At 39.5% G+C, this 115,343-nt stretch carries 103 protein-coding genes, 2 tRNA genes, 1 other RNA gene and 1 pseudogene (1 of these 107 running past the window's edge); 50 read left to right on the top strand and 57 right to left on the bottom strand.

Annotated elements, in window-relative coordinates:
- Nucleotides 1-249, top strand: the 3' portion of a protein-coding gene (locus tag WH223_RS10155) for a YchJ family protein (RefSeq protein ID WP_340047509.1). It extends 129 nt beyond the left edge of the window; only the last 249 of its 378 coding nucleotides appear in the window; its start codon lies beyond the left edge, outside the window; the stop codon is at nt 247-249.
- Between the two features lie 9 nt (nt 250-258).
- On the opposite strand, the gene WH223_RS10150 is transcribed toward WH223_RS10155, so the two are convergent.
- The 5 genes from WH223_RS10150 to WH223_RS10130 form a co-directional block, all read right to left on the bottom strand.
- Complete coding sequence (locus WH223_RS10150; protein ID WP_340047508.1) at nt 259-1,305, bottom strand: sensor histidine kinase; 1,047 nt, start codon at nt 1,303-1,305, stop codon at nt 259-261.
- A gap of 66 nt (nt 1,306-1,371) precedes the next feature.
- Entirely contained in the window at nt 1,372-2,049 is a 678-nt protein-coding gene (locus tag WH223_RS10145) for a LytR/AlgR family response regulator transcription factor (protein ID WP_340047507.1), read from the bottom strand.
- Nucleotides 2,050-2,082: 33 nt separating this feature from the next.
- Nucleotides 2,083-3,246, bottom strand: a complete 1,164-nt coding sequence (locus tag WH223_RS10140) for a PepSY-associated TM helix domain-containing protein (protein WP_340047505.1) — start codon at nt 3,244-3,246, stop codon at nt 2,083-2,085.
- A gap of 32 nt (nt 3,247-3,278) precedes the next feature.
- Nucleotides 3,279-4,730 (bottom strand): SusD/RagB family nutrient-binding outer membrane lipoprotein, encoded by a 1,452-nt coding sequence (locus tag WH223_RS10135; protein ID WP_340047504.1) that lies wholly within the window; start codon nt 4,728-4,730, stop codon nt 3,279-3,281.
- A 125-nt stretch (nt 4,731-4,855) separates the two neighbouring features.
- Nucleotides 4,856-7,963 carry a SusC/RagA family TonB-linked outer membrane protein gene (locus tag WH223_RS10130; RefSeq protein WP_340047503.1) on the bottom strand — a complete coding sequence of 1,036 codons (3,108 nt, stop codon included), beginning with the start codon at nt 7,961-7,963 and terminating at the stop codon, nt 4,856-4,858.
- Between the two features lie 469 nt (nt 7,964-8,432).
- On the opposite strand from WH223_RS10130, the gene rpsF reads away from it, so the two are divergent.
- The 7 genes from rpsF (at nt 8,433) to WH223_RS10095 (ending at nt 13,337) form a co-directional block, all read left to right on the top strand.
- Complete coding sequence (rpsF, locus tag WH223_RS10125; RefSeq protein WP_340047502.1) at nt 8,433-8,801, top strand: 30S ribosomal protein S6; 369 nt, start codon at nt 8,433-8,435, stop codon at nt 8,799-8,801.
- Nucleotides 8,801-9,064 (top strand): 30S ribosomal protein S18, encoded by a 264-nt coding sequence (rpsR, locus tag WH223_RS10120; RefSeq protein ID WP_103906215.1) that lies wholly within the window; start codon nt 8,801-8,803, stop codon nt 9,062-9,064. The genes rpsF and rpsR overlap by 1 nt, the downstream gene beginning before the upstream one ends.
- 12 nt (nt 9,065-9,076) lie before the next feature.
- Complete coding sequence (gene rplI, locus WH223_RS10115) at nt 9,077-9,520, top strand: 50S ribosomal protein L9 (RefSeq protein ID WP_340047501.1); 444 nt, start codon at nt 9,077-9,079, stop codon at nt 9,518-9,520.
- Nucleotides 9,521-9,628: 108 nt separating this feature from the next.
- The gene (locus tag WH223_RS10110) at nt 9,629-10,882 is read left to right on the top strand and encodes a PQQ-dependent sugar dehydrogenase (RefSeq protein WP_340047500.1); all 1,254 of its coding nucleotides are present in this window, start codon (nt 9,629-9,631) and stop codon (nt 10,880-10,882) included.
- Nucleotides 10,883-11,023: 141 nt separating this feature from the next.
- Nucleotides 11,024-11,716: a thioredoxin domain-containing protein gene (locus tag WH223_RS10105; protein ID WP_340047499.1), complete on the top strand. Its 693-nt coding sequence runs from the start codon at nt 11,024-11,026 to the stop codon at nt 11,714-11,716.
- A gap of 1 nt (nt 11,717) precedes the next feature.
- A complete protein-coding gene (locus WH223_RS10100; protein ID WP_340047498.1) occupies nt 11,718-12,095 on the top strand; it encodes a DUF423 domain-containing protein in 378 nt (125 codons plus the stop codon).
- Between the two features lie 30 nt (nt 12,096-12,125).
- A complete protein-coding gene (locus tag WH223_RS10095; RefSeq protein WP_340047497.1) occupies nt 12,126-13,337 on the top strand; it encodes a chloride channel protein in 1,212 nt (403 codons plus the stop codon).
- 2 nt (nt 13,338-13,339) lie between these two features.
- Here the strand turns inward: WH223_RS10095 and WH223_RS10090 are convergent, their stop codons facing one another.
- The 4 genes from WH223_RS10090 to WH223_RS10075 all read right to left on the bottom strand — a co-directional run bounded on the left by WH223_RS10090 (nt 13,340) and on the right by WH223_RS10075 (nt 17,931).
- A complete protein-coding gene (locus WH223_RS10090; protein WP_340047496.1) occupies nt 13,340-14,062 on the bottom strand; it encodes a menaquinone biosynthetic enzyme MqnA/MqnD family protein in 723 nt (240 codons plus the stop codon).
- Entirely contained in the window at nt 14,055-14,681 is a 627-nt protein-coding gene (locus WH223_RS10085) for a histidine phosphatase family protein (protein WP_340047495.1), read from the bottom strand. The genes WH223_RS10090 and WH223_RS10085 overlap by 8 nt, the downstream gene beginning before the upstream one ends.
- Before the next feature lie 6 nt (nt 14,682-14,687).
- On the bottom strand, nt 14,688-15,881 hold the full coding sequence (gene mqnE, locus WH223_RS10080) for an aminofutalosine synthase MqnE (protein WP_340047494.1): 1,194 nt from the start codon (nt 15,879-15,881) through the stop codon (nt 14,688-14,690).
- Between the two features lie 214 nt (nt 15,882-16,095).
- The gene (locus WH223_RS10075) at nt 16,096-17,931 is read right to left on the bottom strand and encodes an ABC transporter ATP-binding protein (RefSeq protein WP_340047493.1); all 1,836 of its coding nucleotides are present in this window, start codon (nt 17,929-17,931) and stop codon (nt 16,096-16,098) included.
- A 271-nt stretch (nt 17,932-18,202) separates the two neighbouring features.
- Between WH223_RS10075 and WH223_RS10070 the strand changes: the two genes are divergently transcribed.
- From WH223_RS10070 to WH223_RS10050, 5 genes are all read left to right on the top strand, one after another.
- On the top strand, nt 18,203-19,363 hold the full coding sequence (locus WH223_RS10070; protein ID WP_340047492.1) for a pyridoxal phosphate-dependent aminotransferase: 1,161 nt from the start codon (nt 18,203-18,205) through the stop codon (nt 19,361-19,363).
- A 3-nt stretch (nt 19,364-19,366) separates the two neighbouring features.
- Nucleotides 19,367-20,206: a prephenate dehydrogenase gene (locus WH223_RS10065; RefSeq protein ID WP_340047491.1), complete on the top strand. Its 840-nt coding sequence runs from the start codon at nt 19,367-19,369 to the stop codon at nt 20,204-20,206.
- Nucleotides 20,207-20,439: 233 nt separating this feature from the next.
- Nucleotides 20,440-21,291 carry an ATP phosphoribosyltransferase gene (hisG, locus tag WH223_RS10060; RefSeq protein ID WP_340047490.1) on the top strand — a complete coding sequence of 284 codons (852 nt, stop codon included), beginning with the start codon at nt 20,440-20,442 and terminating at the stop codon, nt 21,289-21,291.
- 1 nt (nt 21,292) lies between these two features.
- The gene (gene hisD / locus WH223_RS10055; protein ID WP_340047489.1) at nt 21,293-22,576 is read left to right on the top strand and encodes a histidinol dehydrogenase; all 1,284 of its coding nucleotides are present in this window, start codon (nt 21,293-21,295) and stop codon (nt 22,574-22,576) included.
- A gap of 244 nt (nt 22,577-22,820) precedes the next feature.
- Nucleotides 22,821-24,116 (top strand): NAD(P)/FAD-dependent oxidoreductase, encoded by a 1,296-nt coding sequence (locus tag WH223_RS10050; RefSeq protein WP_340047488.1) that lies wholly within the window; start codon nt 22,821-22,823, stop codon nt 24,114-24,116.
- 41 nt (nt 24,117-24,157) lie between these two features.
- Here WH223_RS10050 and WH223_RS10045 read toward each other — a convergent pair whose 3' ends face one another.
- Nucleotides 24,158-24,940: a hypothetical protein gene (locus WH223_RS10045; protein ID WP_340047487.1), complete on the bottom strand. Its 783-nt coding sequence runs from the start codon at nt 24,938-24,940 to the stop codon at nt 24,158-24,160.
- A 139-nt stretch (nt 24,941-25,079) separates the two neighbouring features.
- Between WH223_RS10045 and lpxB the strand changes: the two genes are divergently transcribed.
- Together lpxB and WH223_RS10035 are read left to right on the top strand one after the other, a co-directional pair.
- Nucleotides 25,080-26,195, top strand: a complete 1,116-nt coding sequence (gene lpxB / locus WH223_RS10040; RefSeq protein ID WP_340047486.1) for a lipid-A-disaccharide synthase — start codon at nt 25,080-25,082, stop codon at nt 26,193-26,195.
- Between the two features lie 66 nt (nt 26,196-26,261).
- Nucleotides 26,262-26,903, top strand: a complete 642-nt coding sequence (locus WH223_RS10035) for a hypothetical protein (protein WP_340047485.1) — start codon at nt 26,262-26,264, stop codon at nt 26,901-26,903.
- A gap of 52 nt (nt 26,904-26,955) precedes the next feature.
- Here WH223_RS10035 and trxA read toward each other — a convergent pair whose 3' ends face one another.
- Nucleotides 26,956-27,273, bottom strand: a complete 318-nt coding sequence (gene trxA / locus WH223_RS10030; protein WP_340047484.1) for a thioredoxin — start codon at nt 27,271-27,273, stop codon at nt 26,956-26,958.
- A 105-nt stretch (nt 27,274-27,378) separates the two neighbouring features.
- Complete coding sequence (gene dnaE, locus WH223_RS10025; RefSeq protein ID WP_340047483.1) at nt 27,379-31,797, bottom strand: DNA polymerase III subunit alpha; 4,419 nt, start codon at nt 31,795-31,797, stop codon at nt 27,379-27,381.
- A 382-nt stretch (nt 31,798-32,179) separates the two neighbouring features.
- Here dnaE and WH223_RS10020 point away from each other — a divergent pair, with 382 nt between their 5' ends.
- Nucleotides 32,180-32,791: an HAD family hydrolase gene (locus WH223_RS10020; RefSeq protein WP_340047482.1), complete on the top strand. Its 612-nt coding sequence runs from the start codon at nt 32,180-32,182 to the stop codon at nt 32,789-32,791.
- On the opposite strand, the gene WH223_RS10015 is transcribed toward WH223_RS10020, so the two are convergent.
- Both WH223_RS10015 and WH223_RS10010 read right to left on the bottom strand, forming a co-directional pair.
- Complete coding sequence (locus tag WH223_RS10015) at nt 32,788-34,122, bottom strand: outer membrane beta-barrel protein (protein WP_340047481.1); 1,335 nt, start codon at nt 34,120-34,122, stop codon at nt 32,788-32,790. The two genes, WH223_RS10020 and WH223_RS10015, sit on opposite strands and share 4 nt — an antisense overlap.
- 11 nt (nt 34,123-34,133) lie before the next feature.
- Nucleotides 34,134-34,673 (bottom strand): RNA polymerase sigma factor, encoded by a 540-nt coding sequence (locus tag WH223_RS10010; protein WP_340047480.1) that lies wholly within the window; start codon nt 34,671-34,673, stop codon nt 34,134-34,136.
- A 277-nt stretch (nt 34,674-34,950) separates the two neighbouring features.
- Here WH223_RS10010 and WH223_RS10005 point away from each other — a divergent pair, with 277 nt between their 5' ends.
- The 5 genes from WH223_RS10005 (at nt 34,951) to WH223_RS09985 (ending at nt 37,816) form a co-directional block, all read left to right on the top strand.
- The gene (locus WH223_RS10005) at nt 34,951-35,811 is read left to right on the top strand and encodes a universal stress protein (protein ID WP_340047479.1); all 861 of its coding nucleotides are present in this window, start codon (nt 34,951-34,953) and stop codon (nt 35,809-35,811) included.
- Nucleotides 35,812-35,813: 2 nt separating this feature from the next.
- Nucleotides 35,814-36,050, top strand: a complete 237-nt coding sequence (locus WH223_RS10000; protein WP_340047478.1) for a hypothetical protein — start codon at nt 35,814-35,816, stop codon at nt 36,048-36,050.
- A gap of 48 nt (nt 36,051-36,098) precedes the next feature.
- Nucleotides 36,099-36,466: a transfer-messenger RNA gene (gene ssrA, locus WH223_RS09995) on the top strand.
- Nucleotides 36,467-36,881: 415 nt separating this feature from the next.
- A complete protein-coding gene (locus WH223_RS09990) occupies nt 36,882-37,076 on the top strand; it encodes a hypothetical protein (protein WP_340047477.1) in 195 nt (64 codons plus the stop codon).
- A 128-nt stretch (nt 37,077-37,204) separates the two neighbouring features.
- The gene (locus WH223_RS09985; RefSeq protein WP_340047476.1) at nt 37,205-37,816 is read left to right on the top strand and encodes a hypothetical protein; all 612 of its coding nucleotides are present in this window, start codon (nt 37,205-37,207) and stop codon (nt 37,814-37,816) included.
- A 108-nt stretch (nt 37,817-37,924) separates the two neighbouring features.
- Here the strand turns inward: WH223_RS09985 and WH223_RS09980 are convergent, their stop codons facing one another.
- Nucleotides 37,925-38,269 (bottom strand): NINE protein, encoded by a 345-nt coding sequence (locus WH223_RS09980; protein ID WP_340047475.1) that lies wholly within the window; start codon nt 38,267-38,269, stop codon nt 37,925-37,927.
- A gap of 173 nt (nt 38,270-38,442) precedes the next feature.
- Between WH223_RS09980 and WH223_RS09975 the strand changes: the two genes are divergently transcribed.
- Nucleotides 38,443-39,888, top strand: coding sequence for an FAD-dependent oxidoreductase (locus WH223_RS09975; RefSeq protein WP_340047473.1), 1,446 nt, complete (start codon nt 38,443-38,445; stop codon nt 39,886-39,888).
- A gap of 149 nt (nt 39,889-40,037) precedes the next feature.
- Here WH223_RS09975 and WH223_RS09970 read toward each other — a convergent pair whose 3' ends face one another.
- Nucleotides 40,038-40,535 carry a GNAT family N-acetyltransferase gene (locus tag WH223_RS09970; RefSeq protein WP_340047472.1) on the bottom strand — a complete coding sequence of 166 codons (498 nt, stop codon included), beginning with the start codon at nt 40,533-40,535 and terminating at the stop codon, nt 40,038-40,040.
- 314 nt (nt 40,536-40,849) lie between these two features.
- On the opposite strand from WH223_RS09970, the gene WH223_RS20110 reads away from it, so the two are divergent.
- The 5 genes from WH223_RS20110 to WH223_RS09950 all read left to right on the top strand — a co-directional run bounded on the left by WH223_RS20110 (nt 40,850) and on the right by WH223_RS09950 (nt 45,027).
- Nucleotides 40,850-41,053 carry a DUF6965 family protein gene (locus WH223_RS20110; protein WP_445265608.1) on the top strand — a complete coding sequence of 68 codons (204 nt, stop codon included), beginning with the start codon at nt 40,850-40,852 and terminating at the stop codon, nt 41,051-41,053.
- 130 nt (nt 41,054-41,183) lie between these two features.
- Complete coding sequence (locus tag WH223_RS09965) at nt 41,184-42,065, top strand: AraC family transcriptional regulator (protein WP_340047471.1); 882 nt, start codon at nt 41,184-41,186, stop codon at nt 42,063-42,065.
- Between the two features lie 65 nt (nt 42,066-42,130).
- A complete protein-coding gene (locus WH223_RS09960; RefSeq protein ID WP_340047470.1) occupies nt 42,131-43,234 on the top strand; it encodes an SMP-30/gluconolactonase/LRE family protein in 1,104 nt (367 codons plus the stop codon).
- A 31-nt stretch (nt 43,235-43,265) separates the two neighbouring features.
- Complete coding sequence (locus WH223_RS09955; RefSeq protein WP_340047469.1) at nt 43,266-44,306, top strand: aldo/keto reductase; 1,041 nt, start codon at nt 43,266-43,268, stop codon at nt 44,304-44,306.
- Between the two features lie 112 nt (nt 44,307-44,418).
- The gene (locus tag WH223_RS09950) at nt 44,419-45,027 is read left to right on the top strand and encodes a hypothetical protein (RefSeq protein ID WP_340047468.1); all 609 of its coding nucleotides are present in this window, start codon (nt 44,419-44,421) and stop codon (nt 45,025-45,027) included.
- 84 nt (nt 45,028-45,111) lie between these two features.
- Here WH223_RS09950 and WH223_RS09945 read toward each other — a convergent pair whose 3' ends face one another.
- On the bottom strand, nt 45,112-45,534 hold the full coding sequence (locus WH223_RS09945; RefSeq protein ID WP_340047467.1) for a hypothetical protein: 423 nt from the start codon (nt 45,532-45,534) through the stop codon (nt 45,112-45,114).
- 390 nt (nt 45,535-45,924) lie between these two features.
- On the opposite strand from WH223_RS09945, the gene WH223_RS09940 reads away from it, so the two are divergent.
- Complete coding sequence (locus tag WH223_RS09940; RefSeq protein WP_340047466.1) at nt 45,925-47,523, top strand: calcineurin-like phosphoesterase C-terminal domain-containing protein; 1,599 nt, start codon at nt 45,925-45,927, stop codon at nt 47,521-47,523.
- Nucleotides 47,524-47,610: 87 nt separating this feature from the next.
- Here the strand turns inward: WH223_RS09940 and WH223_RS09935 are convergent, their stop codons facing one another.
- The 8 genes from WH223_RS09935 to WH223_RS09900 all read right to left on the bottom strand — a co-directional run bounded on the left by WH223_RS09935 (nt 47,611) and on the right by WH223_RS09900 (nt 55,555).
- Nucleotides 47,611-47,853, bottom strand: coding sequence for a hypothetical protein (locus tag WH223_RS09935; RefSeq protein ID WP_340047465.1), 243 nt, complete (start codon nt 47,851-47,853; stop codon nt 47,611-47,613).
- Nucleotides 47,854-47,987: 134 nt separating this feature from the next.
- Nucleotides 47,988-48,707 (bottom strand): HAD family hydrolase, encoded by a 720-nt coding sequence (locus WH223_RS09930; RefSeq protein ID WP_340047464.1) that lies wholly within the window; start codon nt 48,705-48,707, stop codon nt 47,988-47,990.
- Between the two features lie 19 nt (nt 48,708-48,726).
- Complete coding sequence (locus WH223_RS09925) at nt 48,727-49,737, bottom strand: lysylphosphatidylglycerol synthase transmembrane domain-containing protein (protein ID WP_340047463.1); 1,011 nt, start codon at nt 49,735-49,737, stop codon at nt 48,727-48,729.
- Nucleotides 49,730-50,698 carry a CDP-alcohol phosphatidyltransferase family protein gene (locus tag WH223_RS09920; RefSeq protein WP_340047462.1) on the bottom strand — a complete coding sequence of 323 codons (969 nt, stop codon included), beginning with the start codon at nt 50,696-50,698 and terminating at the stop codon, nt 49,730-49,732. Before WH223_RS09920 ends, WH223_RS09925 begins: the two co-directional genes overlap by 8 nt.
- Nucleotides 50,695-51,552 (bottom strand): hypothetical protein, encoded by an 858-nt coding sequence (locus WH223_RS09915; RefSeq protein ID WP_340047461.1) that lies wholly within the window; start codon nt 51,550-51,552, stop codon nt 50,695-50,697. Before WH223_RS09915 ends, WH223_RS09920 begins: the two co-directional genes overlap by 4 nt.
- A gap of 5 nt (nt 51,553-51,557) precedes the next feature.
- On the bottom strand, nt 51,558-52,274 hold the full coding sequence (locus WH223_RS09910) for a nucleotidyltransferase family protein (protein WP_340047460.1): 717 nt from the start codon (nt 52,272-52,274) through the stop codon (nt 51,558-51,560).
- Between the two features lie 93 nt (nt 52,275-52,367).
- Nucleotides 52,368-53,699 carry an inositol-3-phosphate synthase gene (locus WH223_RS09905; RefSeq protein ID WP_340047459.1) on the bottom strand — a complete coding sequence of 444 codons (1,332 nt, stop codon included), beginning with the start codon at nt 53,697-53,699 and terminating at the stop codon, nt 52,368-52,370.
- A gap of 407 nt (nt 53,700-54,106) precedes the next feature.
- A complete protein-coding gene (locus tag WH223_RS09900; protein ID WP_340047458.1) occupies nt 54,107-55,555 on the bottom strand; it encodes an aminoacyl-histidine dipeptidase in 1,449 nt (482 codons plus the stop codon).
- Between the two features lie 179 nt (nt 55,556-55,734).
- Here WH223_RS09900 and WH223_RS09895 point away from each other — a divergent pair, with 179 nt between their 5' ends.
- A complete protein-coding gene (locus WH223_RS09895) occupies nt 55,735-56,343 on the top strand; it encodes a sugar O-acetyltransferase (protein WP_340047457.1) in 609 nt (202 codons plus the stop codon).
- Nucleotides 56,344-56,381: 38 nt separating this feature from the next.
- Here WH223_RS09895 and WH223_RS09890 read toward each other — a convergent pair whose 3' ends face one another.
- The 3 genes from WH223_RS09890 to WH223_RS09880 form a co-directional block, all read right to left on the bottom strand.
- A complete protein-coding gene (locus WH223_RS09890; RefSeq protein ID WP_340047456.1) occupies nt 56,382-56,636 on the bottom strand; it encodes a hypothetical protein in 255 nt (84 codons plus the stop codon).
- Nucleotides 56,637-56,644: 8 nt separating this feature from the next.
- Entirely contained in the window at nt 56,645-58,804 is a 2,160-nt protein-coding gene (locus WH223_RS09885) for a cation:proton antiporter (protein WP_340047455.1), read from the bottom strand.
- A 119-nt stretch (nt 58,805-58,923) separates the two neighbouring features.
- The gene (locus WH223_RS09880) at nt 58,924-60,138 is read right to left on the bottom strand and encodes an ABC transporter permease (RefSeq protein WP_340047454.1); all 1,215 of its coding nucleotides are present in this window, start codon (nt 60,136-60,138) and stop codon (nt 58,924-58,926) included.
- A gap of 85 nt (nt 60,139-60,223) precedes the next feature.
- On the opposite strand from WH223_RS09880, the gene fmt reads away from it, so the two are divergent.
- Complete coding sequence (gene fmt / locus WH223_RS09875) at nt 60,224-61,138, top strand: methionyl-tRNA formyltransferase (protein WP_340047453.1); 915 nt, start codon at nt 60,224-60,226, stop codon at nt 61,136-61,138.
- On the opposite strand, the gene WH223_RS09870 is transcribed toward fmt, so the two are convergent.
- Entirely contained in the window at nt 61,135-61,356 is a 222-nt protein-coding gene (locus WH223_RS09870; RefSeq protein WP_340047452.1) for a helix-turn-helix domain-containing protein, read from the bottom strand. The genes fmt and WH223_RS09870 overlap by 4 nt on opposite strands.
- Before the next feature lie 341 nt (nt 61,357-61,697).
- Between WH223_RS09870 and WH223_RS09865 the strand changes: the two genes are divergently transcribed.
- On the top strand, nt 61,698-62,558 hold the full coding sequence (locus WH223_RS09865; protein ID WP_085471636.1) for a sigma-70 family RNA polymerase sigma factor: 861 nt from the start codon (nt 61,698-61,700) through the stop codon (nt 62,556-62,558).
- Nucleotides 62,559-63,623: 1,065 nt separating this feature from the next.
- Here the strand turns inward: WH223_RS09865 and WH223_RS09860 are convergent.
- A complete protein-coding gene (locus WH223_RS09860) occupies nt 63,624-66,479 on the bottom strand; it encodes a M16 family metallopeptidase (protein WP_340047451.1) in 2,856 nt (951 codons plus the stop codon).
- A 91-nt stretch (nt 66,480-66,570) separates the two neighbouring features.
- On the opposite strand from WH223_RS09860, the gene xerD reads away from it, so the two are divergent.
- The 3 genes from xerD (at nt 66,571) to WH223_RS09845 (ending at nt 70,863) form a co-directional block, all read left to right on the top strand.
- Nucleotides 66,571-67,464, top strand: a complete 894-nt coding sequence (gene xerD, locus WH223_RS09855; protein ID WP_340047450.1) for a site-specific tyrosine recombinase XerD — start codon at nt 66,571-66,573, stop codon at nt 67,462-67,464.
- Between the two features lie 425 nt (nt 67,465-67,889).
- The gene (locus tag WH223_RS09850) at nt 67,890-70,220 is read left to right on the top strand and encodes a TonB-dependent receptor (protein WP_340047449.1); all 2,331 of its coding nucleotides are present in this window, start codon (nt 67,890-67,892) and stop codon (nt 70,218-70,220) included.
- A 10-nt stretch (nt 70,221-70,230) separates the two neighbouring features.
- Complete coding sequence (locus WH223_RS09845; protein WP_340047448.1) at nt 70,231-70,863, top strand: hypothetical protein; 633 nt, start codon at nt 70,231-70,233, stop codon at nt 70,861-70,863.
- Between the two features lie 211 nt (nt 70,864-71,074).
- On the opposite strand, the gene WH223_RS09840 is transcribed toward WH223_RS09845, so the two are convergent.
- The 4 genes from WH223_RS09840 to rpe all read right to left on the bottom strand — a co-directional run bounded on the left by WH223_RS09840 (nt 71,075) and on the right by rpe (nt 75,529).
- A tRNA-Arg gene (locus WH223_RS09840) sits at nt 71,075-71,146 on the bottom strand.
- Between the two features lie 225 nt (nt 71,147-71,371).
- On the bottom strand, nt 71,372-72,286 hold the full coding sequence (locus tag WH223_RS09835; RefSeq protein ID WP_340047447.1) for a hypothetical protein: 915 nt from the start codon (nt 72,284-72,286) through the stop codon (nt 71,372-71,374).
- 62 nt (nt 72,287-72,348) lie between these two features.
- Nucleotides 72,349-74,616: an aconitate hydratase gene (locus WH223_RS09830; protein WP_340047446.1), complete on the bottom strand. Its 2,268-nt coding sequence runs from the start codon at nt 74,614-74,616 to the stop codon at nt 72,349-72,351.
- Nucleotides 74,617-74,848: 232 nt separating this feature from the next.
- The gene (gene rpe, locus WH223_RS09825; protein WP_340047445.1) at nt 74,849-75,529 is read right to left on the bottom strand and encodes a ribulose-phosphate 3-epimerase; all 681 of its coding nucleotides are present in this window, start codon (nt 75,527-75,529) and stop codon (nt 74,849-74,851) included.
- Nucleotides 75,530-75,673: 144 nt separating this feature from the next.
- Here rpe and WH223_RS09820 point away from each other — a divergent pair, with 144 nt between their 5' ends.
- From WH223_RS09820 to WH223_RS09805, 4 genes are all read left to right on the top strand, one after another.
- Nucleotides 75,674-77,782, top strand: coding sequence for an HD family phosphohydrolase (locus WH223_RS09820; protein ID WP_340047444.1), 2,109 nt, complete (start codon nt 75,674-75,676; stop codon nt 77,780-77,782).
- A 140-nt stretch (nt 77,783-77,922) separates the two neighbouring features.
- Nucleotides 77,923-78,009, top strand: a tRNA-Ser gene (locus WH223_RS09815).
- A gap of 209 nt (nt 78,010-78,218) precedes the next feature.
- Nucleotides 78,219-78,584: an ISAon1 family transposase N-terminal region protein gene (locus WH223_RS09810; protein WP_340047443.1), complete on the top strand. Its 366-nt coding sequence runs from the start codon at nt 78,219-78,221 to the stop codon at nt 78,582-78,584.
- 10 nt (nt 78,585-78,594) lie between these two features.
- Nucleotides 78,595-79,548 (top strand): ISAon1 family transposase, encoded by a 954-nt coding sequence (locus tag WH223_RS09805; RefSeq protein ID WP_445265609.1) that lies wholly within the window; start codon nt 78,595-78,597, stop codon nt 79,546-79,548.
- A 129-nt stretch (nt 79,549-79,677) separates the two neighbouring features.
- Here WH223_RS09805 and WH223_RS09800 read toward each other — a convergent pair whose 3' ends face one another.
- Both WH223_RS09800 and WH223_RS09795 read right to left on the bottom strand, forming a co-directional pair.
- Complete coding sequence (locus WH223_RS09800) at nt 79,678-80,430, bottom strand: hypothetical protein (protein ID WP_340047441.1); 753 nt, start codon at nt 80,428-80,430, stop codon at nt 79,678-79,680.
- A complete protein-coding gene (locus tag WH223_RS09795) occupies nt 80,409-80,705 on the bottom strand; it encodes a hypothetical protein (RefSeq protein WP_340047440.1) in 297 nt (98 codons plus the stop codon). Before WH223_RS09795 ends, WH223_RS09800 begins: the two co-directional genes overlap by 22 nt.
- 757 nt (nt 80,706-81,462) lie before the next feature.
- On the opposite strand from WH223_RS09795, the gene WH223_RS09790 reads away from it, so the two are divergent.
- Entirely contained in the window at nt 81,463-81,669 is a 207-nt protein-coding gene (locus WH223_RS09790) for a hypothetical protein (protein WP_340047439.1), read from the top strand.
- 526 nt (nt 81,670-82,195) lie between these two features.
- The gene (locus WH223_RS09785) at nt 82,196-83,518 is read left to right on the top strand and encodes a TlpA family protein disulfide reductase (RefSeq protein WP_340047438.1); all 1,323 of its coding nucleotides are present in this window, start codon (nt 82,196-82,198) and stop codon (nt 83,516-83,518) included.
- Nucleotides 83,519-83,926: 408 nt separating this feature from the next.
- Here the strand turns inward: WH223_RS09785 and WH223_RS09780 are convergent, their stop codons facing one another.
- From WH223_RS09780 to WH223_RS09720, 13 genes and pseudogenes are all read right to left on the bottom strand, one after another.
- Complete coding sequence (locus WH223_RS09780; protein ID WP_340047437.1) at nt 83,927-84,613, bottom strand: LytR/AlgR family response regulator transcription factor; 687 nt, start codon at nt 84,611-84,613, stop codon at nt 83,927-83,929.
- Nucleotides 84,610-84,924: pseudogene (locus WH223_RS09775) on the bottom strand (peroxiredoxin family protein); the annotation flags it as partial. The gene WH223_RS09780 and the pseudogene WH223_RS09775, both read right to left, overlap by 4 nt.
- A 12-nt stretch (nt 84,925-84,936) precedes the next feature.
- Nucleotides 84,937-85,761 carry a DUF4369 domain-containing protein gene (locus WH223_RS09770; protein ID WP_340047436.1) on the bottom strand — a complete coding sequence of 275 codons (825 nt, stop codon included), beginning with the start codon at nt 85,759-85,761 and terminating at the stop codon, nt 84,937-84,939.
- Between the two features lie 24 nt (nt 85,762-85,785).
- Nucleotides 85,786-86,832 carry a sensor histidine kinase gene (locus WH223_RS09765; protein WP_340047435.1) on the bottom strand — a complete coding sequence of 349 codons (1,047 nt, stop codon included), beginning with the start codon at nt 86,830-86,832 and terminating at the stop codon, nt 85,786-85,788.
- Nucleotides 86,833-87,230: 398 nt separating this feature from the next.
- Nucleotides 87,231-87,464, bottom strand: a complete 234-nt coding sequence (locus WH223_RS09760; protein ID WP_340047433.1) for a helix-turn-helix transcriptional regulator — start codon at nt 87,462-87,464, stop codon at nt 87,231-87,233.
- Nucleotides 87,465-87,774: 310 nt separating this feature from the next.
- The gene (locus WH223_RS09755) at nt 87,775-88,050 is read right to left on the bottom strand and encodes a helix-turn-helix domain-containing protein (RefSeq protein WP_340047432.1); all 276 of its coding nucleotides are present in this window, start codon (nt 88,048-88,050) and stop codon (nt 87,775-87,777) included.
- Nucleotides 88,051-88,512: 462 nt separating this feature from the next.
- Nucleotides 88,513-88,986 carry an OsmC family protein gene (locus WH223_RS09750; RefSeq protein WP_340047431.1) on the bottom strand — a complete coding sequence of 158 codons (474 nt, stop codon included), beginning with the start codon at nt 88,984-88,986 and terminating at the stop codon, nt 88,513-88,515.
- 23 nt (nt 88,987-89,009) lie between these two features.
- A complete protein-coding gene (locus WH223_RS09745) occupies nt 89,010-89,861 on the bottom strand; it encodes a helix-turn-helix domain-containing protein (protein ID WP_340047430.1) in 852 nt (283 codons plus the stop codon).
- A 91-nt stretch (nt 89,862-89,952) separates the two neighbouring features.
- Nucleotides 89,953-91,512, bottom strand: coding sequence for an MFS transporter (locus WH223_RS09740; protein WP_340047429.1), 1,560 nt, complete (start codon nt 91,510-91,512; stop codon nt 89,953-89,955).
- Between the two features lie 15 nt (nt 91,513-91,527).
- Entirely contained in the window at nt 91,528-92,646 is a 1,119-nt protein-coding gene (locus tag WH223_RS09735) for an HlyD family secretion protein (RefSeq protein ID WP_340047428.1), read from the bottom strand.
- A gap of 18 nt (nt 92,647-92,664) precedes the next feature.
- On the bottom strand, nt 92,665-93,984 hold the full coding sequence (locus tag WH223_RS09730; protein WP_340047427.1) for a TolC family protein: 1,320 nt from the start codon (nt 93,982-93,984) through the stop codon (nt 92,665-92,667).
- Between the two features lie 1,725 nt (nt 93,985-95,709).
- Nucleotides 95,710-96,048, bottom strand: coding sequence for a hypothetical protein (locus WH223_RS09725; protein ID WP_340047426.1), 339 nt, complete (start codon nt 96,046-96,048; stop codon nt 95,710-95,712).
- Between the two features lie 94 nt (nt 96,049-96,142).
- Nucleotides 96,143-96,430 (bottom strand): hypothetical protein, encoded by a 288-nt coding sequence (locus tag WH223_RS09720; protein WP_340047425.1) that lies wholly within the window; start codon nt 96,428-96,430, stop codon nt 96,143-96,145.
- 959 nt (nt 96,431-97,389) lie between these two features.
- Between WH223_RS09720 and WH223_RS09715 the strand changes: the two genes are divergently transcribed.
- Nucleotides 97,390-97,839 (top strand): hypothetical protein, encoded by a 450-nt coding sequence (locus WH223_RS09715; protein ID WP_340047422.1) that lies wholly within the window; start codon nt 97,390-97,392, stop codon nt 97,837-97,839.
- 266 nt (nt 97,840-98,105) lie between these two features.
- On the opposite strand, the gene WH223_RS09710 is transcribed toward WH223_RS09715, so the two are convergent.
- Nucleotides 98,106-99,125, bottom strand: coding sequence for a hypothetical protein (locus tag WH223_RS09710; RefSeq protein ID WP_340047421.1), 1,020 nt, complete (start codon nt 99,123-99,125; stop codon nt 98,106-98,108).
- A 116-nt stretch (nt 99,126-99,241) separates the two neighbouring features.
- Here WH223_RS09710 and WH223_RS09705 point away from each other — a divergent pair, with 116 nt between their 5' ends.
- The gene (locus tag WH223_RS09705; RefSeq protein ID WP_340047419.1) at nt 99,242-99,805 is read left to right on the top strand and encodes a TetR/AcrR family transcriptional regulator; all 564 of its coding nucleotides are present in this window, start codon (nt 99,242-99,244) and stop codon (nt 99,803-99,805) included.
- Between the two features lie 66 nt (nt 99,806-99,871).
- On the opposite strand, the gene WH223_RS09700 is transcribed toward WH223_RS09705, so the two are convergent.
- Nucleotides 99,872-101,893, bottom strand: coding sequence for a tetratricopeptide repeat-containing sensor histidine kinase (locus WH223_RS09700; protein ID WP_340047418.1), 2,022 nt, complete (start codon nt 101,891-101,893; stop codon nt 99,872-99,874).
- A gap of 328 nt (nt 101,894-102,221) precedes the next feature.
- Here WH223_RS09700 and WH223_RS09695 point away from each other — a divergent pair, with 328 nt between their 5' ends.
- From WH223_RS09695 to WH223_RS09685, 3 genes are all read left to right on the top strand, one after another.
- On the top strand, nt 102,222-102,920 hold the full coding sequence (locus WH223_RS09695) for an aspartate/glutamate racemase family protein (RefSeq protein WP_340047417.1): 699 nt from the start codon (nt 102,222-102,224) through the stop codon (nt 102,918-102,920).
- Between the two features lie 324 nt (nt 102,921-103,244).
- Nucleotides 103,245-104,639 (top strand): hypothetical protein, encoded by a 1,395-nt coding sequence (locus WH223_RS09690; RefSeq protein WP_340047416.1) that lies wholly within the window; start codon nt 103,245-103,247, stop codon nt 104,637-104,639.
- Nucleotides 104,640-104,726: 87 nt separating this feature from the next.
- Complete coding sequence (locus WH223_RS09685) at nt 104,727-105,446, top strand: S41 family peptidase (RefSeq protein WP_340047415.1); 720 nt, start codon at nt 104,727-104,729, stop codon at nt 105,444-105,446.
- On the opposite strand, the gene WH223_RS09680 is transcribed toward WH223_RS09685, so the two are convergent.
- Nucleotides 105,430-106,146 carry a hypothetical protein gene (locus tag WH223_RS09680; RefSeq protein WP_340047414.1) on the bottom strand — a complete coding sequence of 239 codons (717 nt, stop codon included), beginning with the start codon at nt 106,144-106,146 and terminating at the stop codon, nt 105,430-105,432. The genes WH223_RS09685 and WH223_RS09680 overlap by 17 nt on opposite strands.
- A gap of 125 nt (nt 106,147-106,271) precedes the next feature.
- Nucleotides 106,272-106,526 (bottom strand): Ada metal-binding domain-containing protein, encoded by a 255-nt coding sequence (locus tag WH223_RS09675; RefSeq protein ID WP_340047413.1) that lies wholly within the window; start codon nt 106,524-106,526, stop codon nt 106,272-106,274.
- A gap of 143 nt (nt 106,527-106,669) precedes the next feature.
- Between WH223_RS09675 and WH223_RS09670 the strand changes: the two genes are divergently transcribed.
- A complete protein-coding gene (locus WH223_RS09670; protein ID WP_340047411.1) occupies nt 106,670-107,248 on the top strand; it encodes an NAD(P)H-dependent oxidoreductase in 579 nt (192 codons plus the stop codon).
- Nucleotides 107,249-107,319: 71 nt separating this feature from the next.
- Here the strand turns inward: WH223_RS09670 and WH223_RS09665 are convergent, their stop codons facing one another.
- The 4 genes from WH223_RS09665 to WH223_RS09650 all read right to left on the bottom strand — a co-directional run bounded on the left by WH223_RS09665 (nt 107,320) and on the right by WH223_RS09650 (nt 111,457).
- Nucleotides 107,320-108,153, bottom strand: a complete 834-nt coding sequence (locus tag WH223_RS09665; RefSeq protein WP_340047410.1) for a hypothetical protein — start codon at nt 108,151-108,153, stop codon at nt 107,320-107,322.
- A 103-nt stretch (nt 108,154-108,256) separates the two neighbouring features.
- A complete protein-coding gene (locus WH223_RS09660; protein ID WP_340047409.1) occupies nt 108,257-109,471 on the bottom strand; it encodes an MFS transporter in 1,215 nt (404 codons plus the stop codon).
- Nucleotides 109,472-109,592: 121 nt separating this feature from the next.
- Nucleotides 109,593-110,357 (bottom strand): LytR/AlgR family response regulator transcription factor, encoded by a 765-nt coding sequence (locus tag WH223_RS09655; RefSeq protein ID WP_340047407.1) that lies wholly within the window; start codon nt 110,355-110,357, stop codon nt 109,593-109,595.
- Nucleotides 110,354-111,457: a sensor histidine kinase gene (locus WH223_RS09650; RefSeq protein WP_340047406.1), complete on the bottom strand. Its 1,104-nt coding sequence runs from the start codon at nt 111,455-111,457 to the stop codon at nt 110,354-110,356. Before WH223_RS09650 ends, WH223_RS09655 begins: the two co-directional genes overlap by 4 nt.
- 174 nt (nt 111,458-111,631) lie before the next feature.
- On the opposite strand from WH223_RS09650, the gene WH223_RS09645 reads away from it, so the two are divergent.
- From WH223_RS09645 to WH223_RS09630, 4 genes are all read left to right on the top strand, one after another.
- Complete coding sequence (locus WH223_RS09645) at nt 111,632-112,195, top strand: hypothetical protein (RefSeq protein WP_340047404.1); 564 nt, start codon at nt 111,632-111,634, stop codon at nt 112,193-112,195.
- A gap of 336 nt (nt 112,196-112,531) precedes the next feature.
- Entirely contained in the window at nt 112,532-112,789 is a 258-nt protein-coding gene (locus WH223_RS09640) for a hypothetical protein (RefSeq protein WP_340047402.1), read from the top strand.
- An 841-nt stretch (nt 112,790-113,630) separates the two neighbouring features.
- Complete coding sequence (locus WH223_RS09635; RefSeq protein WP_340047401.1) at nt 113,631-114,788, top strand: DUF262 domain-containing protein; 1,158 nt, start codon at nt 113,631-113,633, stop codon at nt 114,786-114,788.
- Nucleotides 114,789-114,841: 53 nt separating this feature from the next.
- Complete coding sequence (locus WH223_RS09630) at nt 114,842-115,108, top strand: transposase (protein WP_340046301.1); 267 nt, start codon at nt 114,842-114,844, stop codon at nt 115,106-115,108.
- Nucleotides 115,109-115,343: the final 235 nt, after the last annotated feature.

The raw sequence follows: 115,343 nt of genomic DNA, 5'->3' as shown, positions 1-115,343 counted from the left end.
TTGATTGACTTTTTATACGACACCTACCATCCGCAAGTGCGTAGGTATCAACAAAAAACAGCTATAGCACAATGGGCGGCGGAGAATAAATGGATGCAGCTCGAGATAATACAGGCTACGGCGGCAACGGTGGAGTTTAAAGCACATTATCTATGCCCTTCGGGCGATGTAGAAATCCACCACGAGAAATCGACCTTTAAGAAGCAAGGGGATTGCTGGTACTATTATGATGGACGCTTGCTTTCCTAGTGTAATTGCTTAGCTGATGCCTACTCCTGAGTTTATGTTCAGGCGTAGGTCAACGCGATATACCTCATCTTTCGTCTGCACATCTAAAAAGAAATTAGTAGGATATAATATTTCCAATCTTCTTTTTACATTTTGAATGCCTGTTTGCAGCGCATAAGAAATAGACGCATTCTTGCTGAATGTATTTTCTACAGAAAAGAGTATGAAATCCCCATCTGACTGCATGTCTACCTGAATAAAACATCCTGAAGAGGCACGCCCTACATGCTTAAAGGCATTTTCAACAAAGAAGATCAACAGCATGGGTGCTATTTTTTTAGCGAATAGCGCTACGTTGGGCTCCAAGCGAGCGCTTACCTGTACATAGCTACTTTTCCGGTCGGATTCAAAATCAATATACTGCCGTAGATACGTCAATTCTTGTTTCAAGGAAATCCATTTCACGGTACTCCATTGCACATTATAGCGGATGATATCCGACAATTGTAAAATCTTGTCCGGTAGCCTTTCTGGTTTTTCGAGGCTTAAGCCATAAAGCCCATTTAGCGCATTAAAAATAAAATGCGGATTCGTGTGCTCCTTCAGCAAATTGATTTCCATCTCGCGCAATAATACCTTGTCCTGCTCCCTTTTCAGCTGTTCGTCATATTGCTTAAACAAACTATGTATAGCCACAAGCAACGGGATCGTCATGGCAAAAGAAAATAAGTAGAAACGAACGAGGTAGCCTAGGCTGTTTGCACCTAAATCATCATACCAACCGACATTTGTGAAATAGTAATCACTGATTAAGGCACTCACCGTAAAGACGAGGACGAGCAGCAGCGAAGCGAAAAGATAACTTATATATTTTCGTTTATCGAGGAGCGGAAGGATGAAAAAACGATTAGCTTGTACGTGTAGATATAGAAAGATGAAAACAAACATCCCGTCCACCCAGCCATGATCGCTCGTGAAGTCTTCGCGAGCATTCAGAAAAGTGACGGCAATAAGGAATAAGAAAAAAAGTAACTCCCGTCGCCAAGCAGACTGTGTTATGAAGGGGGCAATTCTCATTAAAAAATTTTCTACGTAAGCAGTACGAATATACACATTCACCTTTTGAAATGGTACGATTCAAATCTACACAATTCCAGAGAGAAGCTTACGATAGGTTATGCCTACAGGAAGATACGTTTGATTGGTGAGGATGACGTAGTCAATATCGAAACTCTCGACATATTTTACATTGACTACGTAAGACTTATGGACACGGACGAACATGTCGCGTGGTAGTTTATGCTCGACCTCCCTAGTCGTAGAGGAGCATATGAAATTTTCCTCTAGCGTGAACAGCTTAATGTAATTACCCCAGCTCTGGATGTATACGATATCTTTAATATCGAAACTAACCAGCTCTCCAGCCACTTTCATCGCTATAGAGCCGGCTAAAGTAAAGTTATCTATTATTCGACCTTTTTTGAATCGGTCTATCGCCTTAGAGAAACGCTCAAAAGAAAATGGCTTCAATAAATAGTCGAGGATACCATAATCAAAAGCTACTAAGGCATGTTCTGGATGTGCCGTCGTCAAAACGGTAGGCAATTTATATTCAGTAGATAAAACGAGGTCAAAACCTGATAATTCAGGCATATTGATATCTAAGAAAACAAGATCAAATTGTTTCTCCCGCAGTAATGCCCTTGCTTCCTCCACATGATAGGCATTCCCTTCAATAACCACGCCGTCCAACCTTCTGATGTAGTTTTCTAGAACAAGGTGTGCGTTAGGTTCATCGTCTACCACTAAACACTTTATCATATTATTACTATAAATGCAGCCTTTATATAACTTCTAATTTATTCTTTTTTTTCGTTTTTCCGATTTTCGTGTGCGATTTAGCCAAAGGATAAATCCGGTAATCGGAAATGTTGCTGCGATAAGGCATACCAAAAAGGCAATAACCTTCGTCGGGATGCCACCAATAGCACCGGTATGTACAGGCTTCATGTACCGTCGCAACTGCCATCCGCCCGGCGATTTATCATGCATACTTTCGCTGATAATAACACCCGTATATGGATTTATTGCCAATTGGTCGAAACCGTTCCTATGCAATACGGATGTGCTAGGGCTTGATGTCTGCACAGGTTCTGTCAATTCCCCTCGTTGGTAGGTAAGGCGCCATGATGGTGCCTCAGGAAGTCGACTTTGGGTGATATCAAGGAGCTGCTGCCAGGTCAGGTGATTGCGCTCCACTCCTGCTGCTTCCAGCTTAATATCTTCCTTTTTTGCAGGTTTAGAGTTTGTTATGGTATACAACGCATCGTTTGCCCATTTGAACGACCATGGAAGGCTCGTCACTAAAAAGATAAGCAAGAAGAATGAACAATAGAACCCAAGGACAACATGCAAATCATGGTTTATGCGCTTCCAGCTTCCTTGTGTCTTCAACTTCAGCCTATGCTTCAATATTTTCATGTTTTTAGGCCACCAGAGGATAATTCCGGTAAGGATAATTACCAATACAATGAAGGTTGATATTCCGAGAATCGTCTTGCCGATATCATTCAATAACAAGGTCTGGTGTATTTTAAGCATTGTTTTGAAGAACGTGCCATCATTCGGGTTTACCCGTGCAGTAACAGCTCCCGTATAGGGATTTACATAAAGCTGTTCGCCAGAGGCGCGGCGTCCGCTTTTCTCTTTAGTCGCTCCTTTGGCTGCTTTCTTTTCTTTCTTTTTTAGCGAAACCTCCATGGTTCTTTTAGGATTCGCATAAACCGTAAACCCTGCAATCTGCTCTCCTGGCGATAGTTGCCCGTTCAGCACGTTTACCAATTCATCAATCGGTAAACGTGCTGTTGCCGTTTCGCTGGTATAAAAGCGCTTCGGGTAGGTCAACTGCGTAATTTCATCTTCGAATACCAAAAGGCATCCGCTAAGGCATTCTACAAAAAAGATTAGTCCTGCTATAATACTCAAGTATAAATGGACGTTTCTCCAAAATTTCTTCATGTGCTAATTATATCTCAATACGTATGGCCTATTTATTTCTGCCAGAAAACTTTAAACGCAGCGCTTGTTCCTACAATATTTCCTTGCGCTACCACCTGTGCTTTATTGTTGTTCACCTCCGAAGAAGGGTAACGCAGCCTTACCGGATGTACATTCCCATTCGCATCAGCCAATAAAGAGCCTGGCGCATTCGGAATACCAAGTCGACGGTAATCATTCCAAGCCTCCGCACCGTTTATCCCTTGTAGGGCTAACCACTTTTGACTGATCAGTCGGGTCAACTTATCACCCGTACTGGATAGCTTCACGCTTTCTTGTGCTAGGTAGGCATCTTGGTCGGCTGCCGAAACACCAATATATTTGAAGGATGCTTGAATACCTTTGTTGTACAGACTTTCCGTGCTTTCGCTCGTCAGCCATCCGCGCAAAGCAGCCTCCGATTGAAGGAAATAGCTTTCTGCCGCCGAGAAGATAAGTGCCGACTGTGTGGCAGCCTTAAACAATCCGGCAGGAACGCCGGCATTCTCCTTTGGTCCTTTAAAAGCAGAAGTAACAGCGAAATTCTGTGAAGGGTCATTACCAGCCCCAAGCACGACCCCTTTATAGTCGCCCGCAACGGAAACGTAGATGGATTTCAAACGCGGATCGTTTACGGCTTTATACTGGGCTATTAAAAATCTAGTAGGTCTATAACCGTTGTATGCCGCAACAGCGTTGTCATTTGTTGTACGGTAAAAGCTCGTCCAAAACTCATTCATCTGCCCAGCGCTGCTCGTATAGCCTGGGTTCACCAAAGCATCGGCAGTCAAAAAGCCTACACCATCTTCGGCGATACGCTTAAACTCATTCTGCACATCTTCGGCCGCAATAACTTCACTCTGACGTATTAACGCACGTAGCTTTAGTGTATTGGCCAATTGGCGCCATTTGATAAGGTCTCCTTTGAACAGGATATCATCAGCCGCAGGCTTCTTTCCACTGCTAAGGGCTGCAGCACGTAGTAAGTCCTCACCTGCTGTAATTAAATTTAAAGCCTCTTTATATACGATAGCTCCTTTATCATACACCGGAGTTGGGTTGCTCGGATTCGAAGCTTCATAAAAAGGAACATTATCATAGTGATCTACTAAGCGTAAGAAGTACCAGCCTTTCATGATCTTGGCAAGTCCTGCATAAGCTGGGTTTTCGTTGATCTGTGCATCCTCGATAAGCTTCAAGTTGTAGATGTTGGTGTAGGCGTTTTCCCATATCGCATTTGCAAACTCATCACTGATGCTATAGTTGATAATCATATCGAGGTAAGAGTTGGTTGCGCCACCGCCACCGATAGTGACATCATTGGCCTTGCCCCAGTATCCACCGAAGAAAGAACCCAATTCATTCAACGTAACAGTTTCATAGTTCGCCAACTTCAATATCGCCGGAGGCAATAAAAACTCAGGTGTCGATACGGTTGGTCGATTCGGGTTGTCATTGATATCCATATTACAAGAATGCATACACAAAGCCGCAATTGGGAGAAGCAATCCTATTTTTATTTTCGTGTTCAAAATTTTCATTTCAATGGAATGGTAATTTGTAATTAAATAACGTGCTAAACTTTGATTCCCTAGAAGGTTAAATTAAGGTTGAAGCCGTAAGTTCTTGATGCTGGAAGCGTACGCCATCCACTAAATCCAATATTGGAAAGATAGATGAACTCGGAGTCCCCAAATGTATTAGACTTATCCCTGATATTGATTAAGTTGCGCCCAATCAAGGCAATGGAAGCTGTCTTGATAAAACCTATGCGATTTAATGTTTGTGTAGGCAATGTGTAGCGAAGGGACACTTCACGAAGCTTAATGTATCTTGCATTAAAGGAGTTAGGCGCTAAAAACGAACGCTGTGCACCGAGCCACCATGCTTGATCGTCAGCACTCATGACACTAGTATTAGCCTCATAAACACCTGGACTAACTTCTATTACGGAGTTCGGCATAATAAATGGTTCACGTCCATTGGCTGCTGTACGTGGCAACAGCCCGTTATTTAGGATGCTTTCCGCAGAAGCGGTATGAAATACACTTCCCCAACGCGAATCTATCTGCGCACTGAATTCTACCTGCTTATAGCGGATAGAGGTATTGAAACCTAACATATGTACGGGCTGTGAGGTACCTACTTTAGTATCCTGCGCTGCCTGTTTAACATTTCCGTTTTTATCAACGATGATTCGTCCTTGCGGATCGCGAGCATAATCTGACAACATAAATGTTGGAAAGCGTTCGCCTACAACAAAATAATTATTCTTAAACAACTCTAAAGCACCAGTACCTGGCAACTCAATGGCGCGGTTGTCATTATGCGTGTAGTTGGCGCCTACGGTAACTCTCCAATCCTTATTCGCTACGACATCTCCCGATAAGGTAAGTTCTAAAGACTTACTGCGCATACGTGCCGCATTCATCATAGCGCTTTTAAAGCCTGTTACATAAGAGGTATTTACCTCTAAAGCCTGATCTCTAGCATCTGCATAGGCATAAGTAGCCTCCATGCGAATCCTGTTGCGCAAGAAGTTCAACTGCGTGCCCACCTCCCAAGAGTAGACAAACTCTGGCTTTAGATTATAATTCGCATTCGTGCCGCTCATCTCGAAACCGCTAAGGTTGCCATATGGGAAGCCTGGGCTGGCAACGTAGGTGTTTACCAGTTGATAAGGAGCGACAGAAACATTGGCTGTTTTACTCGCTGAAGCGTATAGTTTACCGAGCGACAAAATGCTATTATCTTTTAGGGCCTCAATGGCATCGCTAAATATAAAGGATACGTTTCCGCCCGGATAAAAGAACGTACGGTTATCCGGATTCAATAGAGAGACCGTTTCATTACGTCCGTTGAAGGTAGCAAACAGGTAGTTGTTGTAGCCTAGCGTAACCTCCCCAAAGAAGGAATAACGACGGGCATGTGTTTTATAAGTGCCGCCACTTAGGTTCCCTGTCCTGTTATCCTGATTATAAGTATCTGGAATCAAGACTGCATTGGAGCCTACTTGAACAGAATTTGCGGTTTGATCTTGGTAGTTATGGCCTATCAAAGCGTGTAAGGATAGCTTCCCAAAATTGCGGTCATACTGCAAGATAAAATCACTATTAGACTGCAAGGTAGACAGTGTTCTATCGACAACGGAACCTGCCTGATTAGCAGGTCTAGCGTAGGCTTTACCATCTGCACCAAATACGGAGGCATAGGTTATGGGCGCGTTCTCCGTGCGCAATGCCGTGTTAACATTGGTCAGACCGATACGGTAAATGGCTTTAAAATAGTCATTAAACGTATAGGAAAGATTGATATTACCATTCAGATTATTCTGCGTATTGTAACGACGCTGGTTGTCAATCCCCCAGTATGGGTTGATACTGCTATTGGAAAAGAAATAATCAGGACTTGCCTTCGGGTCATTTCTCCAATCTTTTAGCTCTGTAATCGGGATATACAAAGGAATAGACCTTACATTATTCCACGGTTCGGAGGTTGTTGTATTATCTTCAGTGCGCACGTAGGAAACACTATAACCCGTTTCCAATTGGTTGAATTTACGGCTACCGTTAAAGCGTAAGCTTGTTTTATTGCTTTTATCTTTAGGCACTGTTCCTTTGGTTAGCACATGCTGTGCCGACATGTAAAAAGTGGATTTATCGTCACCTCCAGAGAAGGTTAAGCCATTCTGCTGCGAAATACCTGTATCGAAAAACTTGTTCTTCTGATTCTTTATCGGTGAGAATGGTAAGCTCCATTGTGTTCCATCGGGTAGCTTAGGTCCTACTTGTACCGTGCTTCCGTCATACTTAGGACCCCAAGAGCGGATTTCATAAGGCTGGAATACCCCGTTGAAGCCTGCGCCAAATTCATCTTGGAATTCGGGTAGCCAAGCTATATTTTCTAATAATGTACTGTTGGAAAATGCGATCTGTCCGGATCCGGATTTACCCTTCTTGGTTGTTACTAAAATAACACCATTAACACCCTGCGACCCGTAGATAGCGGCTGCATTAGCGCCTTTGAGTACGGTAATCTCTTCAATATCATTTGGATTGATGGCCGAAAAGGCGGAGGTCGTACGTGCCGAATTGGCAAGCTGCGGATTGAGTGACTCAATAGCTGGCATCGGAACACCATCTACAACAAACAAAGGCTCATTGGCGCCATCCGCTATATTGCGCGCTCCACGAAGGGTAACACGCACTTGCGGGTTGACACCCGAATCGTACATATTTATCTGTAATCCTGCTACTTTACTCTGCAATCCCGTCAATGGGTTTACTACAGCAGCCTGATTTAAGCTCTTATCACCAACGGTAGCCGTAGATACCCCTACTTGGCGCGCCTCTCTACGAATCCCAAAAGCGCCGGTAACCATCACCTCTTCAATGATTTTAGGGTCTTGGCTTAAGGAAATTTGTATATGTGGGGCTCCATCAACCTGTAGTTCATTGGGTTGATAACCCACAGATTGGAACAAAAGGATATCTCCTTTATTTACGACTAAGTTAAACTCTCCTTTTTTATTTGTAGTCGTTACTTGTGTTCCTCCTTTTACCCGAATGGTAACACCAGACAATGACTTCCCGCTTTTGCTATCCAGAATTGTCCCCTGCAAACGCGTCTCTTGAGCGTATACAGTATGGCAATAAAGTCCCAAAGCAAGCAAAGAAAGGGATTTGAAATTTCGTATCATTATGATAAGTTTGTGATTAATAACGTTGCGAAACTACACTATTTAGAATTAGTCTAGGTCTTGTTTGCTATTGCTAAATGATAAATTCAATTCGTCATTTAAAAAGCATAGTCATGGAAAAATATGCTATATACAAGTAACGGATGCCTATTATTATTCTTTAAAGAGGAATGTATAATGATACGGCCTGCGCGACAAAGGAAGTATAAGAAACTTATACATAGCATCATGAATAGACTTACATCAGGTTGTTCGTGATATAAGCTGCATCGACACTGTATGAAATACGCAGTTTGAGGTTTACAATTTGGAATCGGGTAAATGCCCTATTATAGTGTTTGTTAAGGCTATTACTGAAACTAGGCCTTCTTTTATTTGAAAAAATCCTTGGTTTTATTGTTCTATTATTCTTACCTTTGCACTTCCGTGAGTGCGGAACAAAGATTTAATTAATAAAATTATTAAAACAATGCAACAGTACGAATCTGTAATCATTCTTACCCCGTTGCTTTCTGATGATGCTGCGAAAGAGGCAATTGCTAAATTCAAAAGTATCCTTACAGAAGGCGGAGCCGAGATTGTCGCTGAAGACAATTGGGGTTTGAGAAAGTTAGCGTATCCAATTGAGAAAAAAAGCACTGGATACTATCACTTAACTGAATTCAAGGCACCAGGTGAATTAATCAAAAAATTAGAAGTTGAATACAAACGCGATGAGCGTGTAATGCGTTTCTTAACGATCGCGTTAGACAAACATGCATTAGCATTCAACGAGAAAAAACGTAGCGGTGCGTTTAACAAAAAAACTGAAACTAAAACTGAGGAGGCATCAAACTAATGGCAAACGAAAATATCCAATACGTGACTGCTCCTAAAGTTGAGGACAACCGTAAAAAGTATTGCCGCTTCAAAAAGAACGGTATTAAATATATCGACTACAAAGACGCAAACTTCTTATTGAAATTTGTAAACGATCAAGGTAAAATCTTACCTCGCCGTCTTACTGGTACATCATTGAAATTCCAACGTAAAGTTGCTCAAGCTGTAAAACGTGCGCGTATTATCGGTTTATTACCTTACGTAACAGATTCATTAAAATAAGGAGGAGACAACATGGAAGTTATTCTAAAACAAGATATTAAACACCTAGGCGAAAAAGACGATATCGTAGTTGTAAAGCCAGGTTACGGTCGTAACTACTTGATCCCTCAAGGTTTTGCTACCTTAGCAACTTCATCTGCTAAGAAAGTATTAGCTGAGAACATTAAACAAGCTCAGTTTAAACAAGATAAAATTAAAAAAGACGCTACTGAATTAGCTACTAAATTAGAAAGCATTAAACTTTCTATCGGTGCTAAAGCTGGTGAGACAGGAAAAATCTTCGGTAAAGTAAACAGCATTCAAATTGCTGATGCTTTGAAAGCTCAAGGTTTTGATGTTGACCGTCGTCGTATCACTTTTGAAGTAGAGCCTAAAACTTTAGGTGAATACATCGCTAACTTAAACTTACACAAAGAAGTGAAAGTTCAAGTTCCTTTTGATGTAATCGCTGAGTAATTAGCAACATACACATAGAGAAAGCCTTTCTACAATTTGTAGGAAGGCTTTTTTTGTAAGGTTATTTTTCTTATTTTGCGTATATATCCTAAAACTATATACAAAACTATGAGACGCCCAATCCCCGCATTTCTATTGCTTTCTAGTGGCCTACTGTTGTTCGCCTGCAACTCCCCTGCGAGTTCAAATGCGAATACAAACGATGGAACAACTGCAATTATAGATAGCATTTACCCTCCTGTTGAAAAGAATAAAGCTAATTCTAATTTCCAACCTGCTTTTAAAGGTCAAACGCGTATTGCTGGTGTTAAAACACAAACACCTTACAGTACGACTATTGTGACCAAAGCATTGAAATCACCATGGGGTATTGCCGTACTTCCTGATGGCCGACTATTGATTAGTGAAAAAGAAGGTACGTTCCGTATTGTAGCGAGCAATGGTCAAGTAAGTCAACCGATAACTGGAGCTCCGAAAGTTGATTCGCAAGCACAAGGAGGGTTATTAGGCCTTACGATAGCACCAGACTTTGCGAAAACACGCGAGGTATACTGGGTGTTTGTAGAGCCTGTTAAAGGAGGTAATCATACGGCGGTAGCTAAAGGTAAACTAGCTAAAGATGAAAAAACAATTGAAGGCGCTACTGTGATCTACCGTGCATTGCCTACTTTCAATGGTAAGCTGCATTATGGTGGACGTATCATCTTCGATAAACAAGGAAACCTACTCGTGAGTACTGGCGAGCGTTCTGAGCTAGAAACACGCCCGCAAGCGCAATCATTGAACTCTGCATTAGGTAAAATCTTAAGAATAACAAAAGAAGGAAAACCAGCATCAGGAAATCCGTTTGCTGGACAGAAAGGTGCTTTACCAGAAATTTATAGCTATGGACACCGTAATATTCAAGGACTGGCTATCCATCCACAAACAGGTGATCTATGGGAAACGGAGTTTGGTCCGCGTGGTGGTGATGAGTTAAATGTTATCTCGCCCGGAAAGAACTATGGCTGGCCAACGATTACGTATGGTATTGAATACAGCGGAAAGCAAATTGGCAATCCAGTAATTCAGCAGAAAAAAGGATTAGAGCAACCTGTTTACTACTGGGATCCGGTATTGTCGCCTAGTGGACTTACGTTCTACACCGCGAATAATATCCCGGAATGGAAGAACAGCTTATTCAGTGGCGGCTTAAGCAGCACGCATATCGCTCGTTTAGTAATCAAGGATCGTAAAGTTGTAGGCGAAGAGCGTCTATTAGCGAAAGAAGGTCAACGTTTCCGTGATGTAGCTCAAGGTAAAAATGGAGAATTATTCGCCATTACCGATGCTGGATTCTTATACAAAATTGATAAAAAGTAACAACGAGATAGTAGGCCTCTACCCTGTTGTTTGTAGATAAATAACAGCGATGACGCTTACTGATTAAGCATGTTTAAAAGACCAAATCTGTTCGGATTTGGTCTTTTAATTTTAGTATCTTTACCGTATACATATCATATTATGCGCAATCTATTTTTACTTTTTGCTCTTTTTATATACAGCTCACAACTGCTTTTCGCACAGACAAAGTTGAATGCGACAGATTTTGTCCAAGCGTATGAAAAACAAAAGAAAGCGCAGCTTATTGATGTGCGAACAAGCGATGAGTACCAAGCGGGCCATATCTCCAAGGCGCAAAATATAAATTGGTCTGACCGGGCCGCTTTTGATGAAACTACCAAAAAGCTGAATAAGAAAAACCCCGTTTTTGTATACTGTCTAAGTGGTGGGCGTAGCGCTAAAGCGGCTGAAGCACTAACGGCACAGGGCTTTCAGGTATTTGAACTTCAGGGTGGATACCTAAGCTACCAGCAGCTGCATGATACGCCGGCAGCGACTAAGGATAAGGGTTTATCTGTAAATGACTTTGAAGCGATTAAGACAGCCCAGCATTTGGTGCTTGTGGATTTTACGGCCACTTGGTGTGGCCCTTGTCAAGAGATAAAGCCTTTGCTTGTAAAAGTGGAGAAAGATAAGTCCTTAGGTATTAAAGTCGTATATATCGATGCAGACACCAATAAAGACTTGTTAAAGACCTTAGCGGTACAAGCTATACCTCGATTGCAGCTTTTTAAAGCTGGTAAACTGGTGTGGGATTATACCGGGTCTATTGATGAACAAACCTTAACCAACGAACTCAAAAAACACCGATAACATGATTAATGAAACAGCATTAATGGCGGCAGCAGTTTTAGCTGCTTTGGCAACCATCTTGGGCGCTTTTGGAGCGCATGCTTTTAAAAAAATATTACCTGAAGATAAACTTAGCTCCTTCGAGGTTGGCGTTCGCTATCAATGGTATCACGCCTTGGCTTTGCTCGTTGTAGGCTATCAAGCAGATTTCACCCTGCAGAGTGTCCGTCTGGCTTGTTATTTTATGCTAATTGGTGTTTTGCTTTTTTCTGTCAGCATTTACCTGCTTGCCTTTGCAAATTATTGGAAAGCAAATCTTAAGTTCTTAGGCCCCATCACTCCGCTTGGTGGCTTGTTGATGATTATGGGCTGGGTATCTCTTTTAGTGAGCTTTATCTAAGGCCGATTTATTATAGCTTTTATCAATCGCGTGCTGAATCATAAAGACACTTATCGGAGTATACAGAAATGGATTTTATCCCTAATAGGCATCGCTGTGCTTGTGGGCAGCACCTCTGCCCTTTTCTTGTACATGCTGAGCTGGGTAACGGATTATCGGGAAGGTCATTTTTGGCTATTCGGCTTGTTGCCTTTTGTCGGAGTCTTTATTGTATGGATTTATCGTAGTTATGGCGCTAATGTGCAGGGAGGAAATCTACTCATCCTCGCCGAATACCGTAACCCAAAAACGGTATTACCTTTACGCATGGCGCCTCTTATATTTTTCAGCACCTTACTTACGCACCTGTTTGGTGGTTCTGCAGGTCGTGAAGGTACGGCCATACAATATGGAGCAAGCCTGGCCGATCAGTTTAATCGCTTCTTTAAATTCGATACTGCCGATAGAAAGATTCTCCTCCAATGTGGTATCGCCGCTGGATTTGCCTCGCTATTTGGTACGCCTTGGGCAGGCTACCTATTTGCTTTAGAAATTGTAGGCTGGAAGGCTAAGCGCTGGCAAGCTTGGGTGCTTGTACTCTTGAGCTCCTTACTCGCTGCTTGGGTATGTAGCTTATATGGCAATCAGCATACCCTTTACCCTACGCTAATGGATATTCCTAAGCTAGGTTTTATGCCACTGCTATGGGTAGCTTTAGCAGCCCTTTGCTTCGGACTTACGGCACGTGCTTTTGTACTCCTTAACCAAGGCTTAAAAAAAGCATTTGGATGGATTAAGCAGCCCCTCGTAAGGCCATTTATCGGTGGATTAATTATTGTAGCTTGGGTTTATTTCTCGGGCACTACTCGTCATATTGGCTTAGGCATACCTACTTTAGTAGCGAGCTTCGATAGCGCGCTAGAGCCCTATGATTTTGCCATTAAAATACTATTGACCGCGATTACGTTATGTGCGGGTTTTAAGGGTGGCGAAGTTACTCCTTTATTTTTCATTGGAGCGACTTTAGGAAATGCGCTCTTTCTATTTATTCCGTTGCCACTCGCTTTACTCGCGGCTATGGGGCTTGTAGCTGTGTTTTCTGGATGTACCAAAACACCTATCGCCTGTACCATAATGGGAATTGAGCTCTTCGGCGGAGAGGCTTTTATATGGTTTGCTATAGCCTGCTTTATAAGTTATGCAGTGGCTGGAAAGCATGGCATCTACACAGAAGAAGAGCCTGTCCAACCACTTAACAAATAAACTTATAGCGCTTTGTAAAGCGTTAAATAACGTGCTATGGCTTCTCTTTTCTCGGCCGTTAAATGATAGTCTAAATGGACTGTAAAGTACTTTTTGTAATCAAAGTCGGCATAGATAGGAAGTCCAGGAATGACCTTTTCAGGTTGTGACACCCCCTCCGCCAAAGCTGTGTTAAAGGCTTCAACAAAAGCTGCTGGCAACGGTTTCTTTGCTGCCCATACGGCATAAGCAAAGGGTAATCCCGTCATTTCTTTCCAGTATTGTCCTAAATCATAGGCATAAGGAACCGTTCCTTTTTTACCAAAAGTACGGTCGCCAATCAGCACATAAGCATCGGCCTCTCCTTCAGTCACCACGTCTACATCAACTTTCCAGAAATGTTTCAGAAGAATTCTAGCCAGCCCATTGGAGGTGCGTGATTCCGGATCTAAGCGCAGACTTTTAATTGCATGTATTGGTTTTTCGGAGAAGATAAAAACAGAGTCTACAGCACCATCACTACCAATACAATAATCACCAATTAGCTGATAGTCCTCCAAAGAAGCTAAGGCAGCAATAGGGATAATTCCCATGTCGGCCTCATCGGCCAATACTTTCCTTGCACATTCACTTGGGTAATCGACCGATAGGTCTATTTGTTCTATCAACGCTGCTGAAGCTTTGATACCTTGCAGAAATGGTAAGGTATTGGTATAAGATACAGCAGATATCCTTATTTTACTCATCTATTAATCCTTCTAAATGCGCTGTATTATAATAATCGCTGATACGAAACGTACCATCTTCATAATCTAAAATGTATAATGCGGTATTGGTATGCGGAAAATCATCCATCTGCTGCACAGGTACTCCTGTTAAGTGTGTTAGCATAATGCGTAACGCCCTGCCATGCATACAAACCAAAACCGTATCTTCATCGGGTTGCGCCAACATATGCGCGATAGCCTCTTTCTGACGTTTAACAACCTCATTTGGAGACTCACCGTTTGTAATACTAAAATCTAAATTCCCATTACGCCATTCCTCAACCACTTTTCCAAAGCCATCTAAGATATCAGAACTCTGCACTTTCCCTTCATAATCGCCCCAGCTGATCTCATCAAGACCTACAAGCTCCTCGAAAGGGATACCTAGCGCGATAAAATTGGCTACCGTCTGTTCTGTACGTAACAAGGTGGAAATATATACTTTGTTAAAAGGAACCTCCTTGTAGGTATCGAAAAAGGCCTTAGCTTGGTTAATGCCCGTAGCATTTAAAGGTGAATTCACACCTCTACCTTGGACTATCCCTTTTAAGTTCAAGTCTGTCTGTCCGTGACGGATAAAATAAAATGTTTTTTTCAAATCGAATTAATCAACAACGGGTAAAGCGTAATATTTGGGTTTTACTGCACCTTCAAATTCTACGTCTTTGAAATCTTTAACAACCCCGTAAAGTGTATCGCGCTCAATTGGATGGCGACCTACATTCTTTATCAGTTCTACTAACTCTTGTGTGCTCATACCTGGTTTCTGCTCTTCAGCACCTGCCATAGAATAAATCTTGGTGGTATCATCTAGTGTACCATCAATATCATCAACACCGAAAGCTAATGACAGCTGCGCAGTATCACGCGAAATCATTGCCCAGTATGCTTTAATATGGTCGAAATTGTCCAAATAAATACGAGCGATAGCGTAGTTACGTAAATCCTCAATAACAGATACCTCCGGAATATTATCCATCTGGTGTCCTTTATTTCTGAATTTTAAAGGAATGAAGGTTTGGAATCCACCTGTTTTATCTTGCAACTGGCGTAAACGCTCCATATGGTCTACACGGTGCCAGAATGATTCAATGTGACCATAAAGCATCGTCGCATTGGTACGCATACCCAATTTATGTGCTTGCTCATGAATGTCAAGCCATTGCTCTGCAGTACACTTATCGCCTGATATCTGCTCACGAATCTCTTCATGAAAAATTTCAGCACCACCACCAGGCATAGAATCCAAACCACAGCTTTGAAGGTATTTTAAACCTTCATAGTGGCTAAGTTTAGCCTTCTTAAAAATATAGTAATACTCTACCGGCGTAAGGCCTTTGATATGTAAGTCGGGACGGTGTGCTTTACACTGCTGGAAGAAATCTGCATAAAAAGCTAAGTTCTGCTTCGGTACCACCCCTCCTGTTATATGCACTTCGGTAACGGCTTCATCGTCATATTTTCTAACGATATCCATCATACCTTCAACTTCCATTTCCCACCCTTGGTCACGTTCTTTGATTAAACGTGAATAGGCACAAAATTTACAGTCATATACACAAACATTGGTAGGCTCAATATGAAAGTTCCTATTGAAATAAGTAACGTCGCCATGGCGCTTCTCGCGGATATAGTTAGCCAGTACACCTAAGTAGCCTAGCTCTCCTTTTTCGTATAATATAACGCCCTCTTCATAGCTAATTCGCTCACTGTTAATCACCTTCAGGGCAATACTTTTTAAACTCTCGTCTAAGTTTTTATCTTGAATTAAAAAATCAAGTTTTTGCGTTGCATTCATTTCTATCTCCTATCTAACAAACTTAGCTAAATTTACGTTTAAATACAATAAAAAGACCGGATGTTCATCTTTAAATAATGTCATAAAAACGTGCCTAAAGCTTTAAAAAGCCCTTTACAATACCTACTACCAAAATGATGCCTCAACGGAAGTAAACCGAAAAAAGACAACATACATATACAAAAAAAGGCGATTTTTTAAATCGCCTTTTCTATTATACAGAGAACTGTTGCATATCGATAAGTCGTTTATACAGACCTTCTTTAGCAATAAGCTCTTGATGTGTTCCTTCCTCTTCAACAACGCCAGCGTTGATAACAACAATTTTATCGGCGTTTTGAATCGTACTTAAACGGTGGGCAATAACAACCGTAGTACGGTTTTCCATTAATTTATACAGGGAGTCTTGCACTAATTTTTCGGACTCCGTATCGAGTGCAGAAGTAGCCTCATCCAATAGCATAATCGGTGGATTCTTCAATACAGCACGCGCAATACATATACGTTGACGCTGCCCGCCAGAAAGCCTAGCACCACGGTCACCAATATTCGTTTCGTATCCATTCTCACTCTTCATAATAAACTCGTGTGCATTCGCAATCTTAGCCGCATGCTCTACCTCTTGCTGTGTAGCTTCGGTATTAGCAAAAGCAATATTATTAAAAATGGTATCATTAAATAAAATAGACTCCTGATTTACGGTACCCATCAAGGCGCGTATATCATCCTGCTTCAAGTCACGTACATCCGTACCGTCAAGCAAAATCTTTCCTGTATTCACATCCATGAAACGAGGTATCAAGTCAACCAAAGTAGACTTTCCTCCACCTGAAGGGCCTACTAAAGCGACTGTCTGTCCTTTTGGAATGGTAAGATTCACATTTTTCAATATCTCTTTATCACCGTAAGAAAAACCAACGTTATCAAATACGATTGTAGAATTGAACGTAGAAATCGTTTTTGCATCTTCTTTATCGGTAACGGAGCTTTTTTGGTCGACAAGCTCTAAAACACGCTCCCCAGCAGCAATACCGCTGTGAATATTAGAAAAGGCATCCGTTAATGCTTTTGCTGGGCGCATCACTTGGGAAAATACAGCGATGTAACCGATAAATTCAGAAGCTTTTAATTCACCTTGCCCTGAAAGAACCAAATTACCACCATACAACAAGATGATAGCGACCATCACCACCCCTAGCAACTCGGACACAGGCGACCCCATTTGCTGACGACGAGCCATACGGCGCATAATCTTGGAGTAGCTTTCACTCTCACCGTTGAAACGATTCTTAATAAAAGATGTCGCGTTAAAAGCCTTAATTATTTTAATCCCTGACAATGCTTCATCCAAGTAAGAAATCATATTAGCATACGATTGCTGACCTTCACGTGCTTGTGAGCGCAATTTCTTAACAATACGAGAGATAAAAAAAGCAGATACCGGGATAACAAGTAAAGAGAATAAAGTCAATTTCGCCGAAAGCGAAAATAAAACAAAGATATAAGCAATTAACTGAAGCGGCTCTTTAAAGACAACCTGTAAAGTGCCTGTCACAGAGAACTGAACAACCTGAACATCTGAAGCAATCTTAGACATGATATCTCCCTTACGTTGGCTATTGAAATAGCCCAAATTAAGGTCCATAACACTATTAAAAACTGATTTACGCAGGTTTAACAACGTATGGATGCGTAAGTTCTCCATGATACGCTGGGATAGATATCGGAAAAGATTACTTATAAATACAGATATTACAATGACGATACAAACATACTTCAAAGCCTCATAAGGCCCTAAATCGAAGTATAGCTTATCCGCATAGTAGGTAAACCAGCCGCCCAAATCACCAATGCCATCTGGCTTTGCTACAGCTTCAACAGGAGTAAGATTAGCATCTCCTGTTCCTTTAAATAAAACTTGCAATAAGGGAACTAAAAGGGCAAGGTTTAACGTTCCAAAAACCACGGTAATAATCGTACAGATAATATACGGAATCGCATATTTCTCAATGGGTTTTGCAAACGAAAGCAGTCTAAAATATGTTTTCATGTATTATGATAAGCCACAAAAGTAATAAAAGCTACTTGTATTATATACTCCAAGCCCTAGGAATATCACCGTTTGCCCTTTTTAGGGCGTTCAACATACATAATTTTACACAGCGTTTATGTTTCATAGGCTCCACACAACCGATAACGTGATATTGTCAAGCCCTACGATATTTTACGATACCGGAATAATTGGCAAACTTTTTCAAGCTAATTAATAAAGTTTTGTTAAGGATTATCTGTAATTTAGTCAGCTTAAATTGTATATACGCATGAACATTAACGTTGCGAAAAGACTACAACAAACTGAAGAGTATTACTTCTCGAAGAAACTTCGAGAGATTGATGCGATGAATAAAAGTGGTGCGCAGGTTATTAACCTGGGCATTGGTAGTCCTGACCTCCCTCCACACCCGTCGGTGATACAGGTGTTGAATGAAGAATCTGCTAAGGCAAACACGCATGGTTATCAAAATTATAAAGGATCTCCAATTTTGCGTCAAGCCATGGCCGACTGGTATCGTCGTTATTATCAAGTTGAGCTAAACCCAGAAACAGAGATATTACCATTGATAGGTTCTAAAGAAGGTATCGTACATATTTGTATGACCTACTTAGAGGCTGGTGATGAGGTTTTAGTGCCTAACCCGGGGTATCCTGCCTATAGCAGCGCAGTGAAACTGACGGAAGCAACTATCGTATCTTACGAATTACAAGCTGACAAAAATTGGCAACCCGACTTTGAAGAACTTGAGAAGCGTGATCTTTCTAAGGTTAAAATGATGTGGATTAACTATCCGCATATGCCCACAGGCGCTTTAGCAACGCAAGAGCTTTTCGAGCGTATCATTGCCTTCGGGAAGAAACATAATATTTTGATATGCCATGATAATCCGTACAGCTTTATCTTAAACGATGAGCCTCGCAGTATTATGGCTGTTCCTGGCGCCATGGATATTGCTATAGAGTTAAATTCGCTTAGTAAATCCTCTAACATGGCCGGATGGCGTGTTGGTATGTTGGTGGCCGATGCGGCACGTATTAACGAGATCCTACGCTTTAAAAGCAACATGGACTCGGGTATGTTTCTACCCTTGCAGCTAGCAGCAGCTAAGGCTTTGCAGCTAGACAGCGATTGGTACACCCAGCTAAATGATACCTATGCACGTCGTCGCGCTAAGGTGTTTGAATTGATGGATTTATTAGGATGTACTTACAGCACGGCGCAAGTTGGACTTTTTGTATGGGCTAAAATCCCAGGCACCATAGCCGACGGATATGCCTTAACGGATAAAGTTTTGCAGGATGCCCATGTGTTTATTACGCCAGGCGGTATTTTCGGCTCCGCCGGAACAAACTATATCCGTATTAGTTTATGTGCTAGTGAAGAAGTATTAGACAAGGCTATTGCACGTATTAAAGAAAGTATTTAAATCATGAATATAGCTATAGTTGGTATTGGTCTTATTGGTGGATCCATAGGTATCCGCTTAAAAGAAACCAATTTTTGTGATAAAATAATTGGCGTTGAGAAAAACGAAGCCAATCAAAAGAAAGCCCTACAGCTCGGCTTGGTCGATGAGATACAAACCTTGGAAGAGGCTATTCAGTCGGCTAAAATCATTGTACTGACGGTTCCTGTGGACGTTATTATGCAATTGCTCCCTAAGATTCTTGATCAGGTGACCGATCAGGTCATCATAGACATGGGCTCAACGAAGACAAACATTCTACAGGCCATTGCGGAGCATCCGAAACGCGGTCGCTATGTTGCTGCCCATCCGATGGCTGGTACGGAGTATTCAGGCCCTGAAGCTGCTATTCCGGATTTGTTCAAGGATAAGGTCATGGTTTATGTCGAAGCCTTCAAATCGGATGAAGATGCTTTTGAGTTGGCAGATGCGTTGACGGAGCAGCTCGAGATGAAAACGACTTTCATGAATACTGAGGAGCATGATGAGCATACCGCTTATGTGTCGCACATCTCCCACTTGACATCCTTCGCTTTGGCGTTGACCGTCCTGGAAAAAGAGAAGTCGCAAGGTCGTATTTTTGAATTAGCAGGATCGGGTTTTCAATCGACCGTACGTCTAGCGAAATCATCGCCAGACATGTGGGTGCCTATTTTCAAGCAAAACAGGACGAATGTACTTGAAGTATTGGAAGAGCATATCAAGCAACTCCAAAACTTATATGATAAACTAGAAGAAGAAGATTATTCCGGTTTACATAAACTCATAAAAAAATCGAACAAGATTAAACGTATTATTAAGTAGGCGCTGCCTACTTAATAATATTTCCATTTTTCTGAAAGAAGATTTGCAATATAAATAGCAATACCTTACATTTGCTTCATTATTAATAAAAATGACTCCATTGTTCACAACACATAATCATTTGCATCATCGCCAGTTTGGCGATATGTAATTTTTATGTTTCTACGTGAAGCAATTCCCTCGGAGTATTTATTTCTTAGTATTAATAATTTTATACAGCTAATTCCTACATTTTGAAAAATCTTAAAATCGCTATCCAGAAATCGGGTAGGTTAAACGAAAAATCCGTTCAGTTATTAAAAAATTGCGGACTAGTTTTTGAAAACTATAAAAGTTCCCTAATCACTACGGTAAGCAACTTCAACCTAGAAATATTGTTCCTTCGCGATGATGATATTCCCGGATATGTAGCCCAAGGTATTGCTGATTTAGGTATCGTTGGTGAAAATGTAATCGACGAAACACAAGCAGAAGTTAACTACCTGCAACGCTTAGGCTTTGGAAAATGTACCCTAAAAATTGCCGTAGCTAAAGATTCTAATATAAACGACCTCCAAGACCTAAACGGCAAATCTATAGCAACGTCCTACCCTGTTATCCTTCAAAATTTCTTAAGCGAATATAAAATAAATGCTTCTATCCAAGAGATCTCGGGTTCTGTAGAGATTGCACCAGGCTTGGGCTTGAGTGATGCTATCTGCGATATTGTATCAACAGGTGGAACATTAAAGAGTAATGGTTTAAAACCATTTGCGGATGTACGCAGCTCCGAAGCTATCCTCATTGGTCGCCAAGGTATAGCAGACGACCCTGTAGTTTGTGAACTACTGCAACGTGTACAATCGGTGCTACGTGCTAAAGAAACCAAATATGTGGTGCTAAATGTAGAGAAGGAAAACCTACCTTTGATTACCGAGTTATTGCACGGTGTGAAAAGCCCTACAGTTATGCCGCTTGCGGAAGAAGGATGGGTAGCTGTTCATACCGTTATTACAGAAGATGATTTCTGGGAAAAAATAAATAAATTAAAATCTGCTGGCGCACAAGGAATTGTGGTGATGCCAATAGAAAAAATTATTCTTTAATATGCTAAAAAGCTATTCCTATACACAGCTATCTGAAGCGGATATTCAACGATTGACGACCCGCAATAATGACGAGAGCAATCAAGTACAAGATGCTGTGGAATCTATCATAAGCCGCGTTCGTCAAGATGGTGACGAAGCACTTATCCAACTTGCAGCGCAGTTTGATAAGGTAGAGCTTCCAAAGCTGTTTCTAGATAAGGATGAAATTGAAGCCCTAGCCTTGGACATTCCGCGCGATCAACAGCGCGCCTTGGAGATTGCTTTTCAAAATATACACCGCTTTCATAGCACACAGCTAAAGCGCGAACGTACCGTAGAAACTATGCCCGGCGTAAAATGCTGGAGAGAGGTGCGCCCTATTCAACGGGTGGGTCTTTACATACCTGGAGGATCTGCTGTACTACCAAGCACGCTACTGATGCTTGGCGTACCTGCGCGCATCGCGGGCTGTAAAGAGATTGTCGTTTGTTCACCTCCGCAAAAGGACGGTAAGATAAATGGCTACGTAGCCTACTGCCTACACCTCCTCAAGATAGAGCGTATCTATTTGGTGGGTGGCGCGCAAGCCGTGGCAGCTATGGCCTTCGGCACATCGACAATACCTAAAGTTGACAAGATATTTGGTCCAGGAAATCAATATGTAACGAAAGCGAAAAGCCTTATCCAAGGAATCACTAACGTGAGCATAGATATGCCTGCTGGTCCATCGGAAGTCTTAGTCATTGCTGATGAAACAGCCTCACCAGCCTTCGTTGCGGCCGACCTATTGGCGCAAGCCGAACATGGCCCAGATAGCCAGGCAGTATTGGTGACGACAGACGTTACGTTCGTAGATGCCGTAAATAGTGAGTTAAAAAATCAAGTAGATGTACTGCCGCGCGCCGAAATTGCACGACAAGCTATTGCAAATTCTTACGCTGTCGTAGCGACAGATCTGCAAGAGGCCATGCAATTTTCGAACGACTATGCACCGGAGCATTTGATTTTGGCGGTAGACAATTGGGAGCCTTTATCGCGCCGTATTATCAACGCAGGATCGGTATTTTTAGGCCATCTTACGCCCGAAAGTGCGGGTGATTATGCATCGGGTACAAACCATACTTTACCGACCAGTGGCTACGCACGCTCCTATTCTGGCGTTTCTGTAGACTCATTTGTCAAAAAAATCACCTTTCAACATATTTCGGAAGAAGGTTTACAGCAGATTGGTACAACCGTAGAGATATTAGCGGAACTAGAAGGCTTGCATGCGCATAAAAATGCCGTAACAATCCGTAAATAGCACCTGAAAAAAGAGGAAAATGCTTCCTCTCCTAAAGCATTGTAAAAGATAGGCCCTTCGCTACGTGAACTTTATTTATTCGCGCAGAAAAAGCCTATCTTTTGCATGTATTAAGCTTTCTATTTTTGTTGCTTCTCAGGTCAAATTTCGTTAGATTTGCATCTCCCTTTATCAAAATAGGGTTATTGAATGTTTCAACAACTTTCGAAAAAGGCGAGATAATACAAAAATAACAGCTTATATAATGGCAGACAATAAAAAGAAAATTGTAGTTGTAGGAGGCGGATTTGCAGGTTTGAACTTCGTGAAGTCCTTGAATAATAACCCTGCATACGACGTAACTTTAGTTGACATCAACAACTACCACTTCTTCCCTCCTTTAATCTATCAGGTTGCTACAGCATTTATTGAAAACTCCAATATTAGCACTCCGTTCAGAAAGATTTTTAAGAAAACAAAAAACTTCTCTTTTCACCTTGGTAAGTTAACAAATATTGATAGTGAAAACAACCAAATTCATACAGATACAGGTATCTTATCCTATGACTATTTGGTGTTAGCTAATGGTACGGAGACGAATTATTTCGGATTGGAAAATGTGAAAAAGAACTCATTTCCAATGAAAAACATCACAGATGCATTGGCTATACGTAATAAGATTTTAGCAAACCTAGAAGATTATATTACGCATAACGACGACCCTAACCGTGACGCTTACCTTAATATTGTCGTTGCTGGTGGTGGTCCTTCAGGTGTTGAATTATCAGGAATGATTGCCGAATTGAGTGAGCGCATTATCCGTAAAGAATATCCGGAGTTGAATGGCGTTAAACCGAAAATCTTTTTAGTAGATGCTGGTCCTGCTTTATTAGGCCCGATGAGTAAAGTAGCACAAAAAGAAGCTTACGATGTACTTACGGGTTTAGGTATTGAAATCACCCTTAACGTTGCTGTTAAAGATTATATCGATGACGTTGTTATCTTAGGTAACGATACGCAAATAAAAACGAAAACCTTATTGTGGACTTCTGGTGTTATTGCACGTGAGCTTCCAGGACTTCCTGCGGAGAAATTCACGCGTGGACGCCGTGTTCTTGTTGATGGATACAACGCAGTAGATGGTTACGAAAACATCTTCGCTATTGGTGACGTATGTTTCCAGTCTGCGGATGCTAACTTCCCGAACGGACACCCGCAACTTGCACAGGTAGCGATGCAGCAAGGTGTGTTATTAGCGAAAAACATTATTTCTAATGACAACAACCAAGGACGCAAACCTTTCTCCTACTGGGATAAAGGAAGTATGGCTGTTATCACCCGTTATAAAGCGGTAGCCGATTTGCCAAAATTCTCCTTCACTGGATTATTTGCTTGGGTAACTTGGTTACTAATCCACTTAATTCCAATAGCAGGCTTCCGTAACAAATGGAAACTATTGGGCAACTGGATATGGTCTTTCTACTCGGCGAACTCTGGACTACGTCTTATCATTCGTAGCGAACGTAAGCATGATCAAAATGAAGTAAGAACGAAAGTTTAAAACATAAAAAAGCAGCTGTTAATTATAACAGCTGCTTTTTTTTATTTCTTCTTTTTCTTAGTTGTCTTTTTTGCTTTTGTAGCATTTTTAGTACTTTTCGTATCTTTAGACTTTTTCAATGTCTCGTCTATAATTTTCTGAATAGTCTTCTTCAGCTTCTTTTTCGTTTTCTTTACAGACTGTTTTACGGTTGCAACCGCTTCCTTAACAATTGACTTTTTCTTAGCCTTTCCTTTTTTCTTCTTTTTATCCTCTTGATCCTTTTGTGCTGTAGCGACAAGTACCTTAGCATCAAAATCCGCCTTATAGCTAGCCTCTTCGCTAAGTCTTTCCAATTCGCGCTCTTTAGCAATCGCATCGAAATCTTCATGCTGAAGATTAGCTGCTGCCGCCACCTTAGCCTTAACAGGTCTGCCTGGCGATCGTTTAACTTGTAATTTTGCGGGTATCGCCGTTTTGTTGACCTTAACTGCGGTATCCCCAGTCACTGTACTAGGTTTAGCTGGAGCAGCTTTCTTCACGGCTGCTTTCACCGGAGCTTTAGCTTTGCTGGCTACTGTTTTTGCAGCCCTTGTACTTTTAGTAGCAGATGTAGCTGGCTTTGCAGTAGATGTAGACTTTGCGGTAGATAGAGGCTTTGCAGCCGTCTTCGCCGCCGCTGCTGTTGTTGTTTTAGCGTCACTCCCCTTCGGTGCTACTTCCGCAGAAGTCGTAGTCTTCGGCTTACGTACAGTTTTACGAACCGTTGCTGTCTTTGCTGTGGGGGTAACTGTAATTTCTGGATCTTTACCTGAATCGGTTTTATTTTCGTCTTTTATAATCATATCTATATTCAATTTAGTATGTATAAACGAACAAAGATTAGGCCGTTTTGTTTAGTTCAAGGCCTGAATGACAAAACTATTACCTAGATAAGGGCTAATTTATGCAGAATAATGTATCTTTAAAAGATTAATAAAACTTATGAAATATTACCTTATCGCTGGAGAAACTTCGGGAGATTTGCACGGTGCAAATCTTATACATGCGTTGAAGAAAGAGGATGATCAGGCCACATTTTGCATTGTTGGCGGTGATCAAATGCGCGATGCGGCGAATGAAACGCCGTTGATTCACACCTCAGAGATGGCTTTTATGGGCTTTATAGAGGTCGTACGCAACCTAAGCACGATAAGCAAAAATTTAAAAACGGTTAAAGCTGATATCCTTGCATATAAACCGGACACGTTAATTTTAATAGACTTTCCCGGATTCAATTTAAAAATAGCCAGTTTTGCAAAAAAACACGGCATCCGTGTATGCTACTATATATCACCTAAAATATGGGCTTGGAATCAGGGTCGTGTTCATAAAATAAAAAAGATTGTAGATCATATGCTATGCATACTTCCTTTTGAAGTAGATTTTTACAAAAGTTTCAACTACCCTGTTGACTATGTAGGTAATCCGTTGTTGGATGCAATAGACGCGTACAAATTCAACCCGAACTTTAAGGAAGATAATAAACTCAACGAACGTCCTGTTATCGCCCTATTACCAGGTAGCCGTAAAATGGAAATAGAAAAAATCCTTCCAGAGATGGTGGCTTTGTATTATCTATTTCCTGGACATCAGTTTGTCATTGCGGGCGCGCCAAACTTTGACCTCTCTTATTATCAAACGTATATTGGCGATCTTCCAATTCCTGTTGTTTTTAACCAAACATACGACCTTTTAAAATCGGCTGATGCCGCTGTCGTTACCAGTGGAACGGCGACCTTAGAGACGGGTATATTAAAGATTCCGCAGGTAGTTGTCTACAAAGCCAACAAGATTAGCGTGATGATAGCCCGTTACTTGGTGAAAGTACCTTTTATCTCTTTAGTCAATTTAATAAATGACTATTTATCGGTGCGGGAGCTTATTCAAGAGGACTGTACAACACGCGATATTGCCGACGAGCTCAAACTCCTTATTAACGATGCGGCACACCGTGCCAGCGTAATGGAAAATTATGATGTGCTTGCTGAAAAATTAGGTACACCAGGAGCTTCCCAGAAGGCGGCTAAATTGATAGCGAAATATTCTTCTGCGGACTAGATTAAACTATTCGGCCTATTTGATGTTCTAAGCTTTATATAGTTTATAATTTAAATACACATGCGTATGAAAACCTCATATAGATTAATGATGCTCCTTGCAGCCTTTGTATTTTCGGGTTCTACCCTTTTTGCGCAAACCGAGCAGCAACACTTAGGTAAAGTTGATCTTCGCAAAAAGCAGAAGATGTATTTCAACAATCGTGATTCTTCAGCGACAATTTATATTGACACGCTGATTATGAAAGATGGATCATCCCTGCAATTTATAGGCAAGAAGGATGTTAAGCTCGTGGTTAAATATGCTGAGATTGGTAATAAAGCTTTTATAAGCGGTATTGCAGGATTAAACAATGCTTCCAATTTTGATATATCTATGGATATAAAAAAATTAGGCTCTCTTTATGTCGTAGCGAGTGGTCGTGATGCTATGAATGGTACCAAAACAAACCCTAATGGCGATGGTGGAAACGTGAAGTTTGCCTATGCATCGACAGGTATTGTACCACAAACGACCGACAAAAAAGGAAAGAACTACTTGTTCATAGATGTGTCTGCCGGTGGGCGAATGATTAATCCGACATCAGACCTGACACAGATCTACTCTAGGATAATAACTTCGCCAGCGGGCTTACGTGGTCTTCCACAAGGTCAGGTATATTCAGGGTCACCAGGTAAAGAAGGTAAAGTGGAGATTGTAGCCGAATAAAGGCTCGTATATAGAAATAAAAAAACCGCTTACTAAGCGGTTTTTTTATTTGTTAGAATTGTTTTTCTAATTTTTCTACTAATACTGATTTTGGAACTGCGCCAACTTGCTTGTCAACAATCTCTCCATTTTTGAAGAATAACAAAGCAGGAATGTTACGGATACCAAAACGAACAGAAATCTCAGGATTGCTGTCTACGTCTACTTTACCAACAACTGCTTTATCAGCATACTCTGTTGCAATTTCGTCAACGATTGGACCTACCATGCGGCATGGACCACACCATTCTGCCCAAAAGTCGATTAATACAGGTTTGTCTGATTTTAATACTACTTCTTCGAAGTTGCTGTCTGTAATTTCTAATGCCATAATATTTAATATTTTTTACTTTATTTCCTTAATACACTAAACAAAGATAACTATTCATGGAAAGAAAAAAGCCATGATAAGCTCATATTTTTTATCTATAGCCTATCAATTTAATACATACTTCAGCTCTAGTTCATCAAGTCCCTCTAAAAATTCATTGGTGACATTAATCTTAACACCTTTCGCTGGCATCTCTACCACGGTTCCGTCTTGTACGTCACCAACTTTAAACTTCAATTGGCAATTGGCCTCTTGTCCTTGATCCTTGGTGCTTTCCACAAGATCCTGCATAAATACAATCATCTCATCATTCACCACATGCAGTGGCAATTGGATAGTGAAGGTCTTCACCATCTTTTCGCGTAAGTCTGATAAAAGTTGAATACCTTTCAGTTCAAAGCCCCAGTTACCAACTTGCTTAAAACGCTCCTGCACCAATCCGCGAATCTGCAAGAAGAAACCTTCTTGTAAATAGCCCTTGAATTTAACGTAGTCTTCACCAAAGACTACGATTTCATACGATTCTGTATAATCTTCAATAATAAACGAACCAAATGGCTTTCCATTTTTGGAAATACGATGATTGGCTAAAGCCACAATACCACCTACTACGACTTCTTTATTTTTAATACGATTGAAATCTAGTAACACCTCGTCCTCTACCTCACTCGCCTTAACCTTATTGATAAGCTGAAGATCTATAACCCTATTCGCACAGAAATGTTTAACTTCAAATTTATAATTATCCAAAGGGTGACTTGTTAAATAAATACCAATCACATCCTTCTCGTATTTAAGCTTCTCTATTAGTCCCCATTGTGGAGCTGGTGCCAATACTGGCTCCGGTAATTCCGTTGCCGCAGAACCGCCAAAAAGACTGGCTTGCGCCGAATTTTCATTCTCTTTAACACGGTTACCATATTTTATAGCTTTCTCTAAGCCTGTTGAGCTATCGCCATCTACATGGAAATACTGCGCACGATGCATGGTACCAAAGCTGTCGAATCCGCCAGCATATGCTAAACTCTCAAACGCTTTTTTATTCGCGGAGCGCAAATCAATACGCTTCGCCATATCGAATACAGATTTATACTTACCTTCTTTTTCGCGCGTTTGAACAATGGTATCAACGGCTCCTGCCCCTACACCTTTAACAGCTCCCATACCAAAACGGATAGCCCCTTGGTCATTCACCGTAAACTTATAGTGCGACTCATTAACATCTGGACCTAAGACAGATAAACCCATTCGCTTACACTCTTCCATAAAGAACGTTACCTGCTTGATATCGTTCATATTATTGGATAATACGGCTGCCATATACTCTGCTGGGTAATGTGCTTTCAAGTAGGCCGTTTGGTAAGCAATCCAAGCATAACAGGTCGAGTGCGACTTGTTAAATGCGTAGGCTGCAAAGGCCTCCCAGTCGGTCCAGATTTTCTCAAGCACCTTTGGATTGTGACCTTTCGCTGCCGCTTGGTCCACAAACTTAGGCTTCATCTTATCCAAGACAGACTTCTGCTTCTTACCCATCGCCTTACGCAAAACGTCGGCATCACCTTTCGAGAATCCCGCCAGTTTTTGCGACAAAAGCATTACCTGCTCTTGGTAGACGGTAATACCGTAGGTTTCATTCAGGTACTCCTCACAGTCGTCCAAGTCATAAACAATAGGCTCAATACCGTGCTTACGCTTAACGAATGAAGGGATATACTCCATCGGCCCTGGACGGTACAATGCGTTCATGGCAATCAAATCGGCAAAAACCGTAGGCTTAAGCTCCTTCATGTACTTCTGCATACCAGGAGACTCGTACTGGAACACACCGATGGTCTCACCACGCTGGAAAAGCTCGTAGGTTGTAACATCATCAATCGGGAATTCATCCGGATCAAGGTCTACGCCGTGGCGCAAACGTACATTGACAACAGTATCTTTAATAAGGGTTAATGTCTTTAACCCCAAAAAGTCCATCTTCAATAAACCAGCACTCTCAACAACAGAGTTATCAAACTGCGTAACAAATAGTTCAGAGTCTTTAGCTAAAGAAACAGGTACGAAGTTGGTGATATCATCAGGCGTAATAATTACCCCACAGGCATGCACCCCTGTATTCCGCATGGATCCTTCCAAAACACGCGCTTGCTTAATCGTTTCGGCCTCTAAGCCGGCACCATCAGCGAGCGATTTCAATCGGTTTACAGCTTCAAGCTCCTCACTACGCAACACATCTTTTAAACTACGATCATCCAGCGTAAAGATCTTACTCAACTTTAAGTTAGGGATAAGCTTAGCGATATCATTAGCTTCCTGTAGGGGCAAGTCTAGCACACGAGCGGTATCCTTGATAGACGACTTAGCCGCCATCGTACCGTAGGTGATAATCTGCGCTACCTGAGAGGAGCCATATTTGTCAATTACATATTGCATGACACGACCACGACCCTCATCGTCAAAATCGACGTCAATATCGGGCATGGATACACGATCGGGATTTAAGAAACGCTCGAAAAGTAAATCGTACTTAATCGGATCTAAATTGGTAATCCCTAGACAGTAGGCTACGGCAGAACCCGCAGCAGAACCACGACCAGGACCTACCGAAACGCCCATCTCCCGTGCTTTAGCGATAAAATCTTGTACAATCAAGAAGTAACCCGGATATCCCGTACGCTCAATTGTAGCTAGCTCAAAGTCTAATCGCTCGGTAACAACCTCATCGATAGCCTCATAGCGCTTCTTAGCACCTTCATACGTCAAATGGCGCAAGAAAGCATTCTCTCCACGCTTCCCGCCATCGTCGTTATCTTCGGCATGAACAAACTGTTCGGGAATATCAAACTTAGGTAATAGGACATCACGATTTAACGAATAAATCGAAATCTTATCCAGTACCTCTTGTATATTAATAATGGCATCAGGAACATCCTTAAAGGATTTCTTCATCTCTGCTGCCGGCTTAAAGTAATACTCTTGATTTGGTAAACCAAAACGGAAACCTCTACCTCTACCTTTAGGTGTGCTCAGCTTCTCTCCATCCTTAACACAGAGCAAGATATCATGCGCATGCGCATCAGCTTTATTCACATAATACGTATTGTTCGTCGCAATAAGTTTTACCTCATGCTTTCTGGCTAACTGAATTAAAGTCTCGTTAACGCGGTCTTCATCTTCCTGACCGTGACGCATCAGCTCAATGTAGAAATCCGCTCCGAAAGTCTCTTTCCACCAAAGTAAAGCTTCCTCCGCTTGGCTCTCACCAATATTTAAAACTTTACTCGGCACCTCCCCATGTAAGTTACCCGAGAGTACAATTAGATTTTCTTTGTATTGCTCTACGACACTACGGTCAATACGAGGTACGTAATAAAAACCTTTGGTGTAAGCAACGGATGCCATTTTCGCCAAATTGTGGTAGCCCTCTTTATTTTTAGCTAAAAAGACAATCTGGTAGCCATTATCTTTACGTGACTTATCCAAGTGGTTCTCACAAACATAAAACTCACCCCCGATAATAGGCTTTATAATAGAATCGACAGGTTCCTCTCCTTTTTCAAGTGCCTCTGCATTCTTTTGTTCTATCTCTTTGTTATGCCCCAACACTTTATTTACAAAGTGGAAAGCCCCCATCATGTTTCCATGGTCAGTAATAGCGACCGCAGGCATCTTATGCTTTGCTGCTGCATCTACCAGTGCTGGAATAGAAATAGTGGATTGTAAAACAGAGAATTGTGAATGGTTATGTAAATGGGCGAATGAAGCCTCCTCAAAAGCTTTAAGGATATCCTCATCAATCTCAACAGCACCGTCCGACTTTACTTTACTACGGATAGCATCCGAAGCAGCCTTTAGGTTGATATGCTTTAAGCCAACGGTCGGAATAGTATCCGGATTGGCTGTTTTAAATTCTACGAAATAACCAGTATCCGTTTGCAGCTGGTCGATAGTGAAGACCTCACGGCGCACCAACTCAAAGAAACAGCGTGTTGTAGCTTCCACATCGGCCGTTGCATTGTGTGCTTCGGCAAAGCGCACCCCAAACAGATAGTCGTGAAGCTCCGTCAAGTTTGGAAGCTTAAAACGCCCTCCGCGCCCACCAGGCAATTGAAGTAAACCAGCAGTCACTTCGGTACAGGTGTCCAATATTGGCATATTGGCCATCTCTGAAGCCACACCATAGCGGTGAAACTCACAGCCCATGATATTTAAGTCGAACCCAATATTTTGTCCAACAACAAATTTGGCCGTACGCAGAGCCTCATTAAATTTGACAAGCACCTCTTGTATAGAGATACCATCTTGAACCGCTAGCTCCGTAGATATACCATGTATTTTCTCCGCATCATACGGAATATTGAAGCCATCAGGTTTAATAAGGTAATCCTGATGATCGACGAGTTTACCCATATCATCGTGAACCTGCCATGCAATTTGCACACAGCGCGGCCAGTTGTCGGTATCCGTTATAGGAGCATCCCAACGTTTAGGTAAACCTGTTGTTTCCGTATCAAATATAATATACATACAAATCTCTTTCTACTAGTCACACAAAGTTAGCAAAATAAGTCTCGTCTTTTTCCACAGAAAAGCCAGAATTACAAACATGTGATTATCCCCTAGAAATGATGCCCTAACCGTAAGAAAATGAAATAAATGTTCGTATTGAGATGAAATAATACAGGAGGTCTTATAAAAAATAACCACCCGAGAGCGGGGAGCTCCGGGTGATTCTACTAACCAATTATTAACCTAAATATTGAAATTTGATTATAAGACGTATCAAGCTGCTATTATGCTACAGCAGGCATGAAAAAAAGATATAAAATAGGTGTTTATTAATTACCTATTGCTTTTTAAGCCTGAAATTCAGCCCTATATTTTGAAGGTCTTTTCTTATGTTTGCATCATGAACGACGAATCCCTACAAAAACTTGCTATTCTAGAAGAAAAATCAGCGAACTACGGAACTTTACTTTTTGATGTTGATGGTACGCTTGCCGACAATATGCCGGCGCATAAAGCCGCTTATGTCGCGGTGGCGGCAGAATATGATATCGAGCTTGATGACAACATTGTGGAAGAGTTAGCCGGATGGCCAACTGTAGATGTGGCGCAAGAGATTGCGAGACGCCATCAGAAGACTTTTGATATCGAGGTGTTCTCCAAAAGAAAATCAGCAATCTTTATTGAGCGTTTCATACGTGCTACACAGCCTGTGGAATTTGTGACGCAACACTTATTGAATAATATCGGTAAAAAAAGAATAGGAATTGTTTCTGGCGGTTCTCGCTCTACGGTATCTATTACCTTAGAAGTCATTGGCCTTATCGGAAAGTTTGAAACATTAGTTTGTGCAGGTGATACACCAGAAGGAAAACCTTCACCTCAACCCTTCCTACTTGCAGCAGAACACTTAAATGTAGACCCGGCAGACTGCTTCGTCTTTGAAGATGGTGACCCAGGTGTGCAAGCGGCTATAGCAGCCGGTATGGGTTGGATTCGCGTAGATCAGCTTTAAAAATTTGTAATAACTTTTATTCCGCCATTCGTATAATTCATGTCGGCTCTTTTAAATTGGCCTACAGGGATTTTTACGAATGGCTCTACCGAAACTTTAAAGCCTCGAGTAACGTTCGTTTTCCGTCCCACGGAAAGATTTATAAATCCACCAAAACCATTGGTTCCCACGTTGTCTACTTCAGATGATACTTTCTTCGCTACCGTGCGTACTTCATTTGTTTGCTTTCCTGCATCACTCTCGCTAGAGAACACAGCAGCGCCAGCTTTCTCTTGATAATGGTTAAATCGCTCTTGCGATAATACAGCAGCATAAGATACACCGACACTCGTGTAAAACTTGTTATCTATTTTATATTGAACCTCAATCGGGATGTCAAGGGTTTGCACCTTGCCTGTCACCGCATTAATATTCGGCAATGCCGCATTCGCGGAACGATAAGGAACATCACCCATCAATCCGTTCGTTACTGGCGAGTCAAAGCTTGGCGAGCCTTGCTTCCCATTCATTTGCGATGGTAAAATGCCAACCTCATACTGATTAAAAGCCGCTCCTGTACGTAGAGTGACTTTCTTACTCAATTGATAGCCTAAGATTAAACCACCACCCAAATCTAATTTACTGGTTGTACCGGTAGGGCTTAAAAATGCACCTAACTCTAATTTATCAACTATCTTAAGCTTTTTAGGCGTTAAGGCCAAATTGTTACTTTCTTTATAATTTTGTAAATCGGCCTGCTTTTGTGCCATCACAAAGCCTGCGCCAAGGTCAACATCTCCCAATTCGGATGCTACAGCATCATGATGCACTAAAACTGGTGAATTAATCGGATACTGCATGCTCTTTACTTCATCCGTATGAAGTGCAGCAGCTCTATGTGTGTCAATAGCAGTCGACAGGTAGCTCGTATGACGAGCTTCTAAACGTTCTTCTGGACGTGTATTAAAAGTAGTTGATGTTGTAGCTCCCAATGCTGGTAATGTGGCATAAATATCGCCTGTATCAGCCACCGCTGGATCGTCGCTCTTCGGCGTAAGTAACGGTGAAGAATCTGTGGATACCTCAGGAGTAATAGCCGTAATAGCAGGCGTATTACCGCCTACTGGTAATACAGCATTGTTTTGCTTATAAAAAAACAAGCCTCCAAAGCCCAACAGCAATACTGCCGCAGCAGCAGACCAATATACGGGTGCTAAACGACGTGTCTTTGTTGGAGCCTCATAAGCAGCCTTATAGCTTTCCCAAGCCCCTTGCCGATAAGGAGTCTCTTCAAAAGCTTTGAGCTGCGCTTTTATGTGCTCGATTAATTCTTTGTTTTCTTTTTGCTCCATTTTACGCTTCATTAAGCATTAACATTACGCAATGCACCAAACTCCTCTACATATAACTTGCGAAGTCGTTGTTTTGCACGCGTGAGATATGTCCGGGAAGTACTCTCCGGAATATCTAGCATCTGTCCAATTTCTTCGTGCGAGTATCCTTCTATCTCAAACAAGTTGAAAATCGACCGCTGTAAAGCGGGGATCTTTTCGAGTAATTTTAAAATATCTTGTGCCGCCAGCTTATCCGTCACCAAAACGGTATCTGCTAAAGGCGATTCATCGTCTGTATCTTCAAAAGAAAGGGCTTGTTTTTTTGTTCGCAATAAATCTATCGAGGTGTTAACAGCTATGCGGGCCATCCAAGATTTAAAAGTCTTCTCTAGCACCGCGTCTTCAGGGTGCTGCTCAAAACCATCTAATTTGCGGAAAGCCTTCACAAAGCTCTCATTAACTGCTTCTTCAGCATCCATAGATTGGCTGATGTAGCGCAATGCTACTGCCATCACGTAGCCATAATATTTCTTATATATAAAGGCTTTACTACGCTCAGAATTGGCCATAAGACAATTGTTCAGTGCTTCACGCAGCGAAAGGTTTTTTTCTTTCCTGAAATATTGTGTTATTGCTTTCACTAAAAACGTCTGTTCGAATATGCCAATTTAACTAATTATTCTCCGAATATCAGAACAGCAACTTTCTTTTTTCGCATCCTTTAAACTTTGTTGTCAGTTAAACGTATTTCATATACAAAATGCGACAGCACATTAGGAAAATAAATTAATACTTGTCTACGCCAGAAAAAATCAATAAATTGTAATAGCTAAAATCGAACATGTTATGAGAAAAATATTATTCCCCACCGACTTTTCCGATGCTGCAAACAACGCTTTTTTGTATGCATGTAGCCTATCCAAAGAAATGGAAGCTGAAATATATGTGATGAATACTTATATGCAGCCTGTGCTTTCGGCAACTCATGCTGGCCAACCAGAGATGATTCCAGAGGTATACGAGAATTATGAGCTTCACCGATTTGAAACGTTCAAGAAGTATTCTACGGAGCTTCGCCAATTAGCCCAGGAGCACAACTTTTCAGATATCCCCCTTACTTTCCTATTTGAAGAAGGTACGGTAGTTTCAAATGCGCAGCTTATCATAAAAAAAGAAGGTATCGACCTTGTGGTAATGGGTACAAACCGTGCGGAAGGTATCATCGACAAACTATTCGGCTCCAACACCATTAGCGTGATACGTGGCATACGCACGCCTGTGCTCACCGTTCCTAAGGAGGCTAAATACCAAGGCATACGCGAAATTATTTTCACTACCCTCTTCCGTGAAAAAGATGAAGCTGCCTTGCAGGAAATACTCAACCTAGCCACCCGATTTGGGGTGAAGGTGAAATGTGTGTACGTAAATAAAGATAATTCCCCGGAAGTAATTGGCGTGGCCAACCGCTGGGAAAAAGAATTTAGTGACTACAACCTGGAATTTGTGTTCCTCGACCTTGATGAATCCATCGAGAATACGTTAAATAAATATATTATCACACATAAAGTAGATTTACTTTGCATTGTTAAACGTAATCGCTCATTTTTGCAGAAACTTTTTGTATCGAGCATCAGTAATCGATTATCTATTCACACTAATACGGCGACATTGATCCTTCACGAAGGTGATGGAACCGAAAAATTTTAACAATGCAACAATTAATTAAACGCTTAACGGATGCGGGACGCATCAATGAACAGGTAGAGAAATATACGCTTCTTGTGGATGAAGCACAAAAGAGCCATGGTGCCCTTTTCTTTATCGAGGTAGACGGACGTACCTATAAAGTTATGGTTCCAGCGCCTGTGCATGAGGCTGTTCTAAAAGATGGCGCCCCTACGGCCAAAGGATTACTAAATCATAAGGAAGCCATGTTGTTGAAATAATCGTTTTTTAATAAAAAAAATGTTATTTTTGCAGCAGATTACATAATTGGGGTCGACCGGAATTGACAGGATAGCGATGGTTATGTAAGCATGCAGTGCATTGTGAGTCTAGCACTTAAATCTGAACTTTCAACTTTATAATTGGCGAAAATAACTACGCCTTAGCTGCTTAAGTTAGACTTAACATAGCTATTTGTCCCGTTAGATCCTGTTCTTTGGTTTAACATTCGGGGCATCGAACAATAGAACTGGCTTGTGTGAGGTTACTAAGCATGAGTAAGACACAGTGACTACGTAAAACGGTATAGGTACGCGACTCACCTTCCCTTTCCCGACAATTAAAGAGAAGCTAAGCATGTAGAAAGCGTAGATCATACTATGTTTGGACGAGGGTTCGAATCCCTCCGGCTCCACGAAAACAAAAGCTCAACGAAAGTTGAGCTTTTGTTTTTTTATAAGGGATGATGAACCCGAAGTGAGGGTTTGAACTAATTTCTTTACGGGAGCGCGTGCGGGATATGTGGGACGTAAACCATCCCTCCGGCTCCACAAAAACAAAAGCTCAACGAAAGTTGAGCTTTTGTTTTTTTATAAGGGATGATGAACCCGAAAAGAGGGTTTGAACTAATTTCTTTACGGAAGCGCGTGCGGGATATGTGGGACGTAAACCATCCCTCCGGCTCCACAAAATAATATGCACAAAAGGAATCCCTTAAGTCCCTTCCATACATCCTATAACCATTCTTCCCTAGCAACTACATGAAGAAAAAATTCTTAATACATTACGGGTTACAGTAATCACTTTTCAAACGCCTCTACTATATTGGCTCTATGAAAATATCGGCGGAAACAGCAGTTGTGAAAGCAATTATAGAAGCGTTGTCAAGTAATATATATACACAAGGTATTGCGGCGAAGTGCGAAGTCATTATAACAGATAAAAGCATTGAGTTTATCCCCAAAGAAGAGCTCACACCAAGAGATTGGTTTTGGCTTGGTTACTTCGTTAGGGAGTATATGGACTAACATAAACTTTATACGTTACGCATAAATTTCGGCAAGGCGTGATTCAGAAACCTAAAAGTTTAAGCGTCTAGTTTTTAGTAAAGAATGAAAATTCATTATATTAGCCATTCCTAAATACTAACCATCACATGAAATTAAGATTAAAACTTCTTACACTTTTAATAAGCCTTTCAATTTACAGCTTCGCGCAGGAAAGCGTAAAAATGACGTCTACTTATGGAAGTGAAAACAGGGATATTCAAGATATACTGGATTTTGAAAATGTCTTTGTAGAAAAATTAGATTTCTTTGGTGATCAATTGAAAGGGAAATCCTATGTAATAAATATTGCGGAATATAAAGCTGGTAAACTTGTTGGTACAACGCCACTATTTGATGGTACAGAGACCTCATATTTTAAAATCAAAGAGAATCAAGAAAGCATCAAATTTATGTTTAAGATGAGCGATGGGAAATTGAAAACCTATATCAGAGGAGCAAAATTTGGCAGTAAAAAATCATATTTCTCCTTACTTGACAACCCTGATAAATACGCCTTAAAAGACTTCTTTGGACGGAAAAAAGAGCTGGCAATCGATTTGAAACAAACCAACACAATCCTTGCTATCATTACACCAACAATACATGCCGATGGGTCAGGATCATACTGTGAAGTAGCCCAATCAGATATCGTGCCCGAAAAATTAGGTGAACATTTCAAAATTCCACATCATTTCCTGATTACTATAGACTTTAAATAAATACGATATGTAATTTCAAATGTTACAGCAGGCACAGGATAGTATTCTTCTGCCTGCTGTAATTCCTATTTCTGGAGCATGACACTATTGAAATGATTGATTAAACTATTAACGAAGCAATCGACGCTTAGACTCTTGAAACTCAGCTTCTGTCAATACACCTTTCTCTTTAAGATCATACAATTTCTGAATCTCGGATGCAGAATCGCTTCGCTGGTCTGCATAATTAAATTCCCGATATACCATATTTTTTCGGTTATATTTACTATTAAAACTAGCGTCACTAGACGTCAGAAAGCAAATAAAATCTATTAAAGATATCAACGCGGGAATTAATGTCCAAAAAAACAGGAGGTATAAAAATCCTAAACCTGTTTGTCCTAAATAAAAGCGATGAACACCAATCGCTCCAAGGAAAAAAGCAAGCAATGCTGCTGTAACTCTATCTTTCATAATGCTATAATTTAATACTAAAGTAGCATAGCCAGAACTTACCATTATACGGTTTCCCGTAGCTGTAGAAAAAAGATTGTAAAGTATCTTAATCTCCTCATCACTGATAATACTTCGCTACAACATGAACATTTATCTTAAATTTGCAGTATCAAGCAAGAGGATAAAATTAAGTGATAAAGCAGGGAAATATAGATGATAGTTGTTGGGCCGCTTGCCCAACATGCCAAGGGCAAGGTAAAAAAACACGTAGGCTAACCAAGAAGGTGCGCTTACAGTACCAGATCGCTGTAGAACAGGCTGAAAAAGATAGTAGCACGACGCCGGCCCGTCCAAAGGCGAATCTATATGTATGCCCAACTTGTGCTGGTGCTGGCATCCTTCCAGCGCCGAACTTCCCTCCCGCCGATACTGAAAATTATCCTCATGTAGCAATTATTGGAGGAGGTATTGGTGGCTCTGCTCTAGCGATAGCCTGTCTACACCGCGGAATTCCGTATACACTATATGAACGCGACGCTAGTTTTGATGCACGTGCTCAGGGCTATGGACTTACATTACAACAAGCGAGTAAAGCAATCCATGGTTTTGGGATTAACAATTTGACAGGCGGCGTTGTTTCAACACGGCACCTCGTGCACACACCCGAAGGCAAAGTAGTTGGCGAATGGGGAGCTCGCAAATGGCTTCCTTCCGTAGTGGAAACCAATCCCAAACGTTCCAATATTCATATCGCCAGACAATCGCTACGCTACTCCTTACTGCAACAGTTGAGCGAAAGCAATCCTATAGCCTGGAATCATCAACTCATTAGTTTCAAAGAGACTACCTCAAATAAAATAAGCCTAACCTTTCAAGTCAATGGGCTAGAAAAAATAGTTGAGGCAGATCTTGTTGTTGGCGCAGATGGCATACGCAGCATGGTGCGCAGTCAGATAATTCCGGAGGAGATTGATCCATTGCGTTACTTAGGTTGTATTGTGATTCTTGGCATTTGTCCTTTAGCAGCCCTTAGCGATAGAAATAGTGACCTATTAGATTCGGCCACCGTATTTCAGACAGCCAACGGCAATGAGCGTATATATATGATGCCATTTAACGAAGATACCATCATGTGGCAACTCAGCTTCCCTATTTCGGAAGATGAAGCCAAGGCACTCAGCGAGGCCGGCACGAAGGCGCTCAAAGAAGAAGCCATTCGAAGGACAGCATGGCATAGTCCCATTCCCGAGATTATGTCCGCGACAGCGGAAACACAAATAACAGGATACCCCGCCTATGACCGAGAGCTACTGCATAGCGAATGGCTGAATGAAGCGGGAAGCGTTACGCTTATTGGTGATGCCGCACACCCTATGAGTCCATTTAAAGGACAAGGTGCCAACCAGGCGCTTCTGGATGCGCTTAGCCTAGCCCGAAAAATCACGAAGCTGGCAGGACCTTTTTCAAAATGGAAAGAAAACGGATTACGAGAAACGTTATTAGTCGATTATGAAGCAGAGATGCTCGAACGTAGTGCTGTAAAAGTCAAAGATTCTGCTGAAGCAGCGCAGTTTTTACACTCAGAAGTGGTCTTAAAAGAGCAAGACTCACCGAGAGGAAGTTGCGTAAAAAGATAAACCGTTAAAAGACTTAAGAATTAATCAGTTTACGTTATAAATCAAGTACGCTTCAAGCATAGCTGAAGCATACATAAGATATGCGCACAATCCCTCCTTTTACTTGTCAAAAAGACGCATGATAAAGCTTACTATTAGATAGCAGAAACCTATTTTACAATAGTTATCGAATATGTAAGCAAATCATTTGTTGCCTCTTCATTCCATACCTGCTCTAAGCCAAGACGTTCTAACAGTTTTATAGAATTTACATTATCAGGGTCGGTGATTCCAAGAATCTTAGAGCTAACGTTTTCATGTATAAGTATATCTAAATATGCCCTAGCAGCTTCATATGCATACCCTTTTTTCCCAAATTCGGGCAATAGGGCAAAGCCAATATCGGGAAAGTCGAGCGTATCGCGATAGATAAACGTGATAAGCCCCATCGCCTGCGCTGTTATTTTGTTTTCAAAAACATGGTAGTAAAAATTAGGATCCTCGATTAGCTTTTCAATATAAGCGGCAGCATCAGCGGTTTCCCTAATCCCACGATCACCAATAAAATTAAGCCAGCCCTTAGCGTTCATTATGCGAAACATAAATTCACTATCTGAAGCTACAACAGGCCTTATGGCTAAACGATCAGTCTCTATACGTATATACATTTGTTTCTACACTTATCTCAAACAGCAAAGCTAAAGAAAATGCGGTGCTTAATTTGCCACAAACTATGAATTACGTAACTCAAGACCAGAATCCTCTTCTTCTGCGCTATGCTATATGGATATAAAAGTGAGATGGTGTTCTTTAAGGTAACTACAATTTCCTTTAGTGACCCCAGCAGCATGCAAGACCTAATACGTATGACCAAAATTTCATACAAAATCATGGGGGTTAAGCTAAGGATTTAAAAAAATTAGAACGAACATATCAATTGGTTCTATCGCTAAATGGTAAAACAAAATGCTACATTTGCGCCATGACAGTAGATGAGTTAAAAACAGCATTGGCAGATAGAGATTTTCCGGAAACCGTCGTTATCGGACCTCATCAAACGGTAAGTAATGTACCTCAATTTCTGAGGATTCAATTTATCGAATGTGAACTCTGGAAAGGTGATATCGAAAAATGTCCCGCGCATATCCGGTTAAGTAGCTTTTATGAAGCCGTAAAAAGCATATAAATACAAAGCCACCTAAACGTGGCTTTTGCATTTATAAATCATAAGCTATATGTAAAATTCTACCTATATACCCCTCTTGTAGCGTATACAGCCCATATAAATTGTATTTTTATAGTCTAAACAGTTACACATGCATGTCTTAAAACAGAAAGGCGAACAGAAGCCATTTCCAAGCGAACATATTATCCTAGAAGCTAAGGGTATGGCGACTACTGAAATTTGCAGACAACAGCATGCGGAGCCTTTTCACAAACATAAGATGCTGAAAGACCACTTCTTGTTGTTTGTTATTGAAGGGACACATGAGATACGGATAGCCGAAAAACAGTATAGCATCAATAAAGGTGAAATGTTTTTAATCAAGAAAGCTACCTATGTAGAGTTTATAAAAAAAGGTAATCCTGAGAAAAATCATAGTTATGAGAGTGTTTCTTTTTCCCTTAAGAAAGATATCATCATTGACTTTATTAAACTCATCCAAATAGATGGGGACCTAACTGCGGGCCATGATGATAATGATTTTATGCTATTCCCCTATGGCGCACGTTTACAAACATTCTTAGAATCGCTAAAGCCATATTTCGATGACCAGGAGGTTGTTAAACACGGCCTGTTCAAGCTAAAGATACTGGAGCTCCTATACGACTTGTCGCAAAACCATCCTTTATTTATGCAGCAATTAATAGCCTTAGACCAACATGCCCCTGTTGACTTAGCAACTATTATGGAGGAAAACTACCTTCAGCCCCATTCCATACAAGATTTAGCCCTTCTATCTGGCCGAAGCCTATCTAGTTTTCGTCGTGATTTTGAAGCTATCTTTCGCACAACACCCGCAAAATGGATTCAAGAGAAGCGTTTGCAGAAAGCGCGTGACCTTTTTATAACCATGCACTTGCCTATAGCTACGGTTTGTTTTGAAGTCGGTTATGAGAATGTTTCCCACTTCTCAAGACTATACAAAAGCCACTTCGGTTACAACCCGAGTGAAACAAAAAGTCATAAAAATTGAATTTTTAAGAAAAATAAATAAGCCATTAATCGTTGAACTTTGTTATACACTGTAAAAGGTATATAATGATGCGCTATGGTTTAACGATTTCATGCTTTGCTTGCCTCTTGTCTCTTACGACAACAAAGGTAGATGCACAAGAGCAAGCTAAGGAAAAGAAGATATATACGGTCTTTGAAGATAAGGAGAAGCAACTCACGGGTGTTGCCGTTTCCTCCTCTGGCCGCATCTTTACAAATTATCCACGCTGGTCTCCACCCTACCAATATGCTGTAGTCGAAGTAAAAAGTAAACATTCCGCCACCCCATTTCCGGATGTCAATTGGAATACATGGGCCGGCATAGGTAACAAGATGGAGCACTTCTTGTGCGTACAGGCCGTTGTCATTGATGACCAGGACTATATGTGGGTTGTTGACGCTGGTTATTCCGCTGATAAGACCGAAGAAGACAAAGGCCAAAAGCTGGTTAAAATTGACCTCAACACAAATAAAGTCATTCGCGTTTATCCTTTAGCAGGTGCTACAGGAGCAAAAAGCTATATGAATGACACGCGTATAGACACGAAACAACAGCTAGCTTATATAACCAATTCCGACGAAGGAGGCATTGTAATTGTGGACCTACAAACAGGCGCTGTTAGACAGGTACTTTACAAGTCTACGGTCACTACGGCCAATCCAGCATACACCGTGAGCCGTTTAGGGAAGCCGCTGCTACGTGATGGAGCGCCATTCCATGTTCAATCGGATGGCATAGCCTTGACGGATGACGGAAAAACACTCTACTTTAAAGCGCTAACAGATAATGACCTATATAGCGTAGCTACAGTATACCTTAACAACAAAAATCTCCTTTCAAAGGAATTAGTGGCTAAGGTAGCGCACTTGGGTAAATTTACCACGACAGATGGTATGACCATAGATAGCGAAGGTAGCCTATACCTTGGTGACCTTGAAAAACGACAAATACTCCGTATCCGTAAAGACCTAAAAGTAGAAACCATTATTCCGCCGACGGAGGACTTGGCGTGGCCCGACAGTTATCAGCTTACGCCTGATGGATGGTTGTATATTAGCTGCTCTCGCATAGACGAACAACCAAAATTCCACGATGGAAAAAGCCAACGGAAAGGTCCCTACAAAATTGTAAAAATCAAGATTAAATAGATATTTTTAAAAAAGCATAAAAATAAACAACATGGAATATAGACAATTAGGAAACTCAGGACTATATGTATCAGAGCTTTGTTTTGGAACAGGAACCTTCGGTGGTGTTCATGGATTTGAAGCTTGGGGCAGTACGCAGATAGCCGATGCAAAACGTATTATCGATATCTGTATTGAAGCGGGTATCAACTTTTTCGATACAGCAGACATTTACTCACAAGGTGTATCTGAAGAAATTCTAGGCCAAGCGATTAAAGGTAAAAAGCGTGATGACCTTATTATCTCCACCAAATCTACCTTCCCTTTTGGTTCAGGACCAAATAACCAAGGTTCTTCACGTCACCGTATTATACAGCAAGTGGAGGGTAGCTTAAAACGTATGGATACGGACTATATCGATGTATACCATATGCATGGTTTTGATGCCGTAACACCTATTGAAGAAACGCTACGTACCCTTGATGATTTGATTGAATCCGGTAAAATACGCTACATCGCTTGTTCTAACTTCTCCGGTTGGCACCTGATGAAATCCTTAGGTATTTCTGACCGCTATGGATGGAATAAATATATTGCACACCAAGTGTATTACGCCCTTACCAATCGAGATTACGAATGGGAATTGATGCCTTTGGCTGAAGATCAAAAGGTGGGTGCTATCGTGTGGTCTCCGCTAGCTGGTGGACGACTAGGTGGTAAATTTAGTAGAAACAAGCCGTGGCCGACAACGGGACGTGTGGCAGAAGGCGGAAGCCCTGTTCATGAAGATAGTATTGAGCACGAGCAGTTATTCCGTATCACGGATGTACTAGAAGCTATAGCGGAAGAGACGGGAAAATCTATTCCACAAGTAGCCTTGAACTGGTTGCTACAGCGTCCAACGATATCGTCTTTAATTATCGGAGCACGTGACGAATCGCAACTAAAAGACAACTTGGGTGCTGCAGATTGGAAATTAACAGCAGAACAGATGCAACGTTTAAATGACGCCAGCAAAACCAATGTTCCCTACCCTTACTGGCATCAAATTGAAAGACCAGAATTAAATCCTTCGGTAAATATTTTCAAATAAGGTTTTTCCAAATAACAAACAATAAAAGGCTTATACGGTAAACGTATAGGCCTTTACTGTTCAATACAGCTAATATCTGAAAACTTTTGTACCTTGAAATAAATTCAATAAAATGAAACCAATTCTTTCCAAAAATAGAACGTATATAAGCAGCGCCCTACTAGTCGTCATATTACAGGTTGTTTTTCAGGGCACCACAGTAGCACAAATTACAGACTATCTGAAAATACCTGGCCCGCTTCAGGTAGACACTACCACATTTCACCTAGCTTGGAGCCTTAACCCTTCCCCAAATTACGTTAAACAAGAATACCTTCCTGAAGGACAATCCTTAGAGAAATTCCATAGTATGGTAACCATAGATTTTGTTAAAGGACATTATACAGCTGAAGAGGTTATGAAAACGAAAATCAATGAGCTTGATGCACTAAAAAAGTCAAATCCTATAGTCAACTATAAAGTTTATGAGAAGGAAAATGAATTTATATTAGATTTTTTGCTGAGTCAAAATTCCCCTGACGGAGAAAAAGTCATAATTATTGAAAGAAATGTATATAGGTATCATACTATTAATACCAAAGGAAAGGAAGGTTTACTCGCTTTTTGTGTCACTGAACGTGCGTACGAAGATTCTATAGTAAACTTTCTTGAAAACCTTAAAGCTAATCAGAGAAAGCTCGTAAACATCGTCGGCACCCTTAAGCTTCCAGAGCCAAACTGATGCACGAGCTTTAGTAAGCCCAACATAAAATGCATATGGCGCATAGCTTCTTATTCTACACGCCATATGTGTTTTACATAAAACCTACATAGAATAGGTTAATAGAACGGCAGTCCCCATACTAGCTGCTTGTCCATTGCCAAAACGGAAAGGAAAGGGCATTGTTAACGACAGAGTTTGATTTCCCTGCAACAAAACCTTAGATACCGATGGTGTGAAACCGAAGCGGCCATTACTATCGTATGCAATACGTTTAGTAACGCGCCAACCTTTGTTGAGGGGAAAGAAAACACCAGGATGCAATAAGAAAGACTGTACTTTAGCAATACTATCAGTAGCTGTAATATTTGGTGCTATTTCAAAAGATAAACCTACTTTTGCACTTTTTTGGAAGTTTATACCTATCGGCAATCCCACATTATAAGAATCACTAAAGTTTGCTTTCACTTTACCTGACTGTAAGGTAGCTACAGGATGTACCATCCCCACATAAGTACTAATCTTCATGGGGTATTCACTTTTAGGAGCAGGCTCGTTAGCCATTGTTAGCATGCTTTGCCCCCCTCCTAATACGAATAAAATAAGGGCACTAATTCTTGTATATTTTTTGGTTTTCATCGTCATTTGTGCCTCCAAAATAGATTATTTTTTATAATAATCACGCTGATACTCATCTAAACCGTGAATTCCGTTAAAATCGTTACAAAAAGGTTTATAAATCTTCTTCGCATTCATCGGCTAATAACCACTGAGTAAATGAAGTAACCTAGACTACTTTGTATCATTCACACAGCTTTATCTTTTAGTAACAACGAATTAACATAAGCTATACATGGCAACCCTAGCTTTGCGGAACACCTTAAGCACATATATTTTGAACTATCTTAAATCGTAATAATGAATAATAAACTATTGAGCATGCTCCTGCTAACGGGCGCAATGAGTGGGTCTTTCGCTATAGCCCAGCAAAAAGTAAGCGGATACATCTTTGATGACACCAATGGTAACGGTCTTAAAGACAAGAAAGAAATCGGACTTCCAGCTATTGGTATCAGCAACGGTCGTGATATTGTGGAAACCGATAAAAATGGTTTTTACAGCATCCCTGTATCCGATGGCCAAGTATTGTTTGTCATAAAACCAGCAGGATACCGTGCAGCGCTTGATGAAAACAATTTATTTAAAAGTTACTACCTGCACAAAGATAGCCGTAGAAAAGATATTGACACTTCACGCTACTTACCTTCAGAAGCTTTAAACGGTAAGCAAATGGTAAATTTCCCATTTAAAAAAGACCAAGAAGCTAATGATTTTAGAACCCTTGTCATAAGCGACCCACAAACCTACACCATGGAAGATATGGACTGGTTAGCGCGTGGCCTAACGCAAGAGCTATATGGCGTAAAAAACACGGCCTTTGCACTTTCTCTAGGTGATTTAGTGGGCGATGACTTGGACCTTTTTCCCGCTTACAAGCAGGAAATGGCCAAAATAGGTATTCCTTTTCATAATGTCCTCGGTAACCATGATATGGATAAAAAAGCTAAAACCGACGAGCTATCGGATGAAACTTTTGAGCATGAATTTGGCCCTGCCAATTATGCATTTAATTATGCTAATACCCATTTCATTGTGTTGGATAACATCTTATATCCTAACGCCTATAAGCCTGCCATGGGCGGGAATTATACTGGCGGATTCCGCCCTGACCAATTGGAGTTTATTAAAAATGACTTAGCACGTGTTTCGAAAGACAAATTAGTGGTCATCTCCTACCATATCCCAATGGATGACACCCGTTATTTTCGTCAAGAAGACCGTGATCAACTTTTTTCGTATTTAAAAGACTTCCCTAACGTGTTATTGATGTGCGGACATACGCATATTCAGCGTCAAAATGAATACACAAAAACTGAAGGCTGGCACGGAAGCAAACCCTTACATGAGTACAATGCAGCCACAGCATCAGGAGATTGGTATTCGGGTATTATCCAAGAAGATGGTACTCCTTTAGCAATGATGAGCGACGGAACACCTAAAGGCTATGCCTTCTTAAATATTAAAGGAAACAACTATACCATCGATTACAAGGCAGCAGGAAAGCCCGCGGACTATCAAGTACGTATTTTCGCACCTAAGGTTATTGGTCTTCGTAATAATGACCGCGCTCCTTTCTATGCAAACTTCTTTATGGGACGCGATGGTGATAAAGTAAGCTACCGCATTGATGGTGGCGAATGGAAAGACATGAAGTTTGTCAACCAAGAGGATCCTTTTTACCAGTCGGAATACCAATTCTGGGATTTAACTGAAACTTTGGTACCTGGTCGTAGACCTAGCTTCCCTGCAAAAAGTACACACTTATGGCAAGGTCAGATCAGCACTGCACTACCTCTGGGAGCGCATACGATAGAAGTGAAAGCTATAGATAGATTTGGCAAGGTATCGCAAAGCAGTTCAACAGTGCGTATTGAACCTACAAAAAAGGCTAATTAGATACACTAGAACTATAAAAAGTAAAAAGCTCGCTTAGTATTCTTGATACTAAGCGAGCTTTTTTATAAAACCATCCTTAAAGAAGACTTATCCTTGCGTCTGATTACTATCTTGCTTTTTTGCTAATTCGATGCGTTCTAATTTTTCCAAAATCGCTCTTTGAATTTCAGTTTGTTCCTCCAAAGCCTTCACCACAATATTTACTTTATAATACCAAAGAATAACATTTCTCAAAAGGAGAAAAATACCAATTGAAATAGCGATTGCAAATACAAAGCTAAGAAGACCACCGAAAACACCACCGATTGAGCTGTCTAATAAAATATTCATATCTAAAAATTAATTTGGTTAACAAGAACAATATAGTGAAAAATAAACTTTCCGAAAAATTTCGTCGATAATTTATAAAACAAAAAAAGCGGCTCATTTAGAAGCCGCTTATATCCTTATTGTTAAAAATAGAACTACAGATATTTTTCTACTACAGTCTTAACTTCTAGAACATCATAAATCTCTTGATCTGCTGCGGAAACATCGTTTGTTTCTTTATCAGGATTCCAGTCAGCACCACGTAGCCATAAAGTTTGACATCCACAGGCCTTACCCGGCGCCATATCTTTCGTATACGAATCACCAATGACAAGACAGTTTTCGGCTGGTAAGCCTAAAGCATCTACACCAAGTTGATAAATAGCGGCATCCGGTTTGCGTACACCAACCACAGCCGATTCTACAATCGTATCAAAATAATGGTGAATACCAAAATCTTTTAATACAGTTTGTAAATTACCATAGAAGTTAGATACCATCACCATTGGAATACGACCGTGAAGAGACTCCAAAAGCGGTTTACTATACTCTACAGTCTGTGAAGCTAAACGATAAGCGCTCCAAACAATCGAAGAGATTAAGCTTTCATCCAAAGCGATACCTTGTGCTTTTAAATATTCAAACTGCAATGTAATTTTAATACTTAGCACCTGCTGAAAATCAAAGTCTGGTTCGATATGTGGTTTTGTGCCTAACTCGCGTTCTGCAAAAACATAAGCTTCATAAAACTGATCACGACTAATGTCTATAGCATAAACACCATAAAGGTCCCACAACACCGTTGCCCAATGTTTACCATTGGTATCCAAAGTGCCTCCATAATCAAATAACAATCCTTTAATTGATGTACCCATAATATTTTAAATTTAGAACTTAGTTAACATCTTCTACTTGTGTATTCTTTTTCTTGAATAGCATAAATAACAAACCTATAGCTATCCATATCAACTCACGTATACGTGTGGCTACCCCTATGAATATTCCAAGATTCGCCGCATAACCTACGCTGACCATCGCCATTGCCATTCCTCCTTCACGTGTTCCAAGCTGGAGCGGAAAGAAAAACATTAAATTGGCAAACAATGAAGATCCTGAGCTTACAATCAATGCTTCAATATAGGTCATTTCTACACCTAGCGTCCAAGCGATAATATAAATCTCTAAACAGCCTAAAACACGAGCGAAAAACTCCCATGCCAAAGCGCTGTAAAAATTAGCCTTTCTATTGGTGAAAAGATCTTTGATTTGCACATCAATATCTGCGAAGAGATCATGCTTTTCTTCCGCAAATTTCTGAATACGTTTACCGACCCACGGTAATTTACCAAAAAAGGCAAATACACTGCGGCTCAATCCTTTTTGATAAACACGTGAAAACCAATAAAACAAAACTGCCGACATGGCTAGAATTAGCAAACATGCTATTAATACAGCCTTGCTAATGGTAACAAAAGCAATGATTAATCCAATAGAAAGCACCCAGAAAACAAGATGAGACAAAATATGCATCACACTGTATAAGAATACAGAAGATCCGGCTTTGGCTCCACCGACATAAGGATTTAACTCCATTATTCGGTAAGGTTCTCCCCCAAGTCCCACAAAAGGAGTAATATAGTTAATGGAATAGCCGGTTACGGTAAGCTGAAATATCTTCCAGAAAGAAAGCTTCGCTTTGCGTGCTTCCTTTCTTCCAATCACCGCTTGAAAAGCAAAGGCATTCATCAGGTAGATAACCAACCAGCTCAATAAGATGGGAATAAACCACCATCCTGTATTAAGTAAGCTGGCCCATATTTCTGCTGGGCCAAGGGAATAAACCATGTAGCCTAGTGTTCCTAAGCCAAGAATAAAAAAAAGGACTTTGTAAATCTTACTAGCCATTATACTTATTGTCTTCTATTTTTTCAAGGATTTCTTTACTCACACGTTCTTGACGCCACACCATGTAAATTAAAATTGGTGTTAATACGAAGATATCAAAAACAAAATAAAGCCATACCTGATCGATGAAAATCCATAAGAACAAAAAGAGAACACGTGTATTGAACTGTACAATATTAGTGTACTTCATTAAAGGTTTGTTCAGTGCTCTAAAATCATGAACAAGTTCAGCAGGCAATTGTTCGTGGAAACGCTCCTTCACAACGGCAAGAAGCTTTTGTAGCTTTGGTGAACGCCCCTCTTGCATACGGGTGTATCCCATATAACCATTAAGAACAAACTTCGAGAAAAAGTTCTTTTTCCACGAAAGAGCATCAAAATCAACTTGCAAATTCTTGCTATTATCAAGCTCACTACCTGTTTTTCCTTTAATAAAATAAAGGTGTACATTACGGTAGTAATCGGCCATTGCTGACTGGAAAACGTGTGCTACTCCAGCTAAGACACCAGGCACCCAAACCCATGCCGACCATCCGTCTTGCATTAAGCGTAAACATAGGGCAATATGGATTGATGCAAACCAGAAATCACCAGCAAAACCATCAAGGATACGGCCGAAACGGCTCATATTACCTGTCAGTCGGGCCAATTGACCATCAGCAGAATCAAGCGAATTGGCAAATACCAATAAACCCATCCCAATGACGTTAATCCAAAGCTGCGGATAATAAAACAAAATCCCGGCAGCCACACCAAAGAAGATACTAATAATCGTTACCGCATTGGGTGTAATACCCGCATAAGCACAAAATTTGGCAATACGGAGACCTATAGGTCGGTAAAACCAAATATCAATACGCTCTTCGGTATCGTTAGACTTTAAGGATTGTTCAAAAATGCTTGGTTGTTCGCTTGGTTGTTGTTCCCCATCAGGGGTAATTAGACTATGCTTGTCTTTCATTGTGCGTGTAACTGTGTAAATAAAAACTCAGCGATAGCCTCACTAGCTTCAGCACGACAAGGCGCAAAACTAGGCCAATCATTGAGGTCAATAATATGCAACTTACCCGTAGGACTAACGATTGCATCTCCTCCGTAAATATCTACTCCAAGAGTAGTAGCAGCCTGTTGAGCTGTACGTTTCAGATCTTCCTCCTTAAAGGAATAGTGCAAAGTTCCTCCATTAATCTGCTCATAAATAGCATATTTATGGTGGTTGTGCTCATACGGATAGAACCAATAGAAAAAGTCAGTATCCTTTACCGCATAAAACTTAACCAAGTCGCCAGCTAAATGTTCTGATAAAACAGCTTCTTCAATGCCGCGACGTGCAAATTCATGTAAAATAGATTGCGCTTCTTCCAAAGAAGCAGCAAAAGATACATCCTCACGGTGTATGGCGTGAAAATCGCCTCGTTTGATCCATAGTGCTGAACCGCCCAATTTATCAAATGAAGGACGAATATCACTTGTTGTATTCACCACATCACTCGCTGGATATGGAACTTCATTATCCAACAATGCTAAGGTCATGTTTTTTCTAAAACATTGCTGAATACCGTAAGGAGAATTTATAACACGCTTACCCATATCTTCCAGTAACAAAAGTTTGGAAACCGAAGCTTTGCTACGGGACATGTTAATTATAAAATCTTGCTCTATAATGGTTTTTTCTAAAAAAGAAACCTCGTCACAAATCTCAACCTCAACTCCTTTTTTTTCCAGCTCCTCACACACCGCATTTAAAATTGCGGTATCATTTCCCACATGATTAGGGGAAAACTGTTCTTTTCTTTTAATCGCTAAAACTTTCATATAACCTAACTAATGGTTATTTCACTCAGAAAAACTTCTGCTGCTTCCCTATCTTTCAAATGGTCTACATCGACCACTTTCCCCAATAAATGCCCTTGCACCCATAAGTTCTCTTCTAATAGATAGCGCTGATAGTTTCTCATACGCGAATAGCCTTGATCAACACATTTTTTTATGCGGTCTAAGGCTTGTCTACGCAGGCCATAAATACCTGCCGACACATATTTAAAATGGGGCTCAAAATGATCTGCATAAGCAATCACACGTTGTGTAGCATCCACATCCGCATATAGCGGACTTTCATCATCAATAAAAGCAGTAAGGCCCATATAGGCGTCTGCTTCCTTATTCGCTTCAAAACCCTTAATATAACGCGCAAAATCAGGTTCACTAAAAACCGTATCTGTCGTCGTCACGCAACAAGCTTCCCAATCTGGGTTCAATGCAGCTAGTGTATATAAGCTATGTAAAGAACTATCTGTATCTTTCACATGGCATACCACTGGCACTGGCCATACATTGCCTTCCAAAAACTCAAGTAATTGAGGCGATTGGCTATTGACAAGCACATGGACGCGTTGCGCACCCTGATTGGCGAATATATTAATCAGCCTTTCAATCATAGGTGTACCTGCGAGCGGCAATAAAGGTTTTGGTAAGGAAAAACCATCCTCTTTCAACCTAGAGCCTTCGCCTGCAGCAATTATTGCAAACTCAATCATCTATTATTTCTTATATCCCTCAACAATAACAAAATAAAAAGATTAATAAAACGAATAGTTACCCTAAGATAACTATTCGTTCTAAAAATCCTATTATTGAATACTATCTACTAAATCTTGGTAGTAGTCAAGACCAAGGTGCGTGATTAAATCTTCACCCATGATGTGTCTCAAAGTATTTTGCAATTTCATCAATTGCTTGAAAATATCATGCTCAGGAGGTAAACCTGGTGCTGTTTGTGGTGCTTTCAAGTAGAAAGATAACCATTCTTGAACACCATGTAAATCTGCTCGTTGTGCTAAGTCAATAAATAAAGCTAAGTCTAACACGATAGGTGCAGCTAAAATTGAATCTCTACATAAGAAGTTGATTTTAATCTGCATTTTATAATCCATCCATCCGAAGATATCGATGTTATCCCAAGATTCTTTATTATCACCGTGAGGTGGGTAATAGTTGATTCTTACCTTGTGGTAAAGATCACCATAAAGCTCAGGATTTTTCTTAGCGTCAAGAATTTCTTCTAACACTGAAAGTTTAGAAACTTCTTTAGTTTTGAAGTTTTCTGGAGCGTCTAATACTAAACCATCACGGTTACCCAAGATGTTTGTAGAGAACCAACCAGAAACACCTAAAGCACGCGCTTGTAAACCAGGAGCAACAATTGTTTTCATCAATGTTTGACCTGTTTTAAAGTCTTTACCAGCGATAGCAACTTTCTCGCGTTGCGCTAATTCAACGATAGCAGGAACATCACATGTAAGGTTTGGAGCACCATTCACGTAAGGAACACCTTCTAACAATGCAGCGTAACAGTAGATCATACTTGGTGGAATTTGTCCATCATTATTATCTAAAGCAGCATCTAACTGTGCTAAGCTTTGAAAAATATCCGTAGTAGGCTCGATATATTTTTCTGTAGATCCACACCATACAATAACAATACGATCTAAACCATTTGTTTCTTTAAAGTTGCGAATATCTTGACGTACAGCCTCTACCAATTCGCGACGCGTAGTCTCCGATTTGATATGCGTACCATCTAAGTTTTTCACAAAGTTGATATCAAATACCGCTTTCATAGGCTTGATAGCCGATAAAGTGTCTTTTACAGCGTCTAATTGATGTTGCTCTAATACTTTAGCTTTTGAAGCTGCTACGTATACGTTATCATCATAAACATCCCAACCACCAAATACGATATCCGATAAATTAGCCAAAGGAACGAAATCCTTAATCAATGGATTTCTGTTATCGGTACGCTTGCCTAGACGGATGTGACCCAATTGCGAAACAGAACCAATAGGACGTGAATATCCTTTGTTAATGTTTGCAACACCCGCAATTACAGTAGTAGCAACTGCACCCAAACCAGGCATAAGAATGCCTAGTTTACCATTGGCACCTTTTACATTTTTTTCCATAATTTTTATATTATCCTCAATAAAACACTTTAAATTAATAGCATTAATATCTAACAAAAATCGGAATTTTTCATCATTATTTTGTTAAAATAACGTAAATATTTGACCATTGCGATTAAAAAGTTAAATCGTATAAAATGTTGTCTTCTTTAAATAAATCGTAATGGGTCATTTTTCCAATTAAAGTACATAGCAAAGCCGTAGCACGCGTTAACACAAAGTTAACATATACCCTAACAAACAACGAACGGTAGGCATAAAAGTTTTATCAACTTACAATAAACCTACTTTCAGATGAAGCATTGTATATAATAGACTACAACATATTGATATTGTAGATAATACTCAAAAAAACGGCCAAAGATTTATTTCTTTGGCCGTTTCTGAAAAAATAGTATGCTTACGAATTAAGCCTTTGGTGTTTCTTTTAAAATAGCGATTAAGAATTTCCAAAACTTCTGTACAGAACTGATAGAAACACGCTCTTGCGGCGAGTGTGCGCCACGGATGGTTGGTCCAAAAGAGATCATATCCATAGCTGGATAGTGACTACCTAGAATACCACATTCTAAACCTGCATGGCAGGCAACGACAGCTGGAGTTTCCTTAAAAAGATCTTCATAAGTCGCTTTCACGGTCGCTAATATAGCTGAATTCGGATTCGGCGTCCATCCCGGATAATCTCCAGAACGCGTAACCTCCGCCCCCATTAACTCAAAGGATGCCGTTAGTGTATTTGCTAAATCTACTTTCGACGTTTCTACAGATGATCTTGTCAAACATTTAATCGTAACCTTACCATTACCTACTTCTACACGAGCAATATTATTTGAGGTCTCTACAAGGTTATCAAAATCAGCACTCATACGGTAAACGCCATTATGTGCAGCATAAATACCTTTTATTAGATTGCGTTGCACATCTAGCGGTAATACGGTATCTAACTGGTCCAACGTCTGAATCTCAAATGCCAATCCAGCATCTACAGTAGCAAATTCTTGCTTAATATCAGCAGCATAAGCTGCAAAATCAGCTTCAAATGCAGCAAGAACTGTCGTAGGAACAGCAATCGTTGCGAAAGCTTCGCGCGGTATAGCATTGCGCAAACCTCCGCCATCGATAGTAGCTACACGTACATTATAAGTATGCAGCTCACCCAATAGACGATTCAAAATTTTATTTGCATTACCAAGTCCTTTGTGAATCTCCATACCAGAGTGACCTCCGTGCAATCCTTTAACAATAACTTTTAAAGCTGTTGTATCGGCAGGAACAGCTTCAGCTGTATAAGCAAGTTTAGCGGTAATATCGATACCACCAGCACAGCCGATATCGATTTCATCATCCTCTTCGGTATCTAAATTAAGAAGAATATCACCCTGAAGAATACCACCTTCTAATCCCTTCGCTCCTGTCATCCCAGTCTCTTCATCGATCGTAAACAAAGCCTCAATCGCTGGATGTGCAATATCATTGGATGCTAAAATAGCCATAATAGAAGCTACGCCAATACCATTATCGGCACCAAGCGTTGTTCCTTTAGCTTTAACCCAGTCCTCTTCAATAAACATTTCAATACCTTGGATATCGAAATCAAAAACTGTATCATTATTCTTCTGGTGCACCATATCTAAATGGGACTGTAAGACTAACTTCTTACGATCTTCCATACCAGCGGTGGCTGGCTTGCGAATGATTACATTACCAACAGTATCCTTAAAAGTTTCTAAGCCTAAAGACTGTCCGAAGTTTAGGGCAAATTGAATAACCTGTTCTTCTTTCTTAGAAGCACGAGGTACATTATTTAAAGCTTGGAAATGTGTCCAAACGGCTTTGGGTTCCAAATGATCTATCATCTTATACTAATTTATAGTTTTCACAAAAATAGCAAATCTTATCGCCTTTAACACCTACCAATAGCAAACAAAATGGTTTATATTTGGCATCAGGACGTAAAAATTACGCTATAATTCCATATCGCTGATTAAAGTTCGATAAAACGACAGAATAAAGCTAAAGCAATAAATGAAGTAGAATGAAATCTTCAAAAGATAAAATGTTAAGTGGCGAGGCCTACATTGCCATGGGAAGAGAACTGTTTGATGCACGACAAAAGGCAAAAGAACAGCTCTTTAAGTTTAATAATTTAGAGCCCAGCAAGATTAAGGCTCGCAATCAAATCTTAAAAGAACTGCTCGGAAAAACGGAAAGCCGCTTTTATATCGAGCCTCCTTTTCGTTGTGATTATGGGTTTAATATTGAAATAGGTGATGAGTTTTACGCAAACTACAACCTCACTATCCTCGATGGTGCTCGTGTGAGCATTGGCAACAACGTGTTAATAGGTCCCAACGTATCTATTTTCACGGCTACACACCCTATACATCCGGAACCTCGCTCGGCAGGCTGGGAGTTTACTAAACCTATAACTATTGAGGACCATGTATGGATTGGTGGGAATACCGTTATCAACCCTGGGGTACATATTGGCCAGCATACTGTTATTGGCTCAGGTTCTGTCGTAACAAAAGATATTCCAGCGAATGTTGTGGCAGCAGGAAACCCTTGTAAAATCATACGCTCAATTACAGAAGAAGATAAAAAGTATTACGATAAAGGAAAGCCCTTCCCTGAAGAAGGTTAAAAAAAGTCCCAAGCAAAAACTTGGGACTTTCATTATTTTTAGAGTAAAAGCACTTTCCAGGCCATATCTACACTGCCCGTCGCTAAATATGCTTGAGCTTTCAATACAAGATGAGTTCCCCTACTGGTTTCATCCCCTATAAATGCATTCAGCAACTCTTGAATTTCCGGAAGAACGCGGATAGCATCTATCTCATCATCATCAGGCAGCTGCACTTGAGTCATTAGCTGATCTAGCTCTACAGCCGTCAGGTTACTTTCACGAATGAAAGCAGGTATATCTGTTATTTTCATGATCAGCTTTATTTTTCTTTATTAAACATATTTACAATCTCACGGCTAATCTTACGCACGATTGGTGCCATTTGAATATCTTCGTAATCATCAATATGCTGATTATCGACGCGGCTTGGGAATATCAAAATCAAGTTTTGATTCTGATAATGACGTCCCACGCGTCTTGCTAAACCATCTAGGGCATCACGGTACGATACCTCACCTGCACGCGAAGAAACGAACACCAATAAAGAATCGCTATTACTAAAAGTAGCTAAGCCATGAATATTATTCCAGTCTTCATAATTACTAAAAGTAGCTGGTACACTCGTTTTAAGTTGCGTTAATGTAGTCGCTATTGCTGCTTGTGTACGTGTAGAACATACATAATTAACCGGGATGGATAACTCCTGCGCTAGACGCAACATTTTATTCATCCAGAATTCAAAACCTATCTCTAGCTCTGCCAACGGTGGCACAAACAAGATAATAGATTTGTGAGACATCAAGGGTTTATCTAGGCGACACATGAATAGATTGGCATGCGTACGGTTTAAAATGCTTTCCGATTTTTCACCTACAATTTTCTCCACGAAAGAGCTCGCACTAGGCCACCCCAGGATAATACAATCGGCAAAAATCTCTTTTGAAGCCCTACCAATACCACTGGCAATATTGTGATCGATCGTGGTAATGATATCCACCTCTGTCTCGGCGCCTGACGCATAACGTACCATACCATCAAGGTTTCGCTTGGCGTTGATTGTATTTCGTTCGGCCTCTTCATTATCAGGAACGACGCTCAGTATATTTAATGGATGGTGAGACTTTTTAGACTTGATTAAAGTTGCAAAGTCCAAAATAGGCTCCATATTCGCTAAATTAGCAATCGGAATCAAGATTTGCTCTTCATGCTCTGGCACCTGCTCAACACGAGTCTCGTCGGGAGTTCCGCCTTCCATAACGATACGTTTGGATGCATATTCAGTTACCAGTGAAGCAATAACACAAGTTATCAAAATCAACACAATCGTTCCATTAAGCACATTTTCGTCGATAATCTCTTTGTCATAGCCCACCATAATGATAGCCAAAGTGGCTGCAGCATGGGAATTACTCAGCCCGAAGATAAGATTACGTTGATTCTTGCTGTACTTAAATACCCACTGCGTAACGGTAGCGGCGAAAAACTTACCTACAATAGCGACTACAGTCAGTGTTCCAGCAATAATTAAGGCCATCGGTCCTTTTGCGAGTACGCTGATATCGACAATCATCCCTACTGATATTAAGAAGAAAGGAATAAAAATAGCATTCCCAATAAACTCAATACGGTTCATTAAAGCAGACGAGTGTGGAATCAACTTGTTTAAGGCTAGTCCCGCCATAAAAGCACCAATTATAGGCTCCAAGCCAGCCAATTCCGCTAGGAAGGCTGCGAAAAATACCACTGCAAGCACAAAGATATAATGGGCTGTTTTTTCGGCTTCAATACGCTGAAAGAACCATTTCGCGATGCGCGGAATAATGCCAAACATAATGAACAAGAAGACCGTGAAGGATACACCTAGTGTAACCCAGAATTCTTGATTAAGCTGCCCTTGCGATGCGCCCGTAATAATGGCTAGAATAATCAGAACGGCAGTATCCGTCAAGATAGTACCGCCCACTGCTACAGCAACAGCCTCATGCTTCGATATACCGTAACTATTGACAATCGGGTACGACACCAAGGTGTGTGTAGCAAACATACTTGCAATTAATGCACTTGGTAAAAAGGAATAACCCAATAGGTAATAACAAACAGGAAAACCAATCGTTATCGGGATTATAAAAGTTAGAAATCCGAATAGAATACTGCGATTCTTGGTCTTCTTAAACTCATTCATATCCAGCTCAAGACCAGCTATAAACATAATATATAGCAAGCCTATGGTGGAGAACAAGTCTATCGCATCTACCCCATTACCACTCAAGGTAGCCTTATCAATTTTACTTAACCATTTTAGCCCATGCGGGCCTAATAGAACACCGAATAAAATTAAACCAATAATACCGGGAACTTTTATTGGGCGTAGAATAATTGGGGAAATAAGGATAATGGTTAATATCACCGTAAACACAAGTACGGGACTCGTAAGCGGAGTAGAAAAAGCTTCAGAAATGTGATGCAAAAATTTATCCATACAGGTTTTTATACTTTACGTTAGCAAAAATTATGGCTGTAAATTAGCGAAAATATAGGCTAAATCCTAACAAACTGCCAAATGGACAGGCTCCATGTAGCGGATAAAAATATTTAAATCTACTTGAACTGAATGGTTTTTACAGGGGATATACGGCTAATTAACATCGAGGGAATGAACAAAGTCAACACGCCAATAACAACGACAGCTGCATTTAAACCAACGACTTCTAACCAAGAGATAGACATCGGTACGTACTCTATATAATAGGTAGCTGCATCAAGCCCAAAGAAATGTGTTTGTGTTTGAAATACATAGAGACCTATCGCAATCAAGTTACCTATTAATAAGCCGTAGCCAATCAAATACATGGAGTTATAAAGAAAAACACGCCGTATGCCACCGTTACTATACCCTAAAGCTTTTAATATTCCAATCATTGAGGAACGCTCTAAGATGCTAATCAACAATGCCGATATCATATTGATGACTGCAACAATCACCATAAGGGCAAAAATCACATTATCATTCATATCCAGCATATCGAGCCAATTGAAAACATCAGGCATTTGCTCAACAATGCTGGTCGCATGCAATCGCACAGGTATTTTATCGTTCAATATTTCGGTCGTAGCCTCCAAGGAATCAAAATGAGCGATACGTACTTCATAACCACCCGCCTCTTCTTCTGCTAGGTTGTTAAGGCGACGGATTAAATCTAAAGAACCAATGACATATGTTTTATCAAGCTCTTCAGAATTAGTAGTAAAAATCCCTTTTACAGTAAAAGGACGTTTACGAATAGGCTCTTGTACAAAATACATGACAAACTTATCACCCACACCGATATGCAGTCGTTTTGCTAAGAAGTCTGTTATTAAAATTTGTGTATTAGGATCTTTAGCAAAGTCTATCGTATCTCCAGAAAGAAGACTCTTTGCCAATTGTTTTTGTTCATAACTATGGTCAACACCTTTCAGTAACACCCCCTCCACTTCGCCATTTACATGTATAATCCCCGCCTTAGTAGCGAAAGGCGACACCTGCTGAACCTGGGGAATAGCCTTTAATTCGGCTAGCTGCTGTTTAGATAACTGAATAGGAGAATTCTCGTAGGAGGTATTTAAATCATTTTTAGAAATAATAATATCACCAAAAAAGCCGCGCTGCTTCTCAATAATTTCACTCTTGAAGCCTTTGAGGATGGCTACAGATAGAATAATAGCACTGATAGCCAGCGCCAAAGCGCCGATTGTGACACGAACGATCAATTTTGAAAAAGTCCGTCGTCCTGTAATTGTTATACGCTTGGCTAAAAAGTAGGGAAAATTCAAGCTAAAAATTAATTTGTACCTTCGCAAAGTTAATAAAATTTGTCAATACCGACATTTCTCTTGAAATAGAAAATTTACTGAGCTTATGCGTATAATTTTTATGGGTACCCCCGATTTTGCAGTAGCTTCTTTGCAAGCTTTATTGGATGCTGGCGAAGAAGTTGTAGCTGTGGTTACAACACCAGATAAGCCTGCAGGACGTGGGCAGAAGGTGCATGAATCGGCTGTTAAGCAGTTTGCCCAATCAAAAAACATCCCTGTACTTCAACCTGTAAAGTTAAAAGACCCTGAATTTCTAGCGGCATTAAAGTCTTACGCTGCAGACTTACAGATTGTCGTTGCTTTCCGTATGTTGCCTGAATCTGTTTGGGATATGCCAGCACAAGGAACGGTAAATGTACATGCTTCGTTGCTGCCGCAGTATCGCGGTGCAGCCCCAATCAACCATGCTATTATACAAGGAGAGACAGTAACAGGTGTAACCACCTTCATACTTCAGCATGAAATAGACACGGGTAATGTATTGTTTACAGAAGAAGTAGCGATTTTAGATAGCGACAATGCTGGAACCTTACACGATAAGCTGATGCATGCTGGAGCACGCACGTTGCTGAAAACGGTAGATGCTATAAAAAAAGGTACGCATATAGCAACTCCACAAGACGAGCTGACTGTAGATGCCTTACAACATGCACCGAAGATTTTTAAAGAAGATTGTAAAATTAATTGGGCAGCACCAACGGATAAAGTATATAACTTTATCAGAGGACTAAGCCCCTATCCTGCTGCCTACACCTCATTGGATGGTAAAGTGCTAAAAATATACAGTACCGAAAAATCGGAAAAGTTAGCTATTGAAGCTGGCGCATACCAAACGGATGGCAAAAGCTATTTATCTTTTGCTACCGCGGATGGCTCATTACGTATCCTTTCCCTTCAAATAGAAGGAAAAAAGAGAATGCTTGTAGACGAGTTTTTAAGAGGGTACCGCTTCGGCTAGTCCTCTTCTTCCTCACCTTCTACATACTCTAGGATATCTCCTGGTTGACAGTCTAAGGCTTTGCATAGTGCACTAAGGGTACTCATGCGAATAGCCTTGGACTTTTGATTTTTAATAATAGAAAGATTGGACAAAGTAATTCCTACCTTTTGACTTAATTCATTTAGAGAGATCCGCTTTTTTGACATTAAGCTATCAAGATGAATTTTAATTGGCATAAACATATCTCCTTTAAAGTTCGACAAAACACTAGCATAACAATTTAATTACAGTTTTGTTTTATTGATATTCAAAAAGCCAAAGAAGAAGCAAGCGCTTAATCTTAAATTAGTTAAGCAATGTTAAATTTTTGAGGTATCTGAAACAAAATCTTGAATAGGTAGTTATTGCTAGTAAACGTTAAGAAATTGGAATAATTTTTGCGGTGTACTTTGTACAATATTTCTTTTCTTAACTACCTCATTCTGAGTAATTAATTTACATCCACATGAAGGTTATTTCGTAAAAAAACAGTATATTTGTAAACATTTCATAAAGAGAAAGGTATTTAATACATTAAATGAGACAGCTCAAAATTACACAATCCATTACCAATCGTGAATCCCAGTCGTTAGACAAGTATCTTCACGAGATTGGTAAAGTAGACTTAATTACAGCGGAAGAGGAAGTAATCTTGGCTCAACGTATTCGCGAGGGAGATCAAGTTGCTTTAGAGAAATTAACAAAAACCAATTTAAGGTTCGTTGTTTCTGTTGCTAAACAATATCAAAATCAAGGTCTTACTTTGGGTGACTTGATTAACGAGGGCAATTTAGGCCTTATTAAAGCAGCAAAACGTTTTGATGAAACGAAAGGATTTAAGTTTATTTCTTATGCTGTATGGTGGATTCGTCAGTCAATTTTGCAAGCTATTGCCGAGCAATCACGTATCGTGCGTTTGCCCCTAAACCAAGTAGGGTCATTAAGCAAGATCAGTAAAGCTTTTTCAAAATTAGAGCAAGAATACGAGCGTGAGCCTTCCCCTGAGGAGCTTGCTGACATCTTGGAAACTACGGTTGACAAAGTGTCGGACACGCTGAGTAATTCTGGTAGACACGTATCGATGGATGCGCCCTTTGTACAAGGTGAAGAAAATACCTTGTTGGACGTATTAGAGAATAGCGATCCCGATACTGATAGTTTACTTATCGACGAATCATTATCTGAAGAAATTAAACGTTCTTTAGCTACTTTAACTGAGCGCGAGCGCGAGATTATCGTGTTGTTCTTTGGTTTAGGAACTAACCACCAGTTATCTCTAGAAGAAATTGGCGAGAAGTTCAGCTTGACTAGAGAGCGTGTACGCCAGATTAAAGACAAGGCCCTACAACGCTTGAGACATACTTCACGTAGTAAAATTTTAAAATCTTATTTAGGTTAATTTTCTTATTAACTTTATTTGAAAAGCGCAATTTAAAAGATTGCGCTTTTTTTATACCTAGTAGTTAAATCATAGCTACTATCTAGCAATTAAGCATTTTCTCGTATTATGTGGTAATACTACACTCTGCACTTCGTGCATTGGGAAGCTAATAATATGCGATCCCGCTGGGATCAGATGGCTATAAAATGAAACTGTTGCTATAGCTATGTCAATCCTCCGGATTGAGGTGTCTGAAAATAGAATGAGATTAAGAAATTTCAAAAGGAAGGTTTTATACATGGTGTCTTCTTTCTAACTAATTCCTAAATCTCTCTTCGCTAAGTTCGGCGTGACGTAGTCGCTATGTGATTTTCCTAAGTGAGTCTTCTTGCTTTTCACTAATTGCTAACGCGCTCTCTTCGCTACGTTCTTCGTGACGTAATCGATATGGGATTTCGCTTAGCGGACTTTCTTGATTGTTATTAATACCTAGACCTCTCTCTAAACTTAGCCCGCAGGGAAGCTAATAATATGCGATCCCGCTGAGGTCGTATGGTTATAAAATGAAACTGTTGCTATAGCTATGTCAATCCTCCGGATTGAAGTATTGGAAAATAGAATGCGATTAAGAAATTTCAAAAGGAAGATTTCAGGCTTGGTGTCTTCTATATAACTAATTCCTAGACATCACTCTTCGCTACGTTCGCCGGGACGTATTCGCTATGTGATTTTCCTAAGTGAGTCTTCTTGCTTTTCACTAATTGCTAACGCGCTCTCTTCGCTACGTTCTTCGTGACGTAATCGCTATGTACTTTCTCTAAGTGAGCCTTCTTGCTTTTTAAGCCCTCCGTTTGCGCGACGTTCGATGTAAGGTAATTGTTTCGTCGCTTTCTTATTCAGTTTTTTCTTGCGCTAGGGATTGGAGCGATTGTTTGAGCTCTTTGGCCTACGCGCAGCAGGAGGTCAAAAGCGAGTGCGGAAAGCCCGACACCTGGGGCACATCTAAAAGTGCCACAGGCGGAGCGCCCAAAACAAAAAACAGGCAACCTTCATGGGGCTGCCTGTCTCTTTTATGCTTTACGCTTACTTGACTTCGTCTGGTAGTAAGATAAATTTGAAAAGACGATCGTCTTTCAAATACTTATCAGCGACTTGTTTTACAGATTCGATAGATATTTTATCTAAATCTTGTAAGTAACGCGTGATATATGTAGGGTCATCACTTCGCTGGTATGCACCTGCAATCTGTCCTAACCAGAATTTATTCTCCTTTAAGGATAATTCAAGCTGACGTTTCTTTTCTATTTTAAACTTCGCCAAATCATCTGCTGTAGGTCCGTTAGCTATCACTTTATGGATTTCATCGATTGCTGAGTTGATAAGTGAACTATATTTATCTACACCAGTACCAAAAGAAACGGTGAAACTGTAACGATTTTTCGGCAGTTTGCTTGTCGATGCGCGTGCTCCTGTACCATAAACACCACTCTCATCTTCACGTAAGCGCTCTAATAATTTAATCGTTAAAACGCTTTCCAGTGCATCCATATTCAAGTTTTCTTGCTCATTATAGTTATAGTCACCATAATAAGTCAAGACTACAGTTGCTTTTTGATCTTGACCTTTGTGAACAATCTTTTCAAAACCTTGACTAGGCTCGTAAAGACCTAAGTCTTTAGCTTTATCCTGACGATTTAAACTTGGTAAGGAAGCTAGGTATTGCTCGATATACGGTTTTATTTCCTCTTCTGTGAACGAACCGACAATGGTAAACACGAAGTCGGAGGCATCAGCAAATCGGTCTTTGTAAATTTCTAAGGCACGCTGCTGATTGACTTGCTTCAAACCTGTTGCGTCCAGCGGTACACGACGAATGCTATTGTTATATAGACTGCCAAGCACGGTTTTACTAAAGATAAAGTTTGGATTGCTCTCCTGGTTAGCCAACATCGAGGCTGTTTTGGTGATTGTACTTTGATATACATCGTCCTCAATACGTGGCTCCGTGAAGTAGCCATAGATAAGTTCAAAAGCTAATTTTAAGCCTTCTTTATCGCTAAAACCTGATATACCTTCGCTACGTTCATTTAAGAAAGGGCTGATATTAACATTTTTGCCCGTCATGTATTTACGTAATTCCGTCGTATTCAACTGTCCTACGCCACTCGCATTCACCAATCCGCTAGCTTGCGAAGCCGAGAAATAATCGGCATCACTATATAATGAGGTTCCGCCTGCGCTTGAAGCTGTAATTAGAATTTCATCATTTTTAAATGCCGTAGGCTTCAATACAACCTTCACACCGTTACTCAGTTGAAGTTCTTTCACACCAATAGCATCAATTGCCTTCGTCGTGATTACCTGACCTTTAACGGGTTCTTTGGAAAGTAAAGGCAACTCAGACACCTTATCTTCATAAGCCGTCAAGTTCTCTTGCTCCACTTGGTTGAACCAGGTATTTACGGCCTCTTCGTTAGGAAGCTTTGCCTTTTCATTATCTGGCGCCATGATTACGATATCACGATTGGTATTCACATAGAACGTTTTGCCAATAGCATTCACCTCTTTTAATGATAAAGTAGGGAGCAACTGCTTTGTCAATCGGTAAGAATCCTCATTGCTCAAGGCTGGCGCATCTTCTAAGAAATGGTTTAAGTAGCTATTTACGTAGCTATCGGATTTTTTCTTGTCGCGCTCGGCATAAATGGTCTCGTTGCTCTTATTCATCGCAGCCACGGCACGTTTAAACTCCGTTTCTGTAAAACCAAATTTCTCTACACGTTCCAATTCTCTCACCAAAGCTTTAAAGCCTAGTTCAAACTCATTAGGCTTGGCCACGAAAACAGCTGTATAGGCATCCAGTCCACCTAGGAAAGAGCCTATATTGACATTACCTTGAATAAAGGGTGGTGTTGCCGACTGTGACAACTCGCCTAAACGGGCATTCAACAAACTGCTGTAGACAGATTTTGCTATTGACGTACGGATATCGCCAACCGTCTTGAGCTTCGATTCGGTGTGTTTTATAATAAGCTGCCCTACGGTATAGGTCATCTCTGCGTCGGTAACGGCAATAAATTGATTCTTATTGTTCAACGCTACAGTATGTTCTATACGCTTAGGTGCATTTTTAGGCGCTTTAAGGTCCGAGAACAAACGGATTACTTCCTTCTCAATGGCTGCCACATCAATATCACCAACGATAATAATGGACTGCAAATCGGGACGGTACCAATCTTGGTGAAACTTGCGCAATTCTGCATATGGAAAATTCTTTATACTTTCCTCCGTTCCGATTGGTAATCTATTGGAGAACAAAGAGTGGTTTAACACCAAGGGCAAGTATTGATCACGCATACGCTGTGCTGCACCTCGTCCGCCACGCATCTCTTCCAACACAATACCACGCTCTTTATCTATTTCCTCGTCAGTTAGCAAGGCATCTTGTGCCCAGTCGCGCATCACCTGCAATCCATTCTTTAACAATGCAGGATCGTCAGAAGGAATAGGCAGTTGATATACCGTTTGGTCGAAACCAGTATATGCGTTTAGATCACTACCGAAGCGTACACCAGCTTTCTGCAGATAATCAACAAGTTCATTTTTTGGAAAATGCTTTAGCCCATTAAAGTTCATGTGCTCTAAGAAGTGCGCTAAGCCTAGCTGCTGCTCTGTTTCCAGGACGGAGCCTACTTTATTGGCAAGAAACATCACAACGCGATCTTTAGGCTCTACGTTCTTGCGGATATAGTATTGAAAGCCATTTTTCAGTTTTCCAGTTTTCACTTGATGATCAAAAGGAAGTTTCGCGTTCCAGGCTAACGTATCTTGAACCAGCATCTGTCTAGCCTCATTGCGCATATTAGTAGGACTAGCCTTTACGGCAGCCAATGATAGCGGCAATAAAAAAGCTAATGTAATTGGTTTCAATATCTTCATTATAGTTTATTTAATTGTTAATTACGTAAATCTACAAAATTTTAGTAGTATATGACATCCCTTTGGCGCATTTTATTCCGTATCTTTAGCTATGGATTGGCTTGCATGTAAAAAGGACTTTAAAAGATATCTTCAATTTGAAAGAAGCTTATCGCAAAACTCCATTGACGCTTACCTCAACGATGTCAACAAGTTAGAAAGCTTCTGCACCTACAAGCAGCTTGACTTGGCGGAGGTGAACACGCGTAATATTCAGCAGTTCTTAATGTTTGTCAATGAGTTTCATATATCTCCCTATACGCAGGCTCGTTTACTCTCTGGATTGAAGACTTTCTTCGCCTTCTTGCAACTGGAATATGAGCTTCCTACAAATCCAGCAGCTCTACTTGAGACTCCACGCATTAGCCGAAAGATTCCTAGTGTATTAAACATCCAAGAGATAGACCAATTAATTGCGGCTATTGATTTGTCAAGTGCTGAAGGCACACGCAACAAGGCTATATTAGAAACTTTATATGGCTGTGGCTTGCGGGTATCCGAATTGGTCAATTTAAAAATATCGAACCTTTTCTTAGATGTGGAGTTTGTTAAGGTTGAAGGAAAAGGTAACAAGGAAAGGCTTATCCCAATTGGACAACAAGCTATTAAATACTTAAAAATATACCTTGCTGAGATACGTCCCAATCAGCCAATTAAAGCAGGTCAAGAAGATTATGTGTTCCTGAACAGACGAGGATCGCAGCTTTCAAGGGTTATGGTTTTTATCATCATCAAAGACTTGGCTAAAAAAATTAACCTTACAAAGGTAATAAGCCCCCACACCTTTCGCCATTCTTTTGCATCGCATCTCGTTGAAGGTGGTGCCGACCTAAGAGCCGTACAGGATATGTTGGGCCATGAAAGCATTACCACAACAGAAATTTACACGCACATCGACAAAGATTATTTACAATCGGTTATTACGCAGTATCATCCACGGTCATAAGCGTAATATATTTGTTATTGTTTGCAATAGTGTTGCATTTGACTTACCTTTGCTGACAAGATGTTCAAAAGTATCCTGAGATATATTATATTCTACCTGTCGTTAACCAGCTTGGTTGTAACGACGGGCTTGCAATATAATCATGATACGCGCCATCAGCATGAGGACTCCAGTTGCCACGATCAAGGGAAAAGGGCAGACAATTGTGGTTTATGTTGGTTCATGGGTCATCAGATTAGTACCGACATCGTCAGTGCTATTCCATCGGTTGCTCCGGCATCTCATCATTTATTTACTTCATCTGAGCTATACGAAGTGCCATCCCTTGTGGTATGCTTCGTCTTACAAAAAGGAAATAAGGATCCTCCATCCGCGCTTGTTTAAGGCACATTCTTAATTTTTGTACAATACATTTCATTTTTTTAATGCAAAGAAGCTTCTTGAGTCTTTTGCTTGTATTCTTTATTCATTTAGGGACAAGTAAAGCACAGCAGTCTTGCGCATTATCCATCAAAGGACAAGTTACTTTAACGGGAACAAATATGCCGATATCGGGTATATCAGTATCTTTAGTTGAAGCTAAAAAAAGCCTGCAAACGGATAAAGCTGGACGATTTAATCTAACAAAGTTATGCGTAGGCACGCATACGCTAACCCTCCGCGCTGTTGGTTTTATACCCGCTAGCTACACGTTGAATCTACGCGCAGACACGACGCTTAGTCTTGTTATGGAAAAGGATTTTCAGCAATTGCAGTCTGTGAAGGTTACAGCAACGCAAGCGGGTTCACTATCCAGCAGTACGCATGGCTTAAGTCGTCAGCAACTGGAAGAGAATAAAGGTAGGCTTCTGGCGGAAACGCTAACAGAGGTAGCGGGCGTTACGACAATGACAATGGGCAGCACAATCGCGAAGCCTATTATCAACGGTATGCATAGCCAGCGTATCTTGATGCTCAACAATGGCGTGCGCCATGAAGGCCAACAATGGGGGGCAGAGCATGCGCCAGAAATTGATCCTTTTGTAGCTGACCGTATTGAGGTTATTAAAGGAGCACAAGGGGTGCAATATGGTGCTGACGCATTGGCTGGTGTTATTTTAGTGGCGCCTAGACAAATAGCTACTGATAAAGCGCTATCTGGCAAGGCAGACCTTATCGGCCGCTCTAACGGACGTGGTATGATTGGTAATATCGCCTTGGAAGGGGGCGTAAAAGCATTACCTAACTTCGGTTGGCGTACTCAACTATCCGGTAAAAAGATAGGCAATTACCGTTCCGCAGACTACATACTTGGTAATACAGGCGTGCGCGAGCTCAATTATAGTACTGCAGCACAATATAGCTTCAAAAAGAATGAAATCGAGGCCTTCTATAGCCATTTTGGCACTGATATCGGTATTTTTGAAGGTGCACATATTGGAACTGTTGAGGATTTACGTGCGCGTATCGCTCGTGGTTATCCTTTTGAAACATACGACTTCAGCTATAACATTCAAGCACCGAAACAGCGTGTAGACCATGACTTATTTAAGTTGTCGTGGAAGCATCAGTTTTCTGATGAACGCTCGTTAAACTTCCAGTATAGCATTCAGCGTAACCACCGTTTGGAATATGACCGTCGCCGTATAGAATCGGACAATACGCCGATGGCGGATATGCAACTGACGACACAAGGCTTCGAGGCAATCTACAAGTCTGGCGAGCAACGTTTGGGGGTGCAGGCGAACCTACAGGTGAATAACAATAAACCGGGTACGGGTACTACGCCTATCATTCCAAATTTTGATAGCTTCAACTTAGGGGTCTTTGCGAGCCGTACTTTTCAGCTTCGTCATTTACAGGCTGAGCTAGGTATTCGTTATGATTATAAGCATCTTGATGCCGCTGGTTATCGTTATGACTACCAGCACCCTGATGCAGATGGTGTCGTTCAGCAATATTTAATGAGCGATAGTCGTCAATTTCATAACGTATCTGGAACAGCAGGTATCTCCTATCCTATTAGCAGCAACCTGACCTTGAAGAGTAACCTAGGCTTAGCATGGCGTGCGCCTTCGGCGAATGAATTGTATAGCGATGGTTTACATCACGGTAGCGCCACTTACGAAGTCGGCGATAAAAATTTGAAAAGTGAAAAAGGACTGAAATGGAATGACGCTTTTATATGGCGTGGCGAGAAGATACAGCTTACTGCAGATCTTTATGGACAGCTTGTATTTGATTATATCTATGCACAACCAAACCCAGACTCGGTACGCCAAACTATTCGCGGTACCTTTCCGCTCTTTGCATACAAACAGAATGATGCCTTATTTTATGGTGCTGACTTGTCAGCCAAGTATACATTAACAAATGCTTTAGCCTACACCTTGGATGTTTCCTTGGTGCGTGCGCGCAACTTAACGCTTAAAGAATACTTGCCTTATATTCCATCGGACCAGCTTAGACAAAGCCTACAATGGACTATTAACGGGCCTAAATCAAGTGTCAATTACCTTAAACTAGCTCACCGTTTTGTTGCAAAACAAACACGTTATGATGTTGGTTCGGATTATACTGCTCCTCCTGCTGCCTATCATTTGATAGATTTGTTGGCCAGCAGTACATTCCCTGTACAGCATCAAAAAAACATGAACATCCTGATTGGCGTAGACAACCTATTTAACACAGCCTACAAAGACTACATGGATCGTTTTCGTTATTTCGCTCACCAAATGGGGCGCAACGTAACACTAAAAATTTCTTACGAATTCTAAAAAATTAATCATGAAAAAATTAAAGTTTATCGCTATTCTATCTGGTCTATTCTTCGTTGCTACTTCTTGTTCTAAAAATGACCCTACCCCAGAAACTGACCAAGAAGAGGTAGGCACTGCAACGTTAACTTTTACTGAAGTAGAGCGCGAGTCTCATGGTGACCACTTTCACTACAATGATATTAAAAACCCAGAAGTTGAAATCATCAAATTTTCGGGAACAAATTTATTACCAGCCGTTGGTTCTCATGCGCATTTAGAATTGGGAAAAACATATAGATTGACTTTGACTGCAACAGATTTCGCTGGTAGAGAGACGCAGCAAACATTTGTACAACGTGCTGACATCCACCAAGCATTTTTGATTGGTGCTCCTGAAGGAAGCTTAACTTACGTTTATGCAGACAAAGATGCTGATGGGAAAAATGTTCAAGTGGGTGTAACAGGTTATATTACGGTTGATAAAATCATCGACAAACCATTTTTATTGCGTTACATCATCCGCCACCTGAATCCTGGCGTTAAAGCTAAAATTACGGCTGCTGATTGGAACAACGTTAATTTTGCTCAATTTACAGGTGAGAATGATTTGGATCTTAAAGCAGAATTACACTTGGTTCAAGCAGGTCACGACCACGACTAAGCAAAGATACCATTCTCTATAAAATTAGTATTTTAAAAGCAGTGCACAGAGCTGGATTCTATCAGTAATGTGCGCTGCTTTTTTATTTATGTTGGCCGTGTAATGATATAGGTTTGTAAAAACAAAAGTATAGCATGAGATGTGCACAAGAATAAGTGGCAATTAGCCATAAAAAAAGGGAACATTCATTTGAATGCTCCCTTTTTTTAAGTGCCCGCGGCGGGGGTCGAACCCACATCGTCAGAACCGGAATCTGATATTCTATCCATTGAACTACGCAGGCTTTGCTGGCAAAAATAGCATTTTTATCCTAATTATATAGCGAAATCTGAAATATAAATTCCACTATAGAGATGGCCGTTTTTGAAGACACATAAAGACTATAAAATGAAGTAGTTTACCACAGGTAACCTAATGAAAGGGTTCTACTACAAAGTCTATAAATATTCAAAAAGCGCTAGCCGGTTTGGCTAGCGCTTTTTGAAATTTTATTAAAGCACGTAAAATATTAGATTTTGAAACCTAAAACCCAGTAGTTCTCATAGAACCATATTTTTTGTGATGCTTTATCTATACCTTTTCTACCTGTTGTAGGAATGGTACGCATATCTGTCCATCCAGTTTTGAAACTTCCCTGAAGGTATAATCTTTTGTTGAAATGGAATTGAGCACCTACTTTTGCAGCACCACCATAACCAGCAATGTTCCAGAAGTGGTTTTTTCCCTCACCAAAGATACGCACATCAGAGCGTGGAATAATCAAGCCAGCCTCTACCCCTGTTTGCATCGTTAAATACATCTTCCCTGCGGGTGCTACCCATATATCGTCATAACGCTCTAACGCAACAGTAGCAAAGTTATAACCATCCGTATGCTCATACTTGAAGTCATCAGGGTTTAAATAAACCATGTCGCCACTTTTCGTATCACCAAATACACCGCTTGGAACACCTGGATCAGAAACTGTTTTATCGGCATAACCTGTAAACTTCACAGATTGCGGTGTTTCCACCACATATTTCATGTGATCCCAACCAAGAGAAATGGAATAGTTATCGTTAATGAAATAACCAAAGTGGAAGTTAAACTGTGGGATAGTAATCTGCGCAGGATTAATATAATCTAACGACAACTTCGATGGTCTATCGCCAGCTTTCACATCATGTAATGTAAAATCATAGCCCGGACCTCTAAAGCGAATATCAGATTTATTATACCAGGAGAAATTATATCCCCAATGAACGTAGAAACGTCCATTATTACTTTGGATACGGTGATTCTTCGGATTAAAAATACTCTTTCTTTCTTCTTTTCTTTCCTCTTTTTGTTGCTCTTGATTTTGTTCGAACGATTGTTCTTGTTGCGCAAAAACCGAAGTAACGGCAGATAGTCCGATAAGGACCGGTAGAATTATTTTTTTCATAAAGTCTTCAAGAAAAAACCCGGTACAGAAGTACCGGGCTGTATCATCGAAAGCTAATTAAATTATTTAGCTTGATTTTTACGGATAATATTTAATGCACCACCAGCTTTGAACCATTCAATTTGCTGTGCATTGTACGTGTGGTTTACAAGAATTTCTTCTTTAGAACCATCTACGTGGTGTAATACGATTGTTAACGGCTGTCCCGGAGCAAAAGTAGTCAATCCTAAGATATCAATACTGTCGTTTTCTTGGATTTTATCGTAATCCTCTTTGTTTGCAAACGTTAAACCTAACATACCTTGTTTTTTCAAGTTAGTCTCGTGGATACGAGCGAAAGATTTAACCAATACCGCACGAACACCTAAGTGACGAGGCTCCATTGCAGCATGCTCACGCGAAGAACCTTCACCGTAGTTTTCGTCACCAACAACGATAGATCCAATACCAGCTGCTTTGTAAGCACGTTGTGTTGCTGGAACAGCACCATATTCGCCAGTTAATTGATTTTTAACGTTATCTGTATTTTCGTTAAAGTAATTTACAGCACCAATCAACATGTTGTTAGAGATGTTGTCTAAGTGACCACGGTATTTCAACCAAGGACCTGCCATAGAGATGTGGTCAGTCGTACATTTACCTTTCGCTTTGATTAATAATTTCAAACCGAATAAGTCTGTACCTTCCCATGCTGCAAATGGCTCTAACAATTGAAGACGATCAGAAGTCGGCGCTACGTCAACGTTAACACCAGAACCATCAGCTGCTGGAGCTTGGTATCCTGCATCTTCTACTGCAAATCCGTTTACTGGCAATTCATCACCTGTAGGTGGATCCAATTTCACTTGCTCGCCATCTTTGTTTGTCAACGTATCTGTCAACGGGTTAAAACCTAAGTTACCTGAGATTGCGATGGCAGCTACCATTTCTGGAGAAGTTACGAAAGCAAAAGTATTAGGGTTACCATCAGCACGTTTCGCAAAGTTACGGTTGAATGAGTGAACGATTGTATTTTTCTCTTGTTTGTCAGCATCTGGACGATCCCACATACCGATACAAGGACCACAAGCATTTGTAAAGATTGTAGCGTTTAATTCTTCGAAAGTTTTCAAGAATCCATCACGATCAGCTGTGTAGCGTACTTGCTCAGAACCTGGGTTGATACCAAATTCAGCTTTAATACCTAAACCTTTGTCAATAGCTTGTCTAGCGATAGATGCTGCGCGGGATAAATCTTCGTAAGAAGAGTTCGTACACGAACCAATTAAACCCCACTCTACCGATAAAGGCCAGCCATTTTTCTCCGCCTCTTCACGCATGCGAGAAACTGGAGTATATAAATCTGGTGTGAAAGGACCATTCAAAGAAGGCTCCAACTCAGATAAATTGATCTCAATTAATTGATCGAAGTATTGCTCAGGATTAGCATACACTTCAGCATCTGCTGTTAAGTGTTCTTTGATTGCGTTTGCTGCGTCAGCTACTTCTTCACGACCTGTAGCGCGTAAGTAACGCTCCATAGTATCGTCATAACCGAAAGTAGATGTAGTAGCACCAATCTCAGCACCCATGTTACAGATTGTACCTTTACCAGTACATGATAAAGATTCAGCACCTTCACCGAAATATTCTACGATAGCACCTGTACCACCTTTAACCGTTAAGATACCAGCAACTTTCAAGATTACATCTTTAGCAGATGCCCATCCAGATAATTTACCAACTAACTTAACACCGATTAATTTAGGAAATTTAAGCTCCCAAGGAAGACCAGCCATTACGTCGCATGCATCAGCACCACCAACACCAATAGCAATCATACCTAAACCACCAGCATTCACTGTGTGGGAGTCAGTACCGATCATTAAACCACCTGGGAAAGCATAGTTCTCCAATACTACTTGGTGAATAATACCTGCACCTGGTTTCCAGAAACCGATACCATATTTATTTGATACGGAAGATAAAAAGTTGAACACTTCTGAACTTTCGTTTTTAGCACGCGTTAAATCTTGCTCTGCGCCATCTCTAGCTTGGATCAAGTGGTCACAGTGTACTGTTGAAGGAACAGCTACTTTCGGACGACCAGCTTGCATAAATTGTAACAATGCCATCTGCGCTGTTGCATCTTGCATCGCTACGCGATCTGGTGCGAAGTCTACATAAGAGCTACCACGCTCATATGCTTCTGTAGCGTTTCCTGCCCATAAGTGAGCATATAAAATTTTCTCAGATACGGTCAAAGGTTTATTTACCACTTGACGAGCAGCAGCGATGCGCTCGTTGTATTGGCTATAAACCTTTTTTATCATTTCTATATCAAAAGCCATTTATTAATAAATTTATTTTAACGTATACTTTTACTGTTGTCTATTTGGTTGCCCAAATTTGAATTTCACACAAAAATACAAAAAAGAATAGGTTTAATGCGTATTATAATCGGGCAATACTAATTTGGAATCAATCCAAACAAAAGAGGAAGCGGGTGTCTTCCAAAATGTTATTTATCCAATAGGGGCATTTGTTTATCCGCCTGCCCCTATTGGATTTATGGTCAAATGCTTAAGCGCTCTGTGTTGGCAAGCCTGCTGTTTTCAATTGCTGGATGGCTGCTTTAGGGTCTTGAGCAGCGAAAACACTATTTCCAGCCACCAAAACATCAGCACCTGCTGCCAACAATTTATCGGCATTAGCAGCACCTACCCCACCATCAATCTCAATTAATAAAGCATCGTTGACGCCTGCGGCTAATGCACGTAATTCTACAATTTTAGAATAGGTATGTTCAATAAATTTCTGTCCGCCGAAACCAGGATTAACAGACATCAAACATACTAAATCAAGGTCGTGGATAATATCTTTTAACAAGCTAACAGGCGTATGCGGGTTTAAAGCCACCCCTGCTTTACAGCCCAACTCTTTAATCGCCGCTAAAGTGCGGTGTAAATGTGTACACGCTTCGTAATGAACGGTAATTACGGCTGCACCCGAGTCTTTACACAGTTGCAAATAACGATCAGGATCCACAATCATCAAGTGTACATCCAACGGTTTTTGAGCATGTTTGGCAATAGCCTGCATCACCGGAAAACCAAAGGAAATATTCGGCACAAAAACGCCATCCATAATGTCAATATGAAACCAATCTGCTTCACTTTCATTGACCATTGTTACGTCACGTTGAAGGTTTGCAAAATCAGCTGCTAAAACGGAAGGGGCAATTAAATGTTTTGCTGTAGACATGTTGTTTTATCTTTTTTTTGCAAAGATACGTAAGTCAACGACTATTACCAGATGAAAAATCGTTTTTTAATCTGATTATCATTTTGACTTATATGTAGTACATTTGTTTATAAATTATTTTAAATCGGACTTAAAGGAATTCAGGTGGCTAAACTTAAAATAAACTACGCTAGAGGTAAAAATCAGAATAATTCAATCTTTATAAAGGGTTTCTTAGTTATTACGACGATCCTTCTTATCTGTATATTCCTACCTAAGCAGCCACGATTTCGCTATGAATTTCAAAAAGGAAAGGCTTGGAATCATGACAATTTAGTATCACCATACAATTTTGCGGTACTCAAAACGCAGGAAGAATTGAATCGTGACAAAGAGCAGATCTTAAAAACCGTTCAACCTATTTACAACTTAAACGTAAATACAAGCAAGGAACAAATTGATCAGTTCAATACAGATGTGATTGAAAAATGGCAGATCAGTAACATGGACTCACTCTCCAAGCAACAGCTCAGCGTCTATCAAAATGTGGGTAGTGGCTTGCTGGGCTACATCTATGGAAGAGGCGTTATTTCCCTCAATAATCGTTACCAAAATAAAGGTAGCTCATCCGAAAATAATGACGAAGCAAACAAGCAATATAACTTCACACTTACAAACAACAATTTAGCGCAACAAAAGAATACTGCTGATATTTTTACCATTGAAACGGCAAATACCTATATTCAGGAGGCTTTAGAAAAAAACAGTAAGATTGACCGTAAAGGATGGCTCTCCGATATATTGAAGAACTACATTACGTTAAACTATATTTTTGATGAAAACCTAACCAATAAGGTTGAACAAAATGCATTGTCTAATATATCGAGCACTCGCGGTGTAGTTCAAAAAGGAGAGCTTATTGTCGAGAAAGATAAGGTCATCAATAACGACATCTATCAAAAGCTAGAGTCATTGCGTAAGGCTTTTGAAGACGAATCCAAAATCAGTGGAAACCAAAGTTATGTCGCACTAGGACAGTTTGTGATGATTTCCCTCTGCATGATGCTGTTGATGGTATTCTTGTTTTTCTTCCGAAAATCAATCTTCTACAACAATCGCTTGGTGTCTATCATCATGATTATCATCGTCGCGATGTTGGGTGTCTTATCATGGTCTATTGGTATCAAGATTCCTAGTTTATACTATATCCCTTATTGTAGTGTACCTATCATCATACGTGTACTTTTTGACACGCGTGTAGCCTTAAACATTCACTTATTAATGGTATTGATCTCTGCACTATTCGTACCCAACAGTTATGAGTTTGTATTTCTACAGCTAACCGCTGGAATGGTTGCCATCTACAGTATCAAGTCGTTGGTGAAACGTGAACAATTCCTGATATCGGCTATTATTATTTTAAGTACATACATAATGGGCTATATCGGTTTATTCTTAACCCGTAACGGTTCCTTACATAATATATATTGGTCGGATATACTGCCGTTCGTTGTCAGCGTAGGTTTAACCCTTCTCGCCTATCCCCTAATTTATGCTTTTGAGCGTCTTTTTGGTATTGTTTCCGACCTTACTCTAATGGAGCTTACAAACAGCAACTCGAAGCTCCTACGTGAGCTCTCATTGAAAGCTCCAGGTACCTTTCAGCACTCGTTGCAGGTGGCTAACCTTGCTGAAGCGGCGATTTATAAAATTGGAGGTAACCCGCTTCTGGTGCGCGCAGGTGCTTTGTACCATGATATCGGCAAAATGCTAAATCCACTGTTTTTTATCGAAAACCAAAAAGTAGATAAAAATCCGCATAGTGAGCTGACACCAGAACAATCGGCACAGATTATTATCTCCCATGTGCACAAAGGCATTGAGATGGCTAAAAGAAATCTTCTGCCAGAGGTTGTCATCGATTTTATCCGTACACATCACGGTACTACGCGCGTAGAATACTTCTACCGCATGTTTATCAAAAACAACCCTGACAAGCTAGTTGATGAAAGTATCTTCCGCTACCCTGGTCCGGTGCCTATCTCAAAAGAAACGGCGGTATTGATGATTGCCGATTCAGTAGAGGCAGCTTCTCGCGCCATGAAAGATCCTACAGAAGAGTCTATCAATAATCTTGTCGATAAGATTATCGATTACAAAATTTCGGAGAAACAATTTATCAATGCGAACATCACAATGCGTGATATTACAGAGATTTCGGAGATATTTAAATCGATGTTGAAAAGCATTTATCATGTCAGAATCGATTATTAGGTCAGCAAAAAGCTTGCTTAACCTGCAAACGTTAAAAAAATCACCTTGACCCTCAAAAGGTTATTCGTTTTTGCTAAAAAAATACGTTTTAACACTTTGCAGATATAAAAAATACCCTTATGTTTGCATCATAATCATACGGAGAGGTGCCTGAGTGGCCGAAAGGAACAGTTTGCTAAACTGTCGTACTGGAAACGGTACCGAGGGTTCGAATCCCTCCCTCTCCGCAGATTCCCAAAAAGCTCAATCGCAAGGTTGGGCTTTTTTTGTGCTTGGATTTTTGGGATAAGACCGGATCAAGTTGAATTCTTGGGGGGCATCTTTTTTTAAGCATACAATTTCATTACGCGGTATAAGAAGAACTTCGTGTGGCTCAGGTTCAAAAGTTGGGGAGTCGAAAAAAATATTGATATTCGCGGGACGAATTTTTAATTAGATGCACGAATCCTTTAACGCCTTAATGCCACTTATCATTCCCGAAGGTGTCAATGAATATTTTGAATTAAGCCACTTCGCTAAAACAGATAATCGTTTAGATATCTTTCTAGTTGAACGCAACGTTACTCCTGAGGAATATTCTTCCGCTAAATTACTTTCTAAAGGTTTCTACGATCCTATTGAAATACAAGATTTTCCCATTCGTGGACTCGATGTTTATTTAAATATTAAGCGACGTAGGTGGCTTAATACAGACACAAATCAATCTGTTCATCGAAATTGGGAGACTGTAGCTAAAGGAACGCGTATCACAAGTGATTTCGCCGCTTTTTTAAAAGCAATCAGCCGATACCCAAGCACATAGCCTACAGACTATAGCTTCATTTTATGGTGTAAAAGGCAGAAAGCTACAACGTTACTATCGTGATTCACTGAGTGGATTTCGTAAGTGGTCTGATGAGGTTGATGGGAAACACGGATTAATATTTCCAGAAAACATAGGTCCTAATCTATCAATTGATGAGACTAGTCTATCCCTAGGCGAGCTTTATACAGTAGTGACCAACAAAAATGCTTGGGGTAAAAAGGGAACTATAGTCGCTATTATGAGTGGCACAAAGTCCGATAAATTAATTCCTGTCTTACAGCAAATTCCTAGCAGATTACGCAAAAAAGTCAAAGAAATTACGTTAGACTTTGCTGGAAACATGGGACTTGTTGCTAAGAAATGCTTTCCTAATGCCGTTCAAGTTATTGATAGATTTCATGTTCAACAGCTTGCCAGCGAAGCATTGCAGGAAATCCGTATAAAACATCGCTGGGAAGCGATAGAGCAAGATAATCAGGCTATAGAGGAGGCTCGGAATAACAAAACTAGCTACCAGCCAGAGGTGTTAAGCAATGGAGATACACTTAAACAATTACTCGCCAGAAGCCGCTATTTACTCTATAAAAGTGAATACAAATGGACTTTAGAACAAAAAGAAAGAGCATATCTACTCTTTGAAAAATATCCAGAAATAAATAAAGCTTATAAACTCACACAAGAACTCGTTACAATATTTAACACGACGACTGATAAGTTACTTGCTTTCACAAAACTAGCACTGTGGAATGACAAAGTTGAGAAATCTGGTTTTAAGTCTTTCAACACGGTATCTAGGACCGTAATTATGCATTATCCCAAAATATTAAACTACTTCAATAATAGAAGTACGAATGCTTCTGCAGAATCTTTTAATGCTAAGATTAAAGCTTTCAGAAGTCAGTTTCGTGGGGTCTCTGATATAAACTTCTTCTTGTTTAGATTGACCAAATTATTTGCTTAGTCCCCAACTTTTGGTACTGATCCCAGAAAGTTTTAAAATCGTGAAAAATAGTCCTTCTAGTTTATTCGGGTCATTACGAAGGCCAAAATAGGGAAGTTTATCGAATGATTTAATTAATGATATATCATTTTATTCTTCAATAGATTTATTAATTACCGATTCGATAAACCAGTTTGGAAGCTCATTTTCTTCTACCAAAATAGTCAATTGACCACTTTCTACTTTGGCAATTAACTTCATATGCTCTGATGAATTATCAAAAAGATAACACTTTTTACAAATGGATAAAGCAGGTAACAACAAATCTAAGACTCGTTTGTAGCGATCTACGATTTTCTGATCGGGGACAGTATGCCCTCCTTTTTCCACTCGGTTATGTACTCGAGAAATATTCAGTATAGGATCATCCAAACAAACAAAATAAAAATAAGTATGGTAGCCCTCTGCTTTGGCTGCTGCAATTTCGTCTAATTTAGAAGGATGACTCATTACAGACTCGAAAGAATAGGAAATCCCTTTACGCGTGATATGATGGCGCAAGAATGAGGTAATCAAAGCGGCTTCGTAACTATGCGTATTCTTGCTCTTGTCCACGATGACATTCTCTTTAATAACGATATCAACAGGACGACCAGTACCTTCAGCTTTGTTAAGTAAACTGACGGTAGCAGGTAATCTATAAAAATCTTCTAATTGTCCCTGATTCAAAGAAAGTCCATATTCAGACAAATTCAGAAATCCGGTCTTAGAAATAATAGCTTCTATAGCATCGGCATTAATAAATGGACCTGTAGGGAAATTATTACTTATTTCAGCAAATAAGGTCGACTTTCCCGAACCATTGGGGCCAGCAAATACCCTTAATCTTTTGGATTTAGGCATAGAGTAGCTCCTTTGAAAACTTTAACCTTACTCTTCGATTTCGGAATAGCTTTGACGACTTGTTTTTCACCATCAGTATGAACCTTTATTAATTTACCGTTGACGATAAATTGAACTGGTAATTCCAACGCCTTAGAAATACGAACAGCTTGTTTAGAAGCCTTGCTTGCTATTAATTTAGTAAGCTTATCCTCTTTAGTAAGAAGAGCTCTTCCACTTTTTTTGACAACCTTTGATTTACTTGTTTTAAATCTTTGTGTTTTTGCAATGCTCATAGTTTACCTCCTTATCCAAATATACTAATTTGCCTTTGCCAAACCTAAAAAACAACAATTCAATACAGTAAGCCCAGATTCTTTAATTATTTAGTACGCAGATTTCTAGTTGACATTGTTTTATAAGGGGGGGCTAAAGTGCAGGTTCTCCTTGATTTCGATAAGATATTTTCGATCATCCGCGTCTACATATATTTCTAGTTCATCATGAATACTTCTATCCAGATCGATATTTTTTATATCACTGAGGATTTTTTTTCTTGAGGTTACTTGCTTCCAATAGCTACTAAGTGGAGGAGATCGAGCTGGTTAATTTTCGACAGAAAGTAGTTGGTTTTCATATCTTCTCGACCGGTGCTTGCAACCAAGGTGATTTTGTACTTAAGGTGTCCGAAGTTGCCAGAAAGCAGCGTGCAGAATGGGTTAAAAGAACTATATGCTGTGGTGCAAAAGTATACATGCATCTAGAAAACTTAGATAATAGATTATTCTTTAATAAGAATTATAAATTTTCCGTAAAGGAATAAAGTGATATTTTTTTATAAAAGAAATAATTGTTTTATTTTGGTTAAAACTATAATCTAAAATGACAAAAATAAATTTTGGACAAATGGAGAATCTTTAAGGAGGATTGTCCAAAGATTCAATAACAGGCCTAATGTGTGGAATGCTATTGGCATTGTTGTAGCACTAGCGATCGGCTGTTTAGTTGGAGTACTTTCCTAATCCAGTATTCAGAATTAAATCTAAAACTGAAATGAAAAAACTATCATTAAGTAAAATGGAGAGTTTAACAGGCGGGACAGCTGCTGATGTTGTTGATGGATTTTGTGCAGGCTTGGGCAGAACAGGGGTGATTGCATCTGCTCTTAAATTAGCTTCATACGTACCCCCAGTTGTTAAAGCAGCATATTGGACTGCTGTAGCTGGTTGTGCGGGATGGGCTATATACAGATTTTCATAACCATCGATACTAGAACATGTAGATGAATTTTTATATGCTGCAGTTTTACAATTCTTAAGTATTCATATAAAATTTTACCTTAACGTTATGAGAATAATCTTTATAATAATATCGATCGCTACTTTTTTAGCCATGTTTTATTTTCTATTTATTAATACACAACATAAGAACATAGGATATATTTCAATGCTTGTTTTGATTGCTTTGAATACAGGTAACTATATTTATAGGAAGAGGCAAAAAAATGACCGATAGATATTTTTTTACACAAAAAAAAGTATGGTCGTTGAGTTATTACATTTTCATCGTTAGCTTTCAACGATTCCATCCATATTAACAACTATCTTTATTTTTTGATGAATATTGTGTAAGTAAGCAAACGAAAAATTGGAGATTATTTCTTGCTTTAGCAATTATATATACTTTAATTACAATATATATTGACAAAATTCTTGTAAATACAGATGTAAAAGCAAAAAATAGAAGAATAATAGATAATTCTCACTTTGTAAATGAAATAATTTTTATGGACAAAAAACTAAGAACTCATTTAAAAAAATGTCTTTATATATGTTTTTTACTTATATCTGGTAATATCAATGCCCAACAGGTTTTACAAATACCTTTAAAAGCAGATAGTACAGTAACGATCATGAGACAGATTTTTTATGGGGTTGGTAAACCTATTAGTGAAAAGAGCTATCTGAATATGCCTAAGGGAATGATAAGACAGTATGCTATAGCGTTTGAAATTGATTCTATCCAATCTGCTTATGAAAGACTTGTTGTAGGGAATAATGATACCCTATCTTGGAAGAAATTCACCTCAGAAAATAATATTGATACATTAGCTATCTACGAAGGAAAGCTTCGGAATAGTACCTTAGGTATATTTCACGGTATCGATTCGTTGAATCGAAAAATAATTGTCTTCGATGAGAATGGTAATAAAGATTTTTCTGATGACCGCGTGCATATGTTTCCATTAGCAAATAAATCAGACACGGTAGTTCCTTTATCGATTTCATTTCAATATTACAACAATAGAAATATTAAGGACACAGTTCTTTCTTTAAACTTTTATCCATATCAATCATTTGAATTTTTCGTGTCTAATGATTATTCCGATTTAATATTGTATATGTTTAATCGCGTGAATTTAGCGTCTACATATTCCAGCAAGCAATTTAACTACAACTTTAATATTGCTCCGGAAATTGTTGGAAATAACATCTTGAGTCGGAAAAAACAACCTTTTGATAAACCATATCGCATGAACACTGTCGATAAAAGTGGTAAGGTATTGCAAAGTACTTTTCATCGTTTAAATGATACAATATATTTTGCAGGTGCAGACTGGAGGATGCTTGATTATGATAATCGTAATATAATCTTTGAACAGGTGAGAACTAGCGACAGTGGATATCAAGTAGGACAAAATTTTCAAGGATTTCCGGACTTCACTGATTATTTTTCAGGGGATTTTATAGATTCAATTTCAAATAGTAAGTACGTTTTGATAGATTTTTGGGGTACTTGGTGCGGACCGTGCATCGCAGCGATACCTGAGTTAGTCGAGTTTTGGAAGCAAAATTCAGACAAGTTAATATTGATAAGTGTCTTGTACGACGATAAATCGAAGATTGAGGAAGCAAAGTCAATTATTAAGAATAACAATATGAATTGGTTGCATGTCCATGATGAGCGCAAAAGCAGCAGCTGGGTGAAGCCAATGGGTGTTACGTCCTTTCCTGGCTTCATTTTAATTGGGAAAGATAGAAAAGTTTTACTTAACAGCGACAATGCTGTAACACCACTTAGCGAAATTCAAAATATTATCTCAAAGTAAATAGAGGTTATATATATTATTTATTTAATATAATCTAGGAATGGAATAATGATAAAGGATAACATACCTTTTTACGTTATCAACCTGAAGGATAGAGGTCCCTTCATTCGTTGTAAGGTGACCTCTATTTTTGTTTAAATAATAGAGGTCAAGTGTAATGGAGTAAATTTTTCATAAAAATCAAGGGGAAGCAAAAAGGTATAAGTTTATTTTTTATTTAATCTGTTATTTATCGCAGAATTGATTAACTGATAGTACTTTGCTTTGTTAAGAGCATGCTTCTGGGAAGATTAAACGGATAAAGATGGCTAAGATTGTTTGTATAAAAGAGACTTTATGAAAAGGTGAAATTCGTTTGAGGTATTGGGGTTTAATAAAGCTATTTCAGACCGAATTAGTTTTATTGTTTTATAATCTCCAAAAGCTTGCTAGGAGCTGCTCTTTATACAATTTGGATAAAGGTATTTTTGTGCCTTCTACTAGTATTTGATGTTTTTCGATTCGGTCGATCTTATGTTTGGCAATAATAAATGATTTATGAACGCGCAAAAACTGATCCGGAGGAAGCTTTTTCAGCAGTTCTGCTAATGTAATCCGTGTTAAGGTTTGCTTGTTCGTCTCATGTAAATTTACGTAGTTGTCTTCCGCTTTGGCGTAAACGAGGTTACTAAACTTAATCTGTACCCAATCATGTCCATCCTTGACAAACAGAGCCTGTTCTTCTTTATTATGTTTTTCTAGACTTAGCCTAGTTTTAGCGAGTTGACAAGCTTTGAGAAAACGGGTGAAATTGATAGGCTTTAGTAAATAGTCGGTAGCAGCTAACTCAAAACCTTTTAAGGCATGCTCTGGATAGGCCGTTGTAAATATTACCTGAATTTCATCGGGAAGCATAGATGCAAATTCAATACCCGAAACATCAGGCATAGCAATATCCAGAAACAGTAAATCAACACTATTGTTTTTTAAATAATTATAGGCCTCATGCGCACTCAAAAAACAGGCTTCAATGGAAATAAAAGCTATGTTTTCCGCATGTGCACGGATAATATCGTGTCCTACAGGCTCGTCATCAACTACAATTGCTCTGATCATTTTTCCAGTAATACTTGTTTTAACTTTTCTGTTAACGCTTTCATGTCGAGATCCCTGGCGATAATAACTCCATCAGGATCGATGAGGAAATTGTATGGAAGCTTACGGATACTATAAAGTCGGGCTACCTGATTCTCCCAGTGTTTCAAGTCGGCGACCTGTGTCCATTTTAAGCCATCGTCTTTTATTGCTTTTAACCAAGCGTCTTTTCCTTCAGCATCGTCCAAGGATATGCCTAATATAGTAAAATTTCGCTCGTTAAAGGCATCGTATAATTTGACTAATTCGGGATTGATTTGACGGCAAGGTCCACACCAAGAAGCTCAGAAATCAATCAAGAGGTATTTTCCTTTGAACGAAGCTAATGATATCGGTTTGCCGGTGGTATCGTTCTGTACAAATTCAGGTGCTTTAGTTCCTGGATTTAGGTCGTGTTGATCGGACAGAAACTTACGGAATTCCTTCCCAGTAGGCGTTTGACGGACGCTAGGTGAAATCTTGTTAAATAGCAATTCTATCTCACTAACCTGCGGAAGAGCACCCGCATAGCTCTGCAAAGCATGTAAGGCAATGAAGCTGTTTGGGTTTTCAATAATAAACACTCGTAGGATGTGTTTTTCTACTCGCTTTAAGCTATCCCATTTGGTCTTTAATGCCGGAATGCTAGTCCTATCGGTTGCTTGGACAAGGATGCGACTCAACTCAATTTGTTGTTGCGTAAGTGTTTGTAGTCGGTCTTGCAGCCTGAAATAGGTTGCATTCAAGCCACCAACGGGGCGCAGGTCGGCAATCGACGAAGTTGATGTTTTTAGTACAATCTGACCTGGATAAATAAACAGTTGTTGTGAGTCTTGTTTTTCATTTTTCCTTTTTAGGATTTCTGAAAAACCAAGCTGCATGGTATCACAGAGTATGAAGGCATGTACGGGTTCTTTTAGCATACCAGTGAAGATAAAGGTCCTGTTTGTTGATTGGGCAGAATCGACTATTTTTTTACCGTCCCGTTGGTAGAGTAAATAAACTTTAGCCGTTTTAGGTATTTTTGCCCCTTTTATACGGAGCTTGAACGCGGTATCTGTATCTTGAGATAGACTGCATAGCGGTAGCATGGCACTGTAAAACAGTAACATTAATTTTTTGATTAGCATGATTATGGACGTTAAATGAACTGCCTAAGGTCTGAGCTGTATGGAAAGTGAAACCTTGTAATTTATACCGGTATTTTCTTGAATCAATTTATAGCGATTTGGATAAAGTAAATCCAGCCGCTTGATGGTATTTTGGATTCCAGTATTGTTTCCTTTTGCTTCTGTGCGATGCAGCACCATGGTATTAAAAACTTCTAGCTGCAATAGATTGTCTTGTGCCAAAATGCTTACTTTTAATTCACACGGACCATCCATGGTAAGTCCATATTTGAAGGCGTTTTCAACAAATGGCAATAGTAGTAACGGTGCTATTTGCTCGCCGTGCTGTAGAGTATCAGCCTGAATTTTCGTCTGTATTTTCAGCACCTGACGTTCAGGCAAGCGTACTTGTTGGATATGGAGATAATTTTCCATAAACGTTAATTCCTCGACAAGCGGAACGAAATCTTTATGTATTCCGTTTATGGTATAACGCATCATATCGGCAATGCTATCAATTCCTTGTGCGGTGTCTGTGGCTTTTTCCTTTAAGGCTGTTCCGTAGAGATAGTTTAGCGCATTAAACAGAAAATGCGGATTTAATTGTGCTTTTAAAGTATTTAGCTCCTGTTCTGTTTGTTGTATACGGCGTAATTTTTGCTGCCTATTCTGGTGAAAATAGTCAATAACGATAACGTAGAGCAGGGTATAAGTGGCCATAAAAAACATAGGTTTAACATATGCTGGTAAGCCCTGTTGCTCAAAGCTAAAAGGGTGTAGATAATAGAGCCCTATACCAGACAGTAGCCCCACCAATATGCATCCAACGCCAAAGACAAGGTGGCGATAGCGCTTAAATATAAACTGTCGTACAATCTCCGTTAGCAAGGTGAATAACGCTAAAATTAATAGATCATCTTTGTGATTAAGCACGCGATACCAAACACTTGGGGAAGTACCATCTAGGTTATAATAATTCGCATTAGCCACGAGTTGAGCTGTAAACATATGGGAGACTAATGTCACGAAAATGAGTAGTGCCGATACACTTAGAAAGTGAAGGATCCAGTTTGTCAGTAGTTTCTTGGGCATAGTTGTCTTTTTGTATGGAACAAAGGAAACAAACGAAAAGATTAATATATAATTAATGTGGCAAACCACATGATATATGTGGTGAAATCTTTGAAGTTTAGTCGGGTGTTGTCAGAGACCTTCTGGTTTATTCTATTTTTGCCTGCTATGATTAAGTGAATTAGAAGCTATTTATTAGCTTTGTTTACCAGTTGAAAATTAGTGTATTGCATGAGAGGTTACTCCATCTTTGAACAGCGATTTCGTGAATTGGTTCACCAGTACAGCATTGCCTAATTAACAATATAAATATAAAGACTTACTATAGCCTTATAATAAATTCTATGGACGAGGATTGTGGCAGTAATTGATCTGTTAAACTAGAAATAACGCAAGCGTTAGATAAGAAGTCGAAAGGATTATCGTTCTTCAAAGATAAATAGTTCCTCTATTGGGACCTCAAGCGCTTCTGCAATTTGATAAATAAGATAGATAGAAGGCGTTACGCGACCATTTTCTATTCTACCGATAGATTGATAATCTTTGTAACCAATTTTGGCTCCAAGTTGAGGTTGGGTTAAAGGGAAATATGTTCTCAGTTTTTGAATTCGAGCACTAAGTTGCTTTCTAAATTGTAGTTCTTTATCGTTCATCGATCTAATCAAAACATAAGAAATTTGAAAAAAAACTAAACATATTTGTTTGTTTAAATTACTTATCTAGTAAGGATAATTCAGCACGTATAAATTGGCGTTAACACTACTTCCCCAATTCTTAAAACCGTAAGTTCTTATTGTCCGTCATCTGTCGCACTTATAATAAACGACGAAAAACATATCCCACGACAGCGGAGATTCTAAAATTGAGTAGAAAGAGTCAGAATAAAAATACCAATATGATGGGTGAGGTTGGAAACAACATGGTTTACGTATGGCTAGATATCTAGGGAAAAAATATAGCAACTTAAGCTTTTCTATTCTTTCTCAATGGTAAATGTTTAGGAATTACTATTTCGAAATCAAAAACCTCTCTAGGTTGTATTTCCAGAGCTTTACAAACAGCAATTAATCCGCTAACGGACATGTTTTGGGTGCCTCTAATAATTCGGTACACCTGGCTATAGCTAAAGCCCGTGCGGTCTTGTACATCCTCAAGTGTTATTTCTTTTGATTTACAAATATCCCAAAGCTTTGCTCTAATGAGTTTTAGGTGTTCTTTATCTATGTATTGCTCAGCCATAAACAAAGAGACAGTTTAAAGCTATTAATTGTTATTCCAAATTTGGGATATTGATATAGTTTGCTTAAGTTCGTATAAGCTTAGTTAAACAAAATGTTTTTTTCTATTCCTTTAAAACGCTACTTCCTTAATTCTTAAAGTGCAGATTCCATCGCCTATTTATAAAGTACGAAAATAATATCTAGCGAAAGCGGAGAACAACGAGTTATATAAAGCGCTTTTTTAAGATAAAACAGGCACTATATAAATACTTTCAATCTGTCTTTTGTTTAACTGAGGCGGGATTTTAAGTTGATATGTGGACTGTTGGCCGGCCTTTTCCTGCATATTTCTATATACCCATATCGGTTGAGCGTGATACACAGTAAGGTTTGCATCTCTGAATACGTTTATTCCACTTTAGGCACATCCTCGTGTTTAAAGCAGGTGGGAAGAGGTCGGTTTTTTTACTTTACACGTTAATTATCCTTCCGCTGTACAGCTAGCCTGGTGTTCTACCGGAAAATTGCAGGAATTGGCTATAAAGCACAATTTATTGGCCTCACTATGTAAGCTTAAGGCTTTTTCTAACTGTTTGGGATCGGCAATAACGACTTTCGGATTTAAGATAACTTTACTGATGCGTCCACTGCTGTCGGGCTGTAGGTCGAGTATAGCTTCAGCTTGGTCGGTATAGGAGCATACTTCAATCTTTGCTTGCGCACAGCAGTACAAGTAAGACATCATGTGGCAGGATACGAGGCTGCTGAGCAAGAGATCTTCAGGATTTAGTAGGTTAGCATCTCCTTTAAAGGCTTTGGCAGCAGAGATATTTAAGTCCGATTTTCCTTCAATCTTTACCAGGTGGTTTTTTGAAGCTTTTGGATTCGTATCAAGTTCGGCTTGCGATTTTGCATGCCATTGTAAGGTTGCTTTGAAAGTATGTTTTGACGACATGGGCTGCTGTGATGAGGATATTATTACTTAAATTGTGCCTTGTATGCTCTAGGGCTCATGTTTAAGTGTCTTTTAAAGAAATGAGAGAACGCATATTGATCACTGAAGTGAAGCTTTTCGGCTATTTTACTGATAGAAAGGCTGGTGCTGGAGAGCTGCGTTTTGGCTTCATTGAGGATAAACTCCGAAATAATATCGCTCGGTGTTTTTCCTGTCTGTTGCTTGATTGTTCTACTCAAATAGCGACCTGTGATACCTAGCTTTTCTCTATAGAATTCCAAGGATCTTCCATGTAAGTAATGATGCGATACTTCAATAATAAAATCGTACACAATTTGTTGGGCACGAGAAGTCTCGGCGCGTTGTCTATTATTGTGCTGCATCACCAAGCTGACTAGATGGTACATAATAATATTGAAATAACTTTCAATTATTTCCTGCGCATATTCAATAAGTAGGTGGTTTTTGATGTAATACTGCATGATGTCTATCGATTTTAGGATGACATCAATTTCAGCTCTATCGAAGTAGAAGCTGCGTAGCAACTGATTTTCCATATGATTATAGATCTTCAGTTCGTTGATTTTATGAGCCGAGCCGTCCAGCAACGATTGCTCATAGACGAAGAGAATCATCTCAAAGGAATCGTCGGTCTCTAAGATTTCGTAGACATATTTTTTGTTAATGAGTAAAACGGCATCAGCTTCAAGTTCGATGGTATTAATCTGTTCTTTTAAGACGATTTTACCTTGCTTGACGAACATGATAGCCGAATCGTTAGGCCTAAAGGGATGGCCGAAGGGGATAATCTCGAAAATATTCTTTTCCGTATAAATGCGAATCTGTTGAAATGCTGTACTAGGCGCTATTTTCAAAATATTTTTTATTTACATAAAGGATAATCCCCATGGCTACACTAAACAAATATACTAAAATCACCGTCTTTTGTTGTTATCTCTTCAGTGGCTATCTTTTTGCTTTTTGTCTGCTTATCCAGAATTTCTTGTTTCTTCCCATGCGTATGCGTAGTAACAGCTGTTGTGTTTTTCCGAAACGATGGAATATGACATAGATTAGAATGCCTATTCCTACGATGCATAGGTAGCCTAGCAGTGTTTTATTGGCTGCCAGCATCCCATTAAGTTGTATGCTTCTTAAGTTGAAGTTGTTGTTTGGACTAAATAGAATAGTATCATCTACATAAACAGATAGATTGCCCATCTCTTGCCATTGAAGTCTGTATTGAACCCAAGACAGGAGCGAGGTGAATGCACCTAGAGAGATGAATGTACGCCAGACAAGGATAAAGCCAATGGCCGCGAGAAGCTCATGCATTCCTAATTTATCGAGAGTATAATACCATATCGAGACGAAAAGTACCCCCATACCATAGCCACGGAAAAACATAGGTAGCATCCAGCCTTCGTAGCTAAACTCTAGTACCATAGAGAAGTATAAAATAACGGTATAGAATAGGAAGGCGGCGAAACCCGAAAATATAAGCATTTTAACAGGTATTCTGCGGTTAAACCATTTTAGTGATACAACAGCACCCAGTAATAGACCGGGAATCATCATTAGATTTAAAGATGCATTGCGCAGCGGATTGTAGCCGAGTATACCTATCGTAAATATGTTTTGTATGTTGGCGAGTGCCAAGTACATACCTAGGAAGGCGAGCATCAGAATTCCGTGCAACACGTTGCTTCGCGAAAATGCTTTAAGGGGTAAAAAGGGTCTTACCATTAGCTGTTGACGAATGATTACGGTGAAGAGCAAAATTACGAATGCGGCCGTTGCTTCTTTTATGAGTGTTGAGTCAAACCATGCTTGCTGCTTTCCAAATGCCAAAATATAAGCAAGTACCATAAAGCATAGGGTAAACAGTAGGGCGCTCAACCAATCAATGTAGTAAAGTGGCACCTTACGCATAAACCGCAGGTTATGTAAAAAGGATAGGCATAGGAGGGCTGTTGCTAAACATACGGCAGCAATCACCAAATAAGCATGTTGCCAGTTGTAGTGGTATGATAAGGACGTAATGTAATAGCCTGATACTTGCGACATGATTAATACCGAAGTATAGAAAATCGAATAAAATCGACCTCTATTCCCGTCGGAGCTCAAGATAGCCATTAAGGGAAGGAGAATCTCCATCATGCCGAGCATCTTTAGAAAGCCGATAAGCAAAGAGGCTCCGATAATGATTCCCGTTTGGTCGGTTGTTGCCATCACCCAAAAGAGAAAAGCCATTCCGACGAAGCTTGTCGTCAAGATTTCCTTAACTCTAAAGCGAGCTTTGAGGCGCAGAAATAAAGGCATAGCAAGGCCCATACCAATAACCGAAGCATAGTTTGCCCATATTAAATCTTCGGTCATCGCGCCTAAGCTACTTACCATATAGCTAATATTAGCCGTGTAAATGGGGCTAATGCTAAATAGGACAAGTGCCAATATCATAATCAGCAAGAGCATAATGGGCTTTGGTACCCAGTCGTAAAATAGTCCCTGATTATATTTCTGCATAGTGTTTGTTTTTTATTATTTCAGACGGATAATCATGTTCATTCCGACACGTAGCTTATCGACATCTTCTTTACTATTGTTTTCATTAAATTCTATACGCACGGGAATACGTTGCTGCACTTTAACAAAGTTTCCGGTCGCATTGTCAACAGGCACACTGGAATAACGTGATCCTGTGGCGGCTGATATGGCTGTGACAACTCCTTCGAATGGTTTTCCACCTAGCGCATCGGCCGTCATTTTAATTTTTTTGCCGATGGCAATCTTCGGCATTTGAGATTCTAGGAAGTTGGCTGTTACCCATTTTTGATTGTTGAGCACGATGCTCGCCACCTGTTGTCCGGGCTGTAGCAGCTGTCCTTCATTAATAAGTCGTCTACCCATCGCACCATCGTAGGGTGCTGTAATCACGGTGTAGGAAAGGCTAAGCTTAGCCATGTCCAAGGCAGCCTTTGTACGCTTGATATCGGCTTCATTGAGTCCTAATCGTGTTTGCGTTTCAGAAACACCATATTTCACGGTATTCTTTTGTTCTAGCAAGGCTTCGTAGGACGCTTTGGTCGCGTCGTATTCTGTTTTTACCTGATCGTATTGCTGCTGTGTAACTGCTTCTGCCGTGAGTAGGTTTTTATACCTATTCAAGTTTTGCTCGGCATTCCATAAGCGTGCTTTAAGCCCTGCAATATTCGCGTTAGCGACTTCAATATTGTTGGAGGCTGTTGTCACAGCTGATGATGTTACATTTTTAGAGGCTATCGCCGATAGGTATGCCGCCTCGGCTTGCCCCAGTTGGGTTTGCAGTTCGCGGTCATCCAGCACGAGGAGGGTATCACCCTTGTGCACTAGCTGATGCTCCGTAAATCGTATTTCTTTGATATAGGCAGATACGCGTGTATTGATGGGGTTGATAAATTCCTCTACTTGTGCCGATTCGGTATAGTCTTGATCACCAATGTGGAAGTATTTTACGACCATCCAATAGAAGCCTCCAGCAACAATTGCAAAAGTCAATAGGTTGATGATGGTGATTCTTATTTTTGATTTCCTGCGTATGTTTTGTTTTGGATTGATATTGACGCCTGGAGCCTTCGCTTTCTGCGGTTTTACGTTTTCTTTTACTGTTGTATTTTCCATTTTTATACCTATTGATGGTTATAATGTTCCTGTTGCTTTAATAAGGTTATAGTATTGATAGATGATATTAATCTCTGCATTTACATACTGTAACTCTGCTTCTAGTTTGGCGTTGGTTGCATCGGTCATCTCTGCTTGTATAGCCAACTGGTTGAGGTATTTAGCCTCTATGATTTTGTAGTTTTCTTGTGCTAAACCTTGACTCTTCAAGAAGATGTTTGCGTTTTGCAAAGACTCTTTATATTTTACATAGGCTGCATTGACGCTCATTTCTACATTTTCTTGCCATAGCTGTAAGGCTTCTGTCGCTTGCGACTGCTGCAACTCGCCCAGCTTTATCCTTTTCTTACTTTTGTACAGGTTGTCTATACTGTAGCTTAGGGAAACACCCACCTGCCAAGTATTGGAGTACATGTCCATTGCCGGTCTTACGTTGGTGATGGGTCGTTGCATATTGTAGCCGCCCACAGCAGATAGTGCCGGGTATTTATCGGTACGTATTAATTCTGTGTTTTTGGCCGCTAGTTCTATGTTTTTGTTTGCTGCGCGTAGTGCTGGATTCTCGGCGTAGGCCAATTGCACATAGTGCATTTTATCTTCAACAACAGTTCTGTTCGCTATATCTTGCGTGGGCTTAATCACAACGTCTGCTGGTAGACCTAAGGCAACGCCAAGGTTGTGATTTAGGATGTCTACACTGTTTGTCGTTACCAATATAGCCTGATCGATTTGCTGTAGCGTAAGTTCACTGCGAATCAATTCGTTGCGTGTCACGAGTCCTTGATTGTAGTATTTGGTGATATTGTCTTGTCGCTGTTGTGCTAATATTTTGTTGTTCTCATAGACCTTTTTCTGATTCAATAGTTTGCTGATGTCAAGGTAGTTGGAGATGACTAAAAACTTAATCGCTTGTTGGTCTTTTATCAAGTCTAGGCTGGCTAGCTGCTCTCTGATACCGGCAAGTTCTATAGATTTCTTTATGACGCCTCCTTTATAGAGTAGCTGTGATGCCTGTACACCATAGGAATTTCCAAAATGGGGTATAGGCAGTGTGGATACCTTGGAAAAATCTTTATCGAGGATAACGGCGTCGCTGATATATGCTGCGCTCGCTGCTGCGGCGATATTTGGTAGCCTTTGTAGTTTAGCAATCTCTGTTTGCTGTTCCGAAATTTTGATGGCTTCTGCGCTAACCTTCAGCTGTTGATGGTTGGCGAGGGCTAGATTTATAGCTTGCTCTAAGCTGAGTTCTTGTATAGCTTGTGCCTGTATGTTACTTGGTATAAAAAATGATATACTAAGAAACGCTATGGTGATATGCTGTATTAAATCCTTCATTGTATTTTGTACTGTTCATTAAAGAAGGAACAAAGTTAGGGAGGTATATGCGTAATGAAATGATTGAATTGGGTATAAAGATGTTTGAAAGTGGCTTTTTTTAGTGGTTTTTGTGAATAATGTGTGAAAATATATGATTTGTATTCACCTTCTAGTGTCATGGTTTTTTAATGGGTGCTCCGCTACCTTACGCTTGAGGTGATAGTTTTGGGTATGAGGGGATCGACCTTAATCGTCCTCATGTGCAACGAGGATGCTTGTGGATAGCGTTTGCAACGCTGAATGGAGTCTTTTTGTTAATTATAGCCCGTGTCCTTAGCCAGGACTTGGCTTCAAACTTTTTCTTGATAAAAAGTTTGGCAAAAATCAAGGCTGGCATAGGCTGCTATCTTCACTTGAAAATTTCGGAACAAAACTAAACTCGCTCTGCTCAGACAGAGTTTTGTTCTTGCGGAATTTACTGCGCTACGATTTACGCAGCAGATGCCTAGGCCTTCTTCTTAGCAAAGCAAATCTTTTTGTTTTGCAGCGACCTGTCCAAACTGTCATGCTGAGCCTGTCGAAGCATCGTTTGGCACGAGGGTGCTAGGGAGGAGCGTTTTCAACGCTTATAAAAATCTTTTTGTTAAGGGAGTACGTGTCCTTAGCCAGGACTTGGCTTCAAACTTTTTCTTGATAAAAAGTTTGGCAAAAATCAAGGCTGGCATAGGCTGCTATCTTCACTTGAAAATTCCGGAACAAAACTAAACTCGCTCTGCTCAAACAGAGTTTTGTTCTTGCGGCATTTACTGCGCTACGATTTACGCAGCAGATGCCAAGGCCTTCTTCTTAGCAAAGCAAATCTTTTTGTTCTGCAGCTACTTATCCAAATTGTCATGCTGAGCCTGTCGAAGCATCGTTTGGTACGAGGATGTTAGAGAGTAGCGTTATTAACGCTCACAAAAGTCTTTTTGTTAAGGGAGTACGTGTCCTTAGCCAGGACTTGGCTTCAAACTTTTTCTTGATAAAAAGTTTGGCAAAAATCAAGGCTGGCATAGGCTGCTATCTTCACTTGAAAATTCCGGAACAAAACTAAACTCGCTTCGCTCAAACAGAGTTTTGTTCTTGCGTAATTTACTGCGCTACGATTTACGCAGCAGATGCCTAGGCCTTCTTCTTAGCAAAGCAAATCTTTTTGTTTTGCAGCTGCCTATCCAAACTGTCATGCTGACCCTTCGACAGGCTCAGGGTGACAAAGTCGAAGCATCGTTTGGAACTACACCTTGAAATTGCTGTTTATGCGACCCCTGAGGGGCGAATATTATTATCGTTATCGTTTGGTACGAGGATGTTAGAGAGTAGCGTTATTAACGCTCACAAAAGTCTTTTTGTTAAGGGAGTACGTGTCCTTAGCCAGGACTTGGCTTCAAACTTTTTCTTGATAAAAAGTTTGGCAAAAATCAGGGCTGGCATAGGCTGCTATCTTCTCTTGAAAATTCCGGAACAAAACTAAACTCGCTTCGCTCAAACAGCGTTTTGTTCTTGCGTAATTTACTGCGCTACGATTTACGCAGCAGATGCCTAGGCCTTCTTCTTAGCAAAGCAAATCTTTTTGTTTTGCGGCTACCTATCCAAATTGTCATGGTTACCCTTCGACAGGCTCAGGGGGACAAAGTCGAAGCATCATTGTTGGACGTATTCTATTTAAGAAGGGAGGTGAACAAGCAATATCTTATAATTCGGAACTTAAATTTTAAGCAGATTTTCTTTGTCCGGAAATTCCATTTCGTAATTTTCTATCCATTCTTTATACTTCACTTCTTTTAGGTGGGTATAAGCCGTAATCCGGAACTCCTCCGTTGTATTGTTCTCGTTGATACGTTTAACTTCACAGTATAGCAATTCTTCCAAGCAGCGCTTAGCTTCAGTATATCGATTGAAGGCGCGGGCTTTGTTAAATTCCGTTTTCCAGTAGTTTATACCACTTTTCTTAAGTTGTTTTTTTATAATAGCAACGTTCGCACATAGGTAGAAAAAACAGATTAAGACCAATAGCGAAATGGCAGACACGATAAAGTATTCCATTTTATATCTTTTGTTTTCTCAAAAGAAGATAGAAATTACAGTAGATAAAAACGGTTTCCCGTAAAATTGAGGTAATTACATGAAAATTATTTAGCTATTTCTTTGATGCTAGTTCAGGTATAAAATTAGCGAAGAAATCTTTGAAGAATACTTCTAGGCTAGTTTCTTCAAATTCAGTTATAGTATATATTGTTGAAACAGGGATATTGTAACCTTTTACGCTATTAATTTTTGAAATGGTCGATGGTGCTAAATTACATGCATTAGCATATTGGTTTAGACTTGTTTTTTTTCCGTCTATTTTGAAAGGGCTAAAATATCGTTGTTTTATGAACGAGCATAGGCCTTTATTGAGCTCTGATATAGATTTTACTTTTTCCATAATTATTCGTAAAAAATAAAGTGTTCGCTATAGCGAATGATTGAATAAAAAATACTATATTTGATTAAGCGATTATAAAAAAGGCAATTAGCCTGTTAGAAAGACTATTCCTTCCCTTAAAGATTATCCCCTTATATAGATTGCAGTAGCCACAAAGGAGCATAAAAGTAATTTTTATAGTATTATTTAATCATTGCCCAAATCAAAGAGAATAGGTTAGCTAAAGAGAAGCATCTTGCTTAGCAAGGGCAGGGGTGTTTATCCTCTAGAACATAGAACACGCGCTTCACTTTTAGCTATCCTTACCGACCGCAGTATGAAGACATCGTTATAGCCATGAAAGGGTATAGACGCAGGTCAATAGAGTGGTGTGAATTTTTATTATTAAGCAGCTTAAAAATAAAAAACTTTTAGATGATCAGCAAATCTTGTCTATTTATGTGCGAAAAGCAAATCGTATTGTGGTCGGTTCTTTAATTATAGCACCCAATTATTAACACTGAAATCAAGGGAGAAGGTGTTTCGTTCTGTTCCCATCCAAATTTGCTATGTAAAAACTGTATACTTGGGGTTACTATTTCTAGAATTGAGAATATTTCGCTATTCCCGTACCTGCTTATGGCTCTATACAAGATGTTTCATTGGTAGGTTTGTTCTTTATTGGCAATAATTAATGTGCATTTAAATACAGATGGTACTTTTAGTTTACCCCTTAATGGACGTGAAATAAAGTTGAAGATTAATGATTTTAATCCAAGTGATTTGGGACCATTTTTCGTATTCTAGATATAAAGCTTCTTAACGGCGATATGAGTTTGGTCGAACATAGGTTTGCTTTCTTGAAGGGACTATTTAGTAAGGATTAATTGTATACTTTTCATTATTGATGTATAAGTTATGGAACTCATCTTGAGTTGACATCATTCTACTAGAAGTGATAAAGCCGTTTAGTTACCGTTATGAAATACATAATAAATATTTTTTTTCTGGCAATAGTTTTTTTAATACAGTTATTCGTAAGCTGTCAGGAGCCTGAGCCTACAAAAGTACTTTTTGCATACTTTATATTTGAAGAGAACTTTAACGATGATATTGTTTCACTGGCTGTTTCCGGTCATCATTTGGTAAAGGATGATACCATTAGTACTATTAATCAAATAGGCGTTACTAATTTACTGTTAGCATTCTATCAAGTAGGGTCGGATATTTGTGTTGAAGATATGCAAGGAGAAGAGATTTTTCGAACCTCAGGAAAGTTGACAGAAAACTATTCATTTGATGTAACGTTAAATGGTACCATCTTTAAATATGATGTTGATACCCTAAAAGGTAAATATTTGTATTTTTCTAAAGTTGAACATGGGAAGCTTAAACTCATTCAAGATAGCCTCATCAGATATTATGAATAAATGATAGTCGTCTAGGCGTTTAGGTTTTCCATTTTTCTAAGAAGAACAAACCACCTACGTCTTTTTCGATATATATCAATACTGCTATCAAGTTAGTCGCACCTATTTAGCATTAGTTAAACTCCAATAAAAGAGGTAGTTCAATTCTATACCTGTACCAGTGATTAGCTAAAGAGGGAATATTTTAAATAGCAACGCTAAGAATATAGAATTGCTATTTAAAATATGTGTAGATAGTCCGTACTTTGGAGGAGTACAAAAGGAAGTTACAATATTTCAGTAGAGGTTTGTATACCGAAAGTTTTCAGCCTTTCTAAATCTATAGGATTCGTAAGCAAAGTCTCCGGTAAATAGATTTTACCTTGCTCAGGGCTAGTCTGTCCTGCCAATCCTAATACACCTTCCATCATAAGCATAGCGCCTAATCCGGTCATGCTAGATTGCCCTTTAGTACCCGATACTAGTGTTCGTGTTCTACCCGGTGCTCCAGAAGGGAGTGTCCCTTCAATGTCTATGTATACATCATGCGAAGCAATTTCCCCCTTTTGCGTGCCTATAGATTTACCTACCGCAAAATCAAATCTTACATTTTTAGCTCCTGTAATCGCGGCTAAGGATGTAGCATCGAGAGCGGCTAATGGGCTTGCATTGACTTGCTCTCCATTAAACAGTGTTAAAGTCTTAGCATTGTCTTCTCCACTCAGCCACATCCATTTTCCGTCTTTGCGCAAAAGTGAAGGCCCATGGAAGCTATCGAGTTGCTCGATGACCATCGGTCCGATTGGGTCTGTCTCGTCATATAGCGCTGATACTTCTATACTATCTATTTTGCTGAATGCTGCTGCAGCATTTTTAGCAATCAGCGTGGCAATGCCCACTTGCCAATGATCGGCTAATACAACCGTAGAATGAGATGGTTTTTGTAAAGTGTGCAATAGTAAAGAAGTTAGCTCATTGACTAATCTCGTCATGCTTATGTAGTTGATTCCATGTTCCCATGCTTGTTCGATTAAGGCATCAGCAGGGTCGAGCAAAGAGGCTATCACAAGGTCTATTTGTCCGAAATCGGCTAAGTTAAATGGTTTTTGTAAATCCAATGTCGCTAATTCTACGCCACCAAGCTCCGTTGCTAATGGTTTTCCTTTATCCGGATTTCTGCCCGTTAGAATTAATTCTATATCTGGATAAACATTTCTGATATGGCGAGCAATATGGCTGCCAATTTCACCGTAACCACCAGCGATTAATACGCGTTTTTTGTCTAGTTTTTTTGTGTTTAGACCCATCTTTGATTTAATTTGTGTGTATTATTAATAATTAGGTCGCGTGACCATAAAACAAAATTAGGTCAATTGACCTAATTTTTCAAAACTTAATAAATAAGCTTAGATTTGTATGACAAATGAGCAAGAGATTAGAAAAGACAAATAGCATTATTCAGGCGGTACTTTCAGTGTTAGCAACGGAGGGTACGCAAAAATTGTCTATGCGTAAAGTTGCAGAGCAATTGAACATGACTTTAAGTAATCTTCAGTATTATTATAAGGACAAAGACCAATTGTTAGTAGCTGCTGTAGCTTATTTTTTCAAATTATGTCAGGAGGATGTTGAGCAGACTTGGACGGAGTTGAAAGATCATAAAGATTTATCGCTAGAGGAATTCGTAAGAGGAATGTTAGCGCTATTACTTGTCGGACCTGAAAGTCAAGAGAGATTTCTCCTTTTCAAAGAGATAAGGTCTTTGGCTTTGAGGAACGAGGAGCTACAACGAGCAATGGATCAATATTATACAGATTACTGCGATTGGTTTGTGACCTTGTGGTCTGCTTTTTCGAGCCAACCAGAAAGTATTGTTGCTTTATTGGTGCCTTACACGGAAGGTTATGGTATTGTTGGAAATACACTTCCTCTTGAAAGAGAGCAATTAATTGACCTTCTTACACCGATTATCCTTAAACTAAAGTAAACCTTTTCATCGTACAGAATGATGTCGCTTTTGTCGCGAGGCACATAGGATTTTTTTAGCAGACGTTTAGGCTTTCCATTTCGCTAAGAAGAAAGAAAAACTTGTTCCTTTCCCTTCTTCGCTATATACTTCAATTCTACTATCAATTAATTGCGCATAATACATACACATATTTAGCCCTAATCCAGCTCCAATAACAGAAGCCGCGTTAGGGTTTTTATGTGCCATTTGGTCGAGTAGCGAGTCCATGATAGGAGCTGGAAGTCCGGGTCCTGAATCAACAATACTCACCTTCACCTGATCCGATGTATCGTCGTCAAGTACCTGTATAGTTATTGTGTCATGGCTATTGCAATATTTAATGGCATTGTCCAGGAGGTTTCTCATGATTATTTTGAGAATGTCTGCATTACCCATCACGTATAATGGTGCGAGATAGTGCTTGTTTACTAGGATAGATTTTTGTGAAGCCTTTAGCTGATACACTGCTATAGTTTCATTGCAGAGAGCACTAATATCAAATTTGGATGGTGCTTGGCTAAAATTGCTTTTTTTAGTTTTCACCCAAAGGAGGATATCCTCAATAAAATTGGTGAGGTTGTCTATTTCCTTTGTTGTGAATAATAGATAATCATCGAATTGTTTTTGCCCTAATTGATAGCTTTTGAAGTTGTCTAATAAAGACCGAACGGCAATAATAGGGGATCGGATATCATGTGCCAATACGGATATCATGTGGTCCTTGAACTGATCTTCACTCAGGAGCATCGTATTTTTACTTTCGATTACCGCTTTGGCTTCGCGAAGCGTTTTATTATTGCGTTTCTGTCTGTAGTATGCCTGTATAATAAAAAAGGTGGTAGCTACCCCGAAGATGGATAGCAGGATGATTAAGATTAAAATAAATTCCCTTTGTTGTATTTGCTTTTTATGCAATTCATCGGTAAGTTGTAGTTCTTTTTCAAACTGAAAACGCTCTTCGATGCGGATAATTTTTTCTTTCATATCCTTGCTCGATAGGCTATCCGTAGCCTCTGTCGATAAGCGTTGCATCTGCAAGGCCTCCGTTAGGTTTCCTGTTTCTTCATAACGAGCGCCTAGTTTTAACGAAATTACCTTGATGTAGTAGAGCTGCTCTTGATCTTTTGCTAAGTCAAAGGCTCGTTTTAAGTAGGAGAGGCCTAGTTTGTTGTCATTCAACTCATAGTAAGTGTCTGATAGGTATTCTAAGAGCGGTAGGTATTCTGTTTTCTCGCCCGATTTCTCGAAGATATCTTTTGCGGATAAGAAGTAGGCTAAGGCCTCCTGTATTTTTTTCTGATTAAGGGCTATTGCTCCTAAGGATTTCAGGGCGTAGCCTATTCCTTTTTGGTTGTCAAAATGCTTTGCTAAACTTAGCGACCGATTGTAGTAGTCTGCGGCTTTTTTATCTTCCCTTCGGGAAATTAAGATATTGGCTATATTTCCATATACGAAAGAAAGGTTTGTAGAGTCTTTTTGCGCAAGTATGGTCTCTCTACATTTTTCATAATAATCTAGCGCTTTATCAAGGTCTCCTTTATAGTTGTAAACCATCCCTAGGTTGTTCAATATATGAATCAGGAGGTTTGCATCTTTTTTTTCATCACTTAAACGCATTGCCTTGGTGAGGTTTTCTATAGAACGATCATACATGCCTAGGGCTGTGAAAGACATAGATTGATTACTCAGTGCATTTATCAGGTTTGGTTTATTATTAATCTTTTCTGCTTTTTCAATTACCTTTTGGTAGGTGGCTACAGCATCCTTGTATTGGCCCAATTGCCCTTGACCAGTACCAATATCTTGAAGACCTAAAATTTCTCCTGCGCTATATTTGATACCTTGGCTAGAGCGTACAATATAGTCGCCAACAGATTTTAAGGAGTCTGGATGTTTATGCCATATTTGAGTGAGCCTAGCATGCATGGCACGGATAACCAAGGTGTCTTTGGTCAATTCCTTTTTCTCGATGTGGGAAATATCTTGGCCATAAGCACTATTAATGGCTACGCATACAAAGATGGAAATAATATGAAGAGATGAAAAGAGTAGGTTGCGTATGCTCATTAATGCTGATTTGTATCCTGAAAAGATAGCTTGATTTTGTGCGCAAAGATAGCTATTTAAATGGATTAACATTTGCCTAGTTGGTTACGCCGATGTCAATAATAATCAATCTACTTATGGATTATTGGATGATGGCAATGAAATTACCACGATTGATTGTCAAGGCTCTTGTGACTGTAAGGAGCAATACATCCATAGTACGGGAGTGACCCAATGTTCGTGTAATCCATGTAAAATGACTGTAACGAAGGAAAGTATAAAGGAAGTGTAACTTGACTTGTCATAAAAAAACAAATTGACTAACTTTCAACTTCATGGAGGGAAAAAGATGAGTCAAAAAACTATTGGTCTAATAGGCGGAATGTCTTGGGAGAGCTCTTCCGTTTATTATAAAATCATAAATCAAGAGGTTAAGAAAGCACTTGGTGGTGTACATTCCTGTCAATCATTATTGTATTCTGTAGATTTCGAAGATATAGCCGCTTTGCAGTATAAAGGAGATTGGAATCAGTTGGCTGCACGTATGGTGGAGGCTGCGACTACTTTAGAAAAGGCTGGCGCGAGCTGTATTGTTTTATGTACGAATACTATGCACAAACTTGCAGACAATATTGAAGATGCGGTAACAATACCATTTTTACATATTGCTGATGCTACGGCAGAAGCTATTAAAAATCACAACTTGAAAAAAGTAGGGTTGCTGGGTACTAAATTTACGATGGAGCAAGACTTTCTTAAGCAAAGGCTCTTTGATAATCATAGCATAGAAACTATTGTTCCTAATGAGAAAGGTAGGGAAGTGGTGCATAACATCATCTATAATGAGCTCGTTAAGGGGATCGTTACGGAGGAATCTAGACAAGCGTACCTAAGCGTTATAGCGGATCTCATGGCACAAGGTGCTGAAGGAATAATATTAGGTTGTACGGAGATTGGTCTCTTAATTACACCGGAACATACCGATGTGACACTCTTTGATACCACGGAAATACATGCTAAAAAAGCAGTAGACTGGTATTTGAAATAGGCTACTAAAGAATTTACTCATATAGGGATGTTGTAAACCTCTACTCATCCCTAAATAGCCTACTACTAATTCCAATATTAGTAGTAGGCTATTTTGTTGTGCTAAATACAGGCATATCCATTTGCTTAGTTACCTATGTTAAAAAAAGCTAAACCTCTTGTTTGTTTTTGTCTTTGTAAATATCTTTAAAACAGTAATATATGACCTTCTGTTATGAGTGCTGTATATAACTTTAGTCAATTTATACACCGATGATTTTTCTTCATATACAACTTTTAACATCGTTGTATATGGCAATAACCAAAGCTTTAAAACACTAATTCTATGATGAAGGTCTATTTTCCGTTTTTAGTAATTTTAGTTTTTTTTCATGTAGCTGCTATAGCTCAAGTTTCTCCTAAAAACTACAATCTCGATTTTAAGTTGGTTGAAAACAATCTTCCAGCAGGATGGCAGATTGTTGATAGTGAAGGCTACGTTTTTGGGATTGATAGCAGCCAGTTTGTGGAAGGTCGTTCGTCCTTGATGATTAAATCCAATGGCGGTAAAAATGCAGGAGCAGGTGTATTGGTATTTGATATTCCTCATAATCTGAAAGGAAAATCATTAACTTTTGCCGCTCAAATAAAAACAGAAGGGGTTTCCAAGGAGGGAAGTGTTGGCATTTATGGAAGCATTCAGCCTGAGGTTGATTTTCAGAATTTAGAACACCTGAATTTAAATGGTACACAAGATTGGAGACTATGGTCTATTACCTTAAAGCTTGTTCCTGAGCAAACGGATAAAACAAGGATTGGTTTATATCTAATAGGTGACGGAAAGGTGTGGTTTAATGATTTGCGCTTGTTTGTTGATGATATGCCTTATACAGAAGCCTCGATTTACCAGCCAACAGCCGATTCTGTTTATAAATCAAGTTCGCAACTTGCTCCTTTTGAATTAAACCATCACAATCAGCAGCTTTTGAAAAATACGGCCTTAGTCTGGGGGTTAATTAAGTATTTTCATCCAGCTGTAGCACAAGGTAATTGGAATATGGATACCGAATTGTTTAAATTCCTTCCTAAAATTTTGAGCCTTCCATCAGAAGAATTACAAGAAATTGAATTAATTAATTGGATTCGCCATTTTGGTAAAATTCCTTCGGAACGTAGAAATAGGAAAGAAAATGCTGAAATAGCAGGATTAAAATTAAGAACAGATTTGACATGGATTGCTAACCTTAATTACTCTGACAAATTGAAAAATATGCTTCTTCAGCTGTCGGAAGCAGAAGTCCCATATCAAAAAAGATATGTAGAATACTTTGAGGGGACATTTGTACGACGATTCGAAGAGTTTTTTTACAGAAAAGCAAATATTAATGATGTTGGTTTACGCCTACTAGGGCTGTTTCGCTATTGGAATATCATACACTATTTTTCTCCTTACCGTTATTTAACGGAACAACCTTGGGAAGGGGTACTAGATGAATTTATTCCTGCTTTTCATGAAGCCAACAGCTTCGCGGCTTTAGATAGCACTTATTTAAGACTGTTTTCTAAAATAAACGATGGTCATGCTTTTGCTAAACTCTCCAGCACGCACAATGCTACTGTATTTGGTAGCAATAATGTTGGATTTAAAATTAAGTTTATCGATAACAAGGCGGTCGTAGCATCGCTAGGAGTGGATAGTTTAGGTCGTGAGGCAGGTTTGTTAGTCGGCGATATTATATAGGAAGTTGACGATATACCCATCCTTGAATATATTCAATCTAGACGTCCTCTTATTGCAGCATCACACGAAAAAGTAGCTTTAAAATATATGGAATCCAGAACTTTTCAAACTGACCGGAATGTATTGAAGTTAAAATTTTCTAGAAACAATGTCGAAAAGGTGATTGATATCCCTACTATAGCGATAGACTCCCTTCATTCTGTTCCAGAAAAAAGCACAGAACCATTTAATTTGATAAATAATCGTATTGGATATGTTGCCATTGGAAAGTTTAATGATCAACATCTCGAACCTTTACTTAAATTGATGGATGGTAAGGAAGGTTTAATTTTTGACTATAGGGATTATCCAATAGCCGATTTGAATGACTTGTTTTCAAATTATTTATTTCCTGAGAAAAAAACATTCGCCCATTTTACAGGTAATAGGGACCTTTCCCCGGGTGAGTTTGCTGTCTCAGGCTTAAGTAGTGTTGTAACTTACAATCCTAACTATTTTAAAGGAAAGGTGGTGATCTTAATAGATGAAAGTACACAAAGTGCTGCGGAAACCCAAGTTATGGATTTTCAAACCATTCCTGGGGTAATAGTTATCGGAAGACATACTGCAGGGGCCAATGGAAATATCTTTTGGATTCCGCTACCTCTTGGCTTTGAGACTGCTTTCTCTGGAATTGGCGTTTATTATCCGGATGGGAGAGAAACACAGGGTATAGGTATCGTTCCTGATATTTACGTTGAGCTTACTTCGGAGGATGTCAAAAATAAAGTAGATCGTATATTAGAAACTGCTATTCGTTTATTTTAATGGTATAGCCGAGACTTGTTTCAGCGACATCATGACTGATGATGTTTTTGCTTAACGCGGCTTTAACAATGCTTTCGATTCCTTTTACCTTAATTGGGTTTCCATTGGGAACTAATTTCCCTATTTCGTTGCGTTTCGAACGTGGAGATAGCAAAACGTAGCGTAAAGGCTCCAGGATATATTTATCTTCCGGACCTGCTTTTAGATGGGACATATTTATTCTTGCCGTATTTATCAAATAACTAAGAGCTTCCGATAAAAGTGGGATAGTAATCGAATGCTGAGTGCTGATACGTATATTGTTAGGTTGGTTTAAATTTAATTGGCTGATAAGTTCCGTTCGAACAATATGGGGACCATCAAAATATTTACTGACTATGTATTCAGCAGGATTTGTTGGGTGAGGACTTAATTTCGCGACTCCTCGAAGGAGCATGGCTGCTGCATTAGTACCATCACCTAGCGTAATATCAAGTCCTGAAGCATGGTCGTATAGTTTATAGGGTTCTTTTTGTAAATTGTGGTTGTGCGCTTGTACATCTTTAAAAGTTTCTCCATAGTAATAATACTCAAATTCAACAATCCGGTATTTAGCATCGTTTATTTCTAGGAGTGAATCAAAGGCCACTTCTTTAGCTAATAGTTGTATGCTAGCTTGTAAGGCTGTCTCATTGTTGAAGTCAAGTTTAGTTTTAAACATAAGGAAATACTTTAATTGGTACTAATTTTAAGTCGTTGTTTCTTCAAAGTTATAATAATTTCAGTTTAATACAAGCGTGCGTTTGTTTTACCCATAGTGAAGAGAACGCGATTTCGTATAAATCGCTAACATATTTTAATCGTTGTTGCTTTCCATTTCTTGTGCTGCTGCGGTAAGCAGGCGCCACATGGGCGATAGCCTTGATCGATAGCCTCTTGTTCATTGAAAAAAAAGACTCTGTTTTCCTTGTTCATACGTTTTCCTGCTTTACAATGGAGCAATCCGTATATTTTATTTTTCTTATAGCCAGCCATTTTTATAGTTCCGTGGTGAATTAACTTAAAAATTGCTGATTTGGATAGTTCGCTGTGTAGGTACATTTGTTAAGTTTTAACAAACTTAATCAGAAACTAGGGTGTTAAAAATCTGATTCTTGCGTTGTCGTTTCTTTACTATAGCTTGTTTTATTTACTTATATTTAGTTGAGATATACTATTTATATATTCAAATTAAAATCCTCTCCATGAAAAAAATAGCCTTAATCAATGGACATCCAAATGCTGCTGCCTTCAATTTCGGTCTTGCTGCTGCTTACAAAGCAGGCGCTGAAGAGGCTGGGGCTGAGGTGCGTGAAATTGTAATTCGTGCATTGGACTTTAACCCCAATCTGCAATTTGGCTATCAGCAGCGCATGGAGTGGGAACCCGACTTGGTGAAAGCTTGGGAAACGATACAATGGGCAGATCATCTGGTGTGGGTACATCCGGTTTGGTGGGGTGGCTTGCCTGCTATCACTAAGGGATTTATCGATCGACTATTTCTACCCGGGATGGCTTTTAGGTACCGCGAGAATTCCGTTTGGTGGGATAAACTCTTAAAGGGTAAAACTGGCCATATCATGACGACGCTCGATCAGCCAGGAATATTTTATTGGCTCTACTTTGGTCGCCCTAGTGTCAATCAACTTAAGAAGTCTACACTCGAGTTTTGTGGGGTGAAGCCCGTGAAGGTATCTTACTTCGGGATTATCAAAACGGCAGATGCCGCAACACGGCAGCAATGGCTGAACAAAGCACGACAACTAGGACAAAGGCTGAAATAAAACACTTAAAGTTAGAGTCATTGGTATTTACTTTAGCTTTCAAGTAGGATAGCCTAATCAATTGATACTTATCACCAGGTACGGTTAAATATCTTTTTATTTTCAGCGGAGAAAGTAATAGAGTAATGGGAAGTAATTCGCTTGTGTTTGCCCATCATATAAATTACATCCCAAGGTTCAAGTCTTTTAATCGCCCGAATAGCCTCACGTTGATAACGTTTGTCAATTTTTTCTTCCTTTGCTATTTGTATTTCGTCAATTTTTCCATCTTTATCAGCAGAGAAGGCGATGTTAATTTTTACACTTCTCTTTGGAATGGGAATTGTTTTCCAGTTAATATCGTAATGCAAGAAATCCATTGTACTATTCGGTTGATACATCCAGTTTATTTTTGATTTAGTGGCATCTACAAGGAATACTTGTTCTATGTTTCCATTGTTTATACGGAAATATAGTTCCGGTATTGTGACACTTATAGTTGACGCTTTTATGTAAGGAACTACAATGCCCTTAGGTACTATGAGGTCTGTCGTTAGCCAATCTGCCTTCAAGCGTCCGTTGATGTATTTACTCCCGAATAGACTTGTTAGGTTGGCTTTTATTTTATCGTTGGGATAATCACAGCCATGAATCGCCGTTAGATAGAGTTCACCTCCGACAATCTCCCAATGCGCGATATAACCTCGCCAACATGCAGTGCTAATATCCATTTCTTGTGTCCCAAATAATTTTGGCTTAAGACGCTTAATTTCGGGGTGTAGCTCTAAAGGATTTGCATAAAGTCGATATGTTTTACCTTGAAAAGTCAAGAAATCAGAAATTTGTTCGGTTGCATATACCTTAGCGGATAGGCTCGTGAAGCAGTATAAGGCAAAAAGTATAATTATAGTTTTAATACGTTTCATAATCCTAGTTCTGTAGTATGAGATGCATGATACACTTTTTTCCATAAATAGATGCATGAATACGGTGGATGTTGTGCATTAGCGTATCGTAGTGCAATAGTAATTAATTCATTTTTCGAAAGGAGGGTGTTAAAAATGAAATTATCCCAACAATAAAAACCAATCCGCCAAGCATCACGAAGACAGTGTTTAAGCCGACGCTATCAACCAAAAAGCTAGTGCCTACTAGTGCAAACACCGTTGGCAACACGTCTAGGCTATAATATAATGCAAATACACGCCCCAGCATCTCTGATTGCATCATCTCCTGTACGGTAGCCGTAAATCCAGAATTGTAAAAAGCGGCGGAAATACCGCCCATACTGACTAAGACGACAAAAAGGAAGAAATAGTCTGCCGATAAAAAGCCTGATAGCAAGAAGGCAAAACCTAGTAAAACATGAGCAAAACTCACTAAGTATACCTTACGGATTCGTATATTCCATATGCTCAGTAGTGCCCCACCTAGAAGGGCGCCTGTACCCCATACCGTTTCAACAATACCCATTTCAAACTTCCCTCCGTTAAATTGCTTTATCGTCATCAGCGGTAGCAAAACAGCAATGGGCATGATACAAATTCCTGCAATGGAACAATATAAAAAAAGCAAGCTGAGACCTTTACTTTTGCGTACTTCACGGTAAGCCACTTTCATTTCGGTGAATACTTGTTTTATATTTGGCTTGCCCAAAACCTCCTGTTTAGTGGCAGGTATTGCAATAAAGAATAGCGATGTTATGGCAAGCATTGCACCGGCAATATCTAATAATAGGACATTGCCAATAGATAGAAAGCCTACTGCGAGCGCGCCTAAAGCAGGGCCAGCTATATTGGATACTGACTTTATGATTTGATTAATGCCCGCAATACGTAACAGCGCTGACCTTGGAGCTAGAAGGGGGATGGAAGCCTGCATGGCAGGCATATGAAAGGCGGAACCTATAGAGCGAAAGGTCAATACTGTATAAATGAGGATAAGGTTTTCGTAGCCTAAATAAAAGCTTATCGACATAATGAGGGTACAGAAGGCGACAAAGCCATCAGACAGCATCATGGTTAATTTGCGGTTCCAACGGTCGACAAATACCCCTGCAAACGGACCGATTAAACCTTGGGGCAGTAAGCCAGCAATAGCTGCGTAAGTGAGTACTTCGGCAGATTCCGTTTTTAAACTGAGCCATATGATGATAGCAAAGTTGACGGCCGAACTACTGATTAAAGAGAAAAATTGTCCTGTCCACAGGATAAAGAACTTTTTTTTCCAATTAGGTATTATCATATATCCGCTATTATTTCAGTGAAATTGGCTGTAAAGTAACGGCGATAAATACCCTTATGTATTTGGTAAAGTAATGAAACGGTTAGATCCGTAGATGAAACGTTTTAAAAGGAGGATGAAGTTAATAGTCCATCCAACTTTTAAAGGCTGTAGATTTTTCACGACTTATAAGTACTTCAGCTTCTGATTGGCCTTTTAGCTCTACTTTCAATTTTCCATTAAAGTGATTAAATATGCTTTTGACGGCGTCGATGTGGATGAGGTATTGTCGGTTAGCACGATAGAACTCTTGCGGGTTTAGCTGCTTTTCCAACTCTTCTAATGTTTGTGAGATAAGTTCCACCTGGTTGTTTTTCAGAAAAGCTTTCGTATTTCCCCATTCTGAATAAAAATAGTGAATATCACTTGTCAATAATGTTTTGTAGCCATCCCTAAAAGGTAATAGAAAACGCTTACGGTAACCTTTCGGACTGAGGAGCTCTGCAAGGTTCTCTAAGGTTGTTTGTGTTAGCGCTGCGTGTGGAAACATATCTTCGTAGCGTTGTAGCGCTGCGGTTAGTTCGTCTTGTTTTATGGGTTTAAGGAGGTAGTCTATGCTGTTGTACTTAAATGCTTTTAGTGTATATTCATCATAGGCCGTTGTAAAAATAATAGGAGCAGTGACTTCAACTAGGTTGAAAATTTCAAAGCACAAGCCATCCGATAGACGGATATCCATCAGGATAAGGTCAGGCTGTACATTGTTTTTAAGCCATGTTACAGATGCTGCAATAGATTCTTCCGTAGCTACAATGTCGACATTAGGACAAACATGATGAAGCAATCGTTTTAAACGATCGGCATTAGGCTTTTCATCTTCTATTAGTAAAACGGTTTTCAATCTCATACCAGCGGAATTATAACAGTGTATTTGGATGGCGTAATCTCTATTTTGGGCGTTGGAAGATTTAATAGCTCGAAGCGCTTGATGATATTTGGTAGGCCTAAACCTGCTGTGCTTGGCTTGTTAACCAACGGAATTAAATTGTTTGATATACGAAGTAGCATTGGACTATCTGCAATAATTTCGATGATTAGCGGGGTGGCTTTTGCCGTTTGGTTGTGTTTAATAGCATTTTCGACAAGTAACTGTAACGTAAGTGGCGGTATCGTCTTTGTTAAAACACTTTTCTCTATATCGTATATAATCGAAACCCCTGTGCCCAAGCGCTGCTGTATCATATAGATGTAGGCATCTAAAAAGTCCAGCTCTTCTTTCAGTGCAATGGTGTTTTTATTGGAGTTGAGAAGCAAGTATCGATACACTTCAGCAAAGTGCTCTGCATATTCATAGCCTGCTTGCTGATCCGCTAGAATAGTTTCCGATAGGGCACTCAGGTTGTTAAAAATAAAATGGGGGTCCAGCTGTAACTTTAAGGCTTGTAGTTCGGCTACCGTCGTTGCGTGTCGTAGTTCTGATTGTTGTAATTTAAGTTCGGCAGCTTCAAGGGTAGTCTTTTTCCAGTTTTCAAGTAAAGAGTCTATGCTATGTATACTGCTGATAAGTAGGGATACTAAAATGGTGTTTGCTATAGATTGTGCAAACCAGGTTATTATGCTCGGATAATCCTTGTTCATTACACGATTATAGAGCATTGTAAATAGGATATTAAATAAAAGGATAATAACAACACTTGCGACAACTTGCAACAGTGTTTGTACAATAAATCTCTTCCGTGCGCCCCTTTCTAAGGGCAAGATTCTGCTCAATTTATCATCAACAAAGAGGCATATTTCTACTGTAAGGATGCTGAAAACGGACATCCATAAGAGGCTGGTTAGCCCTTCACCCAAGGGGTTGTTTAAATAGAATGTCCATATTTCCGAAAAAGGATCGATTAGATAATATAGGAGGTAGGAGGCCAACAGTGCCGATATGTACAAAAGTAATCGTCTTTTTGTAGTAGAAATTAAAAATTGCTTTTTCACTTGCTTAGTCACGGCCATTCTCTATAAAGTATAAAGATAATAGGAATTGCCCCAGTAGGCAATCTTTTTAGGAGGATGCTTTCCAGTTTGTCTTCAAAATGATTTTAATTTATGCTGTTTTAAATCCTATATTTAAGAAAAAAATGTCTTCTAATATTGATTATTAGGACTTCGTTGCTAACTAAAAAATTAATGCCGTATCAAAACTTATCTATGGTTAACTACCGGTTTATTATTGGTTATCTTTTTTTGACGCTGCTGCTCACTCATTCAAACGTAGCACACGGACAACTGTCAGAAAAGCAAATTAAGTATGATATTGCCCGGCTAAGGGATTATAATCAAACCTATGAGAAGTCAGTTATGCTTAAGGCTTATGAAGAAAAGCTATCAAAAATTGAGCAATTGCTCCTTAATCAAATTTATTTGGGGAAAAGAGGACCAAATAAAGATGTGTATAGGGAATACTTAGAGCGAGCTATAGGGATGGATTCAATATTTTATGATGACGAGTTAGGTCAGCGCTATGATTATCATGTGCTTAATCCTATAATAAATTATAGACATTCGCAACGGTTGACGAAACTAGAATATTATAAAGCTGTTTATTATTCTTTCTTTGAAAAGGATTCAGATCGTTTTATTCCTGTATATGAAATTCCCTTTTTAAAGGATAAGTATGCCGATGTTATTTATCCGATAAAGGAAGAGGGGGGAAACCATACTTGGTATTGGTTGAATCCTGATATTAGATAGTACCGGTATGTATTTTTATTTCCTTTTCCTGATTTTTGTAGCAAATTTTGGAGTAGAGCCTTATTAGCCTAGGATGCCAAAACCTAAGGTTTTCATAAAATTTAAGACTTTTTAACATTTTATTTATTGTTAGCACAACATTATGTTAAAACTAGACGTTTATAATTGCAAGAAGTTAAGAATGGGAAGGTCCCGCTATGAAATTGTTCTTCTTCTTGATCGGTAATTTATGTTGTTTGAAGCTATATAATGCAATTCCTGATGGGAGGGACTGTAGCCGTAACATAATTATCGAATGGACTAACTAACTTATTACACACGCTAAAAAGGATTGATATGGAATTTGTTCAATTAAATCACCAGGTTTTGAAGCATCTTGAGCATAAAGGCTATAACGTGCTTACATCGAATGATTCGATAACGGAGGCATCTCCTTGTTGGTACCCCGAAAGTGTACAGGATCTTGACGGCTATCTCCGCATTTTGGAAAGCACACCCTTCTGTGAAGCTAATGTGCTTATTATTCAAGATACACTCGTTTATATTCGTGAAGACGAATTGGTGGGCGTTGTTTTGATGCAAGCTGCGGTTTAGATTATTTTTAAACTTATAGTCATGTAAGAAAAGCTTTAGGTCGTTATTCAGCTTAATGGCTTTTGATGCTTATCCCTCAAATAAAATTTATAAAGCCTCGCTAGTTGTAGCGAGGCTTTTTGTTGTATAAAAAGTAAATTCAAGTATGTTATTAGGGAATATGAACTAACTTTCTGTCGGATTTAAAAATCCGCTCTAGATTGATTGAAGTAACAAAATGTTCCTCTAGGCTATATGAAATATCTGCATATTATTAATCTATAGGAGTAACATCTTTATTGCTTGTTGATTTTGAAGGTCGAATCTTGTGGAGCCGTATGTTGCGTAGCAAATTCTGTTGTAGTTATCTTCTATTTTAACCATTCTTTCGCATGACAGTTTCTTATTTCGTGATAGCACGACAATTACCTACAGAAATATTAAGCTTAATGTATCTTCGTTTGATAAGATACTGTAGGATTCAAATAAGAAAAATGTTAAATTAAATATCTTTTAAAAAATGTTTTTAACACTCATGTATTACATTAACTCGTTGATTGTTTCTTTTGTACATCAATAAATCTTTATAGTATATACGGTTTCCCGTATTAGAATTATTCTTTCGTATTCTATATTTATACAATATTTTTCTATCTATAAAAATCTAATATCTAATGGAAAAACCAGTTATTATAAAATGGGGTACGAGATACTGTGCGTTATGAATATCATCTGTAAATGGATTTGTAAGGGTTTGTATAATAGATTGACTACCATAGCTATTTTAAATATAGTATAGAGTTTTTTATATAAAAGTTCAACGTCAAAAAAGAGTGGTTAATTGTTTTAGAAAGAATATGAAATGCAAATAATACCTAAAGATTTTACATTATTTGGTTTATTGAACAAACCAAATGAACAGTTTGAAATACCTTCTTACCAGAGGAGGTACGCTTGGAAATACAATCAACAGTCTGCTTTGTTCAAAGATATAGATATGTTAATGCCAAGTGATGGACATTTGTTTGGTATGTTAATATTACATACAGGCATGTATCATGGCGGGGTAAATAGCGTTCAAGTTGTTGATGGACAGCAACGATTGACTACTATCTCTATTTTATTGTATACTTTACTTAACAAGTATAAAGAGCTTGAAAAGGATTTTAATGTTTCGCAAATTTCTCAACTATTATTTTGTGAAAACACTAATAACAAGAAAACGCCTAAAGTTCAATTGGGCGATTTGGACAATAGTGATTACTTATATTTATTAAGTGGGCAGTATGATAAAATACAGAATAAACGAATTTTGGAAGCCTATAATACCTTTAATTTATTCATCATTGAAGGGTATAACGAAGGTGGAGAATTGTGGTTAGATGGATTTTTTCAAAAGTTGGTCCATACAGCTAAGATAATTCGTTTGGATGTGCCCAATGCCCAGGATGCATATAAGCTGTTTGAAACGATTAATAATAGAGGATTGAAATTATCATCAACAGATATTCTTAAGAATTTTGTTCTCGGGCACGCTGCTAAGATTAGTGAGGATAAATTGATGCTGGCAAAGGAGCGATGGGCTGAGCTTATTATTGCCTTGGATGGTATCCCGACTGATGATTTTTTTAGACAGTATGTTACGAGTGTGTATACGAGAAAGATTACTGCGAGTAAATTGATTGAGGAGTTTAAGAAGCATTACTTTAAGCATGTATTAGATGTGGATAAGCTTGGTGAATTTCGATATAACTTTGGGATGGAATCATCAGAAGAAGTATACGATGAGGATACTGAAGAAGGAGATGATGTTTTAGATATTGAGGCTATTGAGGAAGCTGAGGTATTATCTAGTTCACGCATTGATATCATTGAATATTTGCAAAAAATAGTCGATGCGGCAGTTTGTTATAATAAAATATGGAACAGGTCATTTGAAGATAAGAAAATAGATAAGCTGCTATATAATCTACAATGTGTCCGTAGTTTTCCGTCTTACATATTTTTAATGCACTGGTAGACTTACCTGTTTTTCAGACAAATTAAAAATGTTAAATTAGTTTGTTATATATTATGAAAAAGAGCAAGTTTTCCGAATATCAGATTGTCAATATTCTCAAGGAATATGAGTCAGGAAAGGCCACAAAGGATATCTGCAGAGAGCACGGGATCTCAGCAGCTACCTTCTATCAATGGAAGCAAAAGTACGGAGGTATGGATGCTCAGCACCTTAAAGAGCTGAAGGCTCTTCAAGAAGAGAACGCCCGTCTAAAGCGGATGTTTGCAGATTTAAGTCTTGATCACCGTATCTTAAAAGATATAATTGAAAAAAAGCTCTAAAGCTTTGTGAACGTAAAGAGCTGGTGAACGGTGCTATAGATGAGCAAGGAATCAGTATTCATAGAGCATGCAAGATTGTCTGTATGAGTCGGAGTATGTACTACTATGACCACAGAAAGGACGATCAAATAGTTATTTCAAAATTAATGGATCTGGCCTCCAGATATCCCACAAGAGGATTTGAAACCTATTTTGGTAAGATACGGCTGGAAGGTCTGCTCTGGAACAGAAAAAG

This window comes from Sphingobacterium sp. MYb382 (assembly GCF_037572665.1).
Lineage (GTDB): Bacteria > Bacteroidota > Bacteroidia > Sphingobacteriales > Sphingobacteriaceae > Sphingobacterium.
The sequence above is the reverse complement of the archived record's forward strand: the minus strand, read 5'-3'. Positions and strand labels throughout refer to the sequence as shown.

Excerpts from the sequence above, each read along its gene's own strand:
- WH223_RS10150 (WP_340047508.1), bottom strand. The coding sequence starts at position 1,305 with ATGAGAATTGCCCCCTTCATAACACAGTCTGCTTGGCGACGGGAGTTA.
- WH223_RS10145 (WP_340047507.1), bottom strand. The coding sequence starts at position 2,049 with ATGATAAAGTGTTTAGTGGTAGACGATGAACCTAACGCACACCTTGTT.
- WH223_RS10140 (WP_340047505.1), bottom strand. The coding sequence starts at position 3,246 with ATGAAGAAATTTTGGAGAAACGTCCATTTATACTTGAGTATTATAGCA.
- WH223_RS10135 (WP_340047504.1), bottom strand. The coding sequence starts at position 4,730 with ATGGATATCAATGACAACCCGAATCGACCAACCGTATCGACACCTGAG.
- WH223_RS10130 (WP_340047503.1), bottom strand. The coding sequence starts at position 7,963 with ATGATACGAAATTTCAAATCCCTTTCTTTGCTTGCTTTGGGACTTTAT.
- rpsF (WP_340047502.1), top strand. The coding sequence starts at position 8,433 with ATGCAACAGTACGAATCTGTAATCATTCTTACCCCGTTGCTTTCTGAT.
- rpsR (WP_103906215.1), top strand. The coding sequence starts at position 8,801 with ATGGCAAACGAAAATATCCAATACGTGACTGCTCCTAAAGTTGAGGAC.
- rplI (WP_340047501.1), top strand. The coding sequence starts at position 9,077 with ATGGAAGTTATTCTAAAACAAGATATTAAACACCTAGGCGAAAAAGAC.
- WH223_RS10110 (WP_340047500.1), top strand. The coding sequence starts at position 9,629 with ATGAGACGCCCAATCCCCGCATTTCTATTGCTTTCTAGTGGCCTACTG.
- WH223_RS10105 (WP_340047499.1), top strand. The coding sequence starts at position 11,024 with ATGCGCAATCTATTTTTACTTTTTGCTCTTTTTATATACAGCTCACAA.
- WH223_RS10100 (WP_340047498.1), top strand. The coding sequence starts at position 11,718 with ATGATTAATGAAACAGCATTAATGGCGGCAGCAGTTTTAGCTGCTTTG.
- WH223_RS10090 (WP_340047496.1), bottom strand. The coding sequence starts at position 14,062 with ATGAGTAAAATAAGGATATCTGCTGTATCTTATACCAATACCTTACCA.
- mqnE (WP_340047494.1), bottom strand. The coding sequence starts at position 15,881 with ATGAATGCAACGCAAAAACTTGATTTTTTAATTCAAGATAAAAACTTA.
- WH223_RS10075 (WP_340047493.1), bottom strand. The coding sequence starts at position 17,931 with ATGAAAACATATTTTAGACTGCTTTCGTTTGCAAAACCCATTGAGAAA.
- WH223_RS10070 (WP_340047492.1), top strand. The coding sequence starts at position 18,203 with ATGAACATTAACGTTGCGAAAAGACTACAACAAACTGAAGAGTATTAC.
- WH223_RS10065 (WP_340047491.1), top strand. The coding sequence starts at position 19,367 with ATGAATATAGCTATAGTTGGTATTGGTCTTATTGGTGGATCCATAGGT.
- hisD (WP_340047489.1), top strand. The coding sequence starts at position 21,293 with ATGCTAAAAAGCTATTCCTATACACAGCTATCTGAAGCGGATATTCAA.
- WH223_RS10050 (WP_340047488.1), top strand. The coding sequence starts at position 22,821 with ATGGCAGACAATAAAAAGAAAATTGTAGTTGTAGGAGGCGGATTTGCA.
- WH223_RS10045 (WP_340047487.1), bottom strand. The coding sequence starts at position 24,940 with ATGATTATAAAAGACGAAAATAAAACCGATTCAGGTAAAGATCCAGAA.
- lpxB (WP_340047486.1), top strand. The coding sequence starts at position 25,080 with ATGAAATATTACCTTATCGCTGGAGAAACTTCGGGAGATTTGCACGGT.
- WH223_RS10035 (WP_340047485.1), top strand. The coding sequence starts at position 26,262 with ATGAAAACCTCATATAGATTAATGATGCTCCTTGCAGCCTTTGTATTT.
- trxA (WP_340047484.1), bottom strand. The coding sequence starts at position 27,273 with ATGGCATTAGAAATTACAGACAGCAACTTCGAAGAAGTAGTATTAAAA.
- dnaE (WP_340047483.1), bottom strand. The coding sequence starts at position 31,797 with ATGTATATTATATTTGATACGGAAACAACAGGTTTACCTAAACGTTGG.
- WH223_RS10020 (WP_340047482.1), top strand. The coding sequence starts at position 32,180 with ATGAACGACGAATCCCTACAAAAACTTGCTATTCTAGAAGAAAAATCA.
- WH223_RS10015 (WP_340047481.1), bottom strand. The coding sequence starts at position 34,122 with ATGGAGCAAAAAGAAAACAAAGAATTAATCGAGCACATAAAAGCGCAG.
- WH223_RS10010 (WP_340047480.1), bottom strand. The coding sequence starts at position 34,673 with ATGGCCAATTCTGAGCGTAGTAAAGCCTTTATATATAAGAAATATTAT.
- WH223_RS10005 (WP_340047479.1), top strand. The coding sequence starts at position 34,951 with ATGAGAAAAATATTATTCCCCACCGACTTTTCCGATGCTGCAAACAAC.
- WH223_RS10000 (WP_340047478.1), top strand. The coding sequence starts at position 35,814 with ATGCAACAATTAATTAAACGCTTAACGGATGCGGGACGCATCAATGAA.
- WH223_RS09990 (WP_340047477.1), top strand. The coding sequence starts at position 36,882 with ATGAAAATATCGGCGGAAACAGCAGTTGTGAAAGCAATTATAGAAGCG.
- WH223_RS09985 (WP_340047476.1), top strand. The coding sequence starts at position 37,205 with ATGAAATTAAGATTAAAACTTCTTACACTTTTAATAAGCCTTTCAATT.
- WH223_RS09980 (WP_340047475.1), bottom strand. The coding sequence starts at position 38,269 with ATGAAAGATAGAGTTACAGCAGCATTGCTTGCTTTTTTCCTTGGAGCG.
- WH223_RS09970 (WP_340047472.1), bottom strand. The coding sequence starts at position 40,535 with ATGTATATACGTATAGAGACTGATCGTTTAGCCATAAGGCCTGTTGTA.
- WH223_RS20110 (WP_445265608.1), top strand. The coding sequence starts at position 40,850 with ATGACAGTAGATGAGTTAAAAACAGCATTGGCAGATAGAGATTTTCCG.
- WH223_RS09965 (WP_340047471.1), top strand. The coding sequence starts at position 41,184 with ATGCATGTCTTAAAACAGAAAGGCGAACAGAAGCCATTTCCAAGCGAA.
- WH223_RS09960 (WP_340047470.1), top strand. The coding sequence starts at position 42,131 with ATGATGCGCTATGGTTTAACGATTTCATGCTTTGCTTGCCTCTTGTCT.
- WH223_RS09955 (WP_340047469.1), top strand. The coding sequence starts at position 43,266 with ATGGAATATAGACAATTAGGAAACTCAGGACTATATGTATCAGAGCTT.
- WH223_RS09950 (WP_340047468.1), top strand. The coding sequence starts at position 44,419 with ATGAAACCAATTCTTTCCAAAAATAGAACGTATATAAGCAGCGCCCTA.
- WH223_RS09945 (WP_340047467.1), bottom strand. The coding sequence starts at position 45,534 with ATGAAGATTAGTACTTATGTGGGGATGGTACATCCTGTAGCTACCTTA.
- WH223_RS09940 (WP_340047466.1), top strand. The coding sequence starts at position 45,925 with ATGAATAATAAACTATTGAGCATGCTCCTGCTAACGGGCGCAATGAGT.
- WH223_RS09935 (WP_340047465.1), bottom strand. The coding sequence starts at position 47,853 with ATGAATATTTTATTAGACAGCTCAATCGGTGGTGTTTTCGGTGGTCTT.
- WH223_RS09930 (WP_340047464.1), bottom strand. The coding sequence starts at position 48,707 with ATGGGTACATCAATTAAAGGATTGTTATTTGATTATGGAGGCACTTTG.
- WH223_RS09925 (WP_340047463.1), bottom strand. The coding sequence starts at position 49,737 with ATGGCTAGTAAGATTTACAAAGTCCTTTTTTTTATTCTTGGCTTAGGA.
- WH223_RS09920 (WP_340047462.1), bottom strand. The coding sequence starts at position 50,698 with ATGAAAGACAAGCATAGTCTAATTACCCCTGATGGGGAACAACAACCA.
- WH223_RS09915 (WP_340047461.1), bottom strand. The coding sequence starts at position 51,552 with ATGAAAGTTTTAGCGATTAAAAGAAAAGAACAGTTTTCCCCTAATCAT.
- WH223_RS09910 (WP_340047460.1), bottom strand. The coding sequence starts at position 52,274 with ATGATTGAGTTTGCAATAATTGCTGCAGGCGAAGGCTCTAGGTTGAAA.
- WH223_RS09905 (WP_340047459.1), bottom strand. The coding sequence starts at position 53,699 with ATGGAAAAAAATGTAAAAGGTGCCAATGGTAAACTAGGCATTCTTATG.
- WH223_RS09900 (WP_340047458.1), bottom strand. The coding sequence starts at position 55,555 with ATGATAGATCATTTGGAACCCAAAGCCGTTTGGACACATTTCCAAGCT.
- WH223_RS09895 (WP_340047457.1), top strand. The coding sequence starts at position 55,735 with ATGAAATCTTCAAAAGATAAAATGTTAAGTGGCGAGGCCTACATTGCC.
- WH223_RS09890 (WP_340047456.1), bottom strand. The coding sequence starts at position 56,636 with ATGAAAATAACAGATATACCTGCTTTCATTCGTGAAAGTAACCTGACG.
- WH223_RS09885 (WP_340047455.1), bottom strand. The coding sequence starts at position 58,804 with ATGGATAAATTTTTGCATCACATTTCTGAAGCTTTTTCTACTCCGCTT.
- fmt (WP_340047453.1), top strand. The coding sequence starts at position 60,224 with ATGCGTATAATTTTTATGGGTACCCCCGATTTTGCAGTAGCTTCTTTG.
- WH223_RS09870 (WP_340047452.1), bottom strand. The coding sequence starts at position 61,356 with ATGCCAATTAAAATTCATCTTGATAGCTTAATGTCAAAAAAGCGGATC.
- WH223_RS09865 (WP_085471636.1), top strand. The coding sequence starts at position 61,698 with ATGAGACAGCTCAAAATTACACAATCCATTACCAATCGTGAATCCCAG.
- WH223_RS09860 (WP_340047451.1), bottom strand. The coding sequence starts at position 66,479 with ATGAAGATATTGAAACCAATTACATTAGCTTTTTTATTGCCGCTATCA.
- xerD (WP_340047450.1), top strand. The coding sequence starts at position 66,571 with ATGGATTGGCTTGCATGTAAAAAGGACTTTAAAAGATATCTTCAATTT.
- WH223_RS09850 (WP_340047449.1), top strand. The coding sequence starts at position 67,890 with ATGCAAAGAAGCTTCTTGAGTCTTTTGCTTGTATTCTTTATTCATTTA.
- WH223_RS09845 (WP_340047448.1), top strand. The coding sequence starts at position 70,231 with ATGAAAAAATTAAAGTTTATCGCTATTCTATCTGGTCTATTCTTCGTT.
- WH223_RS09835 (WP_340047447.1), bottom strand. The coding sequence starts at position 72,286 with ATGAAAAAAATAATTCTACCGGTCCTTATCGGACTATCTGCCGTTACT.
- WH223_RS09830 (WP_340047446.1), bottom strand. The coding sequence starts at position 74,616 with ATGGCTTTTGATATAGAAATGATAAAAAAGGTTTATAGCCAATACAAC.
- rpe (WP_340047445.1), bottom strand. The coding sequence starts at position 75,529 with ATGTCTACAGCAAAACATTTAATTGCCCCTTCCGTTTTAGCAGCTGAT.
- WH223_RS09810 (WP_340047443.1), top strand. The coding sequence starts at position 78,219 with ATGCACGAATCCTTTAACGCCTTAATGCCACTTATCATTCCCGAAGGT.
- WH223_RS09800 (WP_340047441.1), bottom strand. The coding sequence starts at position 80,430 with ATGCCTAAATCCAAAAGATTAAGGGTATTTGCTGGCCCCAATGGTTCG.
- WH223_RS09795 (WP_340047440.1), bottom strand. The coding sequence starts at position 80,705 with ATGAGCATTGCAAAAACACAAAGATTTAAAACAAGTAAATCAAAGGTT.
- WH223_RS09790 (WP_340047439.1), top strand. The coding sequence starts at position 81,463 with ATGAAAAAACTATCATTAAGTAAAATGGAGAGTTTAACAGGCGGGACA.
- WH223_RS09785 (WP_340047438.1), top strand. The coding sequence starts at position 82,196 with ATGGACAAAAAACTAAGAACTCATTTAAAAAAATGTCTTTATATATGT.
- WH223_RS09780 (WP_340047437.1), bottom strand. The coding sequence starts at position 84,613 with ATGATCAGAGCAATTGTAGTTGATGACGAGCCTGTAGGACACGATATT.
- WH223_RS09770 (WP_340047436.1), bottom strand. The coding sequence starts at position 85,761 with ATGCTAATCAAAAAATTAATGTTACTGTTTTACAGTGCCATGCTACCG.
- WH223_RS09765 (WP_340047435.1), bottom strand. The coding sequence starts at position 86,832 with ATGCCCAAGAAACTACTGACAAACTGGATCCTTCACTTTCTAAGTGTA.
- WH223_RS09760 (WP_340047433.1), bottom strand. The coding sequence starts at position 87,464 with ATGAACGATAAAGAACTACAATTTAGAAAGCAACTTAGTGCTCGAATT.
- WH223_RS09755 (WP_340047432.1), bottom strand. The coding sequence starts at position 88,050 with ATGGCTGAGCAATACATAGATAAAGAACACCTAAAACTCATTAGAGCA.
- WH223_RS09750 (WP_340047431.1), bottom strand. The coding sequence starts at position 88,986 with ATGTCGTCAAAACATACTTTCAAAGCAACCTTACAATGGCATGCAAAA.
- WH223_RS09740 (WP_340047429.1), bottom strand. The coding sequence starts at position 91,512 with ATGCAGAAATATAATCAGGGACTATTTTACGACTGGGTACCAAAGCCC.
- WH223_RS09735 (WP_340047428.1), bottom strand. The coding sequence starts at position 92,646 with ATGGAAAATACAACAGTAAAAGAAAACGTAAAACCGCAGAAAGCGAAG.
- WH223_RS09730 (WP_340047427.1), bottom strand. The coding sequence starts at position 93,984 with ATGAAGGATTTAATACAGCATATCACCATAGCGTTTCTTAGTATATCA.
- WH223_RS09725 (WP_340047426.1), bottom strand. The coding sequence starts at position 96,048 with ATGGAATACTTTATCGTGTCTGCCATTTCGCTATTGGTCTTAATCTGT.
- WH223_RS09720 (WP_340047425.1), bottom strand. The coding sequence starts at position 96,430 with ATGGAAAAAGTAAAATCTATATCAGAGCTCAATAAAGGCCTATGCTCG.
- WH223_RS09715 (WP_340047422.1), top strand. The coding sequence starts at position 97,390 with ATGAAATACATAATAAATATTTTTTTTCTGGCAATAGTTTTTTTAATA.
- WH223_RS09710 (WP_340047421.1), bottom strand. The coding sequence starts at position 99,125 with ATGGGTCTAAACACAAAAAAACTAGACAAAAAACGCGTATTAATCGCT.
- WH223_RS09705 (WP_340047419.1), top strand. The coding sequence starts at position 99,242 with ATGAGCAAGAGATTAGAAAAGACAAATAGCATTATTCAGGCGGTACTT.
- WH223_RS09700 (WP_340047418.1), bottom strand. The coding sequence starts at position 101,893 with ATGAGCATACGCAACCTACTCTTTTCATCTCTTCATATTATTTCCATC.
- WH223_RS09695 (WP_340047417.1), top strand. The coding sequence starts at position 102,222 with ATGAGTCAAAAAACTATTGGTCTAATAGGCGGAATGTCTTGGGAGAGC.
- WH223_RS09690 (WP_340047416.1), top strand. The coding sequence starts at position 103,245 with ATGATGAAGGTCTATTTTCCGTTTTTAGTAATTTTAGTTTTTTTTCAT.
- WH223_RS09685 (WP_340047415.1), top strand. The coding sequence starts at position 104,727 with ATGGAATCCAGAACTTTTCAAACTGACCGGAATGTATTGAAGTTAAAA.
- WH223_RS09680 (WP_340047414.1), bottom strand. The coding sequence starts at position 106,146 with ATGTTTAAAACTAAACTTGACTTCAACAATGAGACAGCCTTACAAGCT.
- WH223_RS09675 (WP_340047413.1), bottom strand. The coding sequence starts at position 106,526 with ATGTACCTACACAGCGAACTATCCAAATCAGCAATTTTTAAGTTAATT.
- WH223_RS09670 (WP_340047411.1), top strand. The coding sequence starts at position 106,670 with ATGAAAAAAATAGCCTTAATCAATGGACATCCAAATGCTGCTGCCTTC.
- WH223_RS09665 (WP_340047410.1), bottom strand. The coding sequence starts at position 108,153 with ATGAAACGTATTAAAACTATAATTATACTTTTTGCCTTATACTGCTTC.
- WH223_RS09660 (WP_340047409.1), bottom strand. The coding sequence starts at position 109,471 with ATGATAATACCTAATTGGAAAAAAAAGTTCTTTATCCTGTGGACAGGA.
- WH223_RS09655 (WP_340047407.1), bottom strand. The coding sequence starts at position 110,357 with ATGAGATTGAAAACCGTTTTACTAATAGAAGATGAAAAGCCTAATGCC.
- WH223_RS09650 (WP_340047406.1), bottom strand. The coding sequence starts at position 111,457 with ATGGCCGTGACTAAGCAAGTGAAAAAGCAATTTTTAATTTCTACTACA.
- WH223_RS09645 (WP_340047404.1), top strand. The coding sequence starts at position 111,632 with ATGCCGTATCAAAACTTATCTATGGTTAACTACCGGTTTATTATTGGT.
- WH223_RS09640 (WP_340047402.1), top strand. The coding sequence starts at position 112,532 with ATGGAATTTGTTCAATTAAATCACCAGGTTTTGAAGCATCTTGAGCAT.
- WH223_RS09635 (WP_340047401.1), top strand. The coding sequence starts at position 113,631 with ATGCAAATAATACCTAAAGATTTTACATTATTTGGTTTATTGAACAAA.
- WH223_RS09630 (WP_340046301.1), top strand. The coding sequence starts at position 114,842 with ATGAAAAAGAGCAAGTTTTCCGAATATCAGATTGTCAATATTCTCAAG.